The sequence below is a fragment of the Gordonia sp. NPDC062954 genome (assembly GCF_044543825.1).
Lineage (GTDB): Bacteria > Actinomycetota > Actinomycetes > Mycobacteriales > Mycobacteriaceae > Gordonia > Gordonia tangerina.
This window is the reverse complement of sequence record NZ_JBITWL010000016.1, coordinates 1-113511: the sequence shown is the minus strand read 5'-3', so window position 1 is coordinate 113511 and position 113511 is coordinate 1. Positions and strand designations below refer to the sequence as shown.

General features: G+C 66.8%; 106 protein-coding genes, 1 tRNA gene and 2 pseudogenes (1 of these 109 only partly in view). 63 read left to right on the top strand and 46 right to left on the bottom strand.

The genetic code is table 11. The features are described 5' to 3' along the window. From ACIGKQ_RS16055 to ACIGKQ_RS16035, 5 genes are all read left to right on the top strand, one after another. Positions 1-256, top strand: the 3' end of a protein-coding gene (locus ACIGKQ_RS16055; protein WP_266060337.1) for a DUF4166 domain-containing protein. 422 nt of this gene lie to the left of the window's left edge; 256 of the gene's 678 nt are visible here — the last part of the coding sequence; its start codon lies off the left edge, out of view; its stop codon occupies positions 254-256. A 63-nt stretch (positions 257-319) separates the two neighbouring features. Next, positions 320-760 (top strand): SRPBCC family protein, encoded by a 441-nt coding sequence (locus ACIGKQ_RS16050; protein WP_235723932.1) that lies wholly within the window; start codon positions 320-322, stop codon positions 758-760. A 125-nt stretch (positions 761-885) separates the two neighbouring features. Beyond that, the gene (locus ACIGKQ_RS16045) at positions 886-1404 is read left to right on the top strand and encodes a DUF6764 family protein (protein ID WP_235723933.1); all 519 of its coding nucleotides are present in this window, start codon (positions 886-888) and stop codon (positions 1402-1404) included. Positions 1405-1546: 142 nt separating this feature from the next. Then, complete coding sequence (gene ppk2, locus ACIGKQ_RS16040) at positions 1547-2509, top strand: polyphosphate kinase 2 (RefSeq protein ID WP_372475024.1); 963 nt, start codon at positions 1547-1549, stop codon at positions 2507-2509. 42 nt (positions 2510-2551) lie between these two features. Next, on the top strand, positions 2552-3370 hold the full coding sequence (locus ACIGKQ_RS16035) for a hypothetical protein (protein WP_266060340.1): 819 nt from the start codon (positions 2552-2554) through the stop codon (positions 3368-3370). A gap of 13 nt (positions 3371-3383) precedes the next feature. Here the strand turns inward: ACIGKQ_RS16035 and ACIGKQ_RS16030 are convergent, their stop codons facing one another. Further along, positions 3384-5450, bottom strand: coding sequence for a prolyl oligopeptidase family protein (locus tag ACIGKQ_RS16030; protein WP_396574433.1), 2067 nt, complete (start codon positions 5448-5450; stop codon positions 3384-3386). Between the two features lie 192 nt (positions 5451-5642). On the opposite strand from ACIGKQ_RS16030, the gene ACIGKQ_RS16025 reads away from it, so the two are divergent. Further along, a complete protein-coding gene (locus ACIGKQ_RS16025) occupies positions 5643-7265 on the top strand; it encodes a serine hydrolase (RefSeq protein ID WP_396574445.1) in 1623 nt (540 codons plus the stop codon). Positions 7266-7286: 21 nt separating this feature from the next. Here ACIGKQ_RS16025 and ACIGKQ_RS16020 read toward each other — a convergent pair whose 3' ends face one another. Both ACIGKQ_RS16020 and ACIGKQ_RS16015 read right to left on the bottom strand, forming a co-directional pair. Further along, on the bottom strand, positions 7287-8486 hold the full coding sequence (locus ACIGKQ_RS16020) for an NADH:flavin oxidoreductase (RefSeq protein ID WP_396574432.1): 1200 nt from the start codon (positions 8484-8486) through the stop codon (positions 7287-7289). Further along, positions 8486-9082, bottom strand: a complete 597-nt coding sequence (locus ACIGKQ_RS16015; RefSeq protein WP_235723937.1) for a TetR/AcrR family transcriptional regulator — start codon at positions 9080-9082, stop codon at positions 8486-8488. The genes ACIGKQ_RS16020 and ACIGKQ_RS16015 overlap by 1 nt, the downstream gene beginning before the upstream one ends. A 249-nt stretch (positions 9083-9331) precedes the next feature. On the opposite strand from ACIGKQ_RS16015, the gene lpdA reads away from it, so the two are divergent. The 4 genes from lpdA (at position 9332) to ACIGKQ_RS15995 (ending at position 14160) form a co-directional block, all read left to right on the top strand. After that, on the top strand, positions 9332-10717 hold the full coding sequence (lpdA, locus tag ACIGKQ_RS16010; RefSeq protein ID WP_287015405.1) for a dihydrolipoyl dehydrogenase: 1386 nt from the start codon (positions 9332-9334) through the stop codon (positions 10715-10717). 404 nt (positions 10718-11121) lie between these two features. Next, the gene (locus tag ACIGKQ_RS16005) at positions 11122-12207 is read left to right on the top strand and encodes a helix-turn-helix domain-containing protein (protein WP_235723939.1); all 1086 of its coding nucleotides are present in this window, start codon (positions 11122-11124) and stop codon (positions 12205-12207) included. Further along, the gene (locus ACIGKQ_RS16000) at positions 12204-13235 is read left to right on the top strand and encodes an AraC family transcriptional regulator (protein ID WP_235723940.1); all 1032 of its coding nucleotides are present in this window, start codon (positions 12204-12206) and stop codon (positions 13233-13235) included. The genes ACIGKQ_RS16005 and ACIGKQ_RS16000 overlap by 4 nt, the downstream gene beginning before the upstream one ends. Positions 13236-13287: 52 nt before the next feature. Next, the gene (locus tag ACIGKQ_RS15995; protein ID WP_235724028.1) at positions 13288-14160 is read left to right on the top strand and encodes a 3-methyladenine DNA glycosylase; all 873 of its coding nucleotides are present in this window, start codon (positions 13288-13290) and stop codon (positions 14158-14160) included. Between the two features lie 32 nt (positions 14161-14192). On the opposite strand, the gene ACIGKQ_RS15990 is transcribed toward ACIGKQ_RS15995, so the two are convergent. Both ACIGKQ_RS15990 and ACIGKQ_RS15985 read right to left on the bottom strand, forming a co-directional pair. Then, on the bottom strand, positions 14193-14834 hold the full coding sequence (locus ACIGKQ_RS15990; RefSeq protein ID WP_235723941.1) for a class I SAM-dependent methyltransferase: 642 nt from the start codon (positions 14832-14834) through the stop codon (positions 14193-14195). Positions 14835-14858: 24 nt separating this feature from the next. Then, entirely contained in the window at positions 14859-15395 is a 537-nt protein-coding gene (locus ACIGKQ_RS15985; protein WP_235723942.1) for a carboxymuconolactone decarboxylase family protein, read from the bottom strand. 25 nt (positions 15396-15420) lie between these two features. On the opposite strand from ACIGKQ_RS15985, the gene ACIGKQ_RS15980 reads away from it, so the two are divergent. Next, positions 15421-15888, top strand: coding sequence for a MaoC family dehydratase (locus tag ACIGKQ_RS15980; RefSeq protein ID WP_235723943.1), 468 nt, complete (start codon positions 15421-15423; stop codon positions 15886-15888). A 22-nt stretch (positions 15889-15910) separates the two neighbouring features. Here ACIGKQ_RS15980 and ACIGKQ_RS15975 read toward each other — a convergent pair whose 3' ends face one another. The 3 genes from ACIGKQ_RS15975 to ramB form a co-directional block, all read right to left on the bottom strand. Continuing rightward, positions 15911-17317 carry a lipase family protein gene (locus ACIGKQ_RS15975; RefSeq protein ID WP_396574431.1) on the bottom strand — a complete coding sequence of 469 codons (1407 nt, stop codon included), beginning with the start codon at positions 17315-17317 and terminating at the stop codon, positions 15911-15913. Positions 17318-17562: 245 nt separating this feature from the next. Continuing rightward, positions 17563-18843 carry a lipase family protein gene (locus ACIGKQ_RS15970; protein WP_372512330.1) on the bottom strand — a complete coding sequence of 427 codons (1281 nt, stop codon included), beginning with the start codon at positions 18841-18843 and terminating at the stop codon, positions 17563-17565. A gap of 501 nt (positions 18844-19344) precedes the next feature. Further along, positions 19345-20763, bottom strand: a complete 1419-nt coding sequence (gene ramB / locus ACIGKQ_RS15965; protein WP_235723945.1) for an acetate metabolism transcriptional regulator RamB — start codon at positions 20761-20763, stop codon at positions 19345-19347. 94 nt (positions 20764-20857) lie between these two features. Between ramB and ACIGKQ_RS15960 the strand changes: the two genes are divergently transcribed. From ACIGKQ_RS15960 to ACIGKQ_RS15945, 4 genes are all read left to right on the top strand, one after another. Continuing rightward, entirely contained in the window at positions 20858-21646 is a 789-nt protein-coding gene (locus ACIGKQ_RS15960; protein ID WP_396574430.1) for a hypothetical protein, read from the top strand. 405 nt (positions 21647-22051) lie between these two features. After that, entirely contained in the window at positions 22052-23347 is a 1296-nt protein-coding gene (aceA, locus tag ACIGKQ_RS15955; protein ID WP_235723947.1) for an isocitrate lyase, read from the top strand. Positions 23348-23531: 184 nt separating this feature from the next. Beyond that, a complete protein-coding gene (locus ACIGKQ_RS15950; protein ID WP_235723948.1) occupies positions 23532-24431 on the top strand; it encodes a 3-hydroxybutyryl-CoA dehydrogenase in 900 nt (299 codons plus the stop codon). Positions 24432-24675: 244 nt separating this feature from the next. After that, positions 24676-25401, top strand: a complete 726-nt coding sequence (locus tag ACIGKQ_RS15945; protein WP_235723949.1) for a heparin-binding hemagglutinin — start codon at positions 24676-24678, stop codon at positions 25399-25401. A gap of 193 nt (positions 25402-25594) precedes the next feature. On the opposite strand, the gene ACIGKQ_RS15940 is transcribed toward ACIGKQ_RS15945, so the two are convergent. Continuing rightward, a complete protein-coding gene (locus ACIGKQ_RS15940) occupies positions 25595-26125 on the bottom strand; it encodes a helix-turn-helix domain-containing protein (RefSeq protein ID WP_396574429.1) in 531 nt (176 codons plus the stop codon). A 75-nt stretch (positions 26126-26200) separates the two neighbouring features. Here ACIGKQ_RS15940 and ACIGKQ_RS15935 point away from each other — a divergent pair, with 75 nt between their 5' ends. Further along, the gene (locus ACIGKQ_RS15935; protein WP_396574428.1) at positions 26201-27394 is read left to right on the top strand and encodes a benzoate/H(+) symporter BenE family transporter; all 1194 of its coding nucleotides are present in this window, start codon (positions 26201-26203) and stop codon (positions 27392-27394) included. A gap of 76 nt (positions 27395-27470) precedes the next feature. Here ACIGKQ_RS15935 and ACIGKQ_RS15930 read toward each other — a convergent pair whose 3' ends face one another. From ACIGKQ_RS15930 to ACIGKQ_RS15920, 3 genes are all read right to left on the bottom strand, one after another. Then, positions 27471-27965, bottom strand: coding sequence for a hypothetical protein (locus ACIGKQ_RS15930; protein ID WP_396574427.1), 495 nt, complete (start codon positions 27963-27965; stop codon positions 27471-27473). A 150-nt stretch (positions 27966-28115) separates the two neighbouring features. Then, entirely contained in the window at positions 28116-28928 is an 813-nt protein-coding gene (locus ACIGKQ_RS15925; RefSeq protein WP_396574426.1) for an SDR family NAD(P)-dependent oxidoreductase, read from the bottom strand. Further along, positions 28925-29743 (bottom strand): TetR/AcrR family transcriptional regulator, encoded by an 819-nt coding sequence (locus ACIGKQ_RS15920; RefSeq protein ID WP_235723954.1) that lies wholly within the window; start codon positions 29741-29743, stop codon positions 28925-28927. The genes ACIGKQ_RS15925 and ACIGKQ_RS15920 overlap by 4 nt, the downstream gene beginning before the upstream one ends. A 37-nt stretch (positions 29744-29780) precedes the next feature. Here ACIGKQ_RS15920 and ACIGKQ_RS15915 point away from each other — a divergent pair, with 37 nt between their 5' ends. The 6 genes from ACIGKQ_RS15915 to ACIGKQ_RS15890 all read left to right on the top strand — a co-directional run bounded on the left by ACIGKQ_RS15915 (position 29781) and on the right by ACIGKQ_RS15890 (position 35002). Further along, positions 29781-31133, top strand: coding sequence for a DUF445 domain-containing protein (locus ACIGKQ_RS15915; RefSeq protein WP_396574425.1), 1353 nt, complete (start codon positions 29781-29783; stop codon positions 31131-31133). A 63-nt stretch (positions 31134-31196) separates the two neighbouring features. Then, positions 31197-31703, top strand: a complete 507-nt coding sequence (locus ACIGKQ_RS15910; protein ID WP_235723956.1) for a helix-turn-helix domain-containing protein — start codon at positions 31197-31199, stop codon at positions 31701-31703. Between the two features lie 2 nt (positions 31704-31705). Next, complete coding sequence (locus ACIGKQ_RS15905; RefSeq protein ID WP_396574424.1) at positions 31706-32551, top strand: heparin-binding hemagglutinin; 846 nt, start codon at positions 31706-31708, stop codon at positions 32549-32551. A 101-nt stretch (positions 32552-32652) separates the two neighbouring features. Then, positions 32653-32946, top strand: coding sequence for a DUF2516 family protein (locus ACIGKQ_RS15900; RefSeq protein ID WP_235724030.1), 294 nt, complete (start codon positions 32653-32655; stop codon positions 32944-32946). Between the two features lie 61 nt (positions 32947-33007). Then, positions 33008-33847 (top strand): MerR family transcriptional regulator, encoded by an 840-nt coding sequence (locus ACIGKQ_RS15895; protein ID WP_396574423.1) that lies wholly within the window; start codon positions 33008-33010, stop codon positions 33845-33847. Between the two features lie 42 nt (positions 33848-33889). Further along, positions 33890-35002, top strand: a complete 1113-nt coding sequence (locus ACIGKQ_RS15890; protein ID WP_396574422.1) for an alpha/beta fold hydrolase — start codon at positions 33890-33892, stop codon at positions 35000-35002. Here the strand turns inward: ACIGKQ_RS15890 and ACIGKQ_RS15885 are convergent. After that, the gene (locus tag ACIGKQ_RS15885; protein WP_396574444.1) at positions 34986-36017 is read right to left on the bottom strand and encodes a UDP-N-acetylmuramate dehydrogenase; all 1032 of its coding nucleotides are present in this window, start codon (positions 36015-36017) and stop codon (positions 34986-34988) included. The two genes, ACIGKQ_RS15890 and ACIGKQ_RS15885, sit on opposite strands and share 17 nt — an antisense overlap. A 106-nt stretch (positions 36018-36123) precedes the next feature. On the opposite strand from ACIGKQ_RS15885, the gene ACIGKQ_RS15880 reads away from it, so the two are divergent. The 6 genes from ACIGKQ_RS15880 to ACIGKQ_RS15855 all read left to right on the top strand — a co-directional run bounded on the left by ACIGKQ_RS15880 (position 36124) and on the right by ACIGKQ_RS15855 (position 40934). Then, positions 36124-36618, top strand: coding sequence for a DUF2505 domain-containing protein (locus ACIGKQ_RS15880; protein WP_235723960.1), 495 nt, complete (start codon positions 36124-36126; stop codon positions 36616-36618). 67 nt (positions 36619-36685) lie between these two features. Next, entirely contained in the window at positions 36686-37195 is a 510-nt protein-coding gene (locus ACIGKQ_RS15875; RefSeq protein WP_266060361.1) for a DUF2505 domain-containing protein, read from the top strand. Between the two features lie 38 nt (positions 37196-37233). Continuing rightward, positions 37234-37983 carry a class I SAM-dependent methyltransferase gene (locus ACIGKQ_RS15870; RefSeq protein WP_372475042.1) on the top strand — a complete coding sequence of 250 codons (750 nt, stop codon included), beginning with the start codon at positions 37234-37236 and terminating at the stop codon, positions 37981-37983. Between the two features lie 74 nt (positions 37984-38057). Then, a complete protein-coding gene (locus ACIGKQ_RS15865) occupies positions 38058-38876 on the top strand; it encodes a carbon-nitrogen hydrolase family protein (protein ID WP_266060363.1) in 819 nt (272 codons plus the stop codon). A 12-nt stretch (positions 38877-38888) separates the two neighbouring features. After that, positions 38889-39989, top strand: coding sequence for an LmeA family phospholipid-binding protein (locus tag ACIGKQ_RS15860; RefSeq protein WP_235723964.1), 1101 nt, complete (start codon positions 38889-38891; stop codon positions 39987-39989). 141 nt (positions 39990-40130) lie between these two features. Then, positions 40131-40934, top strand: a complete 804-nt coding sequence (locus tag ACIGKQ_RS15855; RefSeq protein ID WP_266060365.1) for a DUF1542 domain-containing protein — start codon at positions 40131-40133, stop codon at positions 40932-40934. A 59-nt stretch (positions 40935-40993) separates the two neighbouring features. Here the strand turns inward: ACIGKQ_RS15855 and purU are convergent, their stop codons facing one another. Then, the gene (gene purU / locus ACIGKQ_RS15850; RefSeq protein WP_266060366.1) at positions 40994-41923 is read right to left on the bottom strand and encodes a formyltetrahydrofolate deformylase; all 930 of its coding nucleotides are present in this window, start codon (positions 41921-41923) and stop codon (positions 40994-40996) included. 27 nt (positions 41924-41950) lie between these two features. On the opposite strand from purU, the gene deoC reads away from it, so the two are divergent. Further along, positions 41951-42625, top strand: a complete 675-nt coding sequence (gene deoC, locus ACIGKQ_RS15845; RefSeq protein ID WP_396574421.1) for a deoxyribose-phosphate aldolase — start codon at positions 41951-41953, stop codon at positions 42623-42625. 14 nt (positions 42626-42639) lie between these two features. On the opposite strand, the gene ACIGKQ_RS15840 is transcribed toward deoC, so the two are convergent. Both ACIGKQ_RS15840 and ACIGKQ_RS15835 read right to left on the bottom strand, forming a co-directional pair. Beyond that, entirely contained in the window at positions 42640-43611 is a 972-nt protein-coding gene (locus tag ACIGKQ_RS15840) for an NAD(P)/FAD-dependent oxidoreductase (RefSeq protein WP_396574420.1), read from the bottom strand. Next, positions 43608-44540, bottom strand: coding sequence for a class I SAM-dependent methyltransferase (locus tag ACIGKQ_RS15835; protein ID WP_396574419.1), 933 nt, complete (start codon positions 44538-44540; stop codon positions 43608-43610). The genes ACIGKQ_RS15840 and ACIGKQ_RS15835 overlap by 4 nt, the downstream gene beginning before the upstream one ends. Positions 44541-44588: 48 nt before the next feature. Between ACIGKQ_RS15835 and ACIGKQ_RS15830 the strand changes: the two genes are divergently transcribed. Continuing rightward, positions 44589-45152, top strand: coding sequence for a helix-turn-helix domain-containing protein (locus tag ACIGKQ_RS15830; protein WP_266060370.1), 564 nt, complete (start codon positions 44589-44591; stop codon positions 45150-45152). A 74-nt stretch (positions 45153-45226) separates the two neighbouring features. Continuing rightward, positions 45227-46483, top strand: a complete 1257-nt coding sequence (locus ACIGKQ_RS15825; RefSeq protein WP_266060371.1) for an Ig-like domain-containing protein — start codon at positions 45227-45229, stop codon at positions 46481-46483. Positions 46484-46508: 25 nt separating this feature from the next. Here the strand turns inward: ACIGKQ_RS15825 and ACIGKQ_RS15820 are convergent, their stop codons facing one another. Further along, positions 46509-47276 (bottom strand): SDR family NAD(P)-dependent oxidoreductase, encoded by a 768-nt coding sequence (locus ACIGKQ_RS15820; RefSeq protein WP_266060372.1) that lies wholly within the window; start codon positions 47274-47276, stop codon positions 46509-46511. Between the two features lie 42 nt (positions 47277-47318). On the opposite strand from ACIGKQ_RS15820, the gene ACIGKQ_RS15815 reads away from it, so the two are divergent. Genes ACIGKQ_RS15815 through ACIGKQ_RS15805 form a run of 3 tightly spaced genes read left to right on the top strand, consistent with a single transcriptional unit; the run spans position 47319 to position 50388 of the window. Beyond that, entirely contained in the window at positions 47319-48461 is a 1143-nt protein-coding gene (locus ACIGKQ_RS15815) for an ROK family transcriptional regulator (RefSeq protein ID WP_266060373.1), read from the top strand. Beyond that, positions 48458-49270: a transglutaminase family protein gene (locus tag ACIGKQ_RS15810; protein WP_235723973.1), complete on the top strand. Its 813-nt coding sequence runs from the start codon at positions 48458-48460 to the stop codon at positions 49268-49270. Before ACIGKQ_RS15815 ends, ACIGKQ_RS15810 begins: the two co-directional genes overlap by 4 nt. Positions 49271-49275: 5 nt before the next feature. Beyond that, positions 49276-50388, top strand: coding sequence for a putative zinc-binding metallopeptidase (locus ACIGKQ_RS15805; protein ID WP_396574418.1), 1113 nt, complete (start codon positions 49276-49278; stop codon positions 50386-50388). Positions 50389-50570: 182 nt separating this feature from the next. Here the strand turns inward: ACIGKQ_RS15805 and otsB are convergent, their stop codons facing one another. From otsB to ACIGKQ_RS15785, 4 genes are all read right to left on the bottom strand, one after another. After that, on the bottom strand, positions 50571-51356 hold the full coding sequence (gene otsB / locus ACIGKQ_RS15800; RefSeq protein ID WP_235723975.1) for a trehalose-phosphatase: 786 nt from the start codon (positions 51354-51356) through the stop codon (positions 50571-50573). Further along, positions 51353-52888 (bottom strand): trehalose-6-phosphate synthase, encoded by a 1536-nt coding sequence (locus ACIGKQ_RS15795; protein ID WP_266060377.1) that lies wholly within the window; start codon positions 52886-52888, stop codon positions 51353-51355. The genes otsB and ACIGKQ_RS15795 overlap by 4 nt, the downstream gene beginning before the upstream one ends. 5 nt (positions 52889-52893) lie before the next feature. After that, entirely contained in the window at positions 52894-53055 is a 162-nt protein-coding gene (locus ACIGKQ_RS15790) for a hypothetical protein (RefSeq protein ID WP_006330670.1), read from the bottom strand. A gap of 127 nt (positions 53056-53182) precedes the next feature. After that, complete coding sequence (locus tag ACIGKQ_RS15785; RefSeq protein WP_235723977.1) at positions 53183-54643, bottom strand: threonine/serine exporter ThrE family protein; 1461 nt, start codon at positions 54641-54643, stop codon at positions 53183-53185. A 4-nt stretch (positions 54644-54647) separates the two neighbouring features. Between ACIGKQ_RS15785 and ACIGKQ_RS15780 the strand changes: the two genes are divergently transcribed. Then, positions 54648-54722 (top strand) — tRNA-Thr (locus ACIGKQ_RS15780). Positions 54723-54848: 126 nt separating this feature from the next. On the opposite strand, the gene ACIGKQ_RS15775 is transcribed toward ACIGKQ_RS15780, so the two are convergent. Beyond that, positions 54849-55733 (bottom strand): formylglycine-generating enzyme family protein, encoded by an 885-nt coding sequence (locus ACIGKQ_RS15775; RefSeq protein WP_396574443.1) that lies wholly within the window; start codon positions 55731-55733, stop codon positions 54849-54851. Positions 55734-55813: 80 nt separating this feature from the next. On the opposite strand from ACIGKQ_RS15775, the gene ACIGKQ_RS15770 reads away from it, so the two are divergent. Then, positions 55814-57361, top strand: coding sequence for a carboxylesterase/lipase family protein (locus tag ACIGKQ_RS15770; protein WP_396574417.1), 1548 nt, complete (start codon positions 55814-55816; stop codon positions 57359-57361). 171 nt (positions 57362-57532) lie between these two features. Beyond that, complete coding sequence (locus ACIGKQ_RS15765) at positions 57533-57811, top strand: hypothetical protein (RefSeq protein ID WP_235723979.1); 279 nt, start codon at positions 57533-57535, stop codon at positions 57809-57811. A 132-nt stretch (positions 57812-57943) separates the two neighbouring features. Here the strand turns inward: ACIGKQ_RS15765 and ACIGKQ_RS15760 are convergent, their stop codons facing one another. Beyond that, entirely contained in the window at positions 57944-61738 is a 3795-nt protein-coding gene (locus tag ACIGKQ_RS15760; RefSeq protein ID WP_396574416.1) for a hypothetical protein, read from the bottom strand. 381 nt (positions 61739-62119) lie between these two features. On the opposite strand from ACIGKQ_RS15760, the gene ACIGKQ_RS15755 reads away from it, so the two are divergent. From ACIGKQ_RS15755 to ACIGKQ_RS15735, 5 genes and pseudogenes are all read left to right on the top strand, one after another. Further along, entirely contained in the window at positions 62120-62518 is a 399-nt protein-coding gene (locus ACIGKQ_RS15755; protein ID WP_266060384.1) for a RidA family protein, read from the top strand. Beyond that, positions 62515-63702: a winged helix DNA-binding domain-containing protein gene (locus tag ACIGKQ_RS15750; RefSeq protein ID WP_396574415.1), complete on the top strand. Its 1188-nt coding sequence runs from the start codon at positions 62515-62517 to the stop codon at positions 63700-63702. Before ACIGKQ_RS15755 ends, ACIGKQ_RS15750 begins: the two co-directional genes overlap by 4 nt. A gap of 104 nt (positions 63703-63806) precedes the next feature. Continuing rightward, positions 63807-64532: a response regulator transcription factor gene (locus tag ACIGKQ_RS15745; RefSeq protein WP_235723982.1), complete on the top strand. Its 726-nt coding sequence runs from the start codon at positions 63807-63809 to the stop codon at positions 64530-64532. Then, positions 64529-66015: pseudogene (locus ACIGKQ_RS15740) on the top strand (sensor histidine kinase). Before ACIGKQ_RS15745 ends, ACIGKQ_RS15740 begins: the two are co-directional and overlap by 4 nt. Positions 66016-66073: 58 nt before the next feature. Beyond that, complete coding sequence (locus tag ACIGKQ_RS15735) at positions 66074-66751, top strand: DUF899 family protein (protein WP_235723984.1); 678 nt, start codon at positions 66074-66076, stop codon at positions 66749-66751. A gap of 3 nt (positions 66752-66754) precedes the next feature. Here the strand turns inward: ACIGKQ_RS15735 and ACIGKQ_RS15730 are convergent, their stop codons facing one another. Beyond that, positions 66755-67594: a hypothetical protein gene (locus ACIGKQ_RS15730; RefSeq protein ID WP_235723985.1), complete on the bottom strand. Its 840-nt coding sequence runs from the start codon at positions 67592-67594 to the stop codon at positions 66755-66757. Between the two features lie 238 nt (positions 67595-67832). Further along, complete coding sequence (locus tag ACIGKQ_RS15725) at positions 67833-68834, bottom strand: DNA adenine methylase (RefSeq protein WP_396574442.1); 1002 nt, start codon at positions 68832-68834, stop codon at positions 67833-67835. A gap of 182 nt (positions 68835-69016) precedes the next feature. On the opposite strand from ACIGKQ_RS15725, the gene ACIGKQ_RS15720 reads away from it, so the two are divergent. Then, positions 69017-69445, top strand: coding sequence for an HIT family protein (locus ACIGKQ_RS15720; protein ID WP_235723986.1), 429 nt, complete (start codon positions 69017-69019; stop codon positions 69443-69445). A gap of 58 nt (positions 69446-69503) precedes the next feature. Here the strand turns inward: ACIGKQ_RS15720 and ACIGKQ_RS15715 are convergent, their stop codons facing one another. Further along, positions 69504-71597 carry a RecQ family ATP-dependent DNA helicase gene (locus tag ACIGKQ_RS15715; protein ID WP_396574414.1) on the bottom strand — a complete coding sequence of 698 codons (2094 nt, stop codon included), beginning with the start codon at positions 71595-71597 and terminating at the stop codon, positions 69504-69506. Between the two features lie 132 nt (positions 71598-71729). On the opposite strand from ACIGKQ_RS15715, the gene ACIGKQ_RS15710 reads away from it, so the two are divergent. The 3 genes from ACIGKQ_RS15710 to purD all read left to right on the top strand — a co-directional run bounded on the left by ACIGKQ_RS15710 (position 71730) and on the right by purD (position 76522). Next, the gene (locus ACIGKQ_RS15710; RefSeq protein ID WP_266060390.1) at positions 71730-73022 is read left to right on the top strand and encodes a bifunctional glycosyltransferase family 2/GtrA family protein; all 1293 of its coding nucleotides are present in this window, start codon (positions 71730-71732) and stop codon (positions 73020-73022) included. Then, positions 73019-75148, top strand: coding sequence for a glycosyltransferase family 39 protein (locus ACIGKQ_RS15705; RefSeq protein ID WP_266060391.1), 2130 nt, complete (start codon positions 73019-73021; stop codon positions 75146-75148). Before ACIGKQ_RS15710 ends, ACIGKQ_RS15705 begins: the two co-directional genes overlap by 4 nt. Positions 75149-75268: 120 nt before the next feature. After that, the gene (purD, locus tag ACIGKQ_RS15700) at positions 75269-76522 is read left to right on the top strand and encodes a phosphoribosylamine--glycine ligase (RefSeq protein ID WP_266060393.1); all 1254 of its coding nucleotides are present in this window, start codon (positions 75269-75271) and stop codon (positions 76520-76522) included. Positions 76523-76552: 30 nt separating this feature from the next. Here purD and eutC read toward each other — a convergent pair whose 3' ends face one another. From eutC to ACIGKQ_RS15655, 9 genes and pseudogenes are all read right to left on the bottom strand, one after another. Beyond that, positions 76553-77329 carry an ethanolamine ammonia-lyase subunit EutC gene (gene eutC / locus ACIGKQ_RS15695; RefSeq protein ID WP_235723991.1) on the bottom strand — a complete coding sequence of 259 codons (777 nt, stop codon included), beginning with the start codon at positions 77327-77329 and terminating at the stop codon, positions 76553-76555. Further along, entirely contained in the window at positions 77326-78735 is a 1410-nt protein-coding gene (locus ACIGKQ_RS15690; RefSeq protein ID WP_396574413.1) for an ethanolamine ammonia-lyase subunit EutB, read from the bottom strand. Before ACIGKQ_RS15690 ends, eutC begins: the two co-directional genes overlap by 4 nt. After that, positions 78732-80175: pseudogene (gene eat, locus ACIGKQ_RS15685) on the bottom strand (ethanolamine permease). The gene ACIGKQ_RS15690 and the pseudogene eat overlap by 4 nt, the downstream one beginning before the upstream one ends. A gap of 155 nt (positions 80176-80330) precedes the next feature. Further along, positions 80331-81287 (bottom strand): alpha/beta hydrolase, encoded by a 957-nt coding sequence (locus tag ACIGKQ_RS15680; protein ID WP_396574412.1) that lies wholly within the window; start codon positions 81285-81287, stop codon positions 80331-80333. A 187-nt stretch (positions 81288-81474) separates the two neighbouring features. Continuing rightward, positions 81475-82083 (bottom strand): DsbA family protein, encoded by a 609-nt coding sequence (locus tag ACIGKQ_RS15675; RefSeq protein WP_396574411.1) that lies wholly within the window; start codon positions 82081-82083, stop codon positions 81475-81477. 14 nt (positions 82084-82097) lie between these two features. After that, positions 82098-82499, bottom strand: coding sequence for a DUF302 domain-containing protein (locus ACIGKQ_RS15670; RefSeq protein WP_396574410.1), 402 nt, complete (start codon positions 82497-82499; stop codon positions 82098-82100). 61 nt (positions 82500-82560) lie between these two features. Continuing rightward, positions 82561-82830, bottom strand: coding sequence for a metal-sensitive transcriptional regulator (locus ACIGKQ_RS15665; RefSeq protein WP_396574408.1), 270 nt, complete (start codon positions 82828-82830; stop codon positions 82561-82563). A 66-nt stretch (positions 82831-82896) separates the two neighbouring features. After that, the gene (locus ACIGKQ_RS15660; protein WP_396574406.1) at positions 82897-85038 is read right to left on the bottom strand and encodes an MMPL family transporter; all 2142 of its coding nucleotides are present in this window, start codon (positions 85036-85038) and stop codon (positions 82897-82899) included. Between the two features lie 212 nt (positions 85039-85250). Further along, positions 85251-85817: a TetR/AcrR family transcriptional regulator gene (locus ACIGKQ_RS15655; protein ID WP_235723999.1), complete on the bottom strand. Its 567-nt coding sequence runs from the start codon at positions 85815-85817 to the stop codon at positions 85251-85253. A 117-nt stretch (positions 85818-85934) separates the two neighbouring features. On the opposite strand from ACIGKQ_RS15655, the gene ACIGKQ_RS15650 reads away from it, so the two are divergent. Next, positions 85935-86840, top strand: coding sequence for an SDR family oxidoreductase (locus tag ACIGKQ_RS15650; protein ID WP_396574404.1), 906 nt, complete (start codon positions 85935-85937; stop codon positions 86838-86840). Between the two features lie 4 nt (positions 86841-86844). Here the strand turns inward: ACIGKQ_RS15650 and ACIGKQ_RS15645 are convergent, their stop codons facing one another. Beyond that, positions 86845-87315, bottom strand: a complete 471-nt coding sequence (locus ACIGKQ_RS15645) for a nucleoside deaminase (RefSeq protein ID WP_396574402.1) — start codon at positions 87313-87315, stop codon at positions 86845-86847. Between the two features lie 119 nt (positions 87316-87434). Between ACIGKQ_RS15645 and ACIGKQ_RS15640 the strand changes: the two genes are divergently transcribed. Genes ACIGKQ_RS15640 through purB form a run of 3 tightly spaced genes read left to right on the top strand, consistent with a single transcriptional unit; the run spans position 87435 to position 89951 of the window. Further along, positions 87435-88028, top strand: coding sequence for a TetR/AcrR family transcriptional regulator (locus ACIGKQ_RS15640; RefSeq protein ID WP_266060406.1), 594 nt, complete (start codon positions 87435-87437; stop codon positions 88026-88028). A 34-nt stretch (positions 88029-88062) separates the two neighbouring features. Continuing rightward, positions 88063-88467 (top strand): hypothetical protein, encoded by a 405-nt coding sequence (locus tag ACIGKQ_RS15635; protein ID WP_396574400.1) that lies wholly within the window; start codon positions 88063-88065, stop codon positions 88465-88467. Between the two features lie 56 nt (positions 88468-88523). After that, on the top strand, positions 88524-89951 hold the full coding sequence (purB, locus tag ACIGKQ_RS15630; RefSeq protein ID WP_396574398.1) for an adenylosuccinate lyase: 1428 nt from the start codon (positions 88524-88526) through the stop codon (positions 89949-89951). Positions 89952-90000: 49 nt separating this feature from the next. Here purB and ACIGKQ_RS15625 read toward each other — a convergent pair whose 3' ends face one another. Next, positions 90001-90294: a SelT/SelW/SelH family protein gene (locus ACIGKQ_RS15625; RefSeq protein ID WP_235724005.1), complete on the bottom strand. Its 294-nt coding sequence runs from the start codon at positions 90292-90294 to the stop codon at positions 90001-90003. A gap of 253 nt (positions 90295-90547) precedes the next feature. Here ACIGKQ_RS15625 and ACIGKQ_RS15620 point away from each other — a divergent pair, with 253 nt between their 5' ends. Next, entirely contained in the window at positions 90548-91438 is an 891-nt protein-coding gene (locus ACIGKQ_RS15620; RefSeq protein WP_396574396.1) for a phosphoribosylaminoimidazolesuccinocarboxamide synthase, read from the top strand. 8 nt (positions 91439-91446) lie between these two features. After that, on the top strand, positions 91447-93603 hold the full coding sequence (locus ACIGKQ_RS15615) for a S9 family peptidase (protein ID WP_396574394.1): 2157 nt from the start codon (positions 91447-91449) through the stop codon (positions 93601-93603). A 222-nt stretch (positions 93604-93825) separates the two neighbouring features. Here the strand turns inward: ACIGKQ_RS15615 and ACIGKQ_RS15610 are convergent, their stop codons facing one another. Further along, a complete protein-coding gene (locus ACIGKQ_RS15610; RefSeq protein WP_396574392.1) occupies positions 93826-95382 on the bottom strand; it encodes a DHA2 family efflux MFS transporter permease subunit in 1557 nt (518 codons plus the stop codon). Further along, on the bottom strand, positions 95379-95948 hold the full coding sequence (locus ACIGKQ_RS15605) for a MarR family winged helix-turn-helix transcriptional regulator (RefSeq protein WP_396574390.1): 570 nt from the start codon (positions 95946-95948) through the stop codon (positions 95379-95381). Before ACIGKQ_RS15605 ends, ACIGKQ_RS15610 begins: the two co-directional genes overlap by 4 nt. A gap of 192 nt (positions 95949-96140) precedes the next feature. Here ACIGKQ_RS15605 and ACIGKQ_RS15600 point away from each other — a divergent pair, with 192 nt between their 5' ends. The 5 genes from ACIGKQ_RS15600 (at position 96141) to ACIGKQ_RS15580 (ending at position 99674) form a co-directional block, all read left to right on the top strand. Continuing rightward, complete coding sequence (locus tag ACIGKQ_RS15600; protein WP_396574389.1) at positions 96141-96623, top strand: glutathione peroxidase; 483 nt, start codon at positions 96141-96143, stop codon at positions 96621-96623. Positions 96624-96770: 147 nt separating this feature from the next. Then, positions 96771-97010, top strand: a complete 240-nt coding sequence (gene purS / locus ACIGKQ_RS15595) for a phosphoribosylformylglycinamidine synthase subunit PurS (RefSeq protein WP_235724011.1) — start codon at positions 96771-96773, stop codon at positions 97008-97010. 7 nt (positions 97011-97017) lie between these two features. Continuing rightward, positions 97018-97698, top strand: a complete 681-nt coding sequence (gene purQ, locus ACIGKQ_RS15590) for a phosphoribosylformylglycinamidine synthase subunit PurQ (protein ID WP_235724012.1) — start codon at positions 97018-97020, stop codon at positions 97696-97698. A 4-nt stretch (positions 97699-97702) separates the two neighbouring features. After that, a complete protein-coding gene (locus tag ACIGKQ_RS15585) occupies positions 97703-98377 on the top strand; it encodes a hypothetical protein (RefSeq protein ID WP_396574387.1) in 675 nt (224 codons plus the stop codon). A gap of 25 nt (positions 98378-98402) precedes the next feature. Then, positions 98403-99674: a M18 family aminopeptidase gene (locus ACIGKQ_RS15580; RefSeq protein ID WP_396574385.1), complete on the top strand. Its 1272-nt coding sequence runs from the start codon at positions 98403-98405 to the stop codon at positions 99672-99674. Between the two features lie 10 nt (positions 99675-99684). Here ACIGKQ_RS15580 and ACIGKQ_RS15575 read toward each other — a convergent pair whose 3' ends face one another. The 3 genes from ACIGKQ_RS15575 to ACIGKQ_RS15565 form a co-directional block, all read right to left on the bottom strand. After that, entirely contained in the window at positions 99685-100524 is an 840-nt protein-coding gene (locus tag ACIGKQ_RS15575; RefSeq protein WP_396574384.1) for a lytic transglycosylase domain-containing protein, read from the bottom strand. 226 nt (positions 100525-100750) lie between these two features. Beyond that, positions 100751-102067, bottom strand: a complete 1317-nt coding sequence (locus ACIGKQ_RS15570) for a hypothetical protein (protein WP_396574382.1) — start codon at positions 102065-102067, stop codon at positions 100751-100753. Positions 102068-102080: 13 nt separating this feature from the next. Then, the gene (locus tag ACIGKQ_RS15565) at positions 102081-103052 is read right to left on the bottom strand and encodes an AraC family transcriptional regulator (RefSeq protein WP_396574380.1); all 972 of its coding nucleotides are present in this window, start codon (positions 103050-103052) and stop codon (positions 102081-102083) included. A gap of 90 nt (positions 103053-103142) precedes the next feature. On the opposite strand from ACIGKQ_RS15565, the gene ACIGKQ_RS15560 reads away from it, so the two are divergent. Both ACIGKQ_RS15560 and ACIGKQ_RS15555 read left to right on the top strand, forming a co-directional pair. Continuing rightward, positions 103143-104000 (top strand): SDR family oxidoreductase, encoded by an 858-nt coding sequence (locus ACIGKQ_RS15560; RefSeq protein ID WP_235724017.1) that lies wholly within the window; start codon positions 103143-103145, stop codon positions 103998-104000. Then, positions 104000-104479, top strand: a complete 480-nt coding sequence (locus tag ACIGKQ_RS15555; RefSeq protein ID WP_396574378.1) for a DUF1772 domain-containing protein — start codon at positions 104000-104002, stop codon at positions 104477-104479. The genes ACIGKQ_RS15560 and ACIGKQ_RS15555 overlap by 1 nt, the downstream gene beginning before the upstream one ends. Positions 104480-104498: 19 nt before the next feature. On the opposite strand, the gene ACIGKQ_RS15550 is transcribed toward ACIGKQ_RS15555, so the two are convergent. Next, positions 104499-105365: an SDR family oxidoreductase gene (locus ACIGKQ_RS15550; protein WP_396574376.1), complete on the bottom strand. Its 867-nt coding sequence runs from the start codon at positions 105363-105365 to the stop codon at positions 104499-104501. A gap of 153 nt (positions 105366-105518) precedes the next feature. On the opposite strand from ACIGKQ_RS15550, the gene ACIGKQ_RS15545 reads away from it, so the two are divergent. After that, positions 105519-105932 (top strand): helix-turn-helix domain-containing protein, encoded by a 414-nt coding sequence (locus ACIGKQ_RS15545; RefSeq protein WP_235724020.1) that lies wholly within the window; start codon positions 105519-105521, stop codon positions 105930-105932. Here ACIGKQ_RS15545 and ACIGKQ_RS15540 read toward each other — a convergent pair. The 3 genes from ACIGKQ_RS15540 to ACIGKQ_RS15530 all read right to left on the bottom strand — a co-directional run bounded on the left by ACIGKQ_RS15540 (position 105920) and on the right by ACIGKQ_RS15530 (position 108830). Beyond that, the gene (locus ACIGKQ_RS15540) at positions 105920-107260 is read right to left on the bottom strand and encodes a VOC family protein (RefSeq protein ID WP_396574374.1); all 1341 of its coding nucleotides are present in this window, start codon (positions 107258-107260) and stop codon (positions 105920-105922) included. The genes ACIGKQ_RS15545 and ACIGKQ_RS15540 overlap by 13 nt on opposite strands. Continuing rightward, entirely contained in the window at positions 107257-107808 is a 552-nt protein-coding gene (locus tag ACIGKQ_RS15535) for an RNA polymerase sigma factor (protein ID WP_372475041.1), read from the bottom strand. The genes ACIGKQ_RS15540 and ACIGKQ_RS15535 overlap by 4 nt, the downstream gene beginning before the upstream one ends. A 164-nt stretch (positions 107809-107972) precedes the next feature. Then, positions 107973-108830, bottom strand: a complete 858-nt coding sequence (locus ACIGKQ_RS15530; protein ID WP_396574372.1) for an alpha/beta fold hydrolase — start codon at positions 108828-108830, stop codon at positions 107973-107975. Between the two features lie 72 nt (positions 108831-108902). Here ACIGKQ_RS15530 and ACIGKQ_RS15525 point away from each other — a divergent pair, with 72 nt between their 5' ends. From ACIGKQ_RS15525 to ACIGKQ_RS15515, 3 genes are all read left to right on the top strand, one after another. Continuing rightward, on the top strand, positions 108903-109505 hold the full coding sequence (locus tag ACIGKQ_RS15525; RefSeq protein ID WP_396574370.1) for a TetR/AcrR family transcriptional regulator: 603 nt from the start codon (positions 108903-108905) through the stop codon (positions 109503-109505). Positions 109506-109572: 67 nt separating this feature from the next. Next, positions 109573-110331 (top strand): VOC family protein, encoded by a 759-nt coding sequence (locus ACIGKQ_RS15520; RefSeq protein ID WP_396574368.1) that lies wholly within the window; start codon positions 109573-109575, stop codon positions 110329-110331. Positions 110332-110574: 243 nt separating this feature from the next. Continuing rightward, positions 110575-113121 carry an ATP-dependent Clp protease ATP-binding subunit gene (locus tag ACIGKQ_RS15515; RefSeq protein ID WP_235724025.1) on the top strand — a complete coding sequence of 849 codons (2547 nt, stop codon included), beginning with the start codon at positions 110575-110577 and terminating at the stop codon, positions 113119-113121. Positions 113122-113511 lie beyond the last annotated feature (390 nt).

The window sequence follows — 113511 nt, the reverse complement described above, 5'->3', positions numbered from 1 at the left end:
GGAGAGTGGTCCGATGCGGTGGCTCGGACGTGGCCCGAAGATCGGCATGAAGGGTATGTTCGCCACCCAGATGAAGTACATCGAAGGGTGGGACGAGTCGCGGCAACGGTTCCGGTGCGATGCGACGGTCCGCAACCCAGTGATCGGTGAGATCTTGCATTTCCGCGGCTGGTTCACTGCGACCGACCAGGCATGCACCCTGCGTGACATCCCGGACGAGGCATGGCCCCTCAATCTCGTCGACCGCGAGACCTGACCGGAAACACCGGTGTATCGGGTTCGTCCTCTCCCGCTGATTGCGGAGGGTAGGTTCTCTGCCATGGCTGTCTCCGCGAAAACCGAATTCGATGTAGCCGCGCCCCCGTCCGTCGTGATGGAGGTCCTCATGGACATAGAGTCCCTGCCCGACTGGTCGGGTCCGCACCGGGAAGCCGAGATCCTCAGCGAGCACGACGACGGGTCGCCGCACGAGGTGCGGGTCGTGGTGACGGCCGCGGGGATTTCCGACGAGCAGACCCTCAAGTACAGCTGGACCGAACAGAGCTGCACGTGGGATCTGGTCGAGGCCAATCAGCTCAGCGAACAGCACGGCGTCTACGTCATCACCGAGACCGAAGAAGGCTCGCACATCGAGTTCACCCTCGACGTCGAGTTGAAGATCAAACTGCCCGGGATGATCGTCAAACGGGCCCAGAAGATGGCCGTCGACACCGCACGCAAAGGACTCACGGCCGAGGTCGAACGGCGCTCTTCGGACTAATCGGGCGGTGGGCGCCGTACCGGCGACTCGCAGTCGACCCCGGGCGTACGAGCCGCCGCCGGATGGGTACTCTTTCCCCACGTGCCGGGTCGGTGCGTTCGGGGCGATCGAGGAGTCGAATGCTAATGCGTATCAACAAACTTCGGATTCGTGCGGCGGCCGTCGTGCTCGGCGGCGGAGTGCTGGCGGCGATGGCGGCATTCGGCGGCGGGACGGCCGACGCAGCGACCACGTGTTCGGCATCCAACGGTCACCAGATCGAGCGCACCGTCGGCCACGGCGGCTGCGGGGCGAAAGCCGGCCCCGGCAGCACCGCCTTCGCCGAGGACTCCAGCGATGCAGGCACTGCGGTGGCGGTTGCCGACAAGGGTGGCAATTCCACGGCCCGTAATCTGCAGCCCGGTTCCACCGCCCTCGCCGGCGCCTCGACCGGGGGCACCGCGTTCTCGGTGACCACCGGACCCAAGGCATTCTCGGTCGCCCAGGCACGTCAGGGTGGCACAACGGTTGCCATCGGGGGATGGGGCGGACAGGCAGTCGCCGGCCCCGACGGCACCATGTGCCAGGGCGGATTCGCGACGGCTTTCGACAGCACCACCGGCAAAGCCTGCCTGCGCTCGGGAACCATCGACCTGCGCAACTGACGTAGAGCAATGGTTCTGGTCGCAGCTACGGTTTCTGGCCGCAAGTACCCGCTCCAAGCCGGAACTTGCAGCTGCGGCCAGAACCTGCGGCGGTTTACCTTGTCGCCACGCGACGTTTGACGGCTGCGCATATCGTTGAGACGTGACCGAGACACACGATCCTGTACTGAGTACCTCGGCCGAGCCCGGCCCGGATTTCAGCGTGATGAACGGGCGAGAGGCGCTGCAGCGGCTCGTCGACCTGCGCGACACCACGCAGTTCACGGTCAACGACGACGATGATGACGACCCCGTCCTGTTGACGCTGCCCGAACGCAATGTCGTCGACACCTGGCGGCAGGACTATCCGTACGACGAACGGATGAGTCGGCGTGAGTACGAGGTGACCAAACGTCGCCTGCAGATCGAGCTGTTGAAGCTGCAGAAGTGGTCCAAGCAGACCGGGCAGCGGCACCTGCTGGTGTTCGAAGGCCGCGACGCCGCCGGTAAGGGCGGCACCATCAAACGGTTCAACGAGCACCTCAACCCACGCGGTGCACGCACGATCGCACTGGAGAAGCCCAGCGAACGTGAGGCCACCGAATGGTACTTTCAGCGGTACGTGCAGCATCTCCCCGCAGCCGGTGAGATGGTGTTCTTCGACCGTTCCTGGTACAACCGCGCCGGCGTCGAGCGGGTGATGGGTTTCTGCACCCAGGAGCAGTACACCCAGTTCATGCACCAGGTGCCCGCATTCGAGCGGATGCTGGTCGACGACGGCATCAACCTGGTGAAATTCTGGTTCTCGGTGACCCCGCTCGAGCAGCGCACCCGCTTCGCGATCCGCCAGATCGATCCGGTGCGGCAGTGGAAACTCTCACCGATGGACCTTGCGTCGCTGGACAAATGGGAGGCGTACACCGCCGCCAAGGAGGCGATGTTCGCGGCCACCGACACCGACCACGCGCCCTGGACCGTGGTCAAGAGCAACGACAAGAAGCGGGCCCGGATCAACGCGATGCGTCACGTGCTGAGCCTGTTCGAGTACGAGGGCAAGAACACCGAACTCGTCGGCGCCCCAGACCCGTTGCTGGTCGGACGCGCCCGCGACCTGGTCGGGGAGTAGGCGTCACCGGTCGTCGGCGACGGCGTCGGTAGCCTCGTGGGCGTGCGGACTTTCCTCAGTGGGTTGTTGACCGTGGTGGCGATGGTGGCGATCGTCGTCGCCTTCCCGTCGCTGTGGGTCAAGGAGCGACTCGTCGATTCCGAGGGCTTCGTGGCGACCATCACGCCGATGGCGCAGAACGAGCAGGTACAGGACTACCTGGCGGGTCAGATCGCCGACAGTGTCGCCGAGGAGGTCGGCATCGCGGCGACGGCCCCGGTCGTGGAGCCGGCGGCCCGCGCCTACACGCACAGCGACGCGTTCGAGGCCGATTTCGTCGACGTGGTGTCCCAGCAGCATGCGTGGTTGTTCGATGAGCCGCCGGCCGGATCGGACACCACGACGATGCAGCTCGACATCACCGACATGGTCAACCGGGTGATCGCGCAGACCGGCGTGGACGCGCGCGTCTCCGGCCCGATCCTGGTGCCGCTGAGCGGTAGTGGCGGTGCGGGATTGGAGGCGGGTCGCTATCACGAGGTCGGCCGGCAGATCACCGCGATGGCCTACGCGTCCTTGGCGGTGGCGATCGCCGCCGGAGTGCTCGCGTTGCTCTTCGCTCGGCGCCGGTCGGTCGTGCTGGCCTGGCTGGGTGTCGCCGTCGTGGTCTCGGCGGTGTTCGCCTGGGCGGTGGCGTTGTTCTTCTCCGATCGCGCCAAGGCCGAGGTCGAGGCCGCCGAAGAAGGCGGCCGCGAGGTGTCCGCGGTGATCATCGACGGCGCCGCATCCGACCTGCAGGACCTGGCGCTGGTCGTCGGGGGCATCGGTGTCGGGGTGGTCATCCTCGGCGTCATCGGGCGGCTCGCGAGCGGTCGCCGCTGACCGCCCGGCCCGATCACCCGTCGCCGAGCGCCCGCCACAAGAACTCGTAGGCCAACGCCGACTTGAATGCCGCCTGCTTGTTGTCGGCGGCGCCACCGTGTCCGCCCTCGATGTTCTCGTAGTAGGCGACGGCGTGCCCGAGTTCCTCCAACCGCGCCACCAGTTTTCGGGCGTGGCCGGGGTGGACCCGGTCGTCACGGGTCGAGGTGGTGACCAACAACTGCGGGTACTCGGCGTCGGCCCGGAGATTCTGATACGGCGAGAACGGTTCCATGAACGCCCACTGCTCGGGATCGTCGGGGTCGCCGTACTCGGCCACCCACGACGCCCCGGCCAGCAGCAGATGGAACCGCCGCATGTCGATCAACGGGACCTGGCACACCAACGCGCCGAACAGGTCCGGATAGCGGGTCAGCATGACGCCCATGAGCAGTCCACCGTTGGAACCGCCTTGCGCACCCAACTGCCGCGGGGTGGTGAGCCCTTCGGCGACCAAAGCCTTGGCCACGCTCGAGAAATCCTCGTACACCTTGTGCCGTCCGGCCTTCTGCGCCTGGGTGTGCCACGACGGGCCGTACTCGCCGCCGCCGCGGATGTTGGCAATGACGTAGATGCCGCCACGGGCCACCCAGCCGCGCCCAGCGATCGCCATGTAGCCGGGGGTCAGCGAATTCTCGAAGCCGCCGTAGCCGTACAGCAGTGTCGGCCCCGACGTCACGTCGGATCGGCGCACCACGAAGTAGGGGACGGTGGTGCCGTCATCGGACGTGGCGAAGCGTTGTTCGGCCACCACGTCGGCGGAGTCGAAGAACGCCGGCGACTGCTTGATGACCTCGGCGGCGGCCCCCGACTGCCCGTAGAGCAAGCTCGGCGGCGTGGTGAACGAACTCGCCGACCAGAAGATCTCGTCGCTCTCGTCGGGGTCGGTGTCGAGCACGGAGATCGTCGCCAACTCGGGCAGACCCGGGGTCTCGATCGGTGCCCAGTCACCCAACGACAACGTCGTGATCTCGGTCTGCACGTCGCGCAGGGTGGTCAGGATCAGATGGGACCGCGTGAAGGAGTAGTCGGCGAGACTGGTGTGGGCGTCGGGGGTGAACAGCACGGTCGCCGTCCGGCCCCCGTCGAGGTACTCCGCGTAGTCGAACACCAGCAGGCTGCCCGGCGCGAAGGTCTGCTCTCCGAGGACCCACTCCGATCGCGGCATCACCAGCAGCCAGTCCAGTCGCACCGCCGAATGCGCGTCGGTGGGGACGTCGATGGCGATGGCCTCCCCGTCGCGTAGTTCGTAGCGCAGCGAGTTGAAGAAGTCGGTGGCGCGACTGGCGAAATGCCGTTCGTAACCGGGGGTGCTGTCGTATCCGGCGCCGGCCGACACGTCGTCGACCAGACCGGCGAACACCTCGACAGCGTCGGAAAGCGGCGTGCCCCGGGTCCACTGCTTGGTGATCCGCGGATACCCCGACGTGGTGAGCGACGATGACCCGTCCGGCTGCGGGCCGAAATCGGTTCCCACGTAGACGGTGTCGCGATCGATCCACCCGATGCTCGACTTGTTCTCGGGCAGCACGAAACCGTCGGTGACCCACGACCTGGTGTCGATGTCGAACTCGCGGATCACGGTGGCGTCGGCGCCACCCCGCGACAACGACACCAGCGCGTGCCGGTAGTCGGGCCGCAGCACGGTGGCTCCTGCCCACACCCAGTTCTCGTCTTCGGCGGCGGCCAGCGCGTCGACGTCGATGAGCACATCCCATTGAGGTGCGTCGGAGCGATAGGAGTCCAGCGTCGTGCGGCGCCACAGCCCCTTGGGGTTGGTCGCATCGCGCCAGAAGTTGTACAGGTACTCCCCCCGACGACGGACGTACGGGATGCGGTCGTCGGTGTCGAGCACCTCGAGGGCCTCGGCCTCCAGCGCGGCGAACCGGTCGCCGGACCCGAGGTCGTCAACGGTCGGCTGGTTGTGCGCCCGGACCCAGTCGAGTGCGCGGTCACCGGTGACGTCCTCGAGCCAGAGGAACGGGTCGTCGCCCTGCGCAGAGGCGGCGGCGGTCGGTTCGGGGCCTGCGTTATCGCTCACCCGGCCAACCTAGCGCGAGTGCCGGAGTGGCGTCGTCGGGGTTATCGGCCGAACCCAAGCGCATGTGTCCGGAATGTCCGCGTCGACGTCGCGATGTCGTAGCCTGATGGGCGGGTCGGACAGCGTCATGCCCGCCGTGGCATGCAGAACAGGAAGCAGGTGCCCGTGGTGGTCGACCTTGCCCGATCGCTCATGCGTCGACGCCCGGTCGGGGTGGTGACCTCGGCTCTCGTCGTCGCGGCCCTGGTGGCGGCCTGCGACACCGGCAGCAGCAGCGACGGCGCAGCATCGTCGACGCCGCCTGCGTCCTCGAGTTCGGAAGCTCTCGCGAATCCGGCCGCCGAGGTGGCGCTGGCGTTGCCGGACAATGCGGTGGGTAGCGCCGTGGATCAGCTCGACGGTCTGGTCGAATCGCTGATGGAGTCCACCGAGATCCCCGGGATGGCGGTCGCGGTGGTGCACGGCGGAGACACCGTCTATGCCAAGGGCTTCGGGGTCACCGAGGTCGGCACCGACGGTGCGGTGGACGCCGACACCGTCTTTCCCCTCGCATCGATGTCCAAACCCATCGGGTCGACGGTGATCGCCAAGCTGGTCACCGACGACGTGATCAGCTGGGACACCCCGGTGGTGGCCAATCTGCCCGGCTTCGCGCTGGCCGACCCGTGGGTCACCGACAACGTCACCATCGCCGACATGTACACACATCGTTCCGGGTTGCCCGAACATGCCGGCGACAAGCTCGAGGACATGGGTTACGACCGCCAACAGGTCCTGGACCGGCTGCGCTACATCCCGCTCGATCCGTTCCGGATCACCTACCACTACACCAACTTCGGTCTCACCGCCGCTGCTGAGTCGGCGGCGCGTAAAGCCGACTCGGATTGGGCGACGTTGTCGGAGAACTCGATCTACGAGCCCCTCGGGATGACGCACACCAGTTCACGGTTCAGCGATTTCGAAGGTGAACAAAACCGGGTGGTCGGCCACGTCAAGGTCGACGACGAATGGGTCACGACGCCCGCCCAGCGCGACCCCGATGCGCAATCGCCGGCCGGCGGTGTGTCGTCGTCGGTGAACGATCTGTCGCACTGGATGCGGATGCTGCTCGCCGACGGTGAGTACGACGGCACGCAGGTCGTCGCCGCCGACGCGCTGCTGCCCGCCGTGACCCCGCAGATCGCGTCGTCACCGGCAAAGACCCCCGACGAGCGTGCCGGCTTCTACGGGCACGGATTCAACGTCGGCGTCACCGAGGCCGGTCGCACCCAGTTCAGCCATTCCGGCGCGTTCGCGATGGGCGCGGGTACCACCTTCTTGGCGATTCCCTCCGCAGACGTCGCCATCGTCGCACTCTCCAACGCGGCACCGATCGGCGCGGTGGAGGCGCTGACCGGTGAATTCGCCGACCTCGTGCAGTTCGGTGAGATCCGCAACGACTGGCGCGACCTCTACGGACAGGCATTCGCACCGTATTCCGCGCCGACCGGTGACCTCGTCGGTGCTGAACAACCGCAGAACCCGGCGCCGGCGCAACCGCCGTCGACCTACGTCGGCACTTACCGCAACGACGTCTATGGTCCGGCCGAGATCCGCGACGAGGATGGGAAGCTGGTCCTCGCGATGGGGCCCGATGGCATCACCACCCACGAACTGCGCCACTGGGATGGCAACACCTACACCTTCACGCTGCGCAACGAGAACGCCGAACTCGGGTCGATCTCGAAGGTGTCCTTCGAACCGGAGGCGTCGCGGATGGTGATCGAGTACTACGACGACGACAGCAGCGATGGAGTATTCACCAAGGCTGAGTAGCGTGCCGACGCTGCGTGGGTGTCACCCCGCGGCGAGTGGATCGAGGACTTCGCCTTCCCGGATCGGGCAGCGGGTGCGCGAGTAGATCGTCGGCATGCACAGATTGCAGTGCACGCAGCGTGACGTGACCGTCGGGTCGCCCTGGATGCGCAACGGCAGATCGGGCTCGCGCAGCAGCGCGCGACCCATCGCGACGAAGTCGAAACCGGCGTCCAGCGCCGTCTGCATCGATGCCCGGTCGGTGACACCCCCGAGCAGGATCAGCGGCATCCGCACGGCTGCGCGTAGTTGCCGGGCCAGCGGCAACAGGTAGGTGTCGTGATAGTCGTAGTGCTTCAGGAAGAACGGGGCGGCCACCTTCAGTCCGGCACGCATGCTGCCGTGAAAGGCGTTGGCGAACTCCGCTCTCGGCGGATCGCCGTGGAACAGATACATCGGGTTGAGCAGGGAACTACCGGCGGTCGGTTCGATGGCGTCGAGGTGGCCGTCGGACTCCAGTAGCTGCGCCACCGCGCAGGCGTCGTCGATGCCGAAACCGAGTCGGCCGGCGCCGTCGTACATGTTCAGCTTCGCCCACACCGCTGCCTCGTCGCCGACCTCGTCGCGGACCCCGGCGATGACCTCGCGGGCGAATCTGGCCCGGTTGACCAGGGTACCGCCGTACTCGTCGCGCCGTCGGTTGAGCAGTGGCGACAGAAAACAGCTGATCAGATAGTTGTGGCCGCAATGGATCTCGAGTCCGTCGAAACCGCAGTCCACCGCGATGCGCGCGGCCCGCCGAAATGTCGCCACCACCTCGGTGATGTCGTCACGGTCGAGTCTTCGGGTGACCGACATTCCCATCGGCGCCGGGATGCGGGACGGGCCCAACGCCTTACGGCGGTTGGACACGGAATTGGCCACCGGACCGGCATGCCCGAGTTGAGCCGCGGCCAACGCGCCTTCGGCGTGGATGGCATCGGTCAGGTGGCGCAGCCCGGGCATCGCCTCATCGCGCAACCAGATCTGATGCCGGTCGGTTCGTCCCTCCGGTGCGACCGCGCAGTAGGCGACGGTGCTCATGGCGACGCCACCGGCTGCCACCTCGCGGTGGAATTCGATCAGGTCGTCGGTGACGAGCGCGTCGGGGGTGGCGCCCTCGAACGTCGCGCACTTGATGAGGCGGTTACGCAGGGTCCGCGGCCCGAGCCGAGCCGGACTGAAGGGATCGAGCGTACTCATCAGGACTCCTCGGGTGCCGGGCTGGTACGGGCGGGTGTTGACAGGCCGGCGACCACGAAGTCGCGCAGCGCGGCGGTGGCGGCCGACGAAAGCGGTGCATCGCCGGCGAACTGCTCCAGGATCAGACCGAAGGCCAGGCCCCACCGGCGGCGCGCATCGCCGACGTCGACACCGTCGACGATCTGTGCAAGCACCTGCGACCACCGGTCGAGTCGAAACCACGGCCGCGTCCACTCCGCGTCGGGGTGGGCCGCGACGAACCGGGCCAACAGGCGCAGGTGCAGGTGACCGACCGGCTCGGAACCGATGGTGGTGAACGGCTCCAGGATCAGGTCGACGAGGTCGACGACCTGCGCGGAGGCAGGGTCGAACCGGTCGAGCAGCTCGGCCCATCGCGGCGCCATCCGGTCCTCGAGGAGTGCCACCACCAGCGCATCCTTGGAACCGAAGTGATAGTGCACGGCAGCGGGGTTGGCGCCGGCCGCCGCGCAGATCGCGCGGACCGATACCTGCTCGTACCCGTCGGTGAGCAGGAGGGATTCGGCAGCTGTCAGCAGGGCTGTGCGGGTCGTGGCGCTGCGGGTCGATGCGGGCATGGCTCGATGCAAGCACAGTTCCATCAATGATTCAATCAGTGTTGGAAATCGGTGGCGCAGCGTATGGCCAGGTGTGGCGCGGGGCGTCTTCGGTGGCGCAGATGGTGTTGGGTGGCGTGGGCTGTCGACGACGCTCCCCGGTCCGAGCGGACCTGCGTGATCCACTCCGACCCGCGCGAGCTGGTGAAGTTACCGGTGAGTACGGGGACACGCTGCGGTCCCGACAGTGCCCGACGTAGGCTGGCAGGCGTGGCTGAACACTTTCAAACAGTTGTACTAGGTGCAGGTCCTGGTGGATACGTGGCCGCGATCCGGTCCGCCCAGCTGGGCATGAAAACCGCCGTCATCGAAGAGAAGTACTGGGGCGGCGTCTGTCTCAACGTTGGATGTATCCCATCCAAGGCGCTGCTGCGCAACGCCGAGCTGGCTCACATCTTCAACCATCAGGCGAAGACCTTCGGCATGTCCGGCGACGTCTCGTTCGACTTCGGTGCGGCATTCGACCGCAGCCGCAAGGTGTCGGAAGGGATCGTCAAGGGCGTCCACTTCCTGATGAAGAAGAACAAGATCACCGAGATCGACGGCTACGGAAAGTTCACCGACGCCAAGACCATCATGGTGGGCGATCGTGAGATCACCTTCGACAACGTCATCATCAACACCGGCTCGACCGTGAAGCTGCTGCCCGGTGTCGAGCTGAGCGACAACGTGGTCACCTACGAGGATCAGATCCTCACCCGTGAGTTGCCGTCCTCGATCGTCATCGTCGGCGCCGGCGCCATCGGCATGGAGTTCGGCTACGTGCTCGCGAACTACGGCGTCGACGTCACCATCGTCGAGTTCCTCGACCGCGTGCTGCCCAACGAGGACGCCGACGCATCCAAGGCCATCGCCAAGGAGTACAAGAAGCTCGGCGTGAAGGTGCTGACCTCCACCAAGGTGCAGTCGGTCAAGGACGATGGCGACAGCGTCACCGTCAGCTACAAGGATGCCAAGGACAACGACGGCGAGATCACCGTCGACAAGGTCCTCATGTCCGTCGGGTTCGCCCCACGAGTGGAGGGCTTCGGCCTGGAGAACACCGGCGTGAAGCTCACCGACCGCGGCGCCATCGACATCGACGACTTCATGCGCACCAACGTCGACGGTATCTACGCCATCGGCGACGTCACCGCCAAGCTGATGCTCGCTCACGTGGCCGAGGCGCAGGGCGTGGTGGCCGCCGAGGCGATGGCCGGCGCGGAGACCATGACGCTCGGTGATTACCGCTTCATGCCCCGCGCCACCTTCTGCCAGCCGCAGGTCGCGTCGTTCGGACTCACCGAGGCGCAGGCCAAGGACGAGGGCTACAACGTGAAGGCCACCACCTTCCCGTTCAGTGCCAATGGCAAGGCGCAGGGCCTCGGCGAGACCGCCGGCTTCGCCAAGCTGCTCACCAACGCCGACACCGACGAGCTGCTCGGCGGACACCTGGTGGGTGACAACGTCTCCGAGATGCTCCCCGAGATGACCCTGGCGCACAAGTGGGACCTCACGGCCAAGGAACTGGCACGCAACGTGCACACGCATCCGACGCTGAGTGAGGCGATGCAGGAGACGTTCCACGGCGCGTTGGGGCACATGATCAACCTGTAGGTGGTTTCGGGCCCCCTTCTCCATGTCGAGAGAACCCGGATTCCTGCCGAGGGAACCCAGATTTACATTGAGAGCATCTGATTCGCGACGCGGGCCGGGTTCTCTCGACGACAATCGGGGTTCCCTCGACCGCCGCGGCGGAGGGACGAGAGGTTCGTGTAGCAGCAAGATTGTGCCGTGCGGGGGAAGAATCGGTGCCAGCTCTGACCTGCACGACACGGCTGGAGTCGGCCATGTGGTGGACGTAGGCGGCCCTGTCGAGCTCAAACAACTTGTGGCACGGGGTTTTTGGTGCGTCACCAGATTGTGGCAGGGGTTGACGCGCGGCAAACGGGTACCTCAATCCCGTGACATCGGTGACATAAAGCATCTCATCCGTCGGCGTGTTCCGTTAATTTCAGATCATGAACACGGTTGAATTGGCCGGTTCTGGCGCGACGGCATCCGCAGTGCCGTCCGCCGCAACCGGTTTGTCGGAAAAGCAAGTTCGGCATTGGCGAGACCGCATGGGGGTCGGCGATGATCCGACAAGATTCGCACGTGCGTCCCATATCGACCAAGCCGTATCGACCGACGGCAACCAGACCCCGGCGCTCGTCGACGTGATCGGTCGGCCCGACCCCGACGACTACGCCGAGATCGTGTACTCCCGTCAACTCTCGGTGCTGGGCGTGTTCGCCGCGCTCCGGACACCGGCAACCGCGGAGCGCACCCCCTCGTTGATCCGGCGCGCTCCCGAACGCGCGATACTGGTGTGCTCGCAACTGTCCGCCGGTGGCGGCCACCTCGACCTCGACGGTCGGCGCCACGAGTTTCAACACCCATCCGACCTGCTGGTTCTCGACTACAGCACGCCATTTCGGCTGTCCACCGACGCCGTCACCGATCCAGTCGGCATCTGGGTTCCCGCCGAGGTCCTCGGTCGTGACGGCGACTGCATACAACATGAAATCGAGTCGGTGCAATCCTCGCCGCTGGCGCGGGCAACCGGCGCGTTCATCGTCACGCTGGCCGTCACCGCCGCCGTCCGCGGGGCCGACATCGACACCGAAACGGAACTCGCCGCAGTCGACCTCGTCCGTGACCTGCTCGGTGCAGCCGGGGGCACGCCGCCCCGGTCGACCGGAAACGGAGTCATTGTGCGCGAGGCCGCTCGGGCGCTGATCCGCCGCAATTTCCGCGACCCAGACTACTCACCCGACCACATCGCGACGGCCCTGTACATGAGTCGACGCAATCTGTACCGGCGGTTGGCCGAAGCGGGGAGCTCACCGGCCGCCCTCATTGCCGAGCAGCGGTTGGAGCGCGCGCGTCACCTCCTCGGCAGCACTCGGGCGCCCATGATCGACCACGTTGCCAAGTCCGCAGGTTTCAGCTCTCCGGCCACCCTACGGCGACACTTCAGGGCGAAGTATGGGGTATCGCCTGAGCGGTACCGGCGCGACCACCGACTCGACGACGCGGCCGCTTCCGCCGGCGACGGGTCATGAGACGGGCCTCCTACTCGCGTCACGGCATCGACCACGACACGCTGACGAGATGGCGCAAATCCGTGGGCGTCGACGACGAGCACGGTCCCGACGCGGCGACCGCGATGGAACTACGCGGCCGAACCGGTCTAGCCGCCTACGGCGCGGCCTTCTCCAGGGTCATCGTCGATGATCCCGACGCGTTTCACGCGGTCATCTACCACCGCCCGTTGTCGATCCTGTCGGCGCACTGCGAGCTGTCGACCCCGCGCACGACCGAACGATCCGACGACATCATTCGTGCCCAACCGGCGCCCATCGTCATGGTCGGCTCCCATCGGCTCGACGGCCGGCTACGCGTCACGCAGTCCGGTGTGCAACGCCAGTACGGCGAAGGGCAACTCGTGGTGATGAGCATCGAGCACGCCTTCGTCGACGAGTGCCCCAGCGTCTGTGACACCACGCTGTTGCTGGTACCGAGTGACATGCTCACTCACGAACTCTCCGATGCGGCCACGTCGTTCCTGCCGGCGGTCGCCGACTCACCCCTCGGTCGGGCGACGGCGACGTTCATCCGCCGGTTCGTCTGTGATGCTGCAGTACGCGGACTTCCGGTGACGCCCGCCGACGAACTCGCCGTGATCGATCTGATCCGATCGGCGATCGGTCACCACGCGCACGATTCTCACCGCATGGAGAACAACGCCCTGTTCGTCATCGAGGCGGTACGCGAACTGATCGACGAGCGCTTCAGCGATCCCCACTTCACCGCGGACTCCATCGCCGAGGTGCTCCAACTCAGCCGTCGTCACCTGTATCGCCATCTCGAGAGCATCGGCGAGACGCCGGCGGCGATGATCAGCGCGCGGCGACTGCGGTATGCCCGTGAGCTGCTTGCCGTCGACGACCAGCTCGGGCTGGACGAGGTGGCGTCGCGTTCCGGTTTCTCCTCGACAGCCACCCTGCGCAACCGCTTCCGGGCAGAGTTCGGGATGACGCCGGGCGCCTTTCGCGGTGCGATGCGACGAGGGGTCGCCGGCCGCGGATGACCGCCCGACCACCGCGGCGCGCGGTCGGTACCGTCGATGTGTGGCCACCACTATGCGCACCCGCGACTGGGTCCCGCCGTGGCCGCTCGACATCCGTGCCACCGTCGGACTGCATCGGCGGGGAAGTGGTGATCCATCATTCGTCTACGGCCGGGACGGCTCCGTGTGGCGGGCGGTCCACACCCCCGACGGACCGGGCACCCTGACGTTTCGGTCAGACGGCACCATTATCAGCGGTCGGGCCTGGGGCCCCGGCGCACAATGGTTGCTCGAACAGATGCCCGACTTTTTGGGCGCGCGCGACGACCCCGACGCGCTGGTGCCCCGTGACGACGTCGTGCGGGAACTGGTCCGGCGTGCTGAAGGGCTGCGGATCGGCCGGACCGATCGGGTCTGGGCGGCGCTGGTGCCGGCAATACTCGAGCAGAAGGTGGTGGGGGCGGAGGCCTTTCGGGCGTGGCGATATCTGGTTCGGCGCTATGGCGAACGGGCGCCGGGACCGGTGCCCGACACCATGCGAGTGCCCCCACCGCAGTCCGAGTGGGCGCGTATCCCGAACTGGGAGTGGCATCGCAGTGGGATCGAACCCGTACGGATGCGCACCATTCGGGGAGCGACCGCGCTGGACGTGGAACGCCACAATGACCGCCTGACGCTGCTCCGGGGGGTCGGCCGCTGGACCGAGGCCGAGACGCGCATCCGGGCCGTCGGCGACCCGGATGTCGTGAACGTCGGCGACTATCACATCCCGAAGCTGGTGGGTCTTACTCTGGCCGGTGTATCGGTCGACGATGACGGAATGCTGGAACTTCTCGAACCCTATGCAGGACAACGGCAACGGATCATCCGGATGGTGGAGCGACACGGGGTGCGACCGGAGCGGCGCGGCGCGCGGATGACGGTGCGTGACTACCGTGAGTTCTGACCGAGTCGTGCCGGGCGCATCGGAGCAGGGGGTCAGCCGGGCTTGACGGCGAGAACGTACTGCCCCTGTCCGGTGATGGTCTGCTCGACGTGGTCGGCGCCCGCGGTGTGCAACCGGTCGACAATCTCATGTTTTCCGAAGATGCGATACCCGGACATCTCGGTGAGGGGACGCACTCCCGGCAGTGTGGTCAGTTCAGTGGCGACCGACGTGAAGATCACCACCTCACCGCCGGGTCGGGTGACCCGGACGAGTTCATCGATCACCGGGAGCGGGTCGGGGATGAGATACAGCGCGGCCAGACAGGTGACGGTGTCGAAGGTGTTGTCGGCGAAGGGGGTTGCGTGGGCATCGGCGCGAATGTAGCTGGCCCGACCGGTGGCGTTGGTGCGCGCAGCCTGGGTCAGCATGCTGGGCGAGAAGTCGATGCCGATGCAGCGGCCGTCGCCGCGCAGGCCGTCGGCCAGCTTGCGGGTGTAATTGCCCGGGCCGCAGGCGACATCGAGAATGAGACGTTCGCCGGGGCGTGACAGGTAGGCGGTCAGGGCCTTGTCGAAGTCGGCAGTGCCGGAACCACCGAGACTGAACAGTCGGGTGAAGGTGGGACGCCAGAGTCGCTCGTAGACTTGCGAGAACAAGCGGTTATGCATCAATTGCTGCGCGATCGAACTCATGTAGCCCCCCGGCTGCCGTGGTGATCAGACTCTGGTGTCTCGCTGCACGCGCAATGTCCCGATCGTGGTGGCCAACATGTCGTACTGCCCGACGAGCAGGACAAACGCGACGAGCTTCGCCTCGTCGAGGTGTCGGCGCAGCGCCGCCCATGTCGGATCGGAGATGTCCTTGTCCGTCACCAACTCGTCGGTCGCGCGGAGCAACGCCCGTTCCCGGTCACCCCATCCTTCGTCGGGCCCGGCCAGGATGCGGTCGAACTCGTCGGATGAGATGCCGGCGCGCGCGCCGAGCCGCCGATGATGGTCGAGTTCGTAGTCACAGCGGCGGAGATGTGCGACGCGGATGATGATCATCTCGGAGTCCTTGCGCGACAACGCCCCGAACGGCATCAGTCGTGCGCCGAAGTGCAGCCAGCCGCGGAACAGCCCCTTGGCGCGGCCGAGGGTGGAGAAGATGCGTGCCTCGTCGACCCCGATCACCCGGGCCGCGCCGCGCGCGAACACCCAGTTGATCGGACCGAGGTCGCCGAAGCTGCCGGGAGCGACGCGAGGAGTGCTCATGGGGCCACGGTAGACTACCGAAACTATGACGAGCACCACACAGCGGACGTTTTCCAGTGTCGACGAACTCAAGGCTGCGATCGGGGAGGACCTCGGTTCCGGTGAGTGGATGACCATCGAACAGGAGCGCGTCAACGCGTTCGCCGACGCCACCGGCGACCACCAGTGGATTCACGTCGACCCCGAACGCGCGAAGGACGGACCGTTCGGCGCGCCGATCGCCCACGGCTACCTCACGCTGTCGCTGCTGCCGGTGCTGGCCGGCGGCATCTTCACCGTCAAAGGGCCCAAGCTGGTCATCAATTACGGCCAGAACAAGGTGCGCTTCCCCAACCCGGTCAAGGTGGGTTCGCGCATCCGGTCGAACGCGGTCATCAAGTCCGTCGAGGAGACCCCCGCCGGGGTGAACATGGTGGTCACCAACACCATCGAGATCGAGGGCGAGGCCAAGCCGGCCTGTGTCTCGGAAAGTGTGCGGGTGCTGGTCTACTGATCGACCGAAGTAGTGCGGTCGGTCAGCGGAGCGGGCAGCTGCTCGTCGGGGCGCGCCCGGCCAGCCGGGCCTCGATCCAGTTCATCGCGTCGTCGAATGCGGTGAACACCGTGGTCATGTGCTCACCGGGGTACTCGCGATACGTCGCGTTGACCCCCAGCCGGCATTGTTCGGCGAAGAGTGAACGGGCCTGGCTCGCCGGGATCCACCATTCTTGCGCGCCGTGGTAGATGAACACCGGCATCGCCGCCTTCATGTCCTTCATCGACGTGATGTCGAAGATCTCCTGCGCTACCGGCGAACCGAAGGGGTCCGGCACGTTGGACAACGCCTGGGTGGGCACGAACGAGAAGCCCATATAACCCATCGTCCCGGTGCACAAATTCTTGAAGAAGTCATTGGTGGCCAGCCAGCGCGCGACATTGTTAGCCATCGGCAGCAATTCCGGCCGTTCGCGTGTGATGCCGAGGATCGCGGCGTGGAAGACGCCGGTGGCGAGGTTGGCGTTCATCGCCGCGGCAAGCTCGCGATAGTCGGCGGGCACACCACCGATCGCGGCCCCGACGAAACGCGCGGCAACCTCTGGCGCATACGACTTCGCCAGCTTCGCAGTGGCATTCGTGGCGATCGCGCCACCGGAGTAGCCGAGCATCGCCAGCGGTCCACGTGCAAAATTCTTCGCGTCGTAGCTTTCGGCGGCCCGGATCGCGTCGAGAATGACGTGTGCGGCGACATACGGCTCGGCGTAGGCCATGCGCGCGCCGGTGTGATCGGGGACGATCACCGCGTAGCCCTTCTTCAGGGATTCCTGGGTGGTCGGCGGGTCGAGATCGGTGTCGTTGGTGTCGCCACTCTTGCCATGCGACAGCGTGTAGCCGGTAGTGCAGCGGGTGCCGAGCGCGACGATCGGCGGGTTGTTGACCATCACCGGTCGCGCACCCCGACCCGTCCACGGCATGGGCGGCACGAACAGCGTGGCGGTCGCGAACAGCGGACGATCCTGCGCGTCGCGGGTGGCGAACTTGATCTGCCGTGCATACCCGACCTGCACCTCCAGGAGCGGCGCAGCGACCGGGGCGACGTCTCGGGACTGAATGATCTCGCCCGGTGCGCGGCGGTCCAGGTCGGCCGGCCAGGTGTCGAAGAAGGCGTCGCCAGTGGGCGTCGGCATGATGGCTTCGCGCAGTTCCTGCAGGTCCTGGGTGGCGCCGGGGGTCACCGAGCGCGCCGGGATCGACTCCAGTCGTGGCACGTCGGGCGCGGGGACCATCGAGTCGATCCGGTTGGGGAACTGGTCGGGAAACGGCATCAGATTGGCCGGTGCGGGCGCCGCGGACCCACTGCCCGCAACCAGGGCGACTGCGGCCACCGTGACCGCCACTGCACAACGGACCGACGACTTGATTGAACCCGACCACCGCGTGGACATCGCCCACCTCTCACTGCGCGAACGACGACACCGTGCGATGCTCGCGCTTCGGACCACGTCGTCTTTTCGCTATTGCTAACAATCCTTAAAGGATTCTAAGTGGGATGACTGACTTTCGCGGAGCCGGGATCCTTCGATCGACCCGATTCGTCCGAATTGACTACACCTCGGGGCCGGCGCTCGGCGCCCGTGTGGTCGAGTGTGGTGCAGGCATCCGGGCCGCTCGCACGGCGAGGGGCCGATGATCAAGGACATTCGTCGCCAGCGGGTAGGCCCTGTAGTCGGCGGTCGAGCCAGTTCAACGCCTCCGGATAGCCGATGACTGCGGCCGACAGGTGTTCGCCGAACACCTCGCGATAGGCGGCGTGGGCGCCGAGTCGGCATTGTTCGCGATACAGCGCCCGGGCGCCGGCCGCGGGAATCCACCACTCGTGCGTGCCGTGATAAATGTAGAGCGGCACGGCCGATCGTCGTCCGGGCATGGCGTTGATGCGATAGATGCGTTCGGCAACCGGGGAGTGGAATGGGTCCGGGTGGTTTGCGAGAAGCTGCATCGGCCAGAATGTCTGACCCGCCAGTGCGGTCGGGATGGTGCACAGATTCTTCAGCGGCGACGATGCCAGCCAACGGGCGAAATCGTTGGCCATGGTGAGTATTTCGGTGCGCTCGCGGGCGATACCGAAGGTCGCCGCGTGGAAGAAGCCCGTCGCGAGATTGGCGTTCATACTGCCTACGAGCATCCGGAAATCCGCCGGAACCCCACCGAGAGCGGCGCCGACCACCCGCGGCGCCAACTCGGGCGCATAGACGTCGAGCAGTCGTGCGGCACCACCGGTGGCGATCGCGCCCCCGGAGTAGCCGGTCATCACAATGCGTGGGGTACCGAACTGTCGGTGGTCCAGGGCGGCAATCGCCCGGATCGCATCGAGGATCACGTGACCGGCGACGACGGGTTCGGCGTAAGCCATGCGGGGGCCCTGGTGGTCCGGGACCAGCACGGTGTAGCCGCGTGCCAGGGCCAACTGTGTGGTCGGCGGGACCAGGTCGGTTGGATTCGTTGCTATCGAGAAGCCATGTGACAGGGTGTATCCGGGTGTGCAGGCGGTGCCGAGCGAGTCGATCGGCAGATTGTTCACCACGATCGGGCGAGGACGGGCGTCGGTTCCACCGCTGCGAGGCACGAGCACCGTGGCCGTGCCGAATGACGGTGCGCCCACCGCGTCCGTGCTGCGGAACTTCACCAGCGTGGCCGAACGGATGGGGGTGGTCACTACAGGTGCGGCCCTCGCCGTCACGTCGCGGGTGGCGATGATGTCGCCGGGACGTGATCCGGTCAGGTTGTGCGGCCATCGATCGAACACGGGATCGCCGGTGGCAGAGGGTAACACCGCCTCCCGAAGCTCCAGAACCTGCCGCGAGAACCCTGCGGCAAACGCACGCCGCGGTATCCGGCTCAGGGTAGGGATGGGGGCATCCGGTACGACGGCATCGATGGCCGCCGGAATCTGCGGTGGAATGGACATCATGTTCGGTGGCTCTGCCCGCGCAGGTGCCATGACCATGCCGGCCACGGCGATCACCACCACAAGTCCAGCGGTCCCGGAGCGCAGACAACGCATTCGAATCAGACGTATTCGGCAGTGCGACAGCAGACCTGGACGTCCGGGCACCATGACGTGCTCCTTCTGTGTGAGGAGTTCCCCGTTGAACTCCTCACCGTATGACCGTAGGCCGGATCGCGGGACAATCGTCTGGGACATTCGACCCACATCCCAAACGTTATGGGATTGAAACGATGTGGTGTCGTCGAGCGACCCATGTCCCGACTCGCGAGCTGTCGGCCGTCGCTGGTTGAGTAGCGGTGCGCGAGCTTGCGAGCCCGACGTGTATCGACACCAGGCTCGCGGCAACTGATCTCGATACGCCTCCTCGCCTAGCGGCTCGGATGCTACTCGATCAGCGACAAGGGTTTCGTCGGGTTGGGCGTTGCTCGCTCAGTGACACAGACCTCAACCAGAGATGGGCTATCAGCTGGTCATATAGGGCGACACTGTGCTGCGGTGTTCGTCGATCTGCAGGCTCGCCCCAAGCGCCGGGAACGCGCGTTGCGGACAGTTCTGACGTTCGCACACACGGCAACCGGCGCCGATCGGGGTGATTCGTGCCTGCGGGCCGATCTCCAGACCGTCGGAGTAGATCACCCGTCCGGCGTGGCGCAGTTCGCAGCCGAGTCCGATGGCGAAGGTCTTGCCCGGCTGGCCGAATCGGGCGGCGCGGCGCTCAACGGTGCGTGCCACCCAGAAGTAGTCACGGCCGTCGGGCATCTCCGCGATCTGGGTGAGGATCTTGCCGGGGGAGGCGAAGGTCTCGTACACGTTCCACAGCGGACAGGTGCCGCCGCTCGACGAGAAATGGAAGCCGGTGGCGGACTGTCGCTTCGACATGTTCCCGGCGCGGTCGACGCGCACGAACGTCCACGGGATGCCCCGAAGATTCGGCCGCTGCAGGGTGGAGAGCCGATGGCATATGGTCTCGTAGGAGACGGCATAGAAGGCCGACAGGCGTTCGATGTCATACCGGAAATCCTCGGCTGCGCCGTGGAACTGGCGATAGGGGAGCACCACCGCCGCGGCAAAGTAGTTGGCCAGCCCCAACAGTGCGAGTGAGCGAGCCTCGTCGCTGGTGAAGTTGCCGTCGTCGACCAACCTGTCAATCAGATCGCCGTACTCGAGGTACCCGAGCTCGGCGGCCAGTTTCATGGTGCGCTGACCTGCCGACAGTGCTGCGGAGAACTCGAGACGCCGCGAGTCGGGATCGAAGCGGTGCAGAGTGTAGTCCCCGAGGTCCACCCGCCGGACGATCTGTACGCCGTGCACGGTCTCCAGGCGGTTGGCCACCTCCCGCCGGATGTCGGCCGAATGCATGCGCATCCGCACCGTCATCTCCTCGGCGGCCACGTCGAGCTCGTGGATGTAGTTGCGGCGCTGGTAGAAGTAGTCGCGCACCTCCTCATGCGGAGCGGTGATGGAGCCGCGCATGCTGCGATCGCCGCGTTCGTCGGTCGCCGCGGCCAACTGGTCGGTCGCGATCCGATAGCGCTGATGCAGGTTGACCATCGCCTGGGCGATTTCCGGATGCGCGGCCACCAGAGAGCTGATCGCGTGTGCCTCCACCGCGGCGGGCGCTGCCTCCACGTCGTCGTCGAGCAGGACCTCGCGCAACTCCGCGACCAGCCGAACGTTGTCCTGGGTATCGAAGAACTCCTCATCGATCCCGAAGACCTCGGTGATCTTGGACAGCACCGGCACCGTCAAAGGCCGCGCGTCGTGTTCGATTTGGTTGAGGTATGACGGCGAGATGGACAAGGTCTGAGCCAGCGCGACCTGGGACAGGCCGCGTTCGGACCGCAATTGGCGCAGTCGCGATCCGACGTAGGTCCTGGTCATGCCAACCTCCTGCCGTCACGATCGGCGACCACCCGGGCCGGCCCGACGACGCCGGCCGGCCTGGTCGCCCGCCTGTTCAGGGTACGGTGACCGCGTGCGAGTCCGAGTGCTGCGTGGCCGGGGGGCCTCGGTGATGGTGATCGCCGTGATGGCGGCGACGGCCTCACTGGTCGGATGCGGCGACGGCACTGTACCGCCCGCGTCGGTGGCGACGTCGGCGGTCCCGGCAGATCTGCTGCTCGCCCCAGGCCAGTTGCCCGGAGGGTTCGCCCCGGCCCAGCTGGCGGTGGCAGACCTGGTCGAGGGCAATCGAGGAAACATCGAAGCGGCGAACGCTGCCGAGGTCACACCACCGGACTGTCGGCCCACCGCCGACGCCGACCTCAACGAGCAGATCGACGCGGCGAACTCCGCCGTGCTGGCGGCACGGAGCTCCACGGCCTCGCTTGTCGAGCTGGTCACCACTGCGCAGCGCGACATCCCCGCCGACATCGCCGCCTCGACCGGGCGGTGCGCCATCACCACGACCGTCATCGGTGACGGAAACCTGCGGGGCGCGCGGATCGTGACCCGATACACGGAGCTACCCACGCCCGCGCAAATGCAGGGATCGGACCGGCTGCACCAGGCCCTGGTGTTGCGCTCGGACGTGACCACCACCCTGCCCGACGGGGCCGCCAGCACGCAGGTCGGATTTGCCGGTTACGCGCTGCTCTCCCCGGCTGCGGAGCAGACCGCTGCCAGCGATGCGGTGACCGTGCAGCTGACGATGTCAGGCGAGTCCACACCGGCATCTGATCCGCCGACCGATGCACAACCACCGGTGACCGACGCGGCCTTCGGGAAGCTGTTCGACGACGCCGTCAACGCCGCATCACGCTGACCGACGATCCCTGTCAGTGTGAAAGGCGTCACATTCTCACTGACTGCGCCGGGTCGCGGCGCCCATCCGCGTCGGCGCAGGGGTGCATCGGCGGCTACCGACGGGTAGATTAAAAACCCAGTACGCGCGTACTTTTTGGCGTGACCGTGTCGGATTTCGCAACTCGACATTCGCAAACTTTGCAAAAGTTGGCCGATGTGTGGCCGGATTTTGCACTTGAAAGGGATTGGACCTGCAGGTTTGTCCTGTGGCACTCTTGTTCCAGACACCGAAGGCAACGAGGGATTTGTTCGCACAATTCGCGGCGAGCCACTCGCCGACGGGATGTCTGACAGCAGATCGGCCCGGGCGCCACCGGGACGATGCACGAGTGCCCGCGTCAATGAACCGAAAGCGAAGTAGGCAATGAGCAACGTCGGAAAGCCCCGCACCGCCGCGGAGATCCAGCAGGACTGGGACAGCAACCCGCGCTGGAACAACGTCAAGCGCGATTACACCGCCGAGCAGGTCGCCCAGCTCCAGGGTTCGGTCGTCGAAGAGAACACCCTCGCCCGCCGCGGCGCCGAGATCCTCTGGGACGGCGTGACCAAGGGTGACGGCAGCTACATCAACGCTCTCGGTGCGCTGACCGGTAACCAGGCCGTGCAGCAGGTGCGCGCCGGCCTCAAGGCTGTGTACCTGTCGGGTTGGCAGGTCGCTGGTGACGCCAACCTCTCCGGCCACACCTACCCCGACCAGTCGCTCTACCCCGCCAACTCGGTGCCGAGCGTGGTGCGTCGCATCAACAACGCGCTGCTGCGCGCCGACGAGATCGCCCGCGTCGAGGGTGACGACTCCGTCGACAACTGGCTCGTGCCGATCGTCGCCGACGGTGAGGCCGGCTTCGGTGGCGCTCTCAACGTCTACGAGCTGCAGAAGGCCATGATCGCCGCGGGTGCCGCCGGTACCCACTGGGAGGATCAGCTCGCCTCGGAGAAGAAGTGCGGCCACCTCGGTGGCAAGGTGCTCATCCCGACCCAGCAGCACATCCGCACCCTGAACTCGGCGCGTCTGGCCGCCGACGTCGCGGGCACCCCGACCGTCGTCATCGCCCGTACCGACGCCGAGGCCGCCACCCTGATCACCTCCGATGTGGACGAGCGCGACCGCGAGTTCATCACCGGTGAGCGCACCGCCGAGGGCTACTACCACGTGCGCAACGGCATCGAGCCCTGCATCGCGCGTGCCAAGTCCTATGCTCCGTACGCCGACATGATCTGGATGGAGACCGGTACCCCGGATCTCGAGCTGGCTCGCAAGTTCGCCGAGGCCGTCAAGTCCGAGTACCCCGACCAGCTGCTGTCCTACAACTGCAGCCCGTCGTTCAACTGGAGCAAGCACCTCGACGACAGCACCATCGCCAAGTTCCAGAACGAACTGGGCGCCATGGGCTTCACCTTCCAGTTCATCACCCTGGCCGGCTTCCACTCGCTCAACTACGGCATGTTCGATCTGGCCTACGGCTACGCCCGTGAGCAGATGACCGCCTTCGTCGACCTACAGAACCGCGAGTTCAAGGCCGCCGACGAGCGTGGCTTCACCGCCGTCAAGCACCAGCGTGAGGTCGGCGCCGGCTACTTCGACAACATCGCCACCACCGTCGACCCCAACACGTCCACCGCGGCGCTGAAGGGCTCGACCGAGGAAGGTCAGTTCCACTAGGAATTGCGCTCTGGCGAGAAGCATTGCCTTCAGATGAACCCGGGGCGGGCAGGGTAGACACCTTGCCCACCCCGGGTTCGTCTTCTCCCACCGGGCCTTTCCGGTGAACCCTTCTGCAACGGTGCGGCTTTCGGCCAGCTGCCGCGTACGTTGCGACAGCGTTGTCAATCCCGAGGAGTAGATCATGGCAAGCGACAAGATCTCTCGGGTCGGTGTGGTCGGTGCCGGCCAGATGGGCGGCGGTATCGCCGAGGTCTGTGCGCGCGCCGGGGCCGACGTGTTGGTCTACGAGGCGACTCGCGAACTTGTCGCCGCGGGTCGGGCTCGGATCCTGAGATCGCTCGATCGTGGCGTGTCCAGCGGCAAACTCACCGAGCGCGAGCGTGAGGACGCCGCCGCAAAGCTACGTTTCACCTGCGACCTCGGTGACTTCGCGGATCGGCAGTTGGTGTGCGAAGCCGTCATCGAGGACGAGTTGGTGAAGATCCAAACCTTCGCCGATCTCGACAAGGTGGTGACCGACCCGGGCGCAGTGCTCGCGTCCAACACCTCGTCGATCCCGATCATGAAGCTGGGGATGGCCACCCAGGACGCCGGACGTGTGATCGGCATGCACTTCTTCAATCCGGTGCCGGTGCTCCCGCTGGTCGAACTCGTCACCACCTTGATGACCTCCAACCATGTCAGTGCCCGGGCGGAAGCCTTTGCGCACGACGTGCTCGGTAAGCAGGTCGTTCGGTCGGCCGATCGCTCCGGATTCGTCGTCAACTCACTGCTCGTTCCTTATTTGTTGTCGGCCATTCGTATGGCAGAGAGTGGCTTCGCGACCGCCGAGGACATCGACAAGGCCATGGTGCTCGGCTGCGCGCACCCGATGGGGCCACTGAAGCTCACCGACCTCGTCGGTCTCGACACCGTGAAGGCCATCGCCGACAAGATGTACGAGGAGTTCAAAGAGCCGCTCTATGCGCCTCCGCCCCTGCTGCTGCGGATGGTGGAGGCGGGCCGACTCGGCAAGAAGGCCGGCCACGGGTTCTATCGCTACACCGAGGCCGGCGCCGGCAAGCAGGGCGTCGGCGCGTAGGCGATCGTCAGGCGTCGGCCGTGTTGACGGCAGATCAACGTCACGTGACATGTGCCACCTGCGCTTGCATAGTGCTTGCATTTGCTAGCAAGACGTGGATACTGGTTGTTGGAACCAGACAGATACGCCGATTGGTCCGTCGAGACATCCGGCACCGTCGGGTGATCTGTGGGGGTGGTCATCCGCGGCATCGCGGCTGGTGACCACGACCGACCTACCGCACATCACACAGGAGGTGTGAACCGTGAGTGAATCCACACGCACACTGGCCAACCCGATCTATGCCGCTGTCGGCGCCGGAGACTACGTCGTCACGCAGTTCAACGACATCATCGCGCAGTTGCGCGAGCGCACCGAGTCGGCCACCGAGAGCGCGCAGACCCGGTTCGAGCAGACCCGCACCGACGCGCAGACCCGCATCGAGGAGGCGCGGACCCGCATCAACGCTCTTCCCGAGGAGCTGCCGGGCGAGATCGAAGAACTCCGGGGCAAGCTGACCTCGGACGAACTGCGCAAGTTCGCCGAGGGTTACCTCGATACCGCCACCGAGTTCTACAACTCGCTGGCAGAACGCGGCGAGACGACCGTCGAGCGTCTCCGTCAGCAGCCCGTCGTCCAGGAGAACCTGGGGCGCGCAGAGAAGTACTACAACGACGCCGTCGACATGACCGAGGACGCGCTCGGTGTGGTCTCCTCGCAGACCCGCCTCGTCGGTGAGCGTGCCGCCAAGTTGACCAGCATGGTCAGCAGCCGGGTCGAGGACGTCGCCGCCGACATCGAAGAGGCCGGCGAGACCATCAAGGGCGAGACCGCCGAGGCGGCTTCGGAGATCGGTGGCGCTGCCGGCACGGTGGAGGCCAAGGCGCGCACCTCGAATTCGTCACCGGCGAAGAAGGTGTCGGCTGCCAAGAAGGCCCCGGCCAAGAAGGCGCCCGCGAAGAAGGCGCCGGCGAAGAAGGCCACCAGCTGATCTGACGCTACATTCGAATCTCGGTCCCGCTCACCCGGTGTGGTGAGCGGGACCGAGTCGTTCTGCGTTCCCTGCCGGATCTGGCTGCGGTGTCGGCGGTCGGCCGACACAGTAATTGGCGGTGCCAACCGCTGTGACCGCAGCTGGATACGTCGTCGGCGGTAAGCCGGGGCGGCCGGCAACTGACGGGCCGTTATGCGCCCGGCGAGCGAATGGTCAGCACCGCCTGGGCCGGCACGTCGCCGCTGCGATAGGTGTGCTCGACATCGCTGTGCCACGTGAGCGAATCACCCGACGCAGCACGGCGTTCGGCGCCGGTCGGGCCGGCGGTGAGCTCACCCTCCACGACGAGGATGTGCTCGGTCACCCCGGCTCCGTGTGCCGGTGACACTCGGGTGCCACCCGGCAGGACGGTGAGCCAGACGACCTCGGTGGTTGCGCCATCGGGATGGTGCTCGACGTGCAGTACGCGGGCGAGTAGATGATCGCCGCTGCCTTCGGTGCCGGCCTCCTCGCCCAGCAGTGCCGTTAGTGGCACGCCGAGGGGGCCGGCGATGGCGTAGAGGGTGTCCAGGGTCGGATTGCGCTGTCCGGACTCGATCTCCGACAACGACCCTTTGCCGATGCTCGCGCGCCGGGCGAGTTCGGACAGTGACATCCCGCGCTCGGATCGGGCGGCGGCGATGCGGCTGCCGACCGCGCGTCGGCGTTGGTCGATGGTCACGGCCGCCCTTCTGTCCGCCGCAGTCGTTCTGTTGAGGTCGTTCTGTTTACGGAACGACTGCGCTATTCTGCTCCGATGACCATCACAGCACAAGGCGGGCTGCGCGAGCCGATCGTCGCCGGCATCGTCACGGCGCTGGTCGGTTTCACCTCGTCGTTCGCAGTGGTGATCGCAGGGTTGCGGGCGGTGGGTGCCACTGCCGAACAGGCGGCCTCGGGACTGTTCGCGCTGACCGTCGTGTTCGGGCTCGGGATCATCGTGCTCAGCATCCGGTCACGGGCGCCGGTCACCCTCGCGTGGTCGACCCCGGGGGCGGCGCTGCTGGTGAGCATGGGTGCGGGCTACGACGCCGGGTGGGCCGCGGCCGTCGGTGCATTCCTCGTCGTCGGCGGTCTGACCCTGCTGGTGGGGCTGATTCCGGCGCTTGGTGACCTGATCGCCCGCATCCCGACCCCGATAGCGCAGGCGATGCTCGGTGGCGTGTTGTTGTCGCTGTGCCTGGCGCCCATGGAATCGTTGGCCGCGGAGCCCCTCCTGACCCTGCCGGTCCTGATTGTCTGGCTGGTGGCGACCCGCTGGCTGGCGCGGTGGGCGTTGCCGTTGACACTGCTGACCGCGCTCGTGGTCATCGCGGTCTACGTGTGGGTGCATGGCAACGAGCAGCACCTCGAGGCGACCTGGCTGCCAACGCTGTCGTGGACCACCCCGAATTTGGATGTCGCAGCGATCGTCGGCATCGCCATCCCGCTGTTCGTGGTGACGATGGCATCGCAGAACATACCTGGCGTCGCGGTGCTGTCGTCGTTCGGCTACACGACGCCCTGGCGGGCGGCGATGACGGTCACCGGTGCGGGCACTGCGTTCGTGGCGCCGTTCGGTGGTCACGCGATCAACCTCGCCGCGTTGTCGGCGGCGCTCGCGGCCGGCGACGAGGCCGGGCCGGACCGGTCGCGCAGGTGGATTGCGGGTGTGTCGGCCGGCGTCGGATACCTCGTACTGGCGGCGTTGTCGGGGGCGTTGGTGACGATCGCGGCGATCGCACCCGGTGGCCTGGTGGAAGCCGTTGCCGGACTGGCGCTTCTGGGTACCTTCGCAGCAGCGGTGGTGGGTGCGTTCACCGCTGTCGAGACCCGCGTGCCGGCCGCGCTCACTTTCGTGGCCGCCGCCTCCGGGCTCACCTTCTTCGGTGTCGGCGGAGCGTTCTGGGGTCTGGTGATCGGGTTGGTCGCGCATACGGTGCTACGGCCCCGAACCTCCGCTCCCCGTTGACTGGGCGCCGTTTCCGGTCGGTAGGCCCCGGTTGGGTGCCGACTCGACGGGACTCGACGTGGGAGGAGGCGAGGCGTCACGCAGCAGGGCATGCTTCCACCGGGACCATGATCTCGATCGGGTCCCGGTCGGCGAAAGTGAAGGTGACGCTGAAGGACTCACCGGGCTCGGCGTTCTCGCGGAGGCCGCGCAGGGTGGTGGTGAACGCCGGATCGCCGGGTGCGAGGTCCGCGCCGCTGACGCCCGAGTTGATCTCGGACTGTGGCTCTACGGTCTTCGGACCGGGTGGGGACATCTCGGCCGACTCGGCGACATCGGTGGTGATCCCGGTGAAGGTCGCGGAGTCGGTGTCGGAGATGTTGGACACGATGTAGCGGAAGCCGGCGTCGTCGCCGACCTGCAGGGCACACAGTCCGTTGATGTTTTCCGGTGTGATGAAGGCGTTCTCGATGCTCACGGGGTCGGTTTCCGATCCGGAACCGCGATTGGGGGACCCGCCTTCGGGGTCGTTGGTGCATGCGACGGCAAGCAGGGCCACGCCGCCGATCAGGGTGATGGCTCGTGTTCTCATGTCGCCGACGGTAGGCGGTGTGGCGCAGGATCAGAAAACGGAGCGATAACGATTCGACGACGTTGAGAGTTTGGTCGTCGCATCCCGTGGCGGGTGCCCATTGACCCAATTGGCCGAAAGAGCGCCCAGTCGACGGGAAATGGCGCCCAGTCAACGACGGTTGGGTTGGGAGTCAGAGGGGGTGGGCGGGAACAGTGGTCCGCCGCCGAAGGCGGCCCGATGCGAGTCGGGCGGCGTGCCGTCGTTGTTGGTGAGGCCGTACGCGGCACCGAGTTCCGCGGTCACCAGCGTGTGCCCGTTGTAGCTGTCCAACTGCGGGTCGTCGGCGAGGGCGGCGATGACCCGTCCGACGAACTCTGGGTCCTCCGCCCGCTGCAGGGAGAATCCGGCGAACTCGTCGACGCCGAGCGACAGCAGCAGCTCGGTACGGATCAACCCGAGCCACAGCGACACCGCGGTGACCCCGGTGCCGGACAGTTCGTGGCCCATGTCGAAGGCCATCTTGTCCAGGCCGGCCTTGCTCATCCCGTACAGCACCGAGTGCAGGTGCCCGCGCGACCCGAATGACGATATCGACGCGATCAACCCGCTACCGCGATCCACCATCATCTGCGCGGCATGGACCGAGGCGACATAGTGCGCCCGCAGCCCGACTCCGATGAGCGTGTCCCAGTCGTCGACCGGGCGCTCCCAGAACTTGTCGGAGAAGCCGCCGAAACCGCGGGGCGCCGCCCACGCGTTGTTGACCAGTAGATCGAGGCTGTCGGTGTCACCTTCGATCTGTGCGAAGACGTCGGCGACGGCGTCGTCGTCGGTGTGGTCACAGGCCAGCGCGATGGCACCGTCGGGTCCGGTCCCATGCCGCGATGTCACATAGACAGTCCAGCCGGCCGCGATCAGCGCGGTCGCCACGCCACGTCCCACACCGCGGCTGCCGCCGGTGACCAGTGCGGTCGAACTCATCGGTTCTCCCCGGCCGCGCCACCGGTCGTGTGTGCGGGGGTGTGATCGACCGCGTCGGGCAGCGGGGGAGGCTGGGCGATGAATGCCTCGCGGGACCCGTTGACCGCGGCGATGCCCACGATGGTGCTCCACGACAACATCGTCAGGTAGTCGATGAGGTCGGCGACGGGGATGGAGCGTTCGGTCATCCACCAGTCGACGGCCCGCTGGATCGCGCCGACCAACGCATTCGACCACACCTCGGCACCCGAGGTGTCGGCGTCGCGCTCGGTCATCCGGATGACCAGCACGTTGGTCATCAACTGGGCGACCAACTTCTCCGAGTCCGCGGTGGCCACCGACGACGGCGCGCCGGTGAGCGCGAACTTGTAGAGGTTCGGTTCGTCGGCCACCGCTTTCACATAGACGCCGACGACGGTGCGGGTCAGCGTGTACTCGTCCACGTCGTCGGTGATGGCCTCGGTGAGGCGTGGCAGCAGGGTGGACTCGAAGAAACGCACCGCCGTGGCGACGGCGAGGTCGTTCTTGTCGGTGAAGTATCGGTAGAGCACGGTCTTCGACACACCGATGTGCGCGGCGATCTCGTCCATACCGACGTCGGCGCCCAGCTCGCGGACGGCGCGAATCGTGCCGTCGGTGAGTTCGGAGCGGCGCGCCACCTTGTGCTTCTCCCACCGCTGGCGCCGACCATCCGGCTTGCCCCCGGGGTCGGTGACGGAGTTCAGCAACGCATGCTCCAGACCCCGGGTGACGTTCGCGGCGGCGGCCACGGCGGCGCGGGCGGCGGCTGCCGGGCTCGAACGGTTGGGCGTCACCTGGCCAGCCTAGTGGGTGGCAGGTAAAACTGGTTCAATGCCGCCCACAGTCATTTCGGACGTTCCCGGCACACCGGATCGTCCACCCGAGGTGGAGCCGCCGCGATCGTCGCTAGGCTTCGGAGCCGACGGCGCCGGTGACGCCGCACGCCGCCGTGACCTGCGCCGGATGAAGGTCGTCGCCACCGGATTCCTGCTGTTCGCGGCCGCGGTCTATCTGTTCACGCGCTACCTCGAACATCGCGACGGCACCGACGTCGCCGCCTGGGTCGGCTACGTTCGGGCAGCGTCGGAGGCGGGCATGGTGGGCGCCTTGGCCGACTGGTTTGCGGTCACCGCACTCTTCAAACATCCGCTGGGCCTGCCGATCCCGCACACCGCGCTGATCCGCAAGAAGAAGGACGACATCGGCGATCAGCTCGGGGGGTTCATCGAAGAGAACTTCATGACCGTGGAGGTGATCGAGCACCGGGCGCGCAGCCTGGACCTGCCACGACGGTTGTCGACGTGGCTGGCCGATCCGGTCAACGCGCCGCGGGTGTCCGACGAGGCGGCCCGCCTGATCTCACTGGCCGCGGAAATGCTGCGCGACGAGGACATCGAGAAGCTCATCGAGCACGCGATCAAGTGGGCCGGTGAGCCGGAATGGGCACAGCCCCTTGGTCGTGTCCTGGAGCAACTCATCGCCGAAGATCGGCTGGAGCCGGTCTTCCAGCTCGCCTGCGACCGCGCGCACGAATGGGCGGTGGGCAGCCAGGATCTCATCGATCGAGTCGTCGACGAGGACGTCGGGCCGTCGTGGAAACCGAAGTTCGTGAACGTGCTGCTCGGCGACCGGATCTACCGCGAACTCGTCGACTTCACCTACAAGGTCAAGGTCGATCCGCACCACCAGCTGCGGAGGTCGATGCACACCTTCGCGGAACAGTTCGCCGACGACCTGCAGCACGACCCGGACACCATCGCCCGCTTCGAGAAGATCAAGCAGGAACTGATCGGGCGCGACGAGGTCTCCGATGCCGCCTCGACCGCGTGGAAGACCGGCAAGGCCGTCATCGAACAGATGCTCACCGACCCGAACAGCACACTGCGCAACTCGCTGTCGGACGCCACCATCCAGCTCGCCATCCGCATCCGCGACGACCGCCCGCTGCAGGACAAGATGAACGGTTGGGTGGTTCGTGCCGCACGCCACATCGCGGCCAACTACTCCCAGGAGATCATCTCGGTGATCACCGAGACCGTCCGCGGCTGGGACGCCGACGACACCAGCCGCAAGATCGAACTGCAGGTGGGGCGCGATCTGCAATTCATCCGGATCAACGGGACCGTCGTGGGTGCGCTCGCCGGACTCGTTATCTACACGGTGTCGGTGCTCATCTTCGGGTGACGTCTGCTTGCACGTGTTAGCACGCCCGCCGATACTGGTGAGCAGGACCGAAACGGGAGAGTGATGGAGCCGGACGACAACGAATTGCCCGATCCCGTCGAGTCTGTCGACGGTGATGGCGACGTCCGGACACCCGCCGATCAGACCGACGACGCCGATGGCGGTGGTTCCAGCGGTCCGGTCGAAACCGTGGAGGCGGTCGCGACCGCCGCGCAAGACGCGGTGGCCACAGCTGCGCAGGACATCGGCGGCTTCATCAGGTCACAGCGCGTTGCCGCGGAGGTGTCGCTGCGCCAACTCGCCGAACGCGCCGGGGTGAGCAACCCGTATCTGAGCCAAATCGAACGTGGCCTGCGTAAACCGTCGGCCGATGTCCTCGCACAGATCGCCAAGGGCCTCCGGTTGTCCGCAGAGGTGCTCTACGTGCGTGCGGGCATCCTGGAGGAACGGCCGGCGAGCCCGGTGCGTGATGCGCTTCTCGCCGATGACTCGATCAGTGAACGCCAGAAACAGATGCTGCTCGAGATCTACGAGTCGTTTCGGAAAGAGAACACCGACGTCAAGGAGTGAACATGCCGGAGAATCCCTGGAACACGGTCATCGCGCAGGTGACCGCGTTGCTCACCGACCTGCGGGAACGCAGTGAGGCCGCAGGTGAACAGGCGCAGAAGCGTCTCGGTGAGGCCCAGTCCCGGGCGCAGAACCGGGTGGACGAGACCAGGGATTCAGCGCTGACGGTGTTCGAGGATGCCAAGAACCGGTTGTCGTCGTTGCCGGTGGAATTGTCCACCGAGATCGATGAGTTGTTGACCCGGTTCAGTCCCGACGAGCTACGCAAGGTGGCCGACGCGTACCTCGCCGTGGCGGCCGGTCTGCTGACCGCGTTGTCCGAGCGCGGCGAGGAGGTGGTCGAGCGGCTGAAGACCCAGCCGCTGGTCGAGGAGAACCTGCCCCGCCTGGAGAAGGTGTACAACGATGCGCTCGGTATCACCGAAGACGCGCTGGGCACGATCTCGACCCAGACCCGTGCGGTCGGGGAACGCGCCGCCACCATGGCGGGGCTGAGCACCGGCAGTGCCGATGAGGTGACGCTCGACGCGGTGCCGGCGAAGAAGGCCCCGGCGAAGAGTTCGGCAGCACAGAAAGCGCCGGCGAAGAAGGTAGCTGCGACCAAGGCGCCGGCCAAGAAGGCTCCCGCTAAGAAGGCTCCCGCAAAGAAGGCGGCGGCCAAGAAATCCCCGGCCAAGAAGGCGGCGGCCAAGAAATCCCCCGCCAAGAAGGCGCCGACCAAGAAGGCCGAGTCCGTGCAGGAGCCGGCGAAGAAAGCAGTGGCGAAAAAGGCGGCGAAAAAAGCCCCGGCCAAGAAGGCGCCCGCGAAGAAGACCCCACCACAGCGGGTGAACCCGGAAGAGGCCTGAACCACCGCGCGATCCCGACACCGGGGCGGCGCCCTGACCGGTTCGCCCGGAACGCGTGTGACGTCGATGTCTAAGCTGGTCTCGTGGACCTGTTGAGTGTGATGGCCTACGGGCAGAATCTGATCTTGCTGCTGCTGACCCTGGTGGCCGGGGTCGCCGCGGCGGTGGCGCTGCTCCACGCCGCCCTCCAACGCAAGGATGCGTTTCCGGCGGTCGATCGACAGAGCAAGGTGATCTGGGTGTCGATCCTGGCTGCGGCGACCCTGTTCATCTGGCTGTTCGGCGCGGTCAATTTCCTGGGCATCATCGGTGTGGTGGCCATGCTGGTCTATCTGGTCGATGTCCGCCCCCGGGTCGACGACATCCAGGGCAAGCGCTGGTTCAGCAAGAGGTAGTGACCCGCCCGGTCCGGCCGGGGTTTTCAGGTGGCGCCGGCACGGGCAATAGACTGGCGAAGTGGCCGAGTACCGGATCAACGACCTGGCAGACGCGTCGGGTGTCAGCGTGCGCAACATTCGCGTCTATCAGGACCGCGGGCTGTTGCCGGCGCCGACGATCCGTGGCCGCACCGGCTGGTATTCCGACGAGCACCTGGTCCGACTGAATCTGATCTCACGCATGCTCGAACGCGGATACACCTTCGCCACGATCAGCGAGCTGCTACACGCCGCGCACTACGGGATGCGGGTCGAACAAGTGCTGCGCGGAGCCCCCAGGGGCGGTCGCTTCCGCAACTTCAAGCGGGCGGCGACGATCACCATCACCGAGCTGCGCAAGACGTTGAACGCCACCGACCGCTCCATCGCGCTGAGCCAGAAGCTGGGTCTGCTCGCCAAGGACGGCGCGCACTACGCGATCCGTAATCCGGAACTACTCGAAGGGGCCGAGACCCTGGTCAAGGCCGGGATCGACATCGACGTTCTGCTCGATCGCTGGGTGCGGGTGCAGGACGACCTCGAAGATGTCGCCAAGAGCTTCGTGTCGATCATCACCGACAAGTACTTCGACGAGAACCTGCCCGACCTGGGAGAAGAACAGGTCAGCAAGATGGCGGAGCTCATCCAGACCGTCCGGCCGATGGCCCACGACATCGTCGAATCGACCTTCCGGAAGGCCCTCGACGAACAGATCTCGGCGGCCATCGGGGAGGCCAGTACCTACTTCGACGCGACCGCTCCGGGTGGTGTCGATGGTGACGCCGCCGGTGCGAATGCCATTTCGGGACCGGATGCCGACGCCGGCGTGGGGGAACCGGCGGGTGACCAGACGCCCAGCGTCGGCGATCGGACGGATTGAGCGCAGGTAGAGGCTGCGGAAATCGAACTGCAAGGGGGAACGATGACCGAGGAATCGACAACGAGGCGATCGGCACGTCGCGCAATCGCGATCGCCGCCGGAGCAGGAGCGGCGGTGGGTGTGGGTGTCCTGGCCGCCGGGGTGGGGACCATCTTCGCCGGCATGCTGCGTGAAGCGTTCCGCGCGCAGCGCGCCGTCGACGACGGGCCCGACGATCTGCTGAGTGTGCCGCAACAGCCGCCGCGACGAATCACGGTCGAGAGCAGCGGCGGGGTGCGGCTCAACGTCGAAAGGTATGGGCCCGCCGACACAGATGGCGACGTCGTGGTGATGGTGCACGGCTGGACCTGCAACACCGCCTATTGGTATCCGCAGATCAACCATCTCGCCGGTGACCGTCCCGTTATCGCCTACGACCAGCGTGGGCACGGTGCCAGCGAACTCGGCCGGGTGCGGCCCACCATCGCCATGTTGGGACAGGACCTGAATCGGGTGATCGAGGCCACGGTGCCCAACGGGCGTCGGGCGATCCTGGTGGGCCACAGCATGGGCGGCATGACGATCATGTCGTGGGCGGCGCAGTACGCCGATCAGGTGTCGTCGCGGGTGTCGTCGGTGGTGCTGACCTCCACCGCCGCCAAGGCGGTGATGCAGAACCATCTGCTCATCCCGGTGGGGCTGCCGCGCTACACCAAACCGTTCGAGTCGACGGTCGGCAGGCTTGTCACGTCGTCGCCGATTCCGGTGCCGCACACCGATCGAGCCGCCTGGTTGTCGCACTACATCGCGCTCGGGCCGCAGGCGCGCAAGGCGCACGTCGACTTCGTCGACGCCATGATCATGGCCTGCCCGCCGCGTTCACGGGCCGGCTGGGGATCGGCGATGGGCAAACTCGACGTCACCGCGGGCCTCGACGCACTGCGCGTGCCGACGACCGTCGTGGTGGGTACCGAGGATCGGCTCACCCCACCCGTACACGCCGAAGAGATGGCAGAAGTGTTGCGGCGCAACGGTGTACTCCGTGAGCTCGTGAGCCTGGAGGGTGTGGGGCACATGTCGAGCATCGAGGCGAGCGTACGGTACAACGAACTGCTCGACGAGGTGTTGGCCGAGGTCACCCGCCCCGAACCGGCGGGGTCTACAGCTCGCAGTTGACCAGCACCGGCTCCGGATACAGGGTGATGCCGAATGCCTCGTGCACCCCGTCGCGGACCGTCCGGGCCAGATCGAGGAGATCTGCGGTGCGGGCGGTGCCGCGGTTGGTCAGTGCCAGAGTGTGTTTGGTCGACAATCGGACCGGGGCTGCCGGTCCCGGATATCCGCGGGTGAAGCCGGCCCGCTCGATCAGCCATCCCGCCGACAACTTGATCCCACCCTCGGCAGGGTAGGTGGGCACTCGGGTCTGCGCCCCGAGGCGCGTGGCAATGCGGTCGAGGACCTGCGAGGCATCGTCGTCGGACACGATCGGGTTGGTGAAAAACGAGCCCGCGCTCCAGGTGTCGTGATCATCGGGGTCGAGGACCATGCCCTTGCCGCGTCGCAGGGTCAGCACCCGATCGCGCACCGCGGCGGCGTCGGACGTAGCGCCGGGCTCGACCCCCAGCGCGATCGCCAGTTCGCCGTAGCGGATCGGTCGGCTGATCCGATCGGCGTTGAGCCAGAACGACACCCCGAGCACCACATGATCGCCACGATGCTTGAGATTGCTGGTGCGGTAGCCGAGTTCGAGCGCACTCGGCGCAACCCAATGCCGTCGTCCCGATCGACGGTCCAGCAGTTCAACGCTGCGCAGCAGATCGGCCACCTCGACGCCGTAGGCGCCCACGTTCTGCACCGGTGTCGCGCCCGCGGCACCGGGGATGCCCGAAAGACACTCCAGTCCACCGAAGCCCGCCTGAACGGTGGTCGCGACGAGATCGTCCCAGCCGACACCGGCCTGAGCGGTGACGAATGGGACGCCGTTCTCGTCGCCGAACACCACGTCGGATGTCTCGATGAGCACCACGGTGCCGTCGAAGCCCTCGTCGGCGACCACCAGATTCGATCCACCCCCGACCAGGAGGCAGCGATCCCCGGCGTGATCGAGGGTCGTGACGACTTGCGCCAGGTCGTCGGTTTCGCGGCATCTGTGCACCGCGCGTGCGGGCCCGCCCAGGCGCAGCGTCGTCATCGTCGACAGGCGCGTGTCCGGGGTCGTCGGTGTCGGGTGCCGCGGGCCGCTCTCACTCACCCGTGTAACGGTAGCCGGGTCGTCGTACTCCGGTAGTGTCCCCCTCATGGCCAGCACGATGGAACACACGGTGTCCTATCCCTTCTCGGTTCAGCGGCTGTGGGAGGTCCTGTCGTCGGAAGACTATTGGCGGGATCTGCTCGAGGCCATCAACTCCAGCCACGGCAAACTCGAGTCGTTCGAGGTGTCCGGGGACACGGTGACCGTGGCGATGCAGCAGGGCGTGCCGGCGGAGAAGCTGCCGTCGATGGTGTCCAAGGTGCTCAACGGGGACGCGCAGATCCCGCGCCGGAACACCTTCCGGCTCGTCGGCGACGAGATCGCCGGTGAGATGACCGCCACGGTGTCCGGGGCGCCGGCGAAGGTCGCGGGGGCCGTGGCCATCAGTGGTGACCCGGCGACCACCCGATATACCGCCGACGTCGACGTCAGCGTTCCGTTCGTCGGCAGCAAGATCGAGAAGGCCATCATCGACCAACTCGTGGAGTTGCTCGACGCCGAACACGAGCAGACGGTGTCGTGGGAGGCGGCGCATCGCTGAAGGGGCCGGCGCCATGACATCGCCGACGAATTGGGAAGCAACGAATCGGTAACGTAGCCTGGTCGCCATGGCACGACGGCTCAGCTACTCGGCGCGCTTCACCCACCCTGCGGAAACGCTCTACCAGGCGCAGAGCACCCGACAGTACTGGGACGACATGATGGCGGGCTTCCAGATGATCTCCCCGCACTGTGCGGTCGACTCGTTCACCGCCGACGAGACCGGGATGAAGGTCGTGCTCAAGCAGACGATCGGTCGCGACCAGCTGCCGGCGCTCGCGCAGACCGTGCTGATGAAGGACATGGTGATCACCCGCGAGGAGACCTTCGGCGCATTCGACCCGGACAACACCAAGGGCGACTACACCGCGTCGATCCCGGCCGGCCCGGGCAGCCTGCAGGGGTGGCAGGAACTTTTCCCCACCGAGACCGGCTGCACCATCCGCAAGACCACCGAGGTCAAGGTGTTCATCCCGTTCGTCAACGGCAAGCTCGAACAGCTGATGCTGGTCAATCTCGTCGACCTGTTCCGCGCGGAAGCCGAATACGCGGCCGACTGGGTCAAGAAGAACCTCTGAGCGCCGGCGGGGCCGGCCAGAGTAGGCCGCTCGGCCGCATCACCCGCGGCACCACCAACATCAACCGGCTCCGGCGGGTGGACCGGTGGATGGTGCATGACGCCGCGATCGGCATCGCACTCGGTTCGGTGCCCCGTCCGCTCGTCGTCGACCTCGGCTACGGGGCGCGCCCCGACACGACCGTCGAGATGGCGCGGCGCCTGCGGACAATTGCGCCGAACCTCGAGATGGTGGGCCTGGAGATCGATCCCGAGCGCATCGTCGGTACCCGCGACGAGGTGCGATTCGCCCTCGGCGGCTTCGAACTCGCGGGCTTGCGTCCGCAGCTGGTTCGGGCCTTCAACGTGCTGCGGCAGTACGACGAAGAAGAGGTGGCCGCGTCCTGGGCGCAGATGCGGCATGCGCTGGCCCCGGGCGGGCTCATCGTGGAGGGCACCTGCGACGAGATCGGTCGCCGTTGCTGTTGGATCGTGCTGGACGCCGCCGGGCCGCGCACGCTGACGCTGAGCTGGTCGCCAGAACACACGGCGCGACCCTCGGAACTCGCGGAACGTCTGCCGAAGGCGTTGATCCACCACAATGTTGCGGGCGAACGGATTCATGAACTGCTGACCCGGGCCGACCGCGCCTGGGACATTGCGGCCGGTCACGCGGCCTACGGCCCGCGGACTCGGTGGCGCCAGGCGTTGACGGCGATGCGTGCGGGCGGCATCCCGGTGGTCATCGGCCGGGGCCGGTCGGTCGACAATGTGCTGACCGTGCCGTGGTCGGTGGTTTCTCCCGACTGATTCGTCATCTGATCGTGCGAATGCCCCATGATCAGCCGGTTGTCAGCAGCGTGCCGGTCCGTACGCTGGTGGCCATGCGAATTGCGATGGCGCAGATCGCCTCCGGCACAGACCCGGCGGCGAACCTGGAGCTCGTGGAGGCCGCGGTGGCCGAGGCCGCCGCCGACAACGCCGATCTGGTGGTGTTGCCCGAGGCGACGATGTGCCGGTTCGGCGTCCCGCTGGGCCCGGTCGCCGAGCCGGTGGACGGTCCGTGGGCGCGTGGAGTGTCGTCGATCGCCGAACGCCACGGGGTCACCGTCGTCGCCGGGATGTTCACGCCCGCGGGCGATCGGGTCGCGAATACGCTGCTCATCGCCGCCCCGGACGGGTCGCGCACCTCCTACGACAAGATCCATCTCTACGACGCCTTCGGTTTCACCGAGTCCCGGACCGTTGCGCCGGGCGATGACCCGGTCACCTTCACGATCGGCGACGTCACGGTGGGTGTCGCCACCTGCTACGACATCCGCTTTCCCGCGCTGTTCACCGAACTCGCGCGCAGCGGCGCGCAGGTGATCGTGGTGCCCGCATCGTGGGGTGCCGGCCCGGGCAAGGTGCACCAGTGGCAGGTGCTGGCCACCGCGCGGGCACTGGATTCGACCAGTTTCGTGGTCGCCGTGGGGCAGGCGGTACCCACCGATCAGCAGGTGGCCGAGTCGTCGGCACCCACCGGAACAGGTCACAGCCAACTCACAGATCCCTTCGGTACCGTGGTCGCCGCATACGACGACAGCGTGCAGGTCGGGGTTCACGAGATCGATGTGAACGCAGTGGAGAAGGCACGCAAAGCCCTGGCCGTGCTCGACAACGAACGGCCCATCCGACAGGTCTCGGCACCGAGCAGCAACTGAGGACCGCACGACATGACCGACAGCGAGAACACCGACCGGCCGGCAGCCGGCGAGGACCCGCAGAAGCGGTCCGACAACGAGCCCACCCCGCAGACGGGTCGTCCCGACGAGCCGGGTGCCCATCCGTACCCGGACGATCACACCGCGCGGCTCGACGCCGCGGCGACGACCGATCAGTCACCGCGCGCCTATTCGCAGGTGCCGCGCACCGAGACCGCTCAGTTCGGCCCCGGGGAGACCGGCGGGTTCCCGGCGAGTGGGACCGACGGTTTCGCGCCGATACCGCCCGAAGCGCAGCCCGGTGTCGTGTCGTCGGCGCCGGCCAAACGGCGTAGCACCGGCAAGATCGTCGCACTGGCCTCGGTGGCGGTGGTCCTGGTGTTGGTGATCGCCGCCGTCGGCAGCGAACTCTATCTGCGCAACCAGGCGACCGACTGCATGGAGAGCGCCTTCACCGACCTCACCGGTACCGAGACCTCGGTGTCGTTGAGTCGCAAGCCGATGCTGTTGCAGGGCTTCGGCAACGACATCCCGTTCGTCCAGATCGACACCGCCGACGAGCCCGGCCAGATGCGGTTGCATGCGCGGGCCGAGGGCATCACCGGCGACGGGGACACCACCAACATCCGCTCTCTGGTCGGCACCGGGTTCATCCCGTTCGATCGGGTGGTCGCGATGAGCGAGTCGGCCACCGCAAGCCCCGATCCGTCGACCTCGGGCAACGGCGGCAACGGGGCGAGCAGCCTGATGCAGGGCGCCAGTATCGAGTCGATCACCGGCAATGCCGCCGACGGGACCATCAAGGTCGATTCCGCGGTGCAGCTCGCCTTCCTACCGATCCCGGTGTCCACCACGATCAAACCCGTGCTGCAGGACGGGCGCGTCGACTTCGAGGTGGTCGAGGCCAACGCCTTCATCTTCGGCATCCCCTCCGACTTCGCCCAGCAGGTGGTCGACAGTGTGTCCGATTCGATGTTCGGCCCGCTGTTCGACGAGGTCACCGTGCAGAACATGAAGGTGACCGACCAGGGCGTCGACTTCGCCGTCGACGGGCAGGATGTGGCGCTGTCGGGTCAGATGACCGGAGATTCCGGCGGCTGCTCGGCGGCCTGAGCGACCGCCGCCGGATGCGGACGCGGCGGTGAGCCGACGATCGTCGGTACGCTGGGAGATGTCCGATTTTGCCGATCTTGGCGGAGCGCCCCCGCGGTCTCCCGGGAGGGCAGCGCAGGTGTACCCCCTACGGAGGAAGAGATGAGCGCACTGATCTTGATCGCGGTGGTCGTCGTGGTGGTTGTCGGCATCGTGGTGATGTCGCAGCAACGATCCGGGGCCAACGCCGCTCGCCAGCTCGACGACGCCAAAGCCGATGCGCGCCAAGCCATCGAACGGCTCGGCGGCCAGGTGTTCATGCTGGTGGGTGACGGCCCCGCATCCAAGCAGGCGCTCGCCGACGCCGGCGAACGCTACAACGCCGCGGGATCGCAGATCGAGCAGGCGACGTCGCCGGCGCAGGCGCGCCTGGCCAAACAGACCGCGCTGGAGGGTCTCTACTACGTCCGCGCGGCCCGCACCGCCATGAATCTCGACCCGGGCCCACCCGTGCCCGAACTCGAGGGTCAGAAGAGCGCCGGCGCGGTTACCGAAGACCGCACGGTCGACTTCGAGGGCCGGCAGATCGAGGCGTCGCCCGGCCCCTCGGAGCGAACCCCCAACTACTATCCCGGTGGTCGTGTCGCCGGGCGCCCGGTGCCGGCCGGCTGGTACTCCGAGCCGTGGTGGAAGCCCGCCCTGGTCGCCGGCGCGTGGGGCATCGGGTCGATGTTCCTGTTCTCGGCGCTGTTCTCCGGCATGGCAGGTGTCAACTACGATGCGAACGCCTTCGAGAGCGGTGCAGGTGACGGATCGGACGCCGGCGCACTCGACGGTGGAGACGCCGGTAGTGACGCCGGCGATGCCGGTGGCGACTTCGGTGGCGGCGACATGGGTGGCGACTCCGGCGGCGGTTTCTTCGACGGCGGCGGCGATTTCGGAGACTTCGGCGACTTCGGCTTCTGACGATTTGTAGTATCAACCGGCGGAAAAACGCCGGTCGATACTACGAATCCGCGGTGACGTCAGGTGAAGACGACCGTCTTGCGGCCGTGCACCAGGATGCGGTCCTCGAGATGCCAGCGCAGGCCGCGGGAGAGCACCATCGTCTCGATGTCGCGGCCCTGGCGCACCATGTCGGCGACGGTGTCGCTGTGATCGACCCGGATCACGTCCTGCTCGATGATGGGTCCCGCGTCGAGGTCGGCGGTCACGTAGTGGCAGGTGGCGCCGATCAGTTTGACGCCGCGTGCGAACGCCTGGTGGTACGGGCGGGCGCCGACGAAGCTGGGCAGGAAGCTGTGGTGGATGTTGATCGCGCGGCCTGCCCACGCGTCGCAGAGCTGTGGCGGCAGGATCTGCATGAATCGCGCCAACACCACGGCATCTGGTGAGTACTGCTCGACCACGGTGGCCACCTCATCGAATGCCTGCGCCTTGCCGTCGGATGGGAATGGCACGTGGTGGAACGGGACGTCGAAGCGGGTGACGAGCTCTTCGAGATCCCGATGATTGCCGATCACCGCGGACACGTTGGCCGGCAGTTCGCCGCGATGCGCACGGCCGAGCAGGTCCACTAGACAGTGGCTCTCCTTGCTGACCAGCAGCACCACCGACTTCGGTGCGCCGGTGTCGGTGAGCTGCCACTCGGTGTCGGGGCCGATTTCGGCGGCCACCTCACGGGCGAAGCGTTCGCGCATCTCGTCGAGGCCGATCCGGACCGATCCGGCCCGCACGGTCTGCCGGGTGAAGAACCACCCGGTCTCGCTGTCGGAGTGATACCCCGCCTCGGTGATCCAGCCGCCGATCTCGGCGAGGAACCCGGAGATCCGCGCGACGATTCCGGTGCGGTCGGGGCATCCGAGGGTCAGGACGTACCGCCGATCGCTGTCGGGGGAGGACGATGTCGTCGATGCCGCGACGGCCGCTGCGGGCGTCGGCTCTGATGCTGCCACGTCTGTCAGTGTGCCAAGCTCGTCTGTGTGATCACCACCGACCTGACCCGGCGCGATGTCGCGGCCCTCATCGACCACACTCTGCTCAAACCCGAGGCCACCCGCGCGGACGCTGAGGCCACCGTCGCCGAGGCCGCCGACCTGGGCGTGTATGCGGTGTGCCTGTCGCCGTCGATGCTGCCCATCGACACCGGCGAGCAGAAGACCTGCGTGGCGGCCGGGTTCCCGTCGGGCAAGCATCATTCGCTGGTCAAGGCGGCCGAGGCCCGTCTGGCCGTCGACACCGGAGCCGAGGAGGTCGACATGGTGATCGATGTCGGCGCCGCGGTCGACGGGCGTTTCGACGAGGTGTTCGCCGACGTGCTGACCGTCCGCGAGGCCATCGGCGACGTGGTGTTGAAGGTCATCATCGAGTCTGCTGCGCTGCTCGAGTTCGCCGGTCCCGACACGGTCACCGAGGTTTGTCGCCGTGCGGCGCAGGCCGGTGCGACGATGGTCAAGACCTCCACCGGCTTCCATCCATCCGGCGGCGCGAGCGTCGAGGCGGTCCGCCTCATGCGTGCCGCGGTCGGCGAGACGGTCGGGGTGAAGGCCAGCGGAGGCATCCGCACACCCGAGTTCGCGGCGGAGCTGATCGGCGCAGGCGCGACCCGGCTTGGACTGTCCGGGTCGCGTGCGGTGCTCGACGGTTTCGCCGACTGACCGCGGCGCGGCGGTCAGACAGCTTCTTGGGCATCTGCGAGGGCGCGTGAGCGTCGGGCCTGGACCGCGCGGCGTGTGTCCTCGGTGATCAGATCCATGTGCAGCGCGCCGGCCGCGGTTACGCCCGCACCCATCGACACCGCGACCGTGGCGGCAAGGTTGGCGACGTTACCGGCGGCCCAGACACCGGGGATGTCGGTGGCGCCCATCGCATCGGTCGCCACATACTGCCCCATCGGGTGATCGGCGAGCGTTCCGCCCAGGCTGGAGTAGAGCGCGGATCGGACCACGAACTTCGGTGCGACCACCAGTGCGTCCCGTTCGATACGGTCGCCGTCGGTCAGTGCGACGGCCGCCAGCGTGCCGTCGGCGATGTCGAGATGGTCCACCGTCTGATCGATGATGGCGACGTCGAGTGCCGAGAGCTGTTCGCGCTCGGCGGGTTCGATCTCGCCCATGGTGTGGGTGAACAACGTGACATCGTCGCTCAGTTGGCGGAACAGCAACGTCTGGTGGACGGCCATCGGCCCGGTGCCCAGGATGCCTATCCGCTGACCGCGTACCTCCCATCCATGGCAGAACGGACAGTGCAGCACCGTGGAGCCCCAGAGTTCGGGCACTCCGGGTACCTCGGGTAGCTCGTCGACGAGACCGGTGGCCAGCAGCACGCGCCGTGCGTCGACCGTGTCGCCGCCGGCGAGGGTCAGGGTGAACGTGCCGTTGTCGCCACGCGCAGCGTCGATCACCTCATCGGAGACGAAATCCGCTCCGTAGCTGCGGGCCTCGGCCCGCCCGCGGTCCAGAAGTTCGGTCGGTGAGATGTTCTCCTGGCCGAGGACGTTGTGGGCGCCGTCGGCCGGGGCGTTGCGGGGTTGGCCGCCGTCGACGACGAGGACCGAGCGCAGGGACCGCGCCAGGGTGGTGGCCGCGCTCAGCCCGGCGGGGCCGCCGCCGACGATCGCGACGTCGAAATTCTTGCTGCTCATGGTTTCTCCTGGTTGTGTTCGGGCCGCCGGGCGATCCATGCGGTGCGGCGGGTTCTGACGGTGAGGTCGTCGCGCGTGCCCAGCGACGATGGTCCGGCGGGGGCGAGCAGGTCATCGAGCCGGGACCGGTCGGTGTCGGACAGTTCCTCGGCCAGGCCGTGCGCCATCCGCGAGATCCAGGCGTGCGCATAGCGACTCGTGAGATCCAGCGGTGCCGGTGCATTCGTGATGGCGTGGGTCTCGAGCAGGTCGAAGCCGGCGCCGACGATCACCGGCGACCAGTCGGGGTGGGCGTTGGCCCCGCGCTCGGTCATGATCGTGTGCAGGCGACGCTCCAGCTGTCCATCGGGTGTGTAGGGCGGGAGGAAAGCGGGAAGGCCGTCGAGCTCCACCACAATCAGCAGGCCGCCGGGCCGGACTGCGGCGTGGACACTGCCGAGTAGGTCCGCCGGCGCGGCGAAGTGGTGCATGGTCGACGACGACCACACCACGTCGAGGTCGGCGAGATCGCCCGGCAGTGCGGTGTCGAGATCGGCGACCTGCGTCCGGACACGATCGCCGACACCGGCGGCCCGGGCCGCGTCGCGGACGCGGTCGAGCATGTCCGGCGCATTGTCGAGCGCGGTGACCTGTGCCGACGGGAAGCGGGCCGCGAGGCGCGCGGTGAGCCCGCCGGTGCCCGACCCGAGGTCGACGACGGAGCGTGGCGCGGCAATCAGGTCGGCGATGCGTTCGGCGAGCTCGTCGACGAAACCGCCGGAGGCCGCTGCGTCGAGGTCGAGCACCTCGGCCATGCCTTCGGCCATCGCGTCGGCGGTGGCCGGATCGTGCGTGTACGCGGCGTGGGCGCTGTGGTGATGGCCGTGCCGCCGATGTGCGTCGTGACCGGGATGGTGCCCGGTGTGCGGTGAGTGTGCGGACTGCGTCATACCGTCGACGGTAGCGGCGAAATGCCGGATTGGCATACAGTCTTGCGTATGGAGCAAGAAATTGATGCGGTGGTCCGTCAGCGGATTCGGGGGCTGCGAGTGGCCAAGGGGTGGACCTTGGACTCACTGGCCGCGCGCTGCTTCCTGAGTCCGTCGACGCTGAGTCGCATCGAGACCGGGCATCGGAGAGTGGCGTTGGACCAGCTGGTGCCCATCGCGCGCGCCCTGGGCACCACCCTGGACCAGCTGGTCGAGCCGTCCAACGACGAGGACGTGGTGATCCGTCCAGAGTCGCACCGGACCGCCGGAATGACCGTGTGGAAGCTGTCGCGGAATCAGACTCCCGGTGGGGTCACGGTGGCCAAGATGCGGATCACCGAAGAGCACGTGGTGGACCCGAACAACCTGGGCGTACACCCTGGCCGCGAATGGTTCACGGTCATCTCCGGGACCATCCGGCTGCACCTCGGGGAGCGGGTGATCGCGGTCCCTACCGGCCAGGCGGCGGAGTTCTCGACCATGGTGCCCCACGGAATGGCCGCCGTCGACGGGCCGGCCGAGATCGTGTCGATCTTCGACCACGAAGGTGAGCGCGCCCACCTGCCCGGGTGATCGTCGGTTTTTCAGCCAGATCACAGCTGGCAGATGGGGTTTTCCGGACATTCGCTCGGTAGGCTCGAGATGTTATGACTGCGAAATCTCTCGTCACTCGTCGCACCGTCCTTGCCGCCGCCGGACTCGGCGCTGTCGGTGCGGCGGTTGCCGCGTGTTCGGGCGGCGACTCCGCCAGCGAAAACGCGGGACCCGCCGAGCCCACCGTGCAGGTCGTGTTCACGCCTTCGCTCGATTCGCCGGACGCCCCGAACCCCACCGACACGTTCTCGGTGAAAGCCGAAAACGGTCAACTCAATCCCGACATCAAGCTGCTCAACCCGAACGGCAAGGTGGTGCAGGGGGAGATGTCGGATGACCAGACCACCTTCACCATCACCGAACCTCTGGGGTACGGGTCGGAGTACACGTGGCAGGGCAGCGCCATCGGCAGCGACCGGGTCACCGCGCCGGTCGAAGGGACGTTCACGACGCTGACCCCAGAGTCGCAGATCAACGTGGTGGTCAACATCGGCGACGGCCAAGAGGTCGGTATCGCCGCGCCGATCATCCTGAAGTTCAATGCGACGGTCGATGACAAGGAAGCCGTCGAGAAGGCGCTGAGCGTCACCACCGAACCGGAGACCGAGGGTGCCTGGGCTTGGCTCGGCGAGGACAACGGGTCACGAGTGCACTGGCGACCCAAGGACTATTGGGTGCCGGGCACCAAGGTGCACATGTCGGCCGACCTCTACGGCGTCGACCACGGCGGCGGCGCCTATGGCGCAGCGGATGTGACCAGCGACTTCGGCATCGGACGATCACAGATCGTGAAGGCCGAGTCGTCGTCGCATCAGATCGTGGTGGTGCGTGACGGTGCCGTGCTGATGACGCTGCCGTGTAGCTACGGTGAGGGCGACCTGGATCGCAACGTCACCCGTTCGGGCATCCATGTGGTGACCGAGAAGTACGAAGACTTCTACATGAGCAACCCCGCGGCCGGGTATTTCAACATCCGCGAACGCTTCGCCGTCCGCATCTCCAACAACGGTGAGTTCATCCACGCCAACCCGGAAACCATTGGCGTGCAAGGGTCGTCGAACGTCACCAACGGCTGCATCAATCTGTCTCTGGAGAATGCGCAACGATATTTCGACACCGCGGTCTACGGCGATCCGGTGGAGGTGACCGGTACCCGCATCGAGTTGTCGGAGGCCGACGGCGACATCTTCGACTGGATCTTCGACTGGGACACCTGGACCGGGATGTCGGCGATCCAGGGCGATCCCGAGCAGATCGATGCGCCGGCAACGCCATCCGGTGCGCCGCGGTCGGCGGCGCCGGCGGGTTGAGTTCGTCGGGTACGGGTGGGCGCGCCTACCCCGTCTTGATGTTTCGCCGAGCCGAGGCCTGATCTCGCGGTTTCAGGATGATCTGGTCGAGGTTCACGTGCGGCGGCCGCGAGGCGACGAAACCGATTACCTCGGCCACGTCGTCGGCGGTCAATGGGGTCAGGCCCTGGTAGACGGCATCGGCGCGGTCCTGATCTCCGCGGAACCGGACAAGCGAGAACTCGGTTTCGACCATGCCCGGTGCGATCTCGGTGAGGCGCACCGGCTTTCCGAGCAGCTCATAGCGCAGCGTGCGATGCAGCACACCCTGTGCGTGCTTCGCGGAGGTGTAGCCGGCGCCGTTGTCGTACGCCTCGAGGGCCGCGATCGAGGAGATTGTCACGATCAGGCCGTCGCCCGATGCGATCAGTGCGGGCAGCAGCGCCTTGGTGATCCGCAGCGTGCCGAGGACGTTGGTCTCATACATCCACCGCCAGTCGTCGAGGTCTGCGGTCGCGATGGGATCGAGCCCTTTGGCGCCGCCGGCATTGTTCACCAGGACATGGACGGTATCGAGTCCGTCGACGAAGGACGCGACCGAATCCTCGTCGGTGACGTCGAGGCGACGGCCGGTGCCGCCGATCTCCGCGGCGAGTTCGTCGATCAGCTCGGTACGTCGGGCGCCGAGGACGACGTGATAGCCCTGTTCGGCAAGCTGACGTGCGGTCGCCGCGCCGATCCCCGAGCTCGCGCCGGTCACCACCGCGAGCTTTTTGTCCGTGTCCGTCGTGCCGCGTTCGAGGGAGCTGCTCATGACCTCAGCTTAGCGACGGCACTGCGTTGCTAAGTTTGGTGCATGTCGTCGACCGGAGTCGTGCCCGCGGCCCTGCAGGTCGGCTCCACGCCCGCCGCGGCCGTGCTGCACGCCATCCGGGTCAGCGGCCCCGTGACGCGTGATCACCTGGCCGCCGCGACCGCATTGTCACCGGCGACCATCAACCGTCAGGTCGCTGCATTGTCTCGGATCGGTCTGATCGTCGACCGGCCCGATCTGGTGGACCCCGGCGGTATCGGGCGACCCAAACATCCCCTCACCATCGACCGAGACACATTGTGCGTCGCCGGAATGCACATCGGCGCACGGCGAACACTGCTGGCCATCGCCGACCTCGGCGGACGGACCCTGTACAGCCATGCGGTCCGCACACCGCGCGACGAGGCGGCTGTCGGTGATCTGTGCGATCAGCTGGCCGAACTCGTCGACCGGTTCAGTGGGCGTCGGTTGCTGTGGGGTGGTGTCGCCGCCGGCGGTGCCGTGGATGCGGCAACGGGACGAATCGACCATCCGGTTCTCGGCTGGCGGCGTGTCCCGGTGGGGCAGATGCTGGCCACCGCTCTCGGCGTCCCGGTCTCGGTCGGCGAGCACGTGCAGGCGATGGCGGCTGCCGAACTGTTGCTGAGTTCGCCGCGGGAGATCGTGGGTACCGGCCTGTTCTTCTATGCCCGCGAGACCGTCGGCATGGCAATGTCTGTCGACGGGAAGGTGTTGATGCCGCTGCGCGGCGCCGGTTCCATCGCGCATCTGCCTGTCGTCGCACCCCATCTCGCCTCCGCGGCGCGACCCGTCCTGCAGGATGTGATCGGCCGGGGTGCCGCGCAGTCCGCGGCCCGACGGCTCGGCGTCGGTGAGAACGACTCGGCGATCGTCGATGAGCGTGCCGAGGTACTCGGTGGTGTGGTCGCGATGCTGCGCGACGTCCTCAACCCGGACGGTGTGGTCGTCGCCGGCGACGCGTTCGCCGCTCACCCGCACGGTCTGGCACCCGTGCAGGCCGCGTTCGATGCGGCGACCACCATCGCCCGCCCGCTCGAGATCTCGCCGTCGCAGTTCGGTCTGCGCGTGCAGGAGAGTGCGGCCGTGGTGATGGCGCTCAGTGTTGTCTATGCCGACCCCGTCGCCGCGACCACCGGTGAGCCATCGCCTACCGTTGGGGCATGACCACAGCCACGCGCGATGTCTCCGCCAACCTCGAGGTGTACGTCACCGCTGCCACGGAGCTCGAATTCCAGATCACCGTGGCGAAGCTGCCCGGTCTCGACCTCACCGAGGAACTGTCGATGACCATCGACGGCGACGCCGTCGAACCCGAGGAGATCGTCGGCGAGCACGGATCTCGCATCCACCGCATCCAGGTCGAATCAGGCTTGGTGGTGGTGGACTACTCGGCATCGGTCACCGCACCGGCCGACCCCATCGCGGTCGAGGTGACTGACCATTCGATCTACCTGCGTCCCAGTCGATACGCTGAGGCCGACAAGTTCTTCGGATTCGCTGCCGGACAGTTCGACATAAACTTGCCGCCCAGTGAACTGCTGCAGCAGGTGGCCGAATACGTGGAGAATCGGCTCAGCTACATCCCGGGCGCCAGCGACCCGATCGACGGAGCCGCGGACACCTTGCTCGCCAATGCCGGGGTATGCCGCGACTATGCACATCTGGTGGTGGCTCTGCTGCGTGCGTTGAACATCCCGGCCCGACTGGTCGCGGTGTACGCGCCGGGCTGCGACCCGATGGACTTCCACGCGGTCGCCGAGGCACTGGTCGACGGACGGTGGGTGGTGGTCGACGCGACCGGGCTGGCGCCGCGGCAGTCCATGGTGCGGATCGCCACCGGCCGCGACGCCGCCGACACGGCGTTCCTCGACAACCATCGGGGCACCATCAACCTGAACTCCTACAAGGTGACCGCCGTGGTGGCCGGCGACCTGCCGACCGACACCGGAGAGGCCCGAATCGGGATAGGCTGAGCGCTGTGCATGCGCTCTCGTGCCCCGTCTGCAACGCGTTGTCGGGGTTCGTCCCACGGCAGTGTCCTCAATGCGGAACCGCTGTCGGCGTCCACCTTCCGAGTCGTTCGCTGGTTGTCGTCGCAGAGGATGGCGTGCTGATCGACGGCCGACGCTGGGTGTACTGTGCCAACCGCACCCGCACCGGCTGCAATTGGGTCACCCCCGCGGAAGTGGGGCCGGAGTCGATCGGGCTGCGGGGCCGGTGTTTTCCGTGCTCGCTGGTCCGACGGCAACCCGATCCGGATGACACGATCGCTTTGGAAAAACTCAACTCCACCACCCGCGACCTGCGCATGTTGGTGTATCAGCTGGTCGATCTGGGCCTGCCGGTGGAGCCGTTCTGGCGCACCGACGGCGGCCTTGCCTTCGACCTGTTGTCGAGCCAGACTACCGGCCGGCCGGTGACCATCGGACATGCCAACGGTGTCATCACCATCGACCTCGCCGAATCGCTCGACGCCCATCGCGAACGGCTGCGCGTCGACCTCGGCGAGGCCTACCGGACGATGCTCGGTCATTTCCGGCACGAGGTGGGTCATTACTTCGAACACCATCTGGTCGAGACCGGCGACGGCGCAACGGAATACCTTGGTGAGGCCCGAGAGCTCTTCGGCGACGAGCGGGCCTCCTACACCGACGCGATCGACCGACATTACACCTACGGTCCGCCGCGCAACTGGCGCGACTCCTTCATCTCCGAGTACGCGACGATGCACCCGTGGGAGGACTTCGCGGAGTGTTTCGCCCACTACCTGCACATCACCGGAACCATCGACACCGCGCGTGAATCCGGGTTGATGCTGAGCAGTGCGCAAGTCGTGTTTACCATGGACCGTGACATCGTGCCGTTGCAGTCCTACGCCGACGAGCCGATCGAACGGTTGCTCTACGACTGGAAGTGGTTGTCCAGCATGTTCAATCGGGTGAACGGCGCGATGGGGGCCCGTCCGCTGTACCCGTTCGAGATCCCGCGGCCGGTGGTTCGCAAGCTCGGCTTTGTCCATCGCGTCATCCGCGAGTCGGCGAAACGGGCGCGCACGGTTGATCCGCTGGTGGGGGCGGGCGCGGTGGGCTGACCTCGACTGCGGTGGGCGCACTCCACGCGACCTATCCGTTTCGGACGTGTCCGCGAGCATCACCTGTGGCAGTGGTCGACTGAATTATCCATCCGGACAGGCTCAGCGGTGATGCGGACGGACACGGAGCCCAGAACGCGGCGATGCTTCGCCGGGTCGACATCGATCGCAGCCAGACTGCACTATCGGCCTGTCGACTCCCGCCGCCGTGCGACGATGAACTCGAGCACCGTTGCGACGTCGTCGGTGTCACCGATCCGATGGGTGGCGATGGTGTCCCCCGCGCCGACCTTGATACTCACGTCGCCGCGCTCGGAATCGAGGTGCGCGAACGCCTTCTCGTCGGTCACGTCATCGCCGAGGTAGATGACCGCGTCGGCGCCGACCCGGTCGCGGAGCACGTCGAGGGCGTGGCCCTTGCTGGTCTCGATGACGGCGAGCTCGATGACCTCTTTGCCTTCGGTGACATGCACTCCGGGCCATCGCGCGGGGCCTGATCGCGCCGCCTCGAGCGCTGCGTCGGCGTCGGCCGGTGCGGCATTGCGGACATGCAGCACGGTGCTGGCCGGTTTGGTCTCCACCCGCGAACCAGGGTGATCTGCTGCGATCGAACGTAGTTCGTCGATCAACCGATGAAGTAGCTCGCGGTGTGCTTCGGAGATCTCCTCGACGAAGCCGGTGTCGAACTCGCTGCCGTGGCTGCCGACGAGTGTGACCGGCCCCTTCACCCCGGACAGGTCGGCCAACACCGCCAGCTCCCGGCCGGAGACCACCGCGGCCGCCGTATCGGCGAGGGCTGCGGCCGCTTCGATGGCGGCGACCGACGCCGGGTTGGGTACCGCATCCTCCGGGCGTGACACCAACGGCGACATGCATCCGTCGTAATCGGAGGCGACCAACAGCGTGGGTACTGCAGCGGCGGCGGTCAGGGACTCGCGCAAGTCTGCGGGGATGCCCGTGGCGCTCATTCGTTGCTGTCCGACGATTCCGTTCCACCCTGGACCAGATGTACCCCGCGATTGGGGTCGGCGGCGGTCTCGGTCACCGACTCCAGTGTGCCGAGGAAACTCTCGGCCCATTTGGCGACGTCGTGGGCGAGCACCTGGCGACGCAACGCACGCATGCGTTTGCGGCCGTCCTCGGTGGACTGTTGCACCGCAGCCTCGATCGCGTCCTTGACGCCGTCGAGGTCATACGGGTTGGCCTGATAGGCGGAGCGCAACTCGGCTGCGGCCCCGGTGAATTCGCTGAGCACGAGGGCGCCACCGAGGTCGCTGCGGCACGCCACGTACTCCTTGGCGACCAGGTTCATCCCGTCGCGCAGCGGCGTCACCAGCATCACGTCGGCCGCGACGAAGAAGGCGATCAGTTCGTCGCGCGGCACCGGCCGGTGCAGATACTGGACCACCGGCTGGCCGACGGTCGCGTAGACACCGTTGATGTTGCCGACGAGTTGTTCGATCCCGGCGCGCATCCGGACATAGCTGTCGACACGTTCCCGGCTCGGCGTCGCGAGCTGGATCATCACGGTCTCTTCGGGCTTGATCCGGTGCTCGGCCAACAATTCGGAGAGCGCCTCGAGTCGTACGTCGATGCCCTTGGTGTAGTCGAGACGATCGACGCCGAGCATGATCGTCTTCGGATTGCCGAGTTCTTCGCGGAGCTCGGCGGCACGTTTGCGGATGTCCTTGGACCGTGCCTTGGCGTCGAGGTCACCGGAGTCGATGGAGATCGGGAAGGCGCCGACCCGAACGGTGCGGAAACCCACCTGCACGACACCGAACCGTGAGCGGACGCCGACCGTGCCCTTGCTGGTGGCCTGGCCGGCGAGTCGACGCGCGAGGAACAGGAAGTTCTGGGCGCCGCCCGGCAGATGAAAGCCGATGAGGTCGGCGCCGAGCAGACCCTCGACGATCTCGGTGCGCCAGGGCAGCTGCATGAACAGCTCGACCGGCGGGAAGGGGATGTGTAGGAAGAAGCCGATCTTGAGGTCCGGGCGCAACATCCGCAGCATCTTGGGGACCAGCTGCAGTTGGTAGTCCTGAATCCAGACGATCGCGCCTTCGGCCGCTGCGGTGGCGGTCTTCTCGGCGAAGCGTCGGTTCACCTCGACGTAGGTGTTCCACCACTCGCGGTGATACTCGGGTTTGACCAGAACGTCGTGATACAGCGGCCACAGCGTGGCATTGGAGAACCCCTCGTAGTACTCGGCGATCTCCTGCGTGGACAGCGGCACCGCATGGATGTCGATGCCCTCGATGTCGGGGTTGTCGTCGGAGTCGGCAATACCGGACCAGCCCACCCAGGCGCCGGTCTGCGACCGCAGGATCGGTTCCAGCGCGGTCACCAGACCGCCTGGGCTGCGTTTCCAGTTCACCGTCCCGTCGGGGAGGACCTCCTTGTCGACGGGCAGTCGGTTGGCGACTACGACGAACTGCGCGTCACCGAACTCATGGTCGGCGGTGGTCCCGCCGTTGGACTCGTCCCCGGACCCCGCCATGCGTTTCAGGCGTTCTCGCCCGGCGCGATTCCCAGCATGGACAGCAGCATCCGGCACTCGTCGGCGTCGGTTGCGTAGGCGGCGACGACGCGACGTGCGGAACTTGCCGTCTCGTCGGCGACCGGCTCCAACTCGTCGTCGGTGATGTCGGTGGTTTTCGCAGGCATTACAGTCCTCTGGCTTCACAACGGTGTGCCGCCGGCGGTGACCGGTGGCGCGTGCACGACCGGCGTCGGTGTGCGCATCACGATGTTACCTGCTCCGCGGACGGCCGCCGGTCACACGCCGGGAAGGTCACGGGCGTCGGCGATACCCCTGCAGTCGATTGCGTCGCAGCATCCCCATCCACGCCGGACGGACGGGCAACTGCGGACGCCGCAACGAGCGGGCGATGAACTCACCGAGCGTGACACCGGCCGCAAGCGCGGCGCCGATGCCCAGGGCGTTCATCATCCAGGTGATGCCGTCGAGGGTCTGATCCCCCAGCAAACCGTAGAGCGCGCGGTAGACCGCGAGACCCGGCAGGAGCGGCGTGATGCCGGCGATCGCCACAACCAGCGGCGGGGTCAGCGCGCGGCGGGCGAGCAGACCACCCACCAGTCCGACCAGGGCAGCGGCCACACCGTTGGCCACCACGTCACCGACCGCGGCGACGAAGGACGCCGACGCGACCACCGCGGCGCCGATCGCACCGCCCATGAACGCCACCGGAAGGGCGCGCTTCTCGGCGTAGCTCGCCAACGCGAAGGCGAACGCGGCCAGGGCGCCGGCGAAGATGCGGACCGGCAGTTCAACGGCCGGGAAGGTGGTCTGCGGTGTGATCGTCGGCAGATAGATGCCGACATGCTCCAGGACGCTGATCGCGATACCGACACCGCCGATGAGGCCACCGGTCATCAGCAACAACTCGAAGAATCTCGCGACACCGGTGATCGGGGCGCCGGTGATCGCGTCCTGCACCGAACCGACCAGCGACAACCCCGACAACAGCACCACGATGCCTGCCGCGATGACGAACGACGGCATCAGGTCGATCGACAGATTCAGGTTCTGCGCGATACCGAACGCGGCGGCGGCCGGCACCACGGCGATGAATCCGCCGACGAGCTGCTGGAAGAACACCGGGGTACCGATCCGATTGAGCCGGCGGTTGATCACCACGATGACGACCGTCGTCACAAAAGCGATGAGCGCGCCGAGTTCGGCGCCGCCGAGCAACACCGACACACCCGCGGCCATCAGGCCCCAGGCGCCGGTCGCGATCCGGTGTGGATACGGGTGCGGCGCGGTGATGATCTCGTCTACCTTGCGGTGCGCCGTCGACGGTGTGATCGCCATGTCGCGGATACGACGGACCAGCCGGTCGATCTGTGCCAACCGGGTGAAGTCCATCGAGCGGTAGTAGACCTGCTCCATCGTCGTGATGGGCGGCAAAGTCGCTCCGCGGCGCGCGCTGACCACGATGGTGTTGTAGGTCACGTCGACGTCGACGTCCTCGAGTCCGTAGACACCGCACACGAAGGCGATCTGCTGCTGCGTGTCGATCGCAGCTGTGCCCGAATCCAGTAGGACCGCACCGATCTTGGTGGCGAGGTCGAGCACCTCTGTGATCGCCGCGACGTCGAACCTGTCGATCGGTTTGCGCGGCGAGACCATGATGCTGCCCGGTTCGATCGTGTCGATCGTCGCCGGACGGTCCTCGATCAGCCGGACGGGGTTCAACCATCCCAACGCACGGCCGATATACTCGCGCACGCATGCCTCCTTAGCTCAGTGGTAGAGCACTCGCCTTGTAAGCGAGCGGTCGTCAGTTCAATCCTGACAGGGGGCTCCAACAACCCGCCTCCGGCAGGGGGGCTCCAAAAACCCGCCTCCGGCGCCAGAACCGAGAAGTCAACGGCCTCGGAGGCGGGGTGTGTTCCTGGTTGTGACGCGTTTCATCCGCGCGAGGTCTGCCTACTCACACCACGCACCGAAACCCCAGATGCGACGTCGCCGAGTCGTCGGACTGCGCCGAGCGCGCGGCCGGTCGGTAGCGGCGACAGTACTCCGGTGCGCACAGATGTGATCCACCCTTGGTGACCCGCATGACCTGCGGTGACGTGGTGGGCTCAAGGAGGTTCGGGCGACCGTCGGCATCGACGGCTGCGGTGTCGGACACCGGGTGACGCGGTACCCACACGTCCCAGCATCGCTCCCACACGTTGCCGATCATGTCGTGCAGGCCGAACCCGTTGGGCGGGTACGTGCCGACCGGCGACGTCGTTCCCCAACCGTCGTTGCGGTACGGAAATCGGCCCTTCCAGGTGTTCGCCATGTCGCGCCCGCCGGGCCGCAGCTCGTCGCCGGGCCAGGCGTACTCCTGCCCGTCGAGACCGCCGCTGGCCGCGAACTCCCACTCGGCCTCGGTCGGCAGGCGCCGGCCGACCCAGTCGGCGTAGGCGGCGGCGTCGCGGTAGGCGATGTGCACCACCGGGTGCTCGGCGCGGGCCACGAGGAGATTGTCGGTGCCGGTCGGTCGGCGCCAGCTTGCGCCGGGCTGCCAGCGCCACCACACCCGCCAGTCGTGCAGGTCCACCGGTGCCGCGCTCGGGGTGAACACCACCGAGCCGGGCAGGAGGGAGGCCGGGTCGGCGTCGGGGAAATCAGCCGGGTCCGGCGCCTGCTCGGCGACCGTGACATATCCGGTTGCTGCGATGAACTCGGCGAACTGTGCGGTGGTGACCGGATGGCGTTCGATCGCAAACGGCTCCACCACCCGGTCGTGGGCAGGTTGTTCTTCCGGGTAGTGCCGGTCCGAGCCCATCCGGAACCGGCCACCGGGCAACTCGATCAACTCGGTCATAGGCACGGTTCCGAGAGTAGAAGGTGACCGGTGTGTCACATCTGCGGACGCGGTGTGCGGGTTCGCGCCACGATGGGGACATGGGCGAAGCAGATCTGGTCGTGACGACCATCCACGGGCCGGTTCGGGGCAGCAGTGGCGACGGTGTCGACGTCTGGCGCGGTATCCGGTACGCCGCGGCTCCGGTCGGGGACCTGCGGTGGCGTCGGGCGCGGCCCCCGCAACCCCACGACGACGTCGTCGATGCCACCGGGTTCGGCCCGGTGTGCCCGCAGGAACGCAACCCCGCCATCGCATTGGGCGCCGATGCACAGATGGGTGAGGACTGCCTGTTCCTCAACGTCTGGGCGCCGGTCGCCGATGAGGCGCTACCGGTGATGGTGTGGCTGCATGGCGGTGCCTACGTGTTCGGCAGCGGAAGCCAGCCGCTCTACGAGGCGACCGACCTCGCCCGCGACGGCCGCGTCGTCGTGGTGACGCTCAACTATCGGCTCGGCGCACTCGGCTTCGCCGACCTCACATCGCTCAACGACCTCCTCGACTCAACGCAGCCCCGGTTCGAGTCGAATGCGGCGCTCAGCGACATTCTTCTTGCACTGCAGTGGGTGCGCGACAACATCGCCGGCTTCGGCGGCGATCCCGACAACGTCACCGTTTTCGGTGAGTCGGCGGGCGCCGGAATCGTCACCACGCTGCTGACGATGGCGGCCGCCGACGGTCTGTTCCATCGGGCGATCGCACAGAGTTCACCGGCGACGTCGATGTACGACCACGAGCGCTCGGCGGGGATCGCCGAGAAGCTGATGGCGGCGCTCGGTCTGCGATCCGCCGACGCCGAGCAACTCGCCACCGTTGACGTCGCACGGATCACCGAGGCGACGATGACGGTCTTCACCGACGTTCCGGTGGACAATCCCGGCACCATCGCGTTCGCCCCGGTCATCGACGGCGACCTGGTTCCCCGGCACCCGATGGATGTGTTCCGCGCCGGTGAGTCCATGCCGGTGCCCCTGTTGATCGGGACCAACAAGGACGAGGCGGCGCTGTTCAAGTGGATGAAGTCGCCGTTGATGCCGATCACCCCCGACGACATCGAGCGGATGTTCGCCGACATGATGGCCGAGTACCCGGAGGTGACGGTGCCGCCGCGCGCGCAGATCACCTCGGCGTACTCGGGGATGCGGCCCAAGGTCGCCGGTCTCGGTGTCGCGCGGGACATCGCCTTCCGGATGCCCACGGTGTGGCTTGCCGAAGCGCACGGACGGCACACACCGGTCTACCTGTACCGCTTCGACTGGGCCACCCGGATGCTGCGGGCCCTGCGGGTGGGGGCCACGCACGCCACCGAACTGCCCTACGTCTGGGGCAATCTCGTCGCCGGGCCCAAAGACATCACGTTCAAGCTCGGGGGACGCAAGACCGGCGAGGAGATCTCCGGTCGGCTGCAACGGCGCTGGACCTCGTTCGCCCACCACGGCGTGCCGGATGACAGCGGTGCATTGCCGTGGCCGATGTTCGACGAGCAGACGCGGTCCACGCTGGTCGTCGATTCCGACGACCGCGTCGTCGACGATCTCGACGGCGACATCCGCCGGGCGTGGGGCGACGAGGTGCTGAGCTTCCGGTAGTCGCTGCGCTGTGGTGAACCGCCGGTCCTCACTGGCAATTGTCGCTGCCCGATAACTTTTGTGACTCAAGCCATCTCGATGTGCCCGGCGGCCCGATCACCGCATACATTGGTTCACTGCAGTCATTCACACGACACTCGCGCCTGAGGCGGGGGAAAGGCGGTCGACGAGATGGGCCGGGGAATCAACGAGACGAGCGCACGCGGTACGCGGGCGAAGGTCGTGCGTCGGGTGGTCGGAGCAGGGTTTGCGGGGGCAGCCATGGCCGGGGCGATGGCGTTCGCCGCGGCGCCCGCGAGCGCGCAGCCGCTGCCGACCATCGAGCCGACGGTGGAGAACGCGGCGCCGACGCTGGACAACATCAAGCTGGGCATCACCAAGGCCGTCGAAACCAATCCGGAACTCGAGTCGGTTGGCGAGTGGGCCTTGACGCTGTTCCCGGAGTACTGATACTTCGCGAAACGCCGAGCCGGAACCCGTCGCAGATACGCCTGCGGCGGGTTCCGTCGTCTGTGGACCGTGACGGCGACGATCGCGCGGGCCCAATCGGCTGGCGCGTGACCCGAGGCCGCTCGCGGGCGATCAGCTATGGCATTCGTCGGCGATGTCGGTGTGCGGCAGATACAGTTCGCGCTGCGACTCGGTCAGGTGCGGTGTGCTGTCGCAGATCCACCGGTTGGCGGTGGCGAGGTCGGTGGTCTGCAGGTGGATGCTCCCGGTGACGTCACCGGCGGTGATGATGGTGTCGTCGCTGTACATGTGATCGGGGAACTGCCACTTCGTGGTGGTGTCGGTGGTGGTGATCAACGGGACGATTGACTGCTGGGCGCCGAGTCGGCCGCGATTGAACACGAAGGTGGTGAGGTGATGCGTCGCGGTGCCCACCACCAGCCGGGTCGGGGTCAGCGACAACGTTGCCGCGTGGATGTTGGGTTTGCGATCGATCTCCTTGGCGCCGCCCTCCCCGACGTCCCAGGTGGACAGGTCACGTGCGGCGATGATCAGTGCCGTGCCGTCGCGGCTGAACACCGCCCGCGCCGCCGGGCTGGTGTCGGTGACGACGGCGGTCGGCGCGCGCCGGTCGCCGTCGAGGTCGTAGACGTAGGTGCGTTTGTCGTCGGAGGTCACTGCCAGCCGTCGGCCGTCGGGGCTGAACGCGACACTGCGGATGAGGTCTTCGGGCCCGGTCAGTGGGGCGCCGACGGCCCTCGGTTGCCGGGGATCGCCGACGTCCCAGAGTTGCACGGTGGTGTCGGTGGTGCCGGTGGCGAGAAGGTCGGCTTCTGGGGAGAAGGCGATCGCATTGGTGTATCGCGTCGACACCCGCAGATCGGCGGTGCGACGCGGATCGGCGTGGTCGGCGATATCCCACAGCTGCACCAGCCCACCGTTGTTGTTCGCCGTAGCGGCCAACGTGCCGTCAGCGTTCACGCTGACCGACGGGTGATCGTTGACCCGCCGCTGGATCGGAGTGCGTGACTGCCGGGCCCATCCCTCCGGGCTGGTGGACCACACGTTGAGGGTGGTGTCGGTGCCGACCGTGGTGAGCACCGTGCCGTCGGCGTTGTTCGCCAGGCCGGTGACGGTGCCGCCACGATCGGGGATGACGCCGGTGGGCAGATGCCACAGGTCGATGGCGCCGTCGGAGCGCCCGACCACCATGCTCGACCCGTCCGGGCTGAAGATGCTGGAGAACGTCCGGACCGAGCCCTGTTCCGGCGTGCCCTGCATGCTGGCCGACTGCAATGTCCATTGCGTCACGGGCATCGCCGGGTCGATGGTGTTCCACACCGTCACCCGCCCGTCGGCGCGGGCCGAGGCGAGTTGATCGCCGTCGTCGTCGAAGGTGATCGACCAGGAACCGGCGGTGGTGTTGGGCAGTGTGGTCGTCACCGGGGTGGGACGCGAAGGCGTCGCGACATTCCACAGCTGGGCGTTGGGGCTGTCGCCGGTGACCGCGAGGGTGCGGCTGTCGGGACTGAACGCGACGGCGTGGGTGATGCTGGGAAAACCGGTGATCGGCGGGGCTGCGGGCACCGGTCGGTCACCGTCTGAGGTGTCGAACAGTCGCACCACCTTGTCGTCGCCACCGGTCGCCAACAGTCGACCGTCCGGGCTGTAGGCCACGGTGCGTGCGGCCGCGGAATGGGCGGCCAGCATGGCCGTCTCGCGTACCGCCCCGGACGCGTCGACGGCGAAGATGGTGACCGTGCCGTCGTCTGACGACGCGGCGAGGTGGCGCCCATCCGGCGCGAAGCGCACCATGTAGACGGTTCCGTGCCCGGGACTGACCGAGACCTGTTGGCGTGGCGCCGACGGTTCGCTGATGTCCCACACGCGGACGGTGCCGTCACCACTGCCGGTCGCCAGCAGGGCTTGGCTGGGGTGGAAGGCCACCGAGGTCAGATAGTTGCCGTAGCCGCCCAGCGTCGACACCGTCCGATACGAGCCGTCGGCGGTACGTTGCCACAGCCGGGCGGTGCGGTCGCCGCTCGCGGACGCGAACATCGTGCTGTCGGCGGAGAACCGGACGTCGTACACCGGACCGGAGTGCCCGGTCAGCGGCTCCGACAGCGGACTGGTGGACGCGCCCAACACGCGTTGGCTGATGGTCGGGTCGTCGGGATAGAGATCGAGCGCCACCAGCAGCAGGCGCGCCGCCATCGACGGATTGGTCTGCTGCAGGCTGTCGATGTGCGACAACAGCGCGGCCCGTTCGGCGTTGTTGCGCTGCTGGGTGAGGTCGTGGGCCTGACGTAGGACGATGGCCGCGGTGATCGTCGACACCACGGCCAGCACCACCACCACCGTGATCGACAGCACCCGGATCAGTCGTCGTCGGCGCTGCTGGGTGAACGCGGCGTCGAGGAATGCCTCGTTCTCGGCGGAGAGCAGATGCTGGTAGGTGCGGCGCAGCGCGGCGCGATGTCGGCGGGCATCGTCCAGGCGCGATCCGGTGTAGAGGAATGAGCGGCTGCGATCGGTGTCGAGCCACGCGGTGGTGTCGGTGTCGAGTTGCTGTCGCCACTGGTGGATGCCGGAGTCGGCGGCGATCCATTCGGCCAGCCGGGGCCATGCCGTCAGGACCACGTCGTGGACCAGCATCACCGAGTCCGACGTCACGATCAGCAGACGGGCCTGCGCGAAGATGTCGATGACCGCGGAGATGCGGGCCGGGAACCGATCGGAGATGGTGTCGGTGTGCAGCGGCACGCGCAGCGCCGCACCGCCCGGGCCCACATGCACCAGCGCCAGCAGCAGTGCGCGGGCCAGGTTGCGGTCGTCGGGTTCCACCGCCGACCAGGCGGCTTCGGCGGTGTCGGCGACGGCACGCGCGATGCCGCCGGTGGCGCGATACCCCGAGATCGTCATTCGGTTACCCGACCGGCGTGTCCAGGTCGCCGCCAGCACGTGGGCCAGCAGCGGGAGTCGGCCGGCCCGGTCGCCCACGGTGGACGCCGCATGCAGGTCGCTGATCAGCACGTCGGCGAGGCCCGACTCGATCCGCCCGCCGGCCAGCCGGACCGGACCGGTGATGACCTCGCGCAACTGGGCGCCGGTCATCTCCGACACGATCACACAGCGGGTTTGCCAGGCCTGCGCGAGGAACCCGAACTCCACGCATTGGCCGAAGAAGTCGGCACGCACGCCCAGCACGACCACCGAGTCCTGCGACAGCTCCTCAGCCGCGCGCATCGTCTCGACCAGCACGGTCGGCGGCAGCGCGAACACATCCTCGAACTGATCGAGGACGATCACCTCGGGGAGCCGACGCGACGACCCGCTGTCCGCCGGCTCGGGCTCGGCATGTGTGCCGGGGTAGGCGGTGGGTAGCTGCAGTCCGGTCGCGGTGATCACGGCCCGGCGGGGGGCCCGCACGCGGCGGTCGCGCGCCAGGCCGGCGTCGAGCAGGGAAGACTTTCCGGAGCCCGACACACCGGCCACGATGATCAGTCGGGGACCGGTCGGGGCGTCGGCGGCCTCCACGATGGTGTCGACGAGCGTCGAGATCAGATCGTCGCGGCCGAAGAACACGGCGCTGTCGGCGGCGGTGACCGTCGCGAGCCCGGCGTACGGGCGGGCCACCGCGGAAGTGGTCGGTCGCGCGAGGTCGGGCTCGTCCGCCTCGGTCAGGTGCTTGTCCCAGAGGTCCTTCCACTGCGGCAGGCTCAACACCTCGTCCTGCCCATCGGCCACCGCGCGCGCCGTCAGCCACAGCAGCAGCGGTTCGACGGTCGCGAAATCCCGCGGCAAGTGGCGCCCGTTACGCCAGTCACTGATCCGTTGCGCCGACACCGTCGAGCGTGCTGCGGCAGCCCGCAGTGTCGGCCGGCCCGCCTGCACGAACAGGCGCGCCAACGCACTACCGAAGTCCACTCACATCACCGAAAATTCCCCCGACCGACACTCTCCGGAACATCATGCGCCCAACGTCGTCCGGATCGCCATTCCAGTGAGGCCGAACACCTCGGGTGAATGACCCATGCCAGGGGGTTTCGCGTCGCCGGATCCCCTCCGGTGTCCGGTCCGGAATGTTCGTTTACGCCCTGAACAGCGACGATGTCGAGTCCCGGTGCCGGTCGCTGGCCTGGCGGCGGCGATCGGGGTGAACTGACATCAGCGCGTGAGACCGCCATCGAACGCGCGACTGCAGCCGTTGCCCGACGCGCGGTGGCGCGACGGACGCCGTCAGGTCGGGGGTGCGGGTCGTGCAACGGCTGCAGTCGACCTCTCGAGCGTCGACGTAGGATCGCGGGCATGGCCCGTCTCCGTCTGAACGGTTCGTCCACGCTCCCGGCCGCCGGCTTCGCCTACAGCGCGACAGTCACCGCGGGACCGCTGATCTTCACCGCGGGCATCAGCCCGCTCGACGCGGCCGGCGCGATCGTCCCGCCCGGCGATGTGGTCGGCCAGACGCGGACCTGTCTGGCGAACCTGCGCTCCGTGCTCGACGATCAGGGTGCCTCGATGGCTGACATCGCGAAGCTGACGATCTACGTCGCCGAGCAGTTGCAGGCAGATCTGGTGGTCGCCTGGGACGAGATCGTCGCCGAGTTCGGCACCCCGGTACCGCCGGCGATGATGATGGGCGTCACCGTCCTCGCCTACGACGACCAGCTCGTCGAGATCGAAGCGATCGCCGCACCCGCGGCATGACGACCCGACCCGTCGTCGACGACGCCGAACGCCGCCGACGACTGATCCGACGTCATCACCTCGACCGAACCGACCCCACCGCGGCGCTGACCGAGATGGTCGACGACCTCGTCGGACTGCACGCCACCACACCGTCGACGGTCTACCTGTCGGCGTGGGCGCGGCTTCCCGGGTTCGATCCCGAGACGATGGACCGCGCGCTGTACGCCGATCGGACTCTCGTCAAACAACTCGCCATGCGCCGGACGTTGTTCGTGTTCGGACACACCGTGCTCGCCGAGGCGATCGGTGCGGTCGGCCCCCGCGTGACCGCGTCCGAGCGCACCAACATGCTCCGCGACCTGCGTCGCAGCCCCGACTTCGACGACCCGGACGCCTGGATCGACGCGGCGCGGGCCGCGGTGGCCACCGACCTCGCCGACGGCTGCGCGCGGACCTCCACCGAACTCCGTCGCCGCAACCCGGTCCTCGACGGCCACGTGGTCTACGGCCAGGGCAAGTCGTGGGGTGGTCGCGTCGCGATGGGACCGCGTGTGCTGAACATGATGAGCGCGGCCGGGGAGATCGTGCGCGGACCCAACTCGGCGACCTGGACGTTGTCGCGGCCATCGTGGGTGGCGATGGAACGTTGGCTGGGCCACGAACTCCCGCAGGTGTCGGCGGCCGACGGTCACCGCGCCATGGTGCGCCGCTGGTTGCGAGCATTCGGACCGGGCACCGAGACCGATATCGTCTGGTGGTTGGGCAGCACCAAACGTGTCGTGCGTACCGCGCTGGCCGACCACGACGCGGTCGAGGTCGACCTCGACGGCGGCGCCGTCGGCTACCTGTTGCCCGACGACCTGCCCGACGGTGCCGACGATGCGCCGCCACCGCAGGCCCATCTGCTGCCCGAACTCGACCCCACCACGATGGGCTGGAAGGAGCGTGGTTTCTACCTCGGCCCACATGCCGAGCACGTCTTCGACCGCAACGGCAACGGCGGGCAGACGGCCTGGTGGGACGGGCGGATCGTCGGCGGTTGGCGTCAGAACAAGGACGACGGACACATCGAGTTACACCCGTTCGAGAAACTGCCGGCGGTGGCGATGCGCGCGCTGACCGAGCAGGCCGAGGCGCTGGCGGGGTGGTTGGGGGAGGTTCGGCCCACCCCGGGCTACCCTGCGCCGTTCATGCGTGGCTGAGCCCGCGGCCTGGTCGACATCCGGCATCAGGGCTGGTGAGCATTCACAGAGTTCTCCCAGGAACCGTCCAGATCCATGGCAGGCTGGTCGGCGAGAGTGATGGCATGAGCGAATCTGTGAACGGTCCGGCAGGCGGCCAGGGCGCCAAGGTACTCGTCGTCGACGACGAGGAGAACATCCGCGAGCTGCTGTCGGTGTCGCTCAAGTTCCAGGGCTATGAGGTTTCGACCGCCGAGAACGGGCCGTCGGCGCTCGACCGCTGCCGCACCTTCAAACCCGATGTATTGATTCTCGACGTGATGATGCCGGGGATGGACGGTTTCGGGCTGCTGCGCCGGCTGCGCGCCGACGGCATCGACGCCCCGGTGCTGTTCCTGTCCGCCCGCGATTCGGTGGAGGACAAGATCAACGGACTGACCATCGGCGGCGACGACTACGTGACCAAACCGTTCTCGCTCGAGGAGGTCGTCGCCCGGCTGCAGGTGTTGCTGCGTCGCAGCGGTTTCGACGAGCAGGCCAAGGAGTCGGCCCGCATCACATTCGCCGACATCGAACTCGATGACGAGACGCATGAGGTGTGGAAGGCGGGCAACTTGGTGGCGCTCTCACCCACCGAATTCACCCTGTTGCGCTATTTCATGGTCAACGCCGGAACCGTGTTGTCGAAGCCCCGCATCCTCGACCACGTGTGGAATTACGACTTCGGTGGCGAGGTCAATGTGGTCGAGTCCTACGTCTCCTATCTGCGCCGCAAACTCGACACCGGCGACAAGCGCCTGATCCACACCTTGCGCGGCGTCGGCTACGTGATGCGAGAGCCCCGCGAGTGACCTCCCCACCTACCACCGCCCCGACCGGACACGCACCGGAGCCGGCCCGCAAGCGCGGGCTGCCGCTGCGGCTGTCTTTGGTCGGCCTGACCCTGGTCCTGGTGGTGCTGGGACTGTTTGCGTCAGGCATCGCGGTGACCTCAGCGATGAAGCAGGACCTGCTCTCGCGCACCGACGAAGGTCTGACGTCGTCGGTGGAGACCTGGGCCAAGCCGCGCGACCCGGTCAGTTTCACCCCGGGACCGCCGTTGGGGCCGCGTCGCCCGCCGTCGCAGTTCTATTCGATGATCGTCACCAGCGACGGCAACACCATCGTCAACAACGACTTCTCGTCGCAACCCGATCTGGAGTCGCTTCCCGAGGGCAGCACCGGACCGATGACCGTCGATTCGGCCGACGGCGACGGCCCCAGTGGCGGGTGATCAAGGACGAGACGCCCTACGGTGTGTCGATCGTGGCCACCCCGCTCAGCGATGTCCACGCCACGCTGACGCGGCTGATGTGGCTGCAGTTGGGCATCGGTGCGTTGGTCGTGCTGGCGATCGGTGTGCTCAGCTATCTGCTGGTGCGGTCGAGTCTGCGGCCGCTGCGTCGGGTTGAGGAGACCGCCCACGCGATCGCGGCGGGCAACCTCAACATGCGGGTGCCGCCGGCCCCGCCCAACACCGAAGTCGGCAGTCTGTCGGAGTCGCTGAACACAATGCTCGGCCAGATCCAGCGGGCATTTGCACGAACAGCCGCCTCTGAACAGCAGGCTCGCTCATCCGAAGAACAGGCACGCACCTCGGAGGAGAAGATGCGCCGGTTCATTGCCGACGCCAGCCACGAGCTGCGTACACCGTTGACCTCGATCAAGGGGTTCGCGGAGTTGTACAAGCAGGGCGCAGTGCCCGACGCCGCCGATGCGATGGGCCGGATCGACGCCGAGGCCGGCCGGATGGGTCTGCTGGTGGAGGACCTGCTGATGTTGGCTCGCCTCGACGCCCACCGCCCCGTCGACAACCGCCCGGTCGATCTGCTGGCCGTCGTCGCCGACGCGGTGCACGGTGCTGCGGCGGCCGCCCCGCACCGTGAGATCCACGTCGAGATAGGTACCACCGGTGAGCCGCCCGTGGTGACCGGCGACGCGCCGCGGTTGCTGCAAGTGCTGCGGAACCTGATCAACAATGCCATCGCGCACACACCCGACGACGCGTCGATCACCGTGGGCATCGACGTCGACACGACCGCCGAGAACGATGACGTGGTGATGACCGTGGCCGACACCGGGCAAGGTCTGACCCCCGAGGAGGCCGCGCATGTGTTCGAGCGGTTCTACCGGGGCGACTCGTCGCGTCATCGCGGCGACCGTGGCGGCGGCAGCGGGCTGGGGTTGTCCATTGTTTCGGCACTGGTGGACGCGCACGGCGGTACCGTCGGGGTGGACTCGACACCAGGGCAGGGATCGCGGTTCTGGGTGCGATTGCCGCGTCGGATCGACTAGACCGATGAGTTTCGTCGCCCGGCACGGTCAGTAGTGGGACAGCGAAAGGGGATCACTCATGTCCGCACAGATGCCGCCGGTCGTCGACGAACAGTCCTGGCGAACCGCCCTCGCCGAACTCCGGGCCCGGGAGAAGGCCGCCACCCGCGAACTCGACGCGATCGCCGCGCAGCGACGCCGCTTACCGATGGTCGAGATGCCCGATTACACACTGATCGGACCCGACGGGCCGATCTCGTTGGTTGACGTCTTCGACGGCCGCGCCCAGCTGATCGTCTACAACCACATGTGGAGCGACGGCGCAGAATTCCAGTGCGGCGGCTGCACGAGCTTCACCGCACAGTTCACCCGGCTCGACTTCCTGGCGAACTATGACGCGCGGTTCGTCATCGTCACCAACGGGCCGATCGAGGAAGCCCTCGCCTACAAGGCACGCGTCGGCAATCAGATGGAGTGGTACTCGTCGTCGGAGAGCTCATTCGGCGCCGACGTCGACGCCGGGCCGGGTGAGGGATTCGGCGTCAACGTTTTCCTCCGTGACGGCGACACCGTCTACCGCACCTGGCACACGAATGGTCGCGGCACCGAGCAGCTCTCGCACACCTTCCCACTGATCGACGCCCTGCCCTACGGGCGGCGAGAGGAATGGCAGGATTCCCCCGACGGTTGGCCGCGCACCCCGACGTATTCGGGCTGGCTGGATTCGCCGGATATCGCTCGGCTCTACGGCGAATAGCAGTCAGATCAGTCGGCGCAGCGTTGCGAACTCGCGGACGTCCTCGCGGAACCGGTCCAGGCTGACCAATGTGTACATGCCGTCGATCTGCCGGTCGGCCCACAGTTGGTGGATTCGTCGTAGATCGGATTGCCTTGACTTCCAACCGATTCCGTCGATCACCGCGAGCACGAGTTGCCGGGGCAGCCGCACCTCGGCCATCTCTTCGATTTCGCGGACCGCGTCGGTGAGCTTGCTGCCGGTGGAGTCGAAACCCTTGGCGGCCACCACGATGTCGGCGGTGTCGGGATCGCCGATGATCAGGTCTGCCGGGGCGGTGCGGCCGTTGCGGCCGGTGAAGCGTGACCGCGTGGTGTAGTCGAGTCCGAGATCCTGTGCGATGGACTCGATCTCGTCCTCGATACGCCGTCCGGAAGCGCCGGCCCGGGTGGCGGTCACCCGACTGCCGGCACGGGCGACCAGGATGTCGGCAAAAGTGTACGTGCGTTCCAGTTGGGTGCGCAGCATCCGGACCAGGTCGAACTCGGTGTCGAGCCAGGTGACCAGATCCACCGGCTGTGTCCGGGCAACCCCATGCCAGCCGGTGGTGCCGAACCGGTCACGCAACACATTCTTCAGCTTCTCCTGGGAGAGACCGACCGCCAGCCCGAGAACCGGGACGTCGGCGGGATGATCGCGGGCCCAGGCCGCGAGCCCGGCGACGTCGGTGTCGAGGAGCTCACCCAGGCTGCCCGTGGCCGTGGTGATCCGCTCGGCCTCCGGCGTCGATGCGGTCGGGTCGACGTGAGAGGTCAAGCGGCCCAGCGTCTTCAGGTAGTCGTCGAAGTCTCCCGCGTCACTCATCCGACGCTGCTTCCGCTGGTCGTGTAGCCCGTGGTGTTTCCGCTGGTCGAGTAGCCCGCGAGGAACGAGCGGGCGTATCGAGACCAGGTTGCGTGGTCTCGATACGCGGGCTCGCCCTGGGGGGCTCGCTCGCTACTCGACCACCGATGGAGGTGGCTTTCTTCGCTGGTCGAGTAGCCCGCGAGGAACGAGCGGGCGTATCGAGACCAGACGCAGCTACCGAGAACGTCATCACCGCTCAGTCGCGACCGATGAACAGGTACTCACTCACATCGCGCCGGGTGGCGGCGACGTGCGTGCCGAAACTGTACTTGTGGTCGATCGCGATCACCTCGACGGACGGCTTGACCTTACCCAGCAGATCGACGATCCGGTCGGCGCCGGGCAGCGCATTGGAGGAGTAGGAGAGCACGATCGCGCCCGCGTGCTCGAAATGTTCGAAGGTGCGCACCAGTGCGTCCTCGATCGAATGCTTGTAAGCAAACGGCGTGTAGCGCTTGGTGAGCTTCTTGGTCTTGGTGTGCTCCATGATCGTCATACCCTGCCAATACGCGCTGAGTCCTTCGAGGAAGTGGTAGCGCTTGATGTAATCGTTGTCGTCGGTCGGCGGCGCGTACGGCGGATCGAGATAGACAAGGTCCGGTGGGGCGTCGAGCGCCGACAGATCGAGATCGAAGATGTCGCCGCTCACGCTGCGGTTGGACCGCCCGTTGCTGAACACGGTGGCGTTGTACTCGGCGGCCGACCGCGTGCGGAAATGGTCGCGCAACGACATCCGCAGGTCACGGCGGCCGTCGGCATAGCGCGACGAATCGGTGAAGGTGAACACCCCACGCGGTTGTTTACGGGCCGCCGACAACACAAGCGCCGAAATGGCCAGGTCGCGGCGGTAACCGCGCAACCGGTCGATGTGTGACCAGGCCGAGTCCAGGAATGCGCGGTCCTCGGCGTCGAAGTACAGGCCGTCGAAGGTGGTCTGGATGAAATCCCGATCGTCGGCGGGCGGACCACAGATCTCGTCGATGAGGTCCGACTCCAGTCGCACGCTGGAGTTGGCGACCGTGGCCCGGGTGATGATGTGCGGGAAGGTGAGGAAGTCGTTGCTCAGCACCTGAAAACCCTGCGCCTTCAACAGGTACGACACGACGCCCGAACCGGAGAACGCGTCGACGGCGGTGCTGCCGCCGATCTCTGCGAAGGTGCGTTCCAGGTGCGGTAGGAGCCGAAACTTCGAACCCATGTACCGCAACCGCGGGAACCGCTGGGCGTGCTCGACCACGTCGGTCGAGGCAACGGTGTGGACCCGGGACGGTCCGCCGCGGGTGAACTCTGGTCGACTCACACGAAAAGAATGTCATGGACCTCCGACAGGTCGCCGACAACACGTCGGGCGGCACCGGGCTCGCAGCTACAGTGATCCCCATGGCTTCCGTCTTCACCATGATAATCAACGGAGAACTGCCCGGACGGTTCGTGTGGCGTGACGGCCAGGCCGTCGCCTTCCTCACCATCAACCCGGTGACGCCCGGACATGTGCTCGTCGTGCCCCGCAAAGAGGTAGACCACTGGGAACAGATGGACACCGCCTCCTACACCCACCTCACCGACGTCTCGCAGAAGGTGGGCCGGGCGGTGAAAGAAGCCTTCGGGGCGTCCCGGGTGGGCACGATGATCGCGGGGCTGGAGGTGCCGCACGTGCACATCCACGTGTTCCCGCTGGAGAGCATGGACGCCTTCGACCTGGGCAATGCGCAAAAGGATCCCGACCCCGCCGAACTCGACGACGCGGCCGCCAAGATCCGCGCAGCCCTGCGCTCCACCGGCTACGGCGAGTACGTCGCCGACGCCTGACCCCCGATTTCGTAGTATGAACCGGCGATTTCTGCACGGTTCGTACTACGGATCCGGGTCAGACCGTGCGGTGGATGAGCAGCGGCGACACTGTGGCGGCGCAGGCCTCGCGCAGCGCGGCGGCGGCCAGTGTGATCGGCCAGCCCGACGCGTTCTCGTCGACCACGAGGAGCACGTTCTGACCGGCGACGTCGGGCATGTCACCGAGGTGATCGCGCCAGTAGACGGCCTCGGTGGCGCCGGTCGCGTCGCGACCCGGGGGTTCGCCCATCCGGACCGGGATCGAGAGGCCCGGACGCTTGCCCACCCGACACAGATACTCGGTGACTTGCTCGGCGAGCGTGGTACCGGTCAGCCGCAGCGACGCGATCACATCCGGACGAACGCCGCCTTCGCGCACCCAGGCCGCGAGAGTCGCGACTGCCGCGTCGCCGAGATCGCTCAGCGCGGCGTCGTCACCTCGACGTGCTCCGGCCAGCAACTCGGTCCACTCCGGGGCATCGGCATGCGCCAGCACTCGTCCGGTCTCCGCCGCGAGCGTGGCCGGAATGCGTCCGCGCGTGCCGAACACGCCGCCCGGCCACATCTTGCGTGGCTCGAGCCGCAAAGCCGAACGACGTAGTGCGCCGGTGATCGTCCGCACCGTCTCGGTGGGCACGTCGGCCGACAATGGTTCGGTCAACCGGCCGCGGCACACCGAGCAGCGCCCGCACGGCTGTGCCTCGGGGTCGTCGAGCGACGACGTGAGCAGCTGCATGAGGCATTGCCGCCCGGCTACATAGGAGCGCATGATGTCGGCCTCGCGACGGCGCACCTCGATGACGCCGTCGTAGTGTGCCTGGTCGTAGGTCCATTCGACCCCGGTCGCCTGCCATCCGTCGGGCCCCCGGTCGGTGGCGCCGTCGACGGCCAGTTGCTTGAGCATCAGTTCCACTCGGCCCCTGCGGAATCCGGTGGATGCCTCGAGTTGGGGAACCGACATTGGGCCGTCCGCTGAGTTCAGGGCATCGAGCAGTGCGTGCATCTTGTCGGGTTCGGGGATGGTCGCGGTGGCGAAATGATCCCAGATGGCGTCATCGGTGCGTGATGCCAGCAACATCACCACCGCCTCGTCGAGTGCGCGCCCGGCACGACCGACCTGCTGGTAGTAGGAGACCGGTGACGGTGGTGCGCCCACGTGCACCACGAAACCGAGGTCGGGTTTGTCGTAGCCCATGCCCAGGGCCGAGGTGGCCACCAGTGCCTTGACCTCGTTGCGCAACAACGCATCCTCCAGCTCGTGCCGCCGCTGCGCGTCGAGCTGGCCGGTGTAGGCCGCGACCGGATACTCGGTGCCGTGCACAGCGGTGATGGCGTCGACCAGGCGGTCCGCATCGGCGACGGTGAGGACGTAGACGATGCCCGACCCCGGCAGCTGCGGAAGGTACTCGGCGACCCAGCCGTAGCGTTGGATCGGCGAGAGCGCATCGATCACGTTGAGGTGCAACGATCGTCGTGCCAGTGCGCCCCGCAGCACCAGGGTGTGCGAGCCGAGTTGGGCGGCCACGTCCTCGGTGACCCGGGCGTTGGCGGTTGCGGTGGTCGCCAGCACCGGCGTCTGCGGGTTCAGTGTCTGCAGCACGTCGGAGACGCGACGGTAATCGGGTCGAAAATCGTGACCCCAGTCCGAGATCGCGTGGGCCTCGTCGATCACCAACAGCCCGAGCTGACCGGTGAGCGCGTCGAGCACACGCCGGCCGAACCCGGGATTGGCCAAACGCTCCGGGGACACCAGCAGCACATCGAGATCCCCGCCGCGCAGCTGTGCCTCGATCATCGACCACTCGTCGACATTCGACGAATTCAGGGTCGCCGCCCGTAGCCCGGCCCGCTCGGCCGCAGCGACCTGATCACGCATCAACGACAGCAAGGGCGAGACGATCAGGGTGGGCCCGGCAGACGCGCTGCGCAGGATCGCCGTCGCCGACCAGTACACCGCTGACTTACCCCACCCGGTGGCCTGGACCACCAGCACGCGCGCCGACGGCTCCAGCAGCGCTGCCACCGCCGTGAGCTGATCGTCGCGTAGGCGTGCACCCGGCCCGGCGAGACTCTCGATCACCCGGTCGGCGGCCGTCTGCTGGTCAGGGCGCAGGGATGTGGGGGAGTTCATGACGCCAACCTATCGGTCGTGACCGACACCCGATGGTCGACTCGATCCGTTGTCCACAGACGTCAGGCCCTCACAGGAACCTGACAGCTTCAGCGCAGAGTGGGCGAAGTTAGGCATCCGATCCTCGTACACATGACAGCAGAAGCCCTTCCGACGACAGGCGAGCGCGTGGTGACGGTGGCCGACAGTTCGACACCCGCGCCCGTCCTCGACATCGTCGTCCCCGTGTACAACGAGCAGACCGATGTCGCCGGAGCGGTGCGGCGGCTGCGCGACCATCTACGGGTCAACGTGCCGTACCCGTCCCGGATCACCGTCGCCGACAATGCCAGCACCGATTCCACTTTGGCCATCGCCGCCGAACTCGCCGGCGAGATCGACGGTCTGCGGGTGGTGCATCTCGACCAGAAGGGTCGAGGACGCGCGCTCAACGCGGTGTGGCGGGCCAGCGACGCGCAGATCGTCGCCTACTGCGACGTCGACCTGTCGACCGACCTCAACGCGTTGATGCCGCTGATCGCGCCGTTGATCTCCGGGCACTCCGACATCGCGATCGGCACCCGGCTGTCGCGGTCGTCACGGGTGGTGCGCGGACCGAAGCGCGAATTCATCTCCCGCTCGTACAACCTCATCCTCAAAACGACGATGCGCGCCAAGTTCTCCGACGCGCAGTGCGGTTTCAAGGCCATGCGCACCGATATCGCCCGGCAGGTGCTGCCCTATGTCGAGGACACCGGTTGGTTCTTCGACACCGAGCTGCTGGTGCTGGCCGAGCGGATCGGCCTGCGGATCGCCGAGGTGCCCGTCGACTGGGTCGACGACCCCGACAGCACCGTCGACATCGTCTCCACTGCGGTCGCCGACCTGAAAGGCTGCGCCCGCGTCGGCTACGCCTTGACGACGGGCCGGTTGCCCATCGCCGAACTGCGTGCCGCCCTCGGCCGCGGCCGAGGGCCCGGCCCCGACATCGACGGCGTCCCGTTCGGATTGGTCGGCCAACTCGCCCGGTTCTGCGTGATCGGCATCGCCTCGACCATCGCGTATGCCGTTCTGTACCTGATGCTGCACGCCTTCCTCGGCGCTCAGGTCTCCAACTTCGCTGCACTCGCGATCACCGCCGTCCTCAATACCGCCGCCAACCGGCGCTTCAGCTTCGGCGTGCAGGGGCGTGCGGGGATGATGCGGCACCAATTCTTCGGACTCGGTGTGTTCCTGTTCGGCTGGGCAGTGACCGCCGGTTCGCTGGTCATCCTGCACGGGGCCGCGCCCGAGGCGTCCAAGCATGTCGAACTGGTGGTACTGGTGGTGGCCAACCTCGTTGCCACGCTGACCCGATTCGTCGGCCTGCGCTGGGTGTTCCGCAGCCACAACAATGCCCGTGACGTCGCCGGCCCGGCCGGCGCGATGGAAGGCGCCGCCGAATGACCGCCGTTGTCGACGCACACTCCGCCGCACCCGTTCCGCCCGACGCACCCGCGTCCGGGCGGAACGCCCCTGTGTGGCAGCGTCTGTCACTGGTCGCGTTGCTGCTCGGCACCGCGATCGCGTATCTCGCGAATCTTTCCGCCAACGGCTGGGCCAACTCCTTCTACTCGGCGGCCATCCAGGCCGGATCGGAGTCGTGGAAGGCGTGGTTCTTCGGGTCGTCGGACATGGCCAACTCCATCACCGTCGACAAACCGCCTGCCTCGCTGTGGATTCCGGGGATCTCGGTGCGTATCTTCGGACTCAACTCGTGGTCGATCCTGGTGCCCGAGGTGCTGATGGGTGTGGCGTCGGTGGCGTTGCTCTACCTGATCACCAAGAAATACTTCGGCCACTGGCCGGGCATCCTCGCCGGCCTGGTGCTGGCGGTCACGCCGGTCGCTGCGATGATGTTCCGCTTCGACAACCCCGAGGCCCTGCTCCTGCTGCTGATGATCGCGGCGGTGTGGGCGACGCTGAAGGCGGTCGAGGACGGCAGACTGCGCTGGATGGTCCTGACCGGTGTCTTCGTCGGTTTCGGTTTCCTCACCAAGCAACTGCAGGTGATGCTCATCGTGCCGCCGCTGGCGATCACCTACCTGGCCTTCGGCCAACACACCTGGGTCAAGCGCATCGGGCACCTGTTCGCCGCGTTGGGAGCGATGATCGTCAGCGCCGGTTGGTGGATTCTCGCCGTCGAACTGTGGCCGGCGTCGTCGCGCCCCTGGATCGGTGGCTCGCAGAACAACTCGATCCTGGAACTCACGCTGGGCTACAACGGTTTCGGTCGACTCAACGGCAACGAGACCGGCAGCGTCGTCCCTGGTGGTCGGGGCGGTGGCTACACCGGAGCGATGGGCGGACCCGCCGGTTACGTCGGTGCGGGCGGGCCACCCGGTGGTGGACCCGGCGGCGGTGGCGGGATGTGGGGGCAGACCGGCTGGCTGCGCATGTTCGAACCGGCGCAGGGTGGTCAGATCGCCTGGCTGATCCCTACCGGCATCGTGCTGGGGATCGCTGCGCTGGTACTGATCGGCAAGGCCCGACGCACCGACGCACGCCGCGCCTACCTCGCGGTGTGGGGACTGTGGCTGCTGGTGACGATGGCGGTCTTCAGCTTCATGGCCGGTATCTTCCACAGCTACTACACCGCGGCGCTGGCACCTGCGGTCGCCGCGGTAGTGGCTGGTGGGGCAGCGGTGTGCTGGTCGCAGCGGGATCGGCTGTGGGTGCGCATCGTGCTCGCCGCGGCCGTCTGGATCGCCGCGATCTGGGGTTTCGTACTGCTGAACCGGTCACCGGACTTCGTGCCGTGGCTGAGGTGGATGGTGCTGCTCGTCGGGCTGGTCAGCGGTGTCGTGATGCTGTTGGCACATCGGACCTACCTGTCGGCGGTCGCGGCGATCACCGCACTGGCTGCTGGGTTGGCCGGGCCGATCGCCTACACGGTTGACACCATCGCCACACCCAAACAAGGGTCGATCATCAGTGCGGGCCCCCGTGTCGAGGGCGAATTCGGCCCCGGCGGGGGTGGACCCGGCGGCCGGGGTGGTGGGGGACGCGACGGTGCGCGCGGTGGTGCGGCCGGTGCGCCCTGGATGACGCCGGGCGGAAACGCCGGTGCGAACGGTGCCGGTCCGGCCATGCCCGCCGACGGTGGATTCCCCGGCATGGCGGGTCCCGGCATGATGGGCCCTGAGGCGGGCACCGGCGGACCGGGCGGGCTGCTCAACGGCTCGACACCGAGCGCCGAACTCGTCGCGATGCTGCGCACCGACGCCGACAGCTACACCTGGGTGGGTGCGGCGGTCGGATCCAACGAGGCGTCGGGATACCAACTCGAGTCCGGGTACTCGGTGATGCCGATCGGCGGCTTCAACGGGACCGACCCATCGCCGACGCTGGAGCAGTTCCAGAAGTTGGTCTCCGATGGGCAGATCCACTACTTCCTCGGTGGTGGCCGCGGGTTCGGCATGTCGGATGAGTCGCAACCCTCGGCGCAGATCGCCCAGTGGGTGGCCGACAACTTCACCGCCGAAACCGTCGACGGCACCACGGTGTACGACTTGACGGCGCCAACTGAGTGAGCCGGTTCCTCCGCCCGGTGTCGGTTACCCGTCCGGAAACGGCGGGCGGAGGACCACAAACCCGGGTACGAACGAACCGGAGGAGAGGCGGTGCACCGAAGACCCACTAGAGTCATCTGCGTGCGCGTACTCGTGATCGGCTCGGGCGGCCGCGAACATGCCCTGCTCATCGGACTGTCAAAGGACCCCTCGGTCACCGAACTGCACGCCGGGCCCGGGAATGCCGGCACTTCGGCGATCGCGACCAATCATCCGGTCGACATCGTCTCCGCCGATGCCGTCGTCGCGCTGGCCAAGGGCGTCGAGGCGGATCTGGTGGTCATCGGACCCGAGGTGCCGCTGGTGGCAGGCGTCGCCGACGCCCTGCGCGCCGCCGGCTTCGCCACATTCGGACCCAGCGCCGACGCCGCACGTATCGAAGGATCCAAGGCGTTCGCCAAGGACGTGATGGCATCGGCCGGCGTGCGTACCGCACACAGTGAGATCGTCGACAACCCGGCCAAACTCGACGCCGCCCTGGACCGTTTCGGACCCACCTGGGTGGTCAAGGACGACGGGTTGGCCGCCGGCAAGGGTGTGGTGGTCACCGAGGATCGTTCGGCCGCACGCGACCACGCGGCCGAATTGCTGGAGAACGGTCACCCGGTGCTGTTGGAGAGCTACCTCGACGGACCCGAGGTGTCGTTGTTCTCGCTGGTCGACGGCGAGGACGTGGTGCCGCTGATCCCCGCGCAGGATCACAAACGCGTCGGCGACGGCGACGCCGGCCCCAATACCGGAGGCATGGGTGCCTACACACCGCTGCCGTGGCTGCCCGCCGAGGTGACCCAGCAGATCGTCGACGAGGTGGTCAAGCCGGTCGCGGCCGAGATGGCCAAGCGCGGCACCCCGTTCTCGGGTCTGCTCTATGCCGGCCTGGCCATCGGCAAAGACGGGCCGGCCGTCGTCGAGTTCAACTGCCGCTTCGGCGACCCGGAGACTCAAGCGGTACTGGCGTTGCTGAAATCGCCTCTGGGGCAAGCACTCAACGCGACTGCCACCGGGACGCTCGGTGAGCTGGCGCCGCTGGAATGGGCGGACGGTGCCGCGGTCACCGTGGTGGTGGCTGCAGAGAACTATCCGGGCAAGCCGCGCACCGGTGACGTCATCGGTGGTGCCGAGGGCGAGGGTGTCCTCCACGCCGGCACCGCGCGGTCCGACGACGGTGCGGTGGTCTCGGCCGGCGGACGGGTGCTCTCGGTCGTCGGGACCGGCGTCGACCTCGCCGAGGCGCGCGCACAGGCCTACGACCGCATAGCGGCGGTCAAACTGCCCGGATCGCATCACCGCACGGACATCGGTCAGGCCGCACTAGAGGGGCGCATCAGTCTCTGACGTCCTCGGACCGGCGGAGTGACCGTCTCGTCACGACTGATCCAACACTTCGCGGGCGCTGTCGGGGAGTTCGGCGCGCGAGGTGTCCTTGAGTGCGACGCCGGACCGACCGAGCTTGCGGGCGCCGTCGACGAGGGCGGCGGTGATGGCGGCAGCGGTGTCGTAGTCGAGTCCGTCGGGCGGATGGATGTTGGAGATGCAGTTGCGGTCGGCGTCGTTGAGGCCCACTCGCGGTCGGTGGGTCAGGTAGATGCCGAGGCTGTCGGCGACAGACAGTCCGGGGCGTTCTCCGATGATCATGATCACCGTCTGCGCCCCGAGCGCCTGCCCGATGTGGTCGCCGAGTGCCACGCGGGCCTGGGTGGCGATGACTGGCGGCGCGAGGGTGAACCGCGAGCCGAGTCTCGCCAATAGCGCCGCCAGCAGCCCCGACCCGTGATCGGTGAGTGCGCGTGGCGACAGTCCGTCGGCCAGCACGATGGCGATGTCGGCGCCCGTGTCGGGGAGATGGGCGACGTCGGCAGGTCGGCGACCCAGATCGGGGCGGCGCAGGTACTCGCTGCGGGAATGCGCTTGGCTCTCGACTGCCAGCGCGGGCGCGATGTCGAGGTCGGCGAGTTGCTTTCGGAGGTCGTCGAGGTCAAGCGGATCGTGCACGGCGTCGCGTGCGGCGGCATGCGCCGCCTGGAATTCGAGCACCCGACGCGACGGCATCGAGTTGCCGGCTCGTCCCAGACCGATGCGGGCCTGTGTGGTGCGCCGCAGCTCGGACCAGATGTCCTCGGCGGGGCGGTGTGCGCCGGTCATCGAGCCGCAGTGAGGGATCGCAGGGGCGAGCCGGCCAGATCGACGGGCAGGATCCGTCCGTCGTCGTCAGCCATTCCGAGGCCGGCCAGCCACGTCTCGAACTCGGGGGCGGGGCGTAGCGAGAGTGCCTGACGCACGTACAGCGCGTCGTGAAATGACAGGCTCTGGTACCCGAGCATGACGTCGTCAGCGCCGGGCACGGCGATGACGAACGCGGCTCCGGCCACGCCCAGCAGGGTCAGCAGGGTGTCCATGTCGTCCTGATCGGCTTCGGCGTGATTGGTGTAGCAGACGTCGACGCCCATCGGGAGTCCGAGGATCTTGCCGCAGAAGTGATCTTCGAGTCCGGCCCGGATGATCTGTTTGCCGTCGTAGAGGTATTCGGGGCCGATGAATCCGACGACCGTGTTGATCAGCAGGGGTTCGATGTCGCGGGCGACGGCATAGGCGCGGGTCTCGAGGGTCTGCTGATCGACGGGTTTGCCGCCGGTCCCGACGTGGGCGTCGGCCGACAGCGCCGACCCCTGCCCGGTCTCGAGGTACATGACGTTGTTCCCGACGGTGCCACGACGCAGCGAGCGTCCCGCTTCGTTGGCCTCACGCAGCAGCGCGATGTCGACGCCGAAACTGCGGTTGGCGCCCTCGGTGCCGGCGATCGACTGGAAGACGAGGTCGACCGGCGCCCCCTGTTCGATGAGGTCGACGGTGGTGGTGACGTGCGACAGCACACACGACTGCATGGGAATGGCGAATCGCTGCCGGATGTCGTCGAGCAGATGCAGCAGATCGGACGTGGCGTGGGGGGAATCGGTGGCCGGGTTGATCCCGATCACCGCGTCACCGCACCCCATCAGCAGCCCGTCGAGCGTGGCCGCCGCGATTCCGCGCGGGTCGTCGGTGGGGTGATTGGCCTGCAGTCGGGTCGCGATGGTCCCGGGCAGTCCGATGGTGGTGCGGAAGGCTGCGGTCACCGTCGCGGCCGAGGCCACCAGGATCAGATCTTGGTTGCGCATGATCTTCGACGTGGCCGCCACCATCTCGGGCGTCAAACCCCTGGCGACAGAGGCGATCCGGGCGGCGCTGTCGTCGCGGGCAGCGGTCTCGAGAAACCAGTCGCGCAGTCCGCCGACGGTGAGATGGGAGATGACTCTGAACGCCTCGCGGTCGTGGGAGTCGATGATCAGGCGGGTGACCTCGTCGGACTCGTACGGAACGACCTGCTCGTCGAGGAATGTGGTGAGCGGCAGATCGGCGAGTTGCCAGGCCGCGGCGGCCCGTTCGGCATCCGACTCTGCGGCACATCCGGCGAGTTCATCACCGGATCGTCGGGGCGTCGCCTTGGCCATGAGGTCGACAAGGCCATCGAACTCATATGTCGTCCCCGAGATGGTCTGGCTGAACTTCACCGCAGCTCCTCCTCCGCTTGCGCCAGGGCAGCGAACTCCTCGTCCGGCGAGTTCGCGACGAGCCGATGACGGCTGTACACAGCGAAGTACAACATGAAAAGTGCGAACACGCCGAGGCAGCACAGCGCGGCCACCACATCGACGAGGAACGTCGCGATCACGGCGATGACCGCGATCACCAAGGCGAATCCGGTGGTCACCACGCCGCCCGGTGTGCGGTAGGGGCGCTTCATATCGGGCTCGCGACGACGAAGAACGATGTGGCTCACCATGATCAGCACGTAGCTCGAGGCGGCGCCGAATACCGCCATGTTGAGTAGCAGGTCACCTTCGCCGGTCAGGGACAGCAAGAACCCGATGACGCCGGGCACGATCAGCGCCAGTGTCGGAGCCTTGCGTCGGTTGGTGACCGACAGGATCGTCGGGAGGTAACCGGCGCGTGACAGGGCGAACAACTGTCGTGAGTAGGCGTAGATGATCGAGAAGAAGCTCGCGATCAGGCCCGCCAGGCCGATGTAGTTGACCACCTTGGCCATCCCGGAATCGCCCAACGCCTCGACCAGCGGATTGCCGGACTCCGACATCGGGCCCGCACCACCGGCACCGGTGGTCAGCACCAGTACCGTCACGCAGGTGATCAACAGGACGCCGATGGCGGCGATGATGCCGCGCGGGACATTCCGTTCCGGGTTGGAGGTCTCCTCGGCGGCCAGGGGGACCCCTTCGATGGCCAGGAAGAACCAGATCGCGAACGGGATGGCCGACCAGATTCCCAGGTAGCCGAACGGCAGGAACGACGATGAGCCGGCCGCGTCGGTGGCCGCGATGTCGGTGAGATTTCCGGCGTCGAAATGCCCGATTGCGGCGATCGCGAAGACGACCAGACCGACCAGGGCGATGGCGGTGATCACGAACATCACCTTCAGCGCCTCGCCGACTCCGGAGAGATGGATACCTATGAAGATCGCGTACACGGCGAGGTAGATCCACCACCCGTCGACGATGCCGAACAGGTTGAGCGAGTCGACGTAGGCGCCGATGAACGTGGCGATGGCGGCCGGGGCGATCGAATACTCGATCAAGATGGCTGTGCCGGTGGCGAATCCGCCCCACGGGCCGAGGGCGCGCCGGGCGAAGGTGTAGCCGCCGCCGGCTGCCGGGAGGGCGGAGGACAATTCCGCCATGCCCAGAACCAGGCACAGATACATCGCCGCGATGATGACGGCGGCGATGGCGAGGCCGCCGAATCCGCCCTCGCCGAGTCCGAAGTTCCAGCCGGAGTAGTCACCGGAGATCACGTAGCTGACGCCGAGTCCGGCCAGCAGCAGCCAGCCGGCGCTGCCGCCCTGTAGTTGGCGTTGCGAGATAGCTCTGTGACTCGGAGTGGGTGTCGACACCACCGGTGAGGTGATGCGGATGCCTTGGGTCCTCGGTTGCCACGGTCGGCCTCCTTCTGCGCACCGGTGTTCATGATGTGAACAACACTGACTGACAAACGTGATCCCTGACACTATTGAGACAACGTTGCAACCGAGTTGGTCAGGCGCGGCACTGGCCGTTCGGACAGGTGGGTGGGACGTGGCGGCCGAGGACGCTCAGCGTGCGAGATTGCGGCCGAGGAACTCCACGTGATCGGGTAACACGCTGCGCCAGTAGCGGTTGGTGTGCCCACCCGCGGAAGTGCCGAATGCGGCGGGCGGGTGCAGGTCAGCGGCCCACTGTCGGGTGTAGGTGAAGAACTGGTCCGACGACCCGATGCAGATCAGCAGCGGGATCCTGGCGAACGCGGATTGCTGCCCGAACAGCGAGTTGACTCGATAATCGGCGGCCGAATCGAAGGCGCGGGGTGGAAAATTGCGTGGATCTGCCCACAGCGCAGGGGAACTCACCGACACCGCGGCGACCTTGGGTGACCCGACCAGCGCGCCGAGCCGGAGCGCGCCGTAGCCACCCATCGACCAGCCGAACAGGCCGATTCGCTCGGTGGACAGGTTCAGCGCCTCGTCGGCCTCGAGCATTGGTAGGAACTCGTCCAGGATCATCGCGGCACCGTCGGCGCCATCGGTGCGCCGGTGGTAGTAGTTGCGCCCGACGTCGGCCGACGCCAACGCGAACGGCACACCGCCGTCGTCGACGTAGCGTTGCAGCACGTTCTGCATCTGCTGCTTCTCGGAGAAGATCGATTGCTCGTTGGTGTTCAGCGCGTGCAGTACCACCACGACCGGCAGTCGCCCGGTGACGCCGTCCGGGCGTGCGACCGCCCACCGTGTCTCGCGGCCGCCCATCTTGGCCGATCGAAAACTGCCGGTGATCAGCGCCGGACCCTCGCTGGGGATCTCCGCCGGACTCTGCTCGGGGGGTAGTTCGTCGTCGGCGGCGTGCGCGCCCAGACGCGGCGGGTCGATGTCGGGTTGCTCGTCGTGGGCGCAGGCAGTCAATCCACCGATCATCGCCGCACCCAGACCGCCGACGAGGACCGAACGCCGGCTGACCCGTCCACCGCTGTGGGTGAACGGGTCAGCTGCGATCGGGAAACGTGGTTCGCGGGGCATCGACTCCACAGCGTACTGGTGTCGTCGTGACGGTCAGCCGCGCCGGAAAAAGCCACGCTTTCTGGCATCGGCGTGCCCCGGGCACCACTGATTCGCGGGCACCATCCGCCGCACAGCGTCGACGTGGCTGCCGCAGCCGGCCCACGTGGTCTTGCCGCATTGGGGGCAACGGGTGGGATGGCACATGTCAGGCCGGCGCTTCGTGCATGTTCGGTGGGCCGGACTTCGGTCGCTCCACCTGCGCGAAGGCCGGTGACGAAGCCAGGGCGGTGAAGCCGCCGAAGAGGCGTACCGCTTCTTCAGGCGCCGGGATCTCGGTGAGTACCGGGCCGAAGAAGGCGCGACCGTTCACGACGGTGATCGGACTGCCACCAGAGTCGCCGAGTGCATCCTGGCTGCGTTGGTGTGCCGCACGTACCGCGTCATCCCAGCTCTCGTCGTCCATGGCGGAGACCAGTGACGGTTCCAGCCCGCACTCGCTGAGCGCCTCGCGGGCCAGTTCGTCGGTCAGCTCGTTGCCCTCGGCATGCAGTCGTCGGCCGAGAGCGGTGTATAGCTCGCCGAAATCCTCGGTCCCCGTTGCCGCGGCCACCAGGCGCCCGATGCGACGCGATGTCTGTAGGCGCGCGGCCTGGGCGTCGTCGGCGTCCTGATCCTCGTTCAGTACGGCGAGGCTCATCAGTCGCCAGGTCACGCGGACGTCGATGTGCTCGGCGGCGCTGGTGAGCCATCGCGAGGTGACCCAGGTGAACGGGCAGACCGGGTCTCCGTAGATCTTGACGTCGGTGTCGGTCATTGTGTCTTTGCCCCTCATGCCGATTTCAGCGCGTCCATGGCGGCCTGCAGCTTCGTCGAGGCATCGGCCGCGACGTCGGGGAGGCCCGGGGCGTCGGTCACCTGGACCATGATGTCGGGATTCATGGCCTCGATGATCACGGTGCCGTCGTGCTCGGTGTCGTCGCGGACCACGACGTTGCAGGGCAACAGCAGCCCGATCTGCCGGTCGACGTCGAGGGCGCGATGCGCCAGCGGCGGATTGCAGGCGCCGAGGATCAGGTAGTTTTCCATGTCCTCGTCGAGCTTCTTCTTCAGCGTGGCCTTCACGTCGATCTCGGTCAGCACGCCGAATCCCTGCTCGGACAGGGCCTCGCGCGTGCGAGTCACGGCGTCGTCGAAGGTGGTCTGCAATGTCGCGGTGTAGCCGAGTTGCATCGCTCTCATCCTTTCTGTTGGGGGTGTTCTCATGCTGTCCGACCGCCCGGACTCCCGGTGGTCAGGCCAGTGCCAGAAACAGCTTCTCGAGTTGTTCTTCGGTCATGGGTTCGGCGTTCTCGACCTCCTCGCCGGACATGCACTGACGCAATCCGGTGGCGACGATCTTGAATCCTGCCCGGTCGAGAGCCCGAGACACCGCGGCGAGCTGGGTGACGACGTCCTTGCAGTCGCGGCCCCGCTCGATCATCGAGATGACGCCCGCGAGCTGGCCGTGCGCCCGCCGCAACCGGTTGAGCACCACGGTCATCGATTCTTGATCGCCTACCATGAGGTTCCTTCTTTCATTCAGTGACGCTCTCAGTGTATACCCCTCGGGGTATCGGGAGAGCGATCCTCAGTGGCTGAACGACACCTTGGGCAGGATTCGCCGTAACCACGCCGGACTCCACCAGGCACCGTGGCCGGTGATCCGCAGTAGCACGGGCAGCAGTACCAACCGAATCAGCGTGGCGTCGAGCAGGACCGCGACACCCAGAATGATGCCCATCTCCTTCGGCGGCAGCGGATCTGCCAGGGCGAAAGTGAAGAACACCGCGACCATCACCGCAGCGGCGGCGAAGATCACCCGACCGGAATGGGCGAGCCCGTCCACGTGGGCCACCTTGGGGTCCTTGGTGCGTTCATAGTGCTCCTTGGCGGTGGCGAGTAGGAACACGGTGTAGTCCATCGCGATCGCGAAGATCATGGCGAAGAAGAACACGGGGCCCCAGCCGTTCAGGAAGCCTTGTGGCTCGAATCCCAGGACGCCAGAACCCCAGCCCTCCTGGAAGATCAACCGCGCGACGCCGAAGGCGGCGGCGGTCGACAGCAGACTCACCACGGTGCCCAGGAGTGCGATCAACGGGGCCTGCAGCGCGATCAGCAGCAACAGGAAACCGAGCGTGAGGATCACCCCGACCACGATCGGGAACCAGTCATTCAGGGCTTGTTGCAGATCGATGTTCTCCGCCGGAGCGCCGCCGACCAGGGCGTCGGGCGGAAGTGCAGTGCGCAGCTCGGTGACGAGCGTGTTCATCTGGTCATCGGAGGGGTCGACCGCAGGGATGGCCTGCAGCATCACGTAGCCGGAGCCGTCGGCGTCCGGTTGCGGGGGAGTGACCATCGCGACGCCGGGTGTCGAGGACGCAACCTCGGCGGTCTGGGCGGCCTGGGCCTCGGGTGCGATGATCTGCAGCGCACCGGGTGCACCCGGGCCCATGGCTTCCTGTACGACCTCGTAGCCCTGGCGCACCGGTGCGTCTTCGGGGACGACGCTGATCGACGGCATGGCGACCTTGATACCGATCACCGGCAACGCCAACACGATCAGGATCGCCAGCGATCCGACCGCGAACGGCCAGGGGTGACGGTGCAGCAGTTCACCCCACCTGGCGAACACCGGCGAGCGATGCTGCTGGCGCTTGGCCCAGGGCAGCGACACGGCGTTGACGCCGTTGCCGATTGCGCCGAGGACGGCGGGCAGCAAGGTCATCGTGGCCGCCAGCACGAACGCGACCGCGAGCATGATGCCCACCGCCATGGTGCGGACCGCGGGCGCGGGCACCAGGAGCACCGCCGACAAGCTCACCAACACCGTCAGGCCGGACAACATCACGGCCTTGCCGGCCGTGTCCATGGTCTCGACGGTGGCCGCGACCTTGTCCTTGCGGTGAGCCATCGCGGCGCGGAAGCGAGAGACGATGAACAGGGCGTAGTCGATGCCCAGGGCGAGCGCGAACATCATCGCGAAGTTCATGGCCCACACCGAGATTGGCGTGACCATGTTCAGCAGCACCAGGCCGCCGGCAGAGGCGACCAGGCCGGCGATGGTGAGCAGCAGTGGCAGGCCGGCGGCGACCAGTGAACCGAAGGCGAGCACCATGATCGCGAGTGTGATCGGCCAGGAAACCATCTCGGCCTTGATCATCGCGTCGTGGTTGGCCTTGTTGAAGTCGCTCCACAGGGCGGACGCACCTGTCGGATAGACGTCGATTCCGTTGCCGGACAACGCTGTCAATTCGTCTTTGTGGTCGTCGACGGCCTTCACCATGTCGTCGGTGGTGCCATTGGCCCCGATCAGGACGATACCGGTGTGACCGTCCGGACTGATGGTCATGCCAGGTTGTGGCGGCACGACCGCGCCGAAGCGGTCGTCGGTCGTGGCGACATCGGTGATCTGCCCGATGACCCGCTGCATGTCGGGACTCGAGATGTCCTGGTCATCGGAGTGGACGACCACCTGGACCGCCGCCGACGAGTTGCCGCCGAAGTGTTCCTCGGCGAGTTCGCGTACGGCCACCGACTCCGAACCATTGGCCTGCCACCCGGCGCCGGCCAGTGAGTTGAAGACCGAGGGTGCGAAAGCGCCGAGGCCGATCACGAGCAGCGCCCAGATCGCGAAGACCCAGCGTCGGTGTGTGGCGGTGGCGCCACCCAATCGCCCGAGGGGCCCGGTTTTCCGGGACTCCTCGGTATCTGTTTCTGCCGTTGTTGTCACGAGGTTGCCTCCAGACGCCCCGGGAACATACCCAGGGGGGTATCGATCGGAACGTAGGCGACCATACCCCAGGGGGTATGGGTAGGCAAGGGGGGAACATCTACTCGGATGGCCCCTCGGTTCGGTTTGGGAGTCTTAGTGGTCCCGTCCGTGAATTCGTCGGGCGTCTTCGGCGTTCGAGGCAACCCCGAAAGAATTTACGAGCAGCACCTTCAGTCGGTGGCCAGGCTGCGCAATCGGGCCACCGCGGTGTGCAGCAATGCGTCGAGCGTCTCGACGTTGTCGGCCGCCACCCACTCGGCGAAGGCGACCTTGAATGCGGCGATACCCATCTCGGCGGACAGGCGGGCGGTCGTGGCGTCGACGTCGCGGTTCTCCAGGGAGGTGGCGACGGCGTCGACAAGCGAGGTCATCTTGAGCGCTTCACGTTCGCGCAGTTCGGGATTCGTGTCGATGACGCGTTGTCGGGTCCGCGCGAACTGCACGCGGTCGGCGAAGAATGTGCCCGCGGCGCGGTGCAAGGTCGCGGCCACGGATTCCAGTGGCGGGCGGCCGGGCGGTTGCCGGTTCAGGTCATCGACGATGGCGTGTTCCAGGGTGTGTCCACTGTCGAAGAGGACTTCGCGCTTGTCGCCGAACTGGCGGTAGAACGTGCGCTCGGTGACCCCGGCGGCGGCGGCGATGTCGGCCACCGACGTCGCCTCGTAGCCCCGCTCGACAAAGAGGCGGAGCGCGGCGTTCTGCAGGCGCTCCCGCGATCCTGTCGGCCATCGTCCCACGGTCGACACGATACGTGATGACAGAACGTGACATCAGGCGTATCGTTCGTTATGTCAGATTGTGACATCACATTCCGCGGACCCGAAGGCGGGTTCCGCGATTTCAAGGAGACTCTCGTGAAGGTTTTCGTCACCGGCGCATCTGGCCACCTCGGTTCCGCGGTGGTCCCCGAGCTCATCTCCGCCGGCTATTCCGTGGTCGGGCTGGCGCGTTCGGGTAAGGCGGCCGAATCCGTGCAGGCGCTCGGCGCTGCGGTCCGGCGTGGCGGACTCGATGACCTCGACGTGCTGTCCGCGGCGGCTGCCGAGGCCGACGCCGTCATCCACCTGGCCTTTCGGCACGACCTGATGCAGGTGGGCGACCTCGCGGCGGCTGCCGAGGCCGATCTGTCAGCGGTCCGGGCGATGGCCGAGCCGCTGGTCGGAACCGGCAAGTCGTTGGTGGGTACCTCCGGCACCGCGATGCTGGCGCACATGGGTGTCCGCGGCCGTGCCGGCACCGAAGGCGACGTCGGCGACGGTGGGTACCGGATCGACACCGAGAACGAGATCATCGCCCTCGGCGAGCAGGGTGTGCGGTCATCGGTGGTGCGGCTGCCGCCCTCGGTTCACAGCGACCTCGATTGGCACGGTTTCGTGCCCGCACTGATCGGGTTCGCCCGCGACAACGGGTTCGCCGGCTACTTGGCCGAGGGCACCAATCGGTGGCCGGCCGTGCACACCCGCGACGCCGCACGCCTCTACCGGCTCGCCGTGGAGTCGGCGCCCGCGGGCACCCGGCTGCACGCGGTCGGCGACGAGGGGGTTGAGTTCCGCGACATCGCGGCTGCCATCGGACGTGGGCTGGATATCCCGACCCGTCGAGTGGCGCCCGACGATGCCAGTGCTCGTTTCGGCTTCCTCGCCGCCTTTGTGCCCGTGGATAATCCGACATCTGCCGCGCGCACCGAACGGCTGTTGCAATGGCAGCCCGAACACCCAGGGCTCATCGCCGACATCGACGCCGGCCACTACTTTCGTTGACCGCTCAGCAGTGCCAGAAACCGGCATGTACCTCGCGGGCTGCCAGGATGTCGAATGGTCCGCGCACCGCGGTCGGATGTCGGCCGCGGGTGAAGACCTCCCGGCAGGGCAGCGACATGGTCGGGTTCTTGACGTCATCACCGGTCATCGCGCGCAGTTCGTTCTCGCCGAGCGCGAACACCACCGTGCGGATGCGGGCCCAATAGATGGCACCCGCACACATCGCGCACGGCTCGGTGCTGGTGTAGAGCGTCAGCGTCGCGCGGATGCCCGGATCGAACCGCTTGCCCGCGACCCGAACAAGATTGGTCTCGGCGTGGCCGGTCGGGTCGTTGTCGGTGTCGACGGTGTTGAGGGCGGTGCAGACGACCTCACCGTCCGCGTTCACCAGCAGGGCGCCGAAGGGGTGGTTTCCGTGGGCCCGTGACTCGGCCGCCAGATCGATGGCCTGATGCAGAAATGCGACGTCGTCCATCCCTCGATGATCTCAGCACTGTGCCACCTCCGTTGCCGGGATAGCGCCGAATTCACCGTTCGCGAAGCGGCTTTTGCCAAAGCAACACCCGGCAGCCAACCCTTTGGCAGCATGTTTTCATGACTTCGGCGGCAACCCCGAAGGGGCTGCGACGTCGGTCCCGATTGATCGAGGCCGCCGGTGAATTGCTGCTCGAAGGCGGGTTCGACGCGGTTCGTCACCGGGCGGTTGCCGAGCGTGCGCAGCTGCCGTTGGCATCGACGACCTACTATTTCGGATCGCTCGAAGACCTGATGGCCGAGGCGGCGGCCGAGGTCTGCCACCGCGAGGAGAAATGCATCGCGGCCCGCCGCGACGCCGTCTCGCGTCGGCGTCGCGGCGGGCACGCCACCGCCGATGCGCTGGCGGAGGTCTTCGTGGGGCCCGACACCACCATCGAGACCTTGGCCGCCCGCTACGAGACCATTGCGTTGGCCGCCCGCTATCCGCGTTTGCACGATGTGGTGGCGGATCGTCGGATCTTGTTGGCGGAGATGCATTCCGATGTGTTGCAGAAGTCGTTCCGGATCGCCGAATCCGCACGCGTGCAGCAGTTGATCGCGGTAGAAGACGGAGCCGTGGTCGGGGTGTTGGGTCGTCGGGAGGCGAGCGCCTACACGGCGACGCGGGAGGCGTTGTACGAGGTGATCGAGGTACTTGCGCCTCGCGAGTAGCGCGGGGCGCATGAAGCGAGGGAGGGCGCCAGAGATGCGACAACGGGGATGGCCGCGGGTGCGGCTCGTGCCGGCAGCGCTGCTGGCAGCAGCGACGGCGATGATGGTCTCACCCGGGTCGGCTACGGCAGCACCGGTCGGCAAGGTCGACGCCGGTGTGCCGTTCTCGTCGGTCGTCTACGGCACCGGATGCCGCTACGACCTGACCGTCGACGTCAACTCGGTCGGCACGGTGACCTTCTGGGAGAGGCCGCAGGGCGCGCCCGCCCGAGTCCTCGGCTCGGCCGAGGCAGACGGGGCCATTGCGACCATCAGTTGGGTGCCGCGCCGGGTGGCCACCACACAGTTGTATGCGACGCAGAACGGGGTGACCGGCCCGGTCGCGGTGTTGCGCGTGCACCAGGGTTATGGGTCGGGGTGGGCCTGTTTCGCTTTGTGAGCGGCGGCGCGGACGTGTTCGGCAATGGGTGAGTGGGCCGCGACTACACTGTGTGCGTGTCGAAGCCCTCCATTTCCAACGTCCTGGCCGGTCGCTACGCTTCTGCTGAGCTGGCCGAGATCTGGTCACCCCGCCACAAGATCGCGCTGGAGCGTCAGCTGTGGATCGCAGTGCTCAAGGCGCAGCGCGACCTGGGGATCGATGTCCCCGACGATGCCATCGCCGACTACGAGAGAGTTGTCGACCAGATCGACCTCGACTCCATCGCCGAGCGTGAGCGGATCACACGACACGACGTGAAGGCGCGGATCGAGGAATTCAACGCGCTGGCCGGACACGAGCAGATCCACAAGGGGATGACCAGCCGCGACCTCACCGAGAACGTCGAACAGTTGCAGATCCTGCGATCGCTGCAACACGTGCACGCCCATGGCGTTGCAGTTCTGGCTCGGGTGGCCGACCGCGCCGCCCAGTACTCATCGATGGTGATGGCCGGTCGCAGTCACAACGTCGCCGCGCAGGCCACCACCTTGGGCAAACGTTTCGCCAGTGCCGCCGACGAACTGATGATCGCGCTGACCCGCGTGCACGAACTGATCGACCGTTACCCGTTGCGGGGCATCAAAGGCCCGATGGGAACCTCGCAGGACATGCTCGACCTGCTCGGAGGCGACGCCGTGAAGCTCGCCGATCTCGAGGCTCGGGTGGCCGATCACCTCGGTTTCGCACGGTCGCTGACCTCTGTCGGCCAGATCTATCCGCGCTCCCTCGACCACGACGTGGTGTCCGCACTGGTGCAGCTCGCGGCCGGTCCGTCGTCGCTGGCTCACACCATCAGACTGATGGCCGGCCACGAGCTGGTTACCGAAGGATTTCAGCCCGGCCAGGTCGGCAGTTCGGCGATGCCGCACAAGATGAACACGCGTAGTTGCGAGCGGGTCAACGGCCTGCAGGTGGTGTTACGCGGCTACGGTTCCATGGCGGCCGAGCTGGCCGGCGCCCAGTGGAACGAGGGTGACGTCTTTTGTTCGGTGGTGCGTCGGGTGGCATTGCCCGATGCCTTCTTCGCCATCGACGGGCTGATGGAGACCTTCCTCACCGTGCTTGCCGAGTTCGGGGCTTATCCGGCGGTCATCGCCAATGAGCTCGACCGCTACCTGCCGTTCCTGGCCACCACCAAGGTGCTGATGGCGTCGGTGCGCGCCGGCGTCGGCCGGGAGAGCGCGCACGAGGCGATCAAGGAGAACGCGGTGGCCGTAGCGCTCGCGATGCGCGAGGAAGGGCGCGAACCCGACCTGCTCGACCGCCTCGCCGCCGACGACCGAATTCCGCTCGACCGCGCCCAGCTCGAGGACTTGCTCGCCGACAAGTCGGTGTTCGTGGGCGCCGCCGAACAGCAGGTCGCCGATGTGCTGGCCGCGGCGGAGAAGGTCGTCGCGCAGTACCCCGACGCGGCTGCCTACACGCCGGCGCCGATCCTGTAGCTGCTCGCCACCCTGGTCCCTGATGAGGTTCGGAGCTTGCGGAGGACCGTCACGAAGTGCTTTCCGACGCCCGATCCGCGTGTCCGAGGTTCCAGTCCGGCAGTGCGACGTCGCGTACCAGCTTCTTGAGCGTCACCACATCGGGGAAGCCGCCGTCGCGTTTGCGCTCCCACACCTGCTCACCGTCGACGTCGATGTGGAACACACCCCCGGTTCCGGGTACCAGCGTCACCGCCCCGAGGTCGGTGCCGAAGGTATTCAGGAGCTCGCCGGCCATCCACGACGCCCGCAGCAGCCAATTGCACTGCGTGCAGTAGGTAATGGTGATCTGCGGGCCGGTCACGCTGATCCCGCCACGACGGTGGTCTCGTCGGACTGCCGGCTCGGGCCGAATCGTGCGCGCAGACGCCGAGGTCGATGATTCATGCCGACCATGATCGCCAACGTCGCCGGGGAACACAACGCGCCGACGACCGATGCCGGGCCCGATCCGAGAGCTCTCAGGGTCTCCCTGCGGTCGAGATAGAACGACTTTCCACTCTGTGTCCGTGCTGCCGGGGCACGCGGCTTCCCGGGCATGTCCTAGGGTCGAAGCCATGCGTCCTGAACTGCAGTCGTACCGGCACCTGGCATCGGGCAAGGTGCGCGAGATCTACGAGATCGACGCCGACACCCTGTTGCTGGTCGCCTCCGACCGCATCTCCGCCTACGACCACATCCTGCGCCCCGCCATCCCCGACAAAGGGCGCATCCTCACCGCGATGAGCTTCTTCTGGTTCGAGACGCTCGGGGTGCCCAATCACCTCGCCGGCGGGCCCACCGACGAACGGATTCCCGCCGAGGCGCTGGGTCGGTCGATGGTGGTGCGCCGCCTGCCGATGGTGCAGGTGGAGTGCGTCGCCCGTGGCTATCTCACCGGATCGGGCCTGCTCGACTACCGTGCGAGCGGCAGCGTCTGCGGCGTAGCGCTGCCCGCCGGGCTCGATGAGGCGAGTCGGCTTCCCGAGCCGATCTTCACGCCGGCCACCAAGGCAGCTCAGGGCGACCACGACGAGAACATCAGCTTCGAGCGGGTCGTCGAACAAGAAGGTGCCGATCTCGCCGACCGACTGCGGTCGGCCACGCTCGACATCTACCGACGGGGTGCGCAGCTCGCTGCCGAACGTGGAATCATCTTGGCCGACACCAAGTTCGAGTTCGGATCGGGTGCGGACGGGGAGCTCGTGCTCGCCGATGAGGTGCTGACACCGGACTCGTCACGCTACTGGGAGGCGGCCACTTACCAGCCCGGGCAGGTGCAGCCCAGCTTCGACAAACAGATCGTGCGCAACTGGCTCACCGGTCCCGATTCCGGTTGGGACCGGGCTGCCGACACAACACCGCCAGCGCTGCCCGAGGATGTTGTGGCACGCACCCGCGAACGCTATATCGAGGCCTACGAATGGATCTCGCAGAGATCCTTCGCCGACTGGCCGGACCATGTTTAGGAGATGATGTGACCACCGACTTGACCGCGCCGGTCGCCAAAAAGGTTCCCAGCGAGCGCACCCACCACGGCGACACGTTCGTCGACGATTACGAGTGGTTGCGCGACAAGGACGATCCCGAGGTCATCGCCTATCTGGAAGGCCAGAACGCGTTCACCGAGTCGCACACGGCCCAGTTGGACGGCCTACGCAAGGACATCTTCGGCGAGATCAAGAGCCGCACGCAGGAGACGGACATGTCGGTCCCGAGTCGCCGTGGCCAGTACTGGTATTACGCCCGCACCGAAGAGGGCAAGCAGTACGCGATCCGATGCCGCTGTCCCATTGTCGATCCCGATGACTGGACACCACCGGAGGTGGCCGCCGACGCCTCGCTGCCCGGCGAGGAGGTCCTGCTCGACGCCAACGTGGAAGCCGACGGACACGACTTCTTCAGTCTCGGCGGGTTGACCGTCAGCGACGATGGGAACTGGCTCGCGTACAGCACCGACATCGTCGGTGACGAGCGATACACCCTGCGATTCAAGGACCTTCGCAGCGGTGAATTACTCGACGATGTTATCCCGAACACTGCGGGTGGCGCCGTGTGGTCGGCCGACGCGAAGCATGTGTTCTATCAGACCGTCGACGATGCCTGGCGGCCAGACACGGTGTGGCGGCACGACATCGGTGCCGACGCCGATGATGTTCGCGTCTTCCACGAGCCGGACGAGCGGTTCTGGGTGGGCATGGGAGCCACCCGCAGCGACAAGTACCTCATGATCGGGGTGGGCTCCAAGATCACCACCGAGGTATATGTGCTCGCTGCCGACGACCCCACCGGCGAGTTCCGAAGTGTCGCTCCGCGAGTCGATGGGGTGGAGTACTCGGTGGAACATGCGGTAATCGACGGAACCGATCAGTTCATCATCGTGCACAACGAGATTCGGGACGGGGTGAAGGCCGAGAACTTTGCGATCGACATCGCGCCGGTCGACGACCCCACGGATCGGCGCGAACTGATCGCGCACGATCCGGACCGTCGGATCGAGGACCTCGATGCATTCCGCGACTACCTCGTGTTGTCCTACCGTCGAGCGGCACTTCCGAAGTTGGCCATCGCAGACCTTCGCGGCATCGACGGTATACCCACCCTCACGGACTTCCATGAGGTCGAGTTCCGTGAAGAGCTGTGCTCGGCCGGGCTGGCAGCGAATCCGGAATGGGTGACGCCGAAACTGCGGATCGGTTACGGGAGTTTCGTCGACCCGACCGAGGTGCTCGACCTGGACGTGGCCACCGGCGAATTGGTTCTGCTCAAACGGCAGCCGGTGCTCGGTGGGTACGACGCCGCCGACTACGTGCAGACGCGGGAATGGGCAACCGCGGGCGACGGCACCCGGATCCCGCTGTCGATCGTGCGGCGCACGACGGTCGACGCCAATCGTCCTGCGCCGCTGCTGCTTTACGGTTACGGATCCTATGAGACGAGCATCGACCCGTCGTTCTCGGTGTCCCGGCTGTCGTTGCTCGACCGGGGAGTCGTCTTCGTCCTCGCTCATGTGCGCGGCGGAGGTGAGATGGGCCGCTACTGGTATGACAACGGCAAGACGCTGACCAAGAAGAACACCTTCACCGACTTTGTCGACGCGGCACGATACCTCGTTGACACCACGTGGACCACGCCGCAACAGATGGTGGCCGAGGGCGGCTCGGCCGGCGGTCTGTTGATGGGGGCGGTCACCAACCTGGCGCCGGAACTGTTCAACGGCATCCTCGCGTCGGTTCCGTTCGTCGACGCCCTGACCTCGATCCTCGATCCGTCGCTGCCGCTGACGGTCATCGAATGGGACGAGTGGGGAAACCCCCTGCACGATCCGGATGTGTACGCCTATATGCGTTCTTACTCACCATACGAGAACGTCGAGGCGAAGCCATATCCGCCGATCCTCGCGCTCACCTCACTCAACGACACCCGGGTGTTGTTCACCGAGGCGGCGAAATGGGTTGCGCGACTGCAAGAACTGAGCACCTCGGGGAATCCGATCCTGCTCAAGACGGAGATGTCGGCCGGCCACGGCGGTGTCAGCGGGCGGTACAAGCAGTGGGAGGAAGTGGCCTTCGAATTGGCGTGGATCCTGCAGCAGACTGGTGCGGTGAAGCCTTCGGCACCGCTGGTCGAGTAGTCGCGAGGCCTGCCGTCCGCTGGTCGAGTAGTCGTGAGCCGCTAGGCGAGCGGCGTATCGAGACCCCCGCTTCGACGCCGACAGAACCCCGAAAATCACCGAGAGAACCCACCGTCTTGGATGACGGCCCGCGCTGTGTGACGCGGGTGGGTTCTCTCGGTGATTTTCGGGGTTCTGTCGGCCGCCGTGCTGGTGGCGATCAGGACGTGGGTGCCGGCGGTCCTAGTGCATGATGATCGGCGCCGGCTGATCCATGTCCTCTTCGATCAGCGGCGAGGCGATCTTCTTGCGCGGCAGGAACAGCGCCGGGATGAAGGTCAAAGCGATCAGGACCACCGAGACCAGGAAGGTGGACCCGAAGACATCGGCAGCCGACTCGAAGAACGACGGCGGCAGGGCAGTGCCCTGCATCTCCGGTGGCAGGTTCTGCGGCGCGGTGTTCGACGTGATCGCGATACCGGCTTGCATGCTGCCGGCCAGCCCGCTGGCCAGGACCACCGAGATCACCGCGGAACCGATCGACGACGAGCTCTGCTGCACCACGTTCATCAGCGTGGAGCCATCGGGGACCTGGGCGTTGTTCAGCGTCGCCAACGCGGCGGACATGATCGGCATCATCGTCATACCCATGCCGAGACCCTGCACGAACAGTGCACCGCACAGCAGCAGGTACGAGGTCTCTGCGCCGAGGAAGACGAACACGCTCATGCCCGCCGTCAACAGCACGATGCCGGTCAGGACGAACTTTCCGGGCCCGATCTTGTCGGTCATGCGGCCTGCGATCGGCATTGTGATCATCGCGCCCAAGCCCTGCGGCGCCAGCAACAAGCCAGCGGTCAGGGTCGATTCACCGCGCACGCCGATGAAGTACTGCGGGAACAGCAGTGCGGCGCCGAAGAAGGCGATCATGAACAGGGTCATCGTGATGACCGCGATCGACAGGGTGCGGTTGCGGAACAGTCGCAGATCCAACAGCGGCTTGTCGGTGTGCAGTGCGTGCCAGATGAAGCCGGCGATCAGAACGGCGCCGATGATGGCGGGGATCAACACGCCAGCGGTCATGAATGTGCGATGTTCGGCGCTCGACGACACACCGAAAAGGAACAGTGCCAGACCGGGCGAGAGCAGCAGCAGGCCAATGACGTCGATCTTCGGCCGGGACGTCTCTTCGTCATCGCGCAGCACGAACCACGAATAGATCAGCGCCGCGATGCCGATCGGCACGTTGATCAGGAACACCCAGTGCCAGCTGGCCTTCTCGATGAGCAGGCCACCGAGGATCGGGCCGCCGATGGGTCCGAGCAGCATCGGAATACCCAGGACGGCCATCACCGAGCCGACCCGCTCCGGACCGGCGGCCTTGGTCAGGATCATCATGCCGATGGGCATCAGCATGCCGCCGCCGAGGCCCTGGATGACGCGGAACGCCACGAGTGAGCCGATGTTCCAGGCCAGTGCGCACAGCACCGAGCCGAGGATGAACAGCACGAGTGAGGTGAGATACACCTTCTTGGTGCCGAATCGGGATGCCGCCCAACTGGACAGCGGGATCACCGCGGCGAGCGCCAGGGTGTAGCCGGTGGCGGTCCACGCCGCACCTGCGGCGTCGGTGTTGAACTCCTGCTGGAAGGTGTTCTGCGCGACCGCCACCACGGTGACGTCGAGAATCGACATGATGGCGCCGAGCACCACCACACCGGCAACCATCAAGACATGCCGGTCCAGTTTGGTGTCCGGTGGGCCCGCATGTGCGTGCGCCGGAGTCGAAGAGGAGGTCATGAGGTGACTTTCTGTGTGTTGTCCTGGAACGGGCGGGCAGCAGCGTCGGGCATCTCCTCGCCGTGAAGTCCGGCAAAGTAGTCGACGTCGTTGTCGACGATGGCGGCCATGGCGGCCCCGAGGTCGACCTGCAGCGGTTCGGGAAGTCCGGCCACGAAGGTGCGGAGGAGTTCCCGGTGGATGCTTACGTGGGAGGTGATCACGTCACTGCCCTCTGCGGTGAGGGATACGCGCTTGACGCGGCGGTCCGTCGCATCCTCGCGACGGTGCACGAGCCCGGCACCGACGAGTTTGTCGACGGTGCGGCCCGCCGCCGCCAGAGAAAGGTTGATGTGGTCGGCGATCTCGTTCAACGACATCGATTCGGCGCCGTCGCCGTGCGCTCCGAGCGCGAACATCACGCGCATTTGCGAGAACGTCAGATCGGCCGCGGCCAGCGAGTCCATCGTCTGCGCTTTGGCAACGCACGCCAGTCGATCGAGGAACTCGGTCAATTTGCCGGTGGTGGCGTCGACAGATCCCGAGGTAGCCGAAGGGTCGTCGACAGACGGGGTGTTCGAGAGCACTGATAAAAGCTAACGCCTACGCAACTATTTCTTCAACGCAATCTATGGTGAGATCCACCATAAGCTCTCGCGCCGAGTGACCGGGCTCACCGGACGTGTTCGCGATCGCTTGGTCAACGGTCCTCTGCCACTCGTCGTCGAAACGACGAGTGGCACCCGGGTCTTCGTCGCGAGGGACTACCGTCGGGTGCCATGAGCAATGTCAAGGACATCCTCGTCAAGGCGCTCGACGGCAGCGCACTGAACCTCGCCGATTTCGCCGGCCCGTTGCTGGTGGTCAACGTCGCCAGCAAGTGTGGCCTGACGCCGCAGTACACCGGACTGGAAGAGATCGCCAAGACCTATGGCGAGCGCGGTCTGACCGTCCTCGGGATGCCGTGCAACCAGTTCATGGGCCAGGAGCCCGGCAGCGCCGAGGAGATCGCCACTTTCTGCTCGACCACCTACGGCGTCACGTTCCCGCTGCTGGAGAAGGCAGATGTGAAGGGCGACGATCAACACCCGCTGTACTCGGCCCTGACCCAGACCGCCGATGCCGACGGGGAGGCAGGCGACGTGCAGTGGAACTTCGAGAAATTCCTGGTGAACGCCGACGGCACCGTGGTCAACCGCTTCCGTCCGCGCACCGAGCCGACCGACCCGGCCGTGGTGTCGGCCATCGAAGCCGTCCTCTAGCCCACCCGTCCCATCCCCGCCCGAGTGGACGCCCTGTCGCGTCCACTCGGCTGGTGGAGTCACGAGTCATGGCGCCCGCTCGACGGGGGCGACCAACCGGTAAGCTGAGCGCGGAACTGCGCACCTGTGAGAACGGAGCAACTGCCCATGGCGCGAGTGGTGGTCGATGTGATGCCGAAGGCTGAGATCCTTGATCCGCAGGGCCAGGCCATCGTGGGGGCCCTGGGCCGCTTGGGATTCTCTGGAATCGCCGACGTCCGACAGGGCAAGCGCTTCGAGATCGAGGTCGACGAGAACGTCGACGATGTGACCCTCGAGCGCATCGCCGAGGAGCTCCTCACCAACACGGTGATCGAGAACTTCAACGTCTCACGGGTCGCGGAGTAAATCGACGATGACAGCTCGTATCGGGGTCATCACCTTCCCGGGAACGCTCGACGACGTCGACGCGGTCCGCGCTGCCCGACTGGCCGGCGCCGAGCCGGTGGAGCTGTGGCACGGCGACGCTGACCTGAAGTCGGTCGATGCGGTGATCGTGCCCGGCGGTTTCTCCTACGGTGACTACCTGCGCGCCGGTGCCATCGCCCGATTCGCCCCGGTGATGGGTTCGGTTGTCGACGCCGCCGCCAAGGGCATGCCGGTTCTGGGTATCTGCAACGGCTTCCAGGTGCTGTGCGAGGCAGGGCTGCTGCCCGGAGCGCTGACCCGCAACGAGGGTCTGCACTTCATCTGCCGCGACGAGTGGCTCAAGGTGCAGTCCAACACCACCGCATGGACCACCCGTTTCGAACTCGGCGCCGACATCCTCATCCCGCTGAAATCCGGCGAGGGCCGCTACGTGGCACCACAGGACAAGCTCGAGGAACTCGAGGGCGAAGGCCGGATCGTGTTCACCTACTCCGGCGGCAACCCGAACGGCTCGTCACTGGACATCGCGGGCATCTCCAGCGCCGACGGTCGCATCGTCGGGCTGATGCCGCACCCCGAACACGCCACCGAGCCGCTAACCGGTCCCAGTGACGACGGTCTGGGTCTGTTCTACTCCGTCATAGATTCGGTACTGGCCGCGGCTTGATCCGATGACATCGGTGATCATGGTGGCGATCGGCGCCGCCATGCTGGTGGTGGCGGCCTTCGCATTTCGTCTGACGTCGCGGGTGGGCGCAGTGGCGATGCTGCTGGGGGCGATCAGCCTCGGCGTGGCCTACGACAACATCGCCGTCGCGGTCGGCCGGTTGGTTGGCTACGGCGACACCCTGTCGGCGATCAACCTGCCGCGCTTCTGGATTCACGCGATCGCGATGCCCCTCCTGATCGTCGTCGCCGGCAACCTCGTCGGTCGCCTCGGTGTGGAGCAGGCACGCACCCGCAACGTCACCCTCGGTGGATGGGCGCTGGTCGTCATGCTGATGGTGATCGGGTTCGTCGAGGACGTGGTGCGCCTCGATCTCGAACCAGAGGACGCCGGTGACGCCCTGCGGTATGTCAACGCCGGTTTCGACGGACCGCCACTACCGGCCATCATCACCGTGCTCGCAATTCTGGTCCTCGGCGTGATGGCGTTCCGCTACGCCGGATTCCCATGGCTGTTCGTCGGCGCGCTGGTCATGCTGATCGCCGCGCCGATCGGCAGCATGTTGCTGTGGGTCGGCAACCTCGGCGAACTCGTGCTGATGCTGTCCATGCTGGTGACCATGGCGGCCGTCGGAGGTCTACCCGTCCCGACCACGCGGCCGATTCCGCGACCGAGATGACACCGAAGAGATCGGAGGCCCTGTTGTGACCACCTTGACGACCAGCGCGACGGCTGCGGGACTCGGCGAATTCATCGACGCCTCGCCGTCGCCGTTCCATGTCTGCGCAACCGTCGCCGCGCAACTGGAGTCGGCCGGCTACACCCGCCTCGCCGAGGATGACCAGTGGGCTGCGCTCGCCGGACGTCATTACGTCATCCGGGGTGGGTCGATCATCGCCTGGGATGCGGGAGACGGCGGCAACTCCTTCCGTATCGTCGGCGGCCACACCGACAGCCCGAACCTGCGGGTCAAGCAGAAACCCGGACGCACGTCCGCGGGGATCGGCATGGTGGCGCTGGAGCCCTACGGCGGAGCATGGCTCAACTCATGGCTCGACCGCGACCTCGGAATATCGGGGCGGCTGGCTTACCGAGCCGGCGACCGCGTGGACCACGTGCTTGTGCACGTCACCGAACCGGTGATCCGGGTGCCGCAACTGGCGATCCACCTGTCCGAGGACCGCAAGGGTGTCACCCTGGACCCGCAGCGCCATCTCGACGGCATCTGGTCGTTGGACAGCGACGCACCCGACGTGCTCGAGTGGACCGCCGGCTACGCCGGGATCGACCCCGCCACCGTGCTCGGCTGGGAACTGATGACCCACGATGTGGCGCCGAGTCAGCTGATCGGCGCTGACAACGAGTTGCTGAGCGCGCCGCGGCTGGACAACCAGGGCACCTGTTACGCCGGTCTACGAGCGCTGCTCGACGGCGCGCCGGCGATCCCGACGCGGGTGTTGGCGCTGTTCGACCACGAGGAGGTCGGCAGCGGCTCGGAACGCGGTGCCGCCTCGGATTTCCTGGCGACGATCATCGAACGAATCGTGTTGGCCCGTGGAGGATCTCGCGCGGACTATCTGCAGGCGATGGCCGGCAGTGTGTGCGTCTCCGGTGACATGGCGCACGCCACCCACCCCAACTACCCGGAGCGGCATGAACCGGCACACCGGATCGCGGTCAACGGCGGCCCGGTGCTGAAGGTCAATCAGAATTTGCGCTATGCGTCGGATGCGTTGGGGGAGGCGATCTTCGCCGTCGCGTGCGAAGCCGCCGGAGTGCCGATGCAGCGGTACACGCATCGCGCCGACCTGCCCTGTGGCTCAACGATCGGTCCGATCACCGCAGCCCGAACAGGCTTGACGACCATCGACGTCGGCGCTCCGCAGCTGGCCATGCACAGCGCGCGCGAACTGATGGGCGCCGGTGACGTGCCGATGTATTCGGCTGCGCTGCAGGCCTTTCTGAGCGAGCCCTGACCGCCTGGGATCAATAGGTGCGAGCGTAACCGAGTACGTCGTCGACGTAGTCCATCGAATTGTTGTAGCGCAGGATCGCGCTCACCTGAGCACGTGGATTGCGCAGGTCGCCGTGATCGTCGCACAGGTAGGTCGCGGTTGTCAGCGCCGCGTCGAAGACGTTCTGCGGGTCGGCCTTCCCGTCGCCGCTCCCGTCCGCCGCGTAATGTTCCCAGGTCGACGGGAGGAACTGCATCGGGCCCACCGCCCGGTCGTAGCGGGTGTCGCCGTCGAGCTCGCCACCGTCGGTGTCGGCGATCACCTCGTTGCCTGCCAGGGTGCCGTTGAGGATCGGTCCGTAGATCGGCGCCCGGAGATCTCCGGTGGACGGGTCGACGTCCCCGTTGTTCGCGTGATGGGATTCCACCCGACCGATCCCCGCGATCATCGGCCACTCGATGCCGCAGCTAGGGTCTGTCCGCGCTATCGACTGTGCAGCATCACGATAGGCATCATAGTTGGCCACCGGGACCGCTCCACTGACGACACTGGCGGGCTCGGGTGGCGGCGGTGGGGGTGCCGGTGGTGGCGGTGGGGGTGGTGCAGCAGGCGACGTGGCGGCCTCCGGGGGCAGCGGATTGGGTGCCGGTGTCGCCACCGAGTCAACCGTCGAGGCCAGCGGTGCTGCGGACTGCCCGGCACCCGCGGTGGTGGTGGCCGCCGCAGCCAGGACGCCCAGAGGGACGACGGTGGCGGCCAGCCATGGCGGGCGGGGCCGGCGTGATCGGTGCGACCGGCTGCGCGAGCGTGCTGACGTCGGACCAGGGTTTCCGGCGAACGGCAACGAACGCGGAGCGGAGTGCTTTCCCAAACGGATCAACCTCGCGGACAACGATTTCGGACAATACGGGCCGGCACACAAGCCCGGTTGGCCATGGCCGCGCCCGACCGTACCCGAAACCCGCGCCGTGGTGGGAGCGCGGCGCTGCCGAGTCTGAGAGCTTCCTGACCGCTTGCTGATCGTCGGCGACGGTACGCAGGTCGAGCGCGTCACACTGCAATTGTGATGCCTGCCACACCGATCGGTGATCGGTAGGTCAGTTGGGTCGCAGCACCGAAAGGCTCGAACCCTGATGGAGCACGAGGTATCCGTCGACGACGTTGGCGGCGCCCACGATCGACCTGGTCCACGCGATCTCGCCGGTCTCGGCGTCGACCGCGGTGAGCTGATCCGCATTGGCGAAGACGAGATTTGTTCCGGCGGAGCCGATGCAGTTCAGATTGTCGATGTTCTCACCGGGCGTCTCGAAGCTCGGGGGCGCCATGGCGCCGATCCGGTCACCGTCGGCGAGGCCGTAGAAGATCCGTGACCGGTCCTTCAGCGCGAAGGCCACTTCGGTTCCGCAGGGTTTGGTGTTGGCCTTCGACAGTTCGGGATCAGTGATCTGCCATAGTGCATCCGCTTGTGCGGGATCGCGAATCTCGTAGCGTCCCTGCGCCATCTGCACCTGGCTGTCGCCGGTGCCGGTGAGCACCGGAAGGACCGACGGCCCGCCGACGACGCGCAGTCCGTCGGACACCGACGTCGCCGGAGTGCGTAGGTCGTCGCCGTCCACGGCGTAGGTCTCCACTCGCTGTTCTGCGGTTGCGTCGTACTGGACGGTGATCCCGGTCGGGTAGCTGGTGATGGTGCATTGCGCGCAGGACAGTCGGTCGGCGCCGGTGGCCGGGTCGAGGATGTACCGGCCGCTGTCCGCGGTCGCCACGACCAGCATTCCATCGGGACGAACCTCTGCGGATGCGGCCGCAGCGAATGTGCGCGACCAGATCTCGCGTCCGTCGGGGGTGCGGAGGGTCACGTGATAGCCCGCCTGATCGATCCGCAGAAAATCGGTGCCCACGCCGACGATCTGTTTGGTGTCGTCGAGCGTGGTGGGGGTGGCGAGGTTGCCGCGCTCGTCGACGAGATAGAAACCGTCTCCGACGTCGCCGCCGAGTTTGATCGCACAGCCGACCTGCCCGAACCCGTTGAAAGCGCAGTCGCCGAGGCCTGCGACAATCGGCTGATCCCAGACGGCGGTGCCGGATGACCGGTGCACCAGAAGGAATGCGCGTCCGATTCCCGAGGGATAGCTGATCAGCCAGTGATCCTGCCAGGTGTCGACGACCTCGACGCGCCGCCCGGCGCCGTAGCCCGGCAGGGTGTCGTCCGACAGCGTCCAGGCGACATCGGGTTCACGGTCGTAGCTGCGGAGTTGCCCGGCGGAATGGTCCAGCTGCGGATCGGCCGGCGTGCCGATGGCGAGTACTGCGGCGAACACCGCCACCATCGCGGCGACGAGGATCATCGTGACCGTGCCCATGCCGAAGGGTGGGCGCCGTGCGGGACCGGACAGCGGGGAGCGGGCGGGCATGGCCATCAGTGAATCACGTGGCGCGTGCCGAGAGTTCTGCAGCGTCGCGCGATGGCGCAGAACGAAACGCTGCCGGACTCATCCCGCGGTGCCGTTTGAAGGCGGCGCTGAATGCGAACGGCGTTCCGTATCCCACCCGGCGGGCCACGGCGCGCAGCGACAGTGCGGGATCGGCCAGCAGGTCGGCAGCCACCGACATCCGCCATGTGGTCAGGTACGCCATCGGCGGCTCGCCGACCAGCTCGGTGAACCGCCGAGCCAGCACCGCGCGTGACACGCCGGTGGCGGCCGCCAGCGAGCTCACCGTCCACGATTCCTCGATACCGTTGTGTAACAGCCGGAGTGCGTTGCCCACCACCGGATCGGAATGAGCCCGATACCACTGCGTCGCACGCATCCGACCGGATTCCATCGATTGGCGCAACCCGGTGATGAGCAGCAGGTCCAGCAGTCGATTCAGGACGGCTTCCTGGGCCGGCGAATCACGCACGATCTCGTCCTCCAGCAACCCCACCAGGGGGTGGTCTCCCATGGGGACCACGGTGCACCGGTCCAGTGCGTCGAGTAGTCGTTGACTGACCTCGCCGGTCGCGTAGGTGCCGATCAACATGATCGCGTCGGCGGACGTGTCGTCGTCGCAGTTGCCCCACGACCGCACGCCGAAGCACATGTCCTCGGCCACGCTGTGGGTGCCGGTCGGGTCGAAGCAGTCGCCGTGTGTGTCGATCCGGGCCACCCAGTCGGTGCCCGCCTGATCTCCCACCGCGTATGGGTGTGTGCCACGCACCAGGGCGACGTCGCCGGGCACCACGCGGTGTGTGGTCCCATCGTCGTAGGTGAGGACGGCGGTGCCGCGGGTGACGGTGACCACGGTGAGCGGTGCGGTGTCCTCGATCCGGATCGACCACGGCGATCGCATCACCACCCGCAGCATCATCGGACTCCGGGCCCGCGGCCCGTTGAGCAGGCTTCCCAGTGCGTCCACGGGCTCGATGCTACGCCGCCGAGACGAGTGCGTATGGAATCGAGCGAAATGGCCATGGATCGTCTCGCCCGAGCCGGGTGGACTGAGGACATGACAACTCAGCAGGCATCTTCGACAACAACCAACTCCGTCCTGGTGATCGGCGCGACCGGCAAAGTCGGGCGGCGCGTCGCCGACCTGCTCGATACCCGTGGCGTCGACGTCCGGCGCGCCAGCCGGTCGAGTGCGACCCGGTTCGACTGGACCGACCGCACCACCTGGGCCCCGGCGCTCGACGGTGCGGGTCCGGTCTACATCTCGTACCAGCCAGACCTGATCGTCTCCGGCGCTGTCGACGACGTCGCCGAACTCGTACGGCGCGCGGAGTCCGCTGGGGTCACGCGACTGGTGTTGCTCGCCGGGCGCGGCGAGCCCGAGGCCGAGGCGGCCGGTCGCGTCGTGCATGCCGCCGCCATCGATTCCACGGTGCTGTCGTGTGCCTGGTTCGACCAGAACTTCTCCGAGGGCGGTTTCGCGCCCGAGATCGCCATGGGTTCGCTCACCCTCCCGGTGGGTGCGGTCGGCGAACCGTTCATCCACACCGACGACATCGCCGAGGTTGCGGTCGCCGCGCTGCTCGACCGGGCCGCGGGTGTGAACCCGCACGCCGGACAGACCTACGATCTCACCGGGCCCCGTCTGCTCACTTTCGCCGAGGCTGCGGCAGAGATCGGCCGGGCGCGCGGAGTCGACATCCTCGCCACCGAGGTCACCCTCGACGGCTATCGGCAGATGTTGTCGCAGTACGGTCTTTCCTCCGCCGATATCGGCGTTCTGATGACGTTGTTCGGCACCCTGTTCGACGGTCGTAACAGTCGCATCGGCAACGATGTCGAGCACGTGCTGGGCAGACCGGCCCGTGATTTCGCCGATTTCGTGAATTCCGAGATGATGCAACAAGTCTCGTGATGAGCGCACTCCGCGACGTGCTTGTCGTCCTCACCGTGGTGACCTCGGCGCTGACCGCCGGGCTGTTGTCGGCCTTTGCCTACGCCATCATGCCCGGACTGCAGCGGACCGCCGCACCGGCGGCTGTGGCCGCGATGCAGCGGATCAATGTGGCGATCGTGAACCCGCTGTTCGCGCTGATCTTTCTGGGCCCGTTGGTGTTCGGCGGCCTGGGGGTGCTGCTGTGTTGGGGTGACCCGCTGCGCTGGTATCTGGTCGTGGGTCTTGCCCTGGCCTCGATGTCCGTCGCGATCACCCTGGGATTCAATGTGCCGTTGAACAATCGCCTCGACGCGGTGGGCCGCGTGGAGGCGGATGCGGCGACGGCGCCGTGGGCGGACTTCGTCGGACCCTGGGTGCGCTGGAATGTGATCCGTGCGGTGGCGTCGACGGCGGGTGTCGCGGTCATCGTCGTGGGACTCGTGCGGGCGGCATCCTGAGCCGTGACGCCACCGAGGGTCAGATCGTGGAGGCGAGCCCGCCGCGGATGACCTCTGTGAACGACACGGCAGGACGTCCGAGTAGGTCGATCAGGTCGGTCGAGTCGGAGTCGAGCGCACCGGAACCCACTCCCGCATCGGAATCGGCCAACACCGTGGCGAAGGGCGCGGGGATTCCGGCATCGACCAATCCTGCGGCATAGTCGGCCTCCGGGAGGTTCTGGTAACGCACTTCCCGCCCGTCGACCTCGGCAAAGGTTGCCGCGATGTCGGCATACGACAGATGCTGCGGACCGACGAGTTCGAAGATCTCGCCCGGGCCGGCGGAGAGCAGTGCCGACGCGGCGGCGTCGGCGTAATCCGAGCGAGCCGCCGGAGCGACGCGGCCGTCGCCGGCACTTCCGTAGAACACCCCGCCCTCGATCGCGGTCGGCGCGGACGACAGGTAGTTCTCCGAATACCATCCGTTGCGGAGCAGCACGAACCCGATTCCGCTGTCGACCAGGATCTTCTCGGTGGCGACGTGTTCGGTGGCCAGTGCCAGGGGAGAGCTGTCGGCGCGAAGGATGCTGGTGTACGCGATCAGGTCGACGCCGACGGCCACCGCGGCCTCGATCACATTGGTGTGTTGCGCGACGCGCTGTCCGACCTCGGAGCCGGAGACCATGAGCAGCTTGTCGACTCCCGCGAGGGCCGTGTCGAGTGCGGCGCGGTCGGTGTAGTCGGCCACCCGGACATTCACGCCCGCATCACTGAGTTCGGAGGCCTTGGCGGCGTCGCGTGCCACCGCAACGATGTCACCGGGTTCGACTCCCCGACTGATCAGGGCGCGAACGGCTGAGCCGCCGAGTCCGCCGGTCGCTCCGGTCACTGCGTATGTGGTCATGACTTCTCCTCTGTGTCGGTGTGCGTCTGTGGTGGCTACGGGTCGCGCCCATCGCCGGGCGACCACCGCTATCCATCGATGGTGCACTTACTATTTGTATAGTGCAAGCGTGATGGTAAGCACAGTGTGCACGGTTTGGGTAGGATGAAGGCCATGTCCGCAGCGCACCCCGCCCCGCATCCAGGGCGTGACGAGGCCGATCAGGCGTTTGTGGCCGACGTCTTCGCGAGGAACTGTCAGTCGCGAGACATCTTGCAGAACGTGACCAGTCGCTGGGGTCTGCTCGCGCTGGTCGCTTTGGGGGAGAGTGACATGCGGTTCAATGCGTTGCGGCGCCGGGTCGACGGTGTCAGTGAACGGATGCTGTCGGTGACCCTGCAGGCCCTCGAGCGGGATGGATTCGTGAATCGATCAGTGCTGCAAGCGATCCCGCCTCGGGTGGAGTACTCGCTCACCGATCTCGGAGCGGCCGTGGCCGCCCGATTGACCGGATTGATCGAGTTCGTCGAAGCACATGTCGACGACGTCGACCGGTCGCGGGCGGCCTACGACGGTCAGAAGAGCTGACCCAGATAGAATTCGGCGCCCTGATCGTCGGAGCAGTAGGCCATGATCCCGTAGGCCTGCGCGTCCGGGTCGGTGATGACCCGTCCACCCGCGGCGCGAACCCGGCCGACCGCGGCGTCCATGTCGGGCACATTCCACATCGGAACGGCCCGCTGATCGTCGGCGCCACCGGCGATCCCGATCTGGGGATGCACGTCGTCGACCTCCCAGCCGTCGTCGATCCGACCGGCGCGGAACTCCCAGCCGAGCACGGCGCCATAAAAAGCGCGGTAGCGGGCGCTTGACGGCGTCTGGACGGTCAGATACGACATCTCGCCGACTCCACGTGGGTGCTGATCCGTCCGCGTCGTCCCGGGTGCAGGGACGTGCACAGAGAATGCGACGCCCTGATCGTCGACGGCGTCGAGAACGTGCGCGCCGTCGCGGCCCACCTCGGTGACGTCGTCGGCGGCGCTACCGCCCGCGGCCCGGATCGCAGCTCGTGCGGTGTCGAAATCGTCGACCGCGTACACGCAGAACAATGTGTTCGAGCCGTATCCGCCGGCATCCGAGATACCCAGGCGGTGGCCGAGATTGGTGACCTGTCGGCTTTGCGGGTCGTAGTCCCATCCCAGTACCGCGCCATAGAACGCGGCCGCGCGTGCGGCATCCGGGGTCTGCAATGACATGTAGACGATGTCGCCGGTGCGGATGCGGTCGGCGGCCTCCGCGCCCATCGCCGACGGCCCGGTGAGCATCCACCGATGCCCGAACGGATCGATGATCGTCCCGGTGCGATGTCCGTACCCTTCGTAGGGTTCGCGCGTCACCGCAGCCCCGCCGCGTTCGGCGGCGGCGACGGCGGCGTCCGCATCGTCGACGGCCAGCATCAGGCTGACCGACACGTGGCCGGGCTGCGGTGCACGCAGGCCCATGTCCCCGAATTCGTCGGCGAGATAGATGGCGCCCCCGCCGATCTCGAGTTCGGCGTGGCCGAGTCGCCCGTCGTCCATGATGATCGGCTCACCGCGCAGGCGTGCGCCGAGATGTTCGACGTACCAGTCGAGGGCGGCCCGCCCGTCGGGCACCGTGAGGTAGGGCAGCGCGCCCGGACGTTCGACGGCCGGTTCGTCGTCGTGGGTGGTCGCTGCGTTCAGTTCGGTGGCGGTACTCATGAGAACTCCTTGGGGTAGGGTCGCGCCGCGTTCGAGTCGGTCCCGCAGTCGCCGGGTGAACTCGGCGTCGGGTGCGACCGGGTCGGTCCAGCCCGGGGCATCGGCGGCCCGCAGGGCGACGAACGGGTCAGGCGGTGTGCTGCCGCCGTGTTCGGTGCGGTTGTACTCGCTCATGCGTGACCTCCTCTCCGCGAGCCGGTGGATCCGGATCGGGTGTCGGTATCCGGATAGGCCGCGCGGAAGGCCCGCTTGGCCCGGGTGAGCAACGCTTCGGTGGCCCCGACGGTCCGGTCGAGTAGTGCCGCACAGTCGCCGACCGGGAGGTCATCGACGTAGCGCAGAGTCAGCACCGCGCGATGGGTCGGGGACAGGGTGGCCAGGGTGTGGTGGGCGACCATCCGGTCCAGGTGGGCGTCCCACTCGTCGTCGCCGGTGTCGGGCACCTCCTCGACCGGGTCGGGTGTGCGTTGCATCCGCCGCCAGTGGTCGGCCAGCTTGTGCCGGGCCACCCCGATCAGCCACGGCGTCGTCGGCCGCGCTGTGTCGTCGCGTCGGACGGCGTCCATCGCGGCCAGGAACGTCTCGGAGGTGAGGTCCTCGGCGACCCGCTGATCCGTGCACCGGCGCAGCAGGTAGCCGTACACCGCCGGCAGCGCATCGTCGTACACCGCCAGCAGTGCGGGCGCCCCACCTCCGGGAGAGCCCTCGTGTTCGCTGCTCACACCTTCATCGTCGTCCGTGGGAGGCGAAACCCGACGCCCGATCGGGGAAATTTCTTCGTGGCGACGGCTGAGGCGTCGGCGTTGACGCGGGTTGTCTTCGGTCGCGCGGTCCCACTCGGGTCACGCGGGCCGTCGACGACCCGCGCTATCCGAACCGACCCGCGTCAGCGATCCGACCGAGCCGATGCCGCCACCACGCCGTCCGCGACGGCCTGAGGTTGATCGAGCGAGACGAAGGTGCGTGCGTGCGGCACCTCGATGAACTGCGCGTCGCCGAAGACGTCCGCGAAGCGGCGGCCGTGCTCGAGAGTGAAGCACCGATCGCCGGTACCCCACACCATGGCCACCGGCACCTGGACTCGCGACATCCGTGGCGTGACCGCTGCGAGGTCGGCCGGATCGATCTCGTGCAGGAATGCGATGAGGTCGTCGCGGATGCGCGCGTCGGTGCGCAGCGGTTCGAACACTGACCGGGTCAGGTCAGGGTCGGGATCGGTGACGAGCAGACCGACGCCGAGCGACGAATGCCGCAGCGCCCGCCACCGCATCGTCTCGATCAGCGGCTTGAGGAGCAGTCGCTGTCTCAGTAGCGCAAACACCAGCTGAAACGGTTGGGGCGGAAAGAGATCGAATGCATCGCAGTTCGTGAACACCAGGGCCCGGACGAAGTGTGGGTCTGCGTCGAGCGCGTACTGGGTGATCGCACCGCCGGTGTCGTTGGCAACCAGCGTGGCGTCGGCCAGGCCGAGTCGGTCGACGAACTCGCGCAGCAGTCGCGCCGCACCGCGTGGACTCCGGTCCGCAGACGGGCCCCACGGGATGTGATGCGACCCGAGCGGCATCGTCGGCGCATAGCTGCGGTATCCCCGCGCCGCCAGGATCTCGGCCACCGGCTGCCACAGCCGATGGTCGACGGCGACGCCGTGCATGAACACGATCGGCGGGTGCGCACTCTTGTCAGGGCCGTAGGACGCGTACTCCACGGTGCCGGAGGGAAGTGTAATCGTCGAGGTCGTGGTCATGATGGCGGCGCCTCTCGCATAGGCTGATATCTCACTTACGAACACTCGGTATGAAAGTTACGTGCAGACTGTATGAAAGTCAATCGTCGTACGCAGGCGGAACGAACAGCAGCGACCCGTTCGGCATTGATCGCCGCGGGGCGAAGCCTGTTCGGTGAACACGGCTATGCCGCCGTCGGCACCCAGGCCATCGTGGCGGCGGCGGGCGTGACCCGCGGCGCCCTCTATCACCAGTTCGACGACAAAAAGGGTCTGTTCACCGCGGTCTACGACCAGGTCGAACAGGACATCACCACGGAAGTGGCCGAGCGCGTCGGGGATCTTGCCGTCACTGATCCGTTGGCTGCACTGAAGGCCGGGGTGCGGGTCTTCCTTGAACGGGTGACCGACCCGGCGGTGCACATGATCTCGCTGGTGGATGCGCCGTCGGTGCTCGGGTGGAGCGAGTGGCGGGCCCGCGGCGAGGAGTTCGGCTTCGCGCTGATCGAGGGCATATTGCAGGCCGCCATCGCGGTCGGGCAGATCGACGACCAGCCGGTGCGTCCGATCGCGCACGTCGCCATCGGCGCGCTCGACGAATCCGCGCTGTACGTGGCCGCCGCCGATGACAAGGGCACCGCTACCGCAGAGGTCCTCGTCGTGCTCGATCGGGTCATCGACTCGTTCCGACGCTGAGCTGTATCGCAGCCCAGACGATGCCGATACCGATGACTTCGGCGCGCGGGGCCGGTCAGTATGGAACATGGCCACCGCGACGATTTCCTCCATGCTCCTGTCCAGCGACGACCCGAAGCGCCTCGCGCGCTGGTATGCCACCGTTTTCGAAGCCGAGATCCAGACCGACCCGGATGCGCCGGGCTACGAGATCATGGAACTCGACGGCTTCTACATCATGTTCGACCAGCGCGACGACGTGTCGGGGCGCGCCACCGGCGGTGCACGCCTGATCCTCAACGTCGAAGTCGATGACCCGGTCGCCACAGCCGCTCGGATCGACGACCTGGGGGCGGACTGGATCAGCCCCCTCGAGGACAAAGGAAGAGGCACCTATTTCGGCACCGTCACCGATCCCGACGGCAACTGGCTGCAGATCGTCCGGATCTCCGACGAACTCGAAGCGCAGATGAGCACACCGACGTCGGCGTACAGCAGCTTCGCCGTCATCGACCTCGATGCCGCGTCGACGTTCTATCGCGATGTGCTGGGTATGCGGGTTCTCCACCTGGAGGTGGGGGTGTTGGGTGTGCGCATCAACCGCACCACCACGGTGTTGGTCTACCCGAAACCCGACCACCGGCCGGCCGAGTTCACCGTCCTCAACATCCCCGTACAGAACCTCGAGGAAGCGGTCGACGATCTCGTCGCCCGAGGCGTCGAATTCCTCAGATACGAGCAATTCGATCACGACGAGCGGGGGATCGCGCGGGGCGGCGAGCAGGGACCCGACCTCGCCTGGTTCACCGATCCGTCCGGAAACGTGCTCGCCCTGCAGCAGAAATGACCACGTCAACGAGCCGTTCGCTCTCGGCGTACTGAGGCCGGAACACAGCGCCGACGTGCGCGGTTGTACAAGCAGAACCCCCGCCATGACCATTTCGTGAATGATCTGCGACCGGCGTTAACTGTAGCTGCACCTGAAGCGACCACTAGAGTGGAAGCAGGCTGGTCGTCACCTATGACACCGCTGCAGTCGACGCCGCTGTGGTCACCGACGGCCGGGGCGCTAGCAACGTGAGGGAGAACAATGTTCGAACGGTTCACCGACCGCGCTCGACGAGTCGTCGTGCTCGCCCAAGAAGAAGCGCGGATGCTCAACCACAACTACATCGGCACCGAGCACATCCTGCTGGGTCTCATCCACGAGGGCGAGGGCGTGGCCGCCAAGGCACTCGAGTCACTCGGGATCTCCTTGGAGGGTGTCCGCAGCCAGGTCGAGGAGATCATCGGCCAGGGCCAGCAGGCGCCGTCGGGACACATCCCGTTCACGCCGCGCGCCAAGAAGGTCCTGGAGCTGTCGCTGCGCGAGGCGCTGCAGCTCGGACACAACTACATCGGTACCGAGCACATCCTGCTCGGCCTCATCCGTGAGGGCGAGGGCGTGGCCGCTCAGGTGCTGGTCAAGCTGGGTGCCGACCTCAATCGGGTCCGCCAGCAGGTCATCCAGTTGCTGTCCGGCTACCAGGGCAAGGAGCCGCAGGAGGCCGGCACCGGCGGACGCAGCAGCGAGTCCGGCACCCCGTCGACCTCGCTGGTGCTCGACCAGTTCGGCCGTAACCTGACCGCGGCCGCCGCCGAGGCCAAGCTCGACCCGGTCATCGGGCGCGAGAAGGAGATCGAGCGGGTCATGCAGGTGCTGAGCCGCCGCACCAAGAACAACCCGGTGCTCATCGGCGAGCCCGGCGTCGGCAAGACCGCCGTCGTCGAGGGCCTCGCCCAGGCCATCGTCAACGGCCAGGTGCCCGAGACGCTCAAGGACAAGCAGCTCTACACCCTCGACCTCGGTTCGCTGGTCGCGGGCAGCCGCTACCGCGGTGACTTCGAGGAACGCCTCAAGAAGGTGCTCAAGGAGATCAACACCCGCGGCGACATCATCTTGTTCATCGACGAGCTGCACACGCTGGTCGGGGCCGGTGCCGCCGAGGGCGCGATCGACGCCGCCAGCATCTTGAAGCCGAAGCTGGCCCGCGGTGAGTTGCAGACCATCGGTGCCACCACCCTCGACGAGTACCGCAAGTACATCGAGAAGGACGCCGCCTTGGAGCGCCGGTTCCAGCCGGTGCAGGTTGGCGAACCGTCCGTCGAGCACACCATCGAGATCCTCAAGGGTCTGCGCGATCGCTACGAGAGCCACCACCGGGTGTCCATCACCGATGGTGCACTCGCCGCGGCTGCGACGCTGGCCGACCGCTACATCAACGACCGGTTCCTGCCCGACAAGGCGATCGACCTCATCGACGAGGCCGGTGCCCGCATGCGTATCCGCCGGATGACCGCTCCGCCAGACCTGCGCGAGTTCGACGATCGCATCGCCGAGGCGCGCAAGGAGAAGGAGTCCGCGATCGACGCGCAGGACTTCGAAAAGGCCGCGAATCTCCGCGACAAGGAGAAGCAGCTCGTCGGCGAGCGTGCCGAGCGGGAAAAGCAGTGGCGCAGCGGCGATATGGACGTCGTGGCCGAGGTCGACGACGAGCAGATCGCCGAGGTCCTCGGCAACTGGACCGGCATCCCGGTGTTCAAGCTCACCGAGGAGGAGACCACCCGTCTGCTCCGCATGGAGGAGGAGCTGCACAAGCGGATCATCGGCCAGGAGGACGCGGTCAAGGCCGTTTCCAAGGCGATCCGTCGTACCCGTGCCGGCCTGAAGGACCCGAAGCGCCCGTCCGGTTCATTCATCTTCGCCGGCCCGTCCGGTGTCGGTAAGACCGAGCTTTCCAAGGCTTTGGCGAACTTCCTGTTCGGCGAGGACGACGCGCTCATCCAGATCGACATGGGCGAGTTCCACGACCGGTTCACGGCGTCGCGGCTGTTCGGTGCTCCTCCTGGCTACGTCGGGTACGAAGAGGGCGGCCAGCTCACCGAGAAGGTGCGTCGCAAGCCGTTCTCGGTGGTGCTGTTCGACGAGATCGAGAAGGCCCATCAGGAGATCTACAACACCTTGTTGCAGGTCCTTGAGGACGGCCGTCTGACCGACGGTCAGGGACGCACGGTCGACTTCAAGAACACGGTGCTGATCTTTACCTCGAACCTCGGTACGTCCGACATCTCCAAGGCCGTCGGACTGGGCTTCACCAGCGGAGACGACTCGCAGTCGAACTACGAGCGGATGAAGCTCAAGGTCAACGACGAGCTCAAGAAGCACTTCCGGCCGGAGTTCCTCAACCGTATCGACGACGTCATCGTGTTCCACCAGCTGACGCAGCAGGAGATCATCGAGATGGTCGATCTCATGATCACCCGCGTCGAGCAGCAGCTGAAGAACAAGGACATGGCCATCGAGCTGACCGACAAGGCCAAGGGGCTGCTCGCCAAGCGTGGCTTCGACCCCGTGCTCGGTGCCCGTCCGCTGCGACGCACCATCCAGCGTGAGATCGAGGATCAGCTCTCGGAGAAGATCCTGTTCAACGAGCTGACCGCGGGTCAGATCGTGCTGGTCGACGTCGAAGGCTGGGACGGCGAGGACGACGGCGAAGACGCCCGGTTCGTCTTCAGCGGCTCGGAGAAGCCCCGAGAGCTGCCCGACGCCCCTGCCGAGCTGACCAATGCCGGCGAGGGCAAGGGCGAAGCGAGCTAAGCCCGAGGCAGATACCCCACAACGACGACACCACCTTGCTTCCGAAGCAAGGTGGTGTCGTCGTTTCGGGGTGTTTAGTCGCTGTTTCCGGTGGTCGATTGGTCGTTGTTCCCGGTGGTCGAGTGGTCGTTGTTTCCGGTGGTCGTGGTCGCCGTTTCCGGTGGTCGTGGTCGCTGTTACCGGTTGGTCGAGTGGTCGTGGTTCCCGGTGGTCGAGTAGTCGCGAGCCGCTAGGAGGCTGCTGAAGAAGTGGTCTGTGTGCGGCTGGCCGTCGGTAATGCTGGGTCTGTTGATCGCGGGCGAGTGTTGCTCGGGCGCTTGCCCCGCGGGGTCAGGCGGTGGTCAGGGTCCAGGTGTTGTTGGTGGTGCTCAGCCCCAGGGTGATCAGGCG

Bases quoted from the DNA above. Each gene is read 5' to 3' on its own strand.
- ACIGKQ_RS15985 (WP_235723942.1), bottom strand. From the start codon at position 15,395: ATGAGCACTCCTCGCGTCGCTCCCGGCAGCTTCGGCGACCTCGGTCCG.
- ACIGKQ_RS15830 (WP_266060370.1), top strand. From the start codon at position 44,589: ATGGAGCAAGAAATTGATGCGGTGGTCCGTCAGCGGATTCGGGGGCTG.
- ACIGKQ_RS15525 (WP_396574370.1), top strand. From the start codon at position 108,903: ATGAAAGTCAATCGTCGTACGCAGGCGGAACGAACAGCAGCGACCCGT.
- ACIGKQ_RS15545 (WP_235724020.1), top strand. From the start codon at position 105,519: ATGTCCGCAGCGCACCCCGCCCCGCATCCAGGGCGTGACGAGGCCGAT.
- ACIGKQ_RS16045 (WP_235723933.1), top strand. From the start codon at position 886: ATGCGTATCAACAAACTTCGGATTCGTGCGGCGGCCGTCGTGCTCGGC.
- ACIGKQ_RS15515 (WP_235724025.1), top strand. From the start codon at position 110,575: ATGTTCGAACGGTTCACCGACCGCGCTCGACGAGTCGTCGTGCTCGCC.
- ACIGKQ_RS15585 (WP_396574387.1), top strand. From the start codon at position 97,703: ATGACATCGGTGATCATGGTGGCGATCGGCGCCGCCATGCTGGTGGTG.
- ACIGKQ_RS15820 (WP_266060372.1), bottom strand. From the start codon at position 47,276: ATGAGCAGCTCCCTCGAACGCGGCACGACGGACACGGACAAAAAGCTC.
- ramB (WP_235723945.1), bottom strand. From the start codon at position 20,763: ATGACCAGGACCTACGTCGGATCGCGACTGCGCCAATTGCGGTCCGAA.
- ACIGKQ_RS15670 (WP_396574410.1), bottom strand. From the start codon at position 82,499: ATGCAACTCGGCTACACCGCGACATTGCAGACCACCTTCGACGACGCC.
- ACIGKQ_RS15880 (WP_235723960.1), top strand. From the start codon at position 36,124: ATGGCCAGCACGATGGAACACACGGTGTCCTATCCCTTCTCGGTTCAG.
- ACIGKQ_RS15610 (WP_396574392.1), bottom strand. From the start codon at position 95,382: ATGACCTCCTCTTCGACTCCGGCGCACGCACATGCGGGCCCACCGGAC.
- ACIGKQ_RS15725 (WP_396574442.1), bottom strand. From the start codon at position 68,834: ATGGGTTCGAAGTTTCGGCTCCTACCGCACCTGGAACGCACCTTCGCA.
- ACIGKQ_RS15900 (WP_235724030.1), top strand. From the start codon at position 32,653: ATGGCCTACGGGCAGAATCTGATCTTGCTGCTGCTGACCCTGGTGGCC.
- ACIGKQ_RS15720 (WP_235723986.1), top strand. From the start codon at position 69,017: ATGGCTTCCGTCTTCACCATGATAATCAACGGAGAACTGCCCGGACGG.
- ACIGKQ_RS15950 (WP_235723948.1), top strand. From the start codon at position 23,532: ATGGCAAGCGACAAGATCTCTCGGGTCGGTGTGGTCGGTGCCGGCCAG.
- ACIGKQ_RS15520 (WP_396574368.1), top strand. From the start codon at position 109,573: ATGGCCACCGCGACGATTTCCTCCATGCTCCTGTCCAGCGACGACCCG.
- ACIGKQ_RS15795 (WP_266060377.1), bottom strand. From the start codon at position 52,888: ATGGCGGGGTCCGGGGACGAGTCCAACGGCGGGACCACCGCCGACCAT.
- ACIGKQ_RS15755 (WP_266060384.1), top strand. From the start codon at position 62,120: ATGGCCCGTCTCCGTCTGAACGGTTCGTCCACGCTCCCGGCCGCCGGC.
- ACIGKQ_RS15915 (WP_396574425.1), top strand. From the start codon at position 29,781: ATGCCGCCCACAGTCATTTCGGACGTTCCCGGCACACCGGATCGTCCA.
- ACIGKQ_RS15875 (WP_266060361.1), top strand. From the start codon at position 36,686: ATGGCACGACGGCTCAGCTACTCGGCGCGCTTCACCCACCCTGCGGAA.
- ACIGKQ_RS15645 (WP_396574402.1), bottom strand. From the start codon at position 87,315: ATGGACGACGTCGCATTTCTGCATCAGGCCATCGATCTGGCGGCCGAG.
- ACIGKQ_RS15995 (WP_235724028.1), top strand. From the start codon at position 13,288: ATGCGCACCCGCGACTGGGTCCCGCCGTGGCCGCTCGACATCCGTGCC.
- ACIGKQ_RS15860 (WP_235723964.1), top strand. From the start codon at position 38,889: ATGACCGACAGCGAGAACACCGACCGGCCGGCAGCCGGCGAGGACCCG.
- ACIGKQ_RS15890 (WP_396574422.1), top strand. From the start codon at position 33,890: ATGACCGAGGAATCGACAACGAGGCGATCGGCACGTCGCGCAATCGCG.
- ACIGKQ_RS15770 (WP_396574417.1), top strand. From the start codon at position 55,814: ATGGGCGAAGCAGATCTGGTCGTGACGACCATCCACGGGCCGGTTCGG.
- ACIGKQ_RS15715 (WP_396574414.1), bottom strand. From the start codon at position 71,597: ATGAACTCCCCCACATCCCTGCGCCCTGACCAGCAGACGGCCGCCGAC.
- ACIGKQ_RS15935 (WP_396574428.1), top strand. From the start codon at position 26,201: ATGACCATCACAGCACAAGGCGGGCTGCGCGAGCCGATCGTCGCCGGC.
- ACIGKQ_RS15930 (WP_396574427.1), bottom strand. From the start codon at position 27,965: ATGAGAACACGAGCCATCACCCTGATCGGCGGCGTGGCCCTGCTTGCC.
- ACIGKQ_RS15790 (WP_006330670.1), bottom strand. From the start codon at position 53,055: ATGCCTGCGAAAACCACCGACATCACCGACGACGAGTTGGAGCCGGTC.
- ACIGKQ_RS15990 (WP_235723941.1), bottom strand. From the start codon at position 14,834: ATGAGTTCGATCGCGCAGCAATTGATGCATAACCGCTTGTTCTCGCAA.
- ACIGKQ_RS16025 (WP_396574445.1), top strand. From the start codon at position 5,643: ATGCGTCGACGCCCGGTCGGGGTGGTGACCTCGGCTCTCGTCGTCGCG.
- ACIGKQ_RS15910 (WP_235723956.1), top strand. From the start codon at position 31,197: ATGGAGCCGGACGACAACGAATTGCCCGATCCCGTCGAGTCTGTCGAC.
- ACIGKQ_RS16050 (WP_235723932.1), top strand. From the start codon at position 320: ATGGCTGTCTCCGCGAAAACCGAATTCGATGTAGCCGCGCCCCCGTCC.
- otsB (WP_235723975.1), bottom strand. From the start codon at position 51,356: ATGAGCGCCACGGGCATCCCCGCAGACTTGCGCGAGTCCCTGACCGCC.
- ACIGKQ_RS15925 (WP_396574426.1), bottom strand. From the start codon at position 28,928: ATGAGTTCGACCGCACTGGTCACCGGCGGCAGCCGCGGTGTGGGACGT.
- ACIGKQ_RS15665 (WP_396574408.1), bottom strand. From the start codon at position 82,830: ATGGTAGGCGATCAAGAATCGATGACCGTGGTGCTCAACCGGTTGCGG.
- ACIGKQ_RS15855 (WP_266060365.1), top strand. From the start codon at position 40,131: ATGAGCGCACTGATCTTGATCGCGGTGGTCGTCGTGGTGGTTGTCGGC.
- ACIGKQ_RS16020 (WP_396574432.1), bottom strand. From the start codon at position 8,486: ATGAGTACGCTCGATCCCTTCAGTCCGGCTCGGCTCGGGCCGCGGACC.
- purS (WP_235724011.1), top strand. From the start codon at position 96,771: ATGGCGCGAGTGGTGGTCGATGTGATGCCGAAGGCTGAGATCCTTGAT.
- ACIGKQ_RS15550 (WP_396574376.1), bottom strand. From the start codon at position 105,365: ATGACCACATACGCAGTGACCGGAGCGACCGGCGGACTCGGCGGCTCA.
- ACIGKQ_RS15835 (WP_396574419.1), bottom strand. From the start codon at position 44,540: ATGACGCAGTCCGCACACTCACCGCACACCGGGCACCATCCCGGTCAC.
- ACIGKQ_RS15840 (WP_396574420.1), bottom strand. From the start codon at position 43,611: ATGAGCAGCAAGAATTTCGACGTCGCGATCGTCGGCGGCGGCCCCGCC.
- ACIGKQ_RS15635 (WP_396574400.1), top strand. From the start codon at position 88,063: ATGCGACAACGGGGATGGCCGCGGGTGCGGCTCGTGCCGGCAGCGCTG.
- ACIGKQ_RS15570 (WP_396574382.1), bottom strand. From the start codon at position 102,067: ATGCCCGCCCGCTCCCCGCTGTCCGGTCCCGCACGGCGCCCACCCTTC.
- ACIGKQ_RS15905 (WP_396574424.1), top strand. From the start codon at position 31,706: ATGCCGGAGAATCCCTGGAACACGGTCATCGCGCAGGTGACCGCGTTG.
- ACIGKQ_RS15745 (WP_235723982.1), top strand. From the start codon at position 63,807: ATGAGCGAATCTGTGAACGGTCCGGCAGGCGGCCAGGGCGCCAAGGTA.
- ACIGKQ_RS16000 (WP_235723940.1), top strand. From the start codon at position 12,204: ATGAGACGGGCCTCCTACTCGCGTCACGGCATCGACCACGACACGCTG.
- ACIGKQ_RS15710 (WP_266060390.1), top strand. From the start codon at position 71,730: ATGACAGCAGAAGCCCTTCCGACGACAGGCGAGCGCGTGGTGACGGTG.
- ACIGKQ_RS15680 (WP_396574412.1), bottom strand. From the start codon at position 81,287: ATGCCCCGCGAACCACGTTTCCCGATCGCAGCTGACCCGTTCACCCAC.
- ACIGKQ_RS15970 (WP_372512330.1), bottom strand. From the start codon at position 18,843: ATGATGTCCATTCCACCGCAGATTCCGGCGGCCATCGATGCCGTCGTA.
- ACIGKQ_RS15815 (WP_266060373.1), top strand. From the start codon at position 47,319: ATGTCGTCGACCGGAGTCGTGCCCGCGGCCCTGCAGGTCGGCTCCACG.
- purQ (WP_235724012.1), top strand. From the start codon at position 97,018: ATGACAGCTCGTATCGGGGTCATCACCTTCCCGGGAACGCTCGACGAC.
- ACIGKQ_RS15765 (WP_235723979.1), top strand. From the start codon at position 57,533: ATGGGCCGGGGAATCAACGAGACGAGCGCACGCGGTACGCGGGCGAAG.
- ACIGKQ_RS15620 (WP_396574396.1), top strand. From the start codon at position 90,548: ATGCGTCCTGAACTGCAGTCGTACCGGCACCTGGCATCGGGCAAGGTG.
- ACIGKQ_RS15640 (WP_266060406.1), top strand. From the start codon at position 87,435: ATGACTTCGGCGGCAACCCCGAAGGGGCTGCGACGTCGGTCCCGATTG.
- ACIGKQ_RS15810 (WP_235723973.1), top strand. From the start codon at position 48,458: ATGACCACAGCCACGCGCGATGTCTCCGCCAACCTCGAGGTGTACGTC.
- aceA (WP_235723947.1), top strand. From the start codon at position 22,052: ATGAGCAACGTCGGAAAGCCCCGCACCGCCGCGGAGATCCAGCAGGAC.
- ACIGKQ_RS15885 (WP_396574444.1), bottom strand. From the start codon at position 36,017: ATGACGACGCTGCGCCTGGGCGGGCCCGCACGCGCGGTGCACAGATGC.
- ACIGKQ_RS15560 (WP_235724017.1), top strand. From the start codon at position 103,143: ATGACAACTCAGCAGGCATCTTCGACAACAACCAACTCCGTCCTGGTG.
- ACIGKQ_RS15750 (WP_396574415.1), top strand. From the start codon at position 62,515: ATGACGACCCGACCCGTCGTCGACGACGCCGAACGCCGCCGACGACTG.
- ACIGKQ_RS15825 (WP_266060371.1), top strand. From the start codon at position 45,227: ATGACTGCGAAATCTCTCGTCACTCGTCGCACCGTCCTTGCCGCCGCC.
- ACIGKQ_RS15540 (WP_396574374.1), bottom strand. From the start codon at position 107,260: ATGAGCGAGTACAACCGCACCGAACACGGCGGCAGCACACCGCCTGAC.
- ACIGKQ_RS16005 (WP_235723939.1), top strand. From the start codon at position 11,122: ATGAACACGGTTGAATTGGCCGGTTCTGGCGCGACGGCATCCGCAGTG.
- ACIGKQ_RS15775 (WP_396574443.1), bottom strand. From the start codon at position 55,733: ATGACCGAGTTGATCGAGTTGCCCGGTGGCCGGTTCCGGATGGGCTCG.
- ACIGKQ_RS15730 (WP_235723985.1), bottom strand. From the start codon at position 67,594: ATGAGTGACGCGGGAGACTTCGACGACTACCTGAAGACGCTGGGCCGC.
- ACIGKQ_RS15675 (WP_396574411.1), bottom strand. From the start codon at position 82,083: ATGACCGACACCGACGTCAAGATCTACGGAGACCCGGTCTGCCCGTTC.
- ACIGKQ_RS16015 (WP_235723937.1), bottom strand. From the start codon at position 9,082: ATGCCCGCATCGACCCGCAGCGCCACGACCCGCACAGCCCTGCTGACA.
- ACIGKQ_RS15705 (WP_266060391.1), top strand. From the start codon at position 73,019: ATGACCGCCGTTGTCGACGCACACTCCGCCGCACCCGTTCCGCCCGAC.
- ACIGKQ_RS15865 (WP_266060363.1), top strand. From the start codon at position 38,058: ATGCGAATTGCGATGGCGCAGATCGCCTCCGGCACAGACCCGGCGGCG.
- ACIGKQ_RS15735 (WP_235723984.1), top strand. From the start codon at position 66,074: ATGTCCGCACAGATGCCGCCGGTCGTCGACGAACAGTCCTGGCGAACC.
- ACIGKQ_RS15975 (WP_396574431.1), bottom strand. From the start codon at position 17,317: ATGTCCACGCGGTGGTCGGGTTCAATCAAGTCGTCGGTCCGTTGTGCA.
- ACIGKQ_RS15555 (WP_396574378.1), top strand. From the start codon at position 104,000: ATGAGCGCACTCCGCGACGTGCTTGTCGTCCTCACCGTGGTGACCTCG.
- ACIGKQ_RS15980 (WP_235723943.1), top strand. From the start codon at position 15,421: ATGACGAGCACCACACAGCGGACGTTTTCCAGTGTCGACGAACTCAAG.
- ACIGKQ_RS15530 (WP_396574372.1), bottom strand. From the start codon at position 108,830: ATGACCACGACCTCGACGATTACACTTCCCTCCGGCACCGTGGAGTAC.
- ACIGKQ_RS15600 (WP_396574389.1), top strand. From the start codon at position 96,141: ATGAGCAATGTCAAGGACATCCTCGTCAAGGCGCTCGACGGCAGCGCA.
- eutC (WP_235723991.1), bottom strand. From the start codon at position 77,329: ATGACCGGCGCACACCGCCCCGCCGAGGACATCTGGTCCGAGCTGCGG.